We start from the raw sequence: 98,699 nt of genomic DNA, 5'->3' as shown, positions 1-98,699 counted from the left end.
TGAACCCGGCAGAGTACTCGGTCGGCGAGATCCTGGCCCTGAAGGCACAGCGCGACAACGCCAACGACTAAGGCGTACCGCCAAATCCCTAAGGCTTCGCTAACCCCCGCCCGGCGAGGCCTTGATCCCCCCGCGCAGGTCCCCTCCCTGCCTGCGCGGGCCCCACACCGACCCACCCGACACCACGGCTCTCAGACCCCCGGACACCCCCCTGACCAGAAGAGAGACCCAAAAGGTGCGTCGCGGACGGCTGGCCCAAATGGTCAAAAACCAAAGGGCCGGCCGTTTTTCTTTTTGCCTTCGATCCAAAGACGGTGATGCTTTTTCGGGCATTCCGAACAGCTGTGGCCCGTGCCAAGGCACTTGCACCTGTTCCTGTTGTTTATTTTGACCTCACGTGCTGCAATTACGGGCAATCACACCGCGCGGGGTACATCACAGCCGACGCGCAGACCACATGCACAACGAGGGGCGAATGGTCTTCGAAGTCTTTGCGATAAGCGCTGCCTTCGTTTTCGGGTTGGCCATGCGACCGATAGGTTTGCCGCCGCTGGTCGGCTTCCTGGCCGCCGGCTTCTTCATCAATGCGTTCGGTCCAACCTTCGGGATGCCCACCGCCACCGGACCAATTCTGGATTACCTCGCCAATCTCGGGGTTCTACTTCTGCTTTTTACGGTTGGTTTGAAACTGAAGGTCAAACAGATCACCGAGCCTCAGGTCGTCGGCACCGGGCTTTTGCACTTTCTGTTTTCGATCGTGATCTTCACTCCCTTCGTGCGGCTGTTCTTCACGCCGGACTGGATGGTCGCGCTGCTGGTGGCGATCGCACTGGCGTTCTCCTCCACCGTTTTGGCGGCAAAGATGTTGGAGGCAAAACGGGAACTCGGGAACTTCCACGGGCGCACAGCGATCGGTATTCTGATTGTGCAGGATGTGATCGCGCTGGTCGTGCTAGCGATTTTCTCGGGCAAATTGCCCGGACCGTGGGCGCTGCTGATATTTGCCACGCCCTTGCTGCGGCCCTTGCTGTTCAGGATGCTTGACCTTGCCGGTCATGACGAGGTTCTGGTGATCGCAGGCATGATGCTGAGCCTCGTGGTTGGCGGTGTCGGGTTCGAATTGATCGGACTGAAGGGCGAAATCGGGGCTCTGGTCATGGGTCTGCTGCTGTCGACCCATCCGCGGGCGAGCGAGTTGTCAAGTTCGCTCTGGTCCCTGAAGGAGGTGTTCCTGATCGGGTTCTTCCTGTCGATCGGGATGTCCGGCTTGCCCGATTGGGATGCGATCGTCTTTGCACTTGCGGTCGGCGTCCTGTTGCCGCTCAAGGGCGTTTTGTTCTTCTTCCTTCTGATCGCGTTCGGCTTACGCGCCCGGACCTCTTTCCTGTCCGCGCTTTCCCTGACGGCCTATAGCGAATTCGGCCTCATCGTTGCGGCCGGCATCCCCGCCGCAGAGGCATTTCTGGTGCCGCTGGCAATTGCGCTATCGGTGTCGTTTGTGGTGGCAGCGCCCCTGAACCGCCTCGCGCATCCCCTGTTCGAAAAATACGAGGACAGATTGCAACCCTTCGAACGCTCGGTTCGCCATCCGGACGAACAACCGACCGATCTTGGCGATGCGGATGTCCTGATCTTCGGAATGGGGCGCACGGGTTCGTCGGCGTATGACGCCATGACCGAACAAGGCAACGCCCCGATCGGGCTGGATGCGGACACCTACAAGGCCGCCGCGCATGTCGAGGCCGGGCGCAACGTGATCTTTGCAGATGCCGAAGACAGCAATTTCTGGAACAGCGTGAACCTGTCGCGGATCAAGGCGGCGATCCTTGCAATGGACGATATCGAGGCCAAGCTGATTGCCGCGCGAACCCTGCGCGCAAAAGGCTTCGACGGGCCGATCGTCAGCCATGCGCTTTATGAAGAGCACGTCTACATGATTTCGGAAGCGGGCGCAGATCAGACCTATCTGACCATGCGCGAAGCAGGCCGCAGCCTCGCCGCCCACGCGGTCGACGAAATCAGGGCCCGAAATGGCACTGCAGGATAGGCGTACCGGTTTCGCATGTCCGATCGGCCCGAGGCGGGTAGTCACGGACACGGCTTACCCTGAAAGTGACACAGCGCATGGCCATTGCTGCGGCGCGGCAAAGGCGACATAGTGCGATCAAGGAGCCCAGCACGATGTCGATACGAGCCAGCCTGTACCACCTGACGCACTACAAGTACGACCGCCCGGTCACGCTTGGGCCGCAAACGATCCGCCTGCGCCCTGCACCGCATTCGCGAACCCGCGTGATCTCGCACTCGCTTGCGGTGTCGCCGTCGGAGCATTTCGTCAATCACCAGCAGGACCCCTATGGCAACTGGCTGGCGCGGTTCGTCTTTCCAGAGCCCGTGCGCGAACTGAAGATCGAGGTGGACCTTGTCGCGGACATGTCGGTCTACAATCCGTTCGATTTCTTTGTCGAAGAGTCGGCGAAAGACTATCCGTTCACCTATGACCCCGACATTGCACCGGATCTGAGCATTTACCTGCGGGCGGACCCGGTCGGACCTCTGCTGACCGACCTGATGGCGCGCATACCACGCGAAAAGATGGTGACGGTCGATTTTCTGGTCATGCTCAACAGCATGCTCGCCGAGCAGATCACCTACGAAATCCGCATGGAACCCGGCGTGCAAACCGCCGAACAAACGCTTGGTCGCGCGGCGGGATCCTGCCGGGATTCAAGCTGGCTGCTGGTGCAGGTGCTGCGCAATCTCGGTCTCGCGGCGCGTTTCGTTTCCGGATACCTGATCCAGTTGAAACCCGATCTGGTAGCCCTCGACGGGCCGACAGGCACGGATCATGATTTCACCGACCTGCACGCCTGGGTCGAAGTCTACCTGCCCGGCGCTGGCTGGATCGGGCTCGACCCGACCTCGGGCCTGCTGGCAGGGGAAAGCCACATTCCCCTCGCCGCCACGCCGGATTATCGCCACGCCGCGCCGATCTCGGGTGTGGCCAGTGCGGCGGATGTCGAGTTTGCATTCGACATGCACGTGACACGCACGGCAGAGCATCCGCGCATCACCAAGCCGTTTTCGGAGACCGCGTGGGACGATCTGAACGCGCTCGGGAGGAAAATCGATACACGGCTAGAGGCGGGCGATGTGCGCCTGACCATGGGGGGCGAACCGACGTTCGTCTCCATCGACGATTTCGAAAGCGCGGAATGGAACTCCGATGCTGTGGGTCCCACCAAGCGCCAGCTCGCCGACACGCTGATCCGCAGGTTGCGCGGCAATTTCGCGACCGGAGGCTTGCTGCACTACGGACAAGGCAAATGGTACCCGGGCGAAACCCTTCCGCGGTGGACGTTTTCGCTGTTCTGGCGCAAGGATGGCAAGCCGATCTGGCGCGATCCGGACCTGCTGGCCCGGGAGGACACGCAAGAAGACGTCGGACCGGCGGAAGCCGAGGCATTGCTCAGGCACATCGCCCGTTTCCTTGCCGTGCCAGAAGAGAACGTTCTGCCTGCGTATGAGGACCCTGCAGAGTGGATCGTCAAGGAAGGCAGACTGCCGGAAAACGTGACACCCGAGAACTCCAAACTGGAGGACCCGGAGGAACGCGCGCGGATCGCAAAAGTGTTCGAACGCGGATTGACCACGGCGGCCGGCTACGTTCTGCCGGTTCAGCGATGGCAAGCCCGCGCTGCCAAAGGCTGGATGTCGGAAGTTTGGAACCTGCGGCGCGGCAAGGTTTTTCTGGTTTCAGGCGACAGCCCCGTAGGGTATCGCCTGCCACTCGGCGCGCTGCCACACATTCCCAAGACCGACTATCCGTTCGTGTACCCGCAGGACCCTACGGTGGCGCGTGACCCGCTCCCAGACATGGAAGAAGCCCCTGAACCTGACCCGGATGCACAGGAACTGCCAGTGGCCAGCAGAACCGAAAGCAGCGCGGGGCAACAGGTCGTGGAACAGACCCTCGGCGATCTGGATGGCCGCGTGCGCACCGCCATTTCGGTGGAGCCGCGCGACGGACGGCTTTGCGTGTTCCTTCCCCCGGTGGAGACGCTGGAGGATTATCTGGAACTGATAGCGGCCGTTGAGACTGCCGCGCGCAAGAACGGTCACAAGGTGATGATCGAAGGGTACGCGCCGCCGCACGACCCACGGGTTGATGTGATCCGTGTTGCCCCGGACCCCGGCGTGCTAGAGGTGAACATACACCCCGCTGCGAGTTGGGAGGCCTGCGTCGCCACGACCGAGATCATCTACGAGGAAGCCCGCCAGACCCGGCTTGGCGCGGACAAGTTCATGATCGATGGACGCCACACCGGCACCGGCGGCGGCAACCACGTGGTGGTGGGTGGTGCGACGCCGAACGACAGCCCGTTTTTGCGGCGTCCCGACTTGCTGAAAAGCCTGCTTCTGTTCTGGCAGCGTCACCCGAGCCTGTCCTACCTTTTTTCGGGCACGTTTGTCGGCCCGACCAGTCAGGCCCCGAGAATTGACGAGGCGCGCCACGACACCCTTTACGAGCTGGAGATTGCGCTGGACCAGATCTGGCCGCCGACCGAGGGCACGCCGCCGCCGCCGTGGCTGACCGACCGACTGCTGCGCAACGCACTGATCGACGTGACCGGCAACACCCACCGGACAGAGATCTGCATAGACAAGCTTTTCTCCCCCGATGGTCCGACAGGGCGGTTGGGGCTCGTGGAATTCCGCGGGTTCGAGATGCCCCCAAACCCCCGCATGAGCCTCGCCCAACAGGTGCTTTTACGTGCGATCATCCTGCGATGTTGGGAGAACCCGATCAGTGGCACGTTGATCCGCTGGGGCACAACACTCCACGATCGCTTCATGTTGCCCGCATTCGTATGGGAAGACTTTCAGGATGTGCTCGCTGATCTGCGCGCCCATGACCTCAGCCTTGATCCCGACTGGTTCAAGGCACAGTCCGAATTCCGGTTCCCTTTCTGCGGGGAGGTCGAGTATGAGGGGGTCCATCTGGAACTGCGCCAGGCTCTGGAGCCTTGGCATGTGCTGGGTGAAACCGGGGCCATCGGCGGCACCGTGCGCTACACCGACAGCTCTTCCGAGCGGTTGCAGGTCACGCTGACAGCACCCAGCCCGGACCGCTATATCGTTACGGCCAACACCCGCGCCGTGCCGCTGACCGCAACGGCGAAGAATGGCGTGCATGTTGGCGGCGTACGCTACAAGGCGTGGAAACCGGCTCTGTCCCTGCATCCGGTTCTGGAGGTAGACGCGCCGCTGACTTTCGACATCTACGACACCTGGACCGAACGGTCGCTCGGCGGGTGCCGATATCACGTCGCGCATCCGGGCGGGCGCAGTTTCGAAACCTTCCCTGTCAATGGCAACGAGGCCGAAGCCCGCCGCCTGAGCCGGTTCGAGGCGATGGGCCATACCCCGAGTGACTTCGTGCCCGTCCGCGAACAACCGCACCGCGAGTTTCCCATGACCCTCGATCTGCGGCGGAGGCCCGGACTGACATGACCCAGACGCCCGGAGACCTTTCGGATTCGCAGAGTGACATGCTCTGGGCTTATGCCAATCAGGGCAGTGGAGAGGCACGCGTCAACGACGAGATGATGGCGCCGGACGGGACGGTAAAGCCTGTCTGGAAACCGTTCATTGATCATCTCGGTCGGCTGAGCCCAGAGGAGCTGACCAAGCGGTTCGCACGCGGGGATCGCTACCTGCAGGATGCCGGGGTGCTCTACCGCCAGTATGACGAGAGCCTGTCCACCGAACGGGAATGGCCCCTCAGCCACGTTCCGGTGTTCTTGGACGAGGCTGAATGGACCAGCATTTCCGCCGGTCTGATCGAACGCGCAGACCTGCTGGAACACATTGTCCAAGACTTTTACGGCGCCAACGAGCTCGTCGCCTCGCGGCAGCTACCGGCCACCCTGCTGAGCCAGAACCCAGCCTGGTTGCGGCCCCTCGTCGGGCAAGGTGCACCAGGCACGAACTACCTGAATTTCCTGTCTTTCGAGATCGGGCGCGGCCCGGATGGCAAGTGGTGGGTGATCAGCGACCTGATCGAGGCTCCCTCCACCGCCGGGTTCGCGATCGAGAACCGCATCGCGATGAGCCGCGTATTCCCGAACTTCTTCAAGGGTGCGAATGTGCACCGGCTTGCGGGGTTCTTTCGGTCTTTTCAGCAGAACCTCTTCAATCTCAAGGGGCGCGCCGATGGGGCGATCGCCCTGCTGTCGCCCGGACCGATGAACCAACACTATGCCGAGCATGCATACATTGCCCGGTATCTCGGCCTGCTGCTGGTCGAGGGCGAAGACCTTATCGTTTCAAACGGCAAGGCAATGGTGCGAACGGTGGCCGGACTGAAACCGCTGAGCCTGCTGTGGAACCGGGTCCCGAGCGCCATGTGCGACCCGCTGGAACTGGACGCGAGTTCGATGCTGGGCACCCCGGGCCTGCTGGAGGCGTTGCGGGCGCGATCGCTGAAAACCGTGAATGCGCTTGGTGCCGGTGTGCTGGAAACCCGCGCCCTGATGGCGTTCTTCCCCAAGATCGCCAGAGGACGGCTGGGGCGCGATCTATCCATGCCGAACATTGCGACGTGGTGGTGCGGACAGGACAGCCAGCGCGACCACGTGCTCGCCCACCGCGACAGCATGATGGTGGGGTCTGCGTTTTCGACGACACCGTTGATGGCGGATCTGGGGACAACCGTGCTTGGCAGCGATTTCGACGGCCCCGGCGCACAGCGCATGCAGGAACTGCTGCGGGACGCGGGCCGCGACCTTGTTGGGCAAGAAGCCGTGACCCTGTCCACCACCCCGGCTTTCGAGAACGGCACCCTCGTGGCACGCCCGATGTGTGTCCGGGTGTTCCTGTGCCGAAACGGCAATGGGTGGGATGTGATGCCCGGCGGCTACGCCCGCATCAGCGCAGGCGAGGACGCCAAGGCCCTGACCATGCAACGCGGCGGCAAGGTTGCCGATGTCTGGGTCGTCAGCGACACGTCGGTGAACAAGCATACGCTGCTGTCAGACAGCGTCAAAATCAGCGCATCGCGGCTGGCCGATCCGACGCTGCCCAGCCGGGCTGCGGACAACCTTTTCTGGCTTGGCCGCTACGTCGAACGGGCAGAGCATTTCATGCGGCTCTTTCGGGCCTACCATGCGCGTATATCGGACGGCGCGAGCCACGAAGATCCCTCGCTCACCTATGTCCGCGCGCTACTGATGAATGATGCGGACCCCGACGCCAATGCCATGGCCGAAACCTTCAACGCGCCGTTGAAGCTGGGGCTGCAATCGGCTTCCCGGATCAGCGACCGGTTCTCTCCGGACGGGATGATGGCCATGCGGGCGCTGGTCGCAAACTCACAGGAACTCGACAGCAGGGTTATTCAACCCGATGAGATCGCGATCGAAATCAGCGCGCTTCTGCGGCAGGTCACCGGATTTGCAGGGCTAGTGCACGAAAACATGTATCGTACCGATGGCTGGCGCTTTCTCAGCCTCGGGCTATCGCTTGAGCGGTCCGCGAACATGTGCGCGATCCTGTCTGCGCTTACGGCACCGAAGGCACCCGACGGCGCACTCGATCTCGCATTGGAGATCGGAGACAGCGTCGGTGCGTATCGCACCCGGTTTTCAATCTGGGCCCATGGCCCATCCGTCACGGACCTGCTGTGCCTTGATACCCAGAACCCGCGTTCGGTTCGCTATCATGTCTCGCGCGCCAAAAACCATATCGACGACCTGCCCAAAACCGGGCCGCGCCATATTCTCAGCGACGCCGCCCGCCGCGCCCTCATGGTGGAGACGCGCCTCGCGGCCAGCACCGCCTCCGAGATCACACCCGATGGGCTGATGAAGCTGCGCGAGGACATCTGGAACATCTCGACCGCGTTGAGCGAAGGGCATCTGGTCTAGCCCATGAAGTATGACATTCGTCTCAGCATCTCACACCACTATGCGCAACCGGCCGGAAGCAGTCGCCACTTGATACGCGTGTTGCCCCGGTCGATCCCCGGGCGCCAGAGCGTCACTGCCCACCTGATAGAGGTATCCCCAACCCCGGACGAACGCAGCGCCGGGATGGATTTTTTCGGCAATGCGACGACCACCGTCTCGCATGGCGACCCGCACGACCAGATGACGATCCGGATGACCAGCCGGGTTGAGCTGTCGACGCGGACAGACTGGCTGGACCTGTCCCCCGATCTTGCGCAACTGCGCCAGCAATGGGAGGCGTATCAAGGCCTGGAGCCCGGCTCGCCCCTGCATTTTCTGGGCCCTTCGCCGCGCTTGTCGCCCAACTCTGAGATTGCGCATTTCGCCCAAGGTATCTTGCAGGCGGGGGACAGTTCCGCAGGCCATGTAATCCGGTTGGGGCAGGCTTTGCACGACGCGATGAGTTTCGACCCCGAAGCCACGACCGTGGATACAGATGCGCCGGAGGCGTTTCGGCTCAGGCGCGGCGTGTGTCAGGATTTCAGCCATATCATGATCCTCGCGCTGCGATCCCTCGGTATTCCTGCCGGGTATGTCAGCGGCTACCTGCGGACCCTCCCGCCGGAGGGTGGCGTCCGTCTCGAAGGGGCCGATGCCATGCATGCCTGGGTCAAGGCGTGGTGCGGGGCAGAGCACGGATGGCTGGAGTACGACCCGACGAATGCCACGATTGCCGGCACAGATCACATCGTGGTGGGCTATGGGCGCGATTACGCCGACGCGTCCCCCGTGATCGGGCACTTGCGATCCTCGGGCGACCAGACCAACACGCAGTCGGTGGATGTTGTCGCCCTCGGATAGCCCGCGCGGCCGATAGCGTCTGCTGTTTGCATCGGCTGTGTTTCTCAGGCGATTGTTGTTCCCGACGGCGTGTTGCCGTGAACCTGGCCATTCGGGAGATGACGGAAATTGGGTGCACCGCGCGGCCGCCATCGCGACCCACAAGAGACCACGGTTAGGACTTCGACCCTCCGGTCGCAGGGTGTTTTCAGGTCTCCGGGGAACCTCTCCCCGTCACGGGCGCTGACGAAGACCGATCTTGAGCAGACAGCCCGCGTGTTCGGTCGGGCCTCGGAGCACCTTGCCCAGAAAAAGAACGGATCGCCGCACCTGACCTTGCGACGCATCGAGACCCGGCGCGCGCAGTCGGGCTGACAAACCTACGGGGATGCGAATGGAATCTGGTCGTAGCCACGCGCGCGGAGCACCTCGTTCATCAACGATATGCCGTGCTGGTTCAGTCCGGACCCCTGTAAGGTGATGATTGGCCCGTAATGGAGCCCGATCTGGCTTACAACGTCGCCCGACAAGCGAAAATTCACGCCCTCCACCACGTAGAACGCGGACCGCATGTCCCGCAATGCCTGTTGCGGATGACGGAGAACGCTCAAGAGTCCCCCCGCGACGCGAACGGCTGACATGTGTGGGGTCGCCGTCGACAGGTTCGCCGACGCAATCACGGCGACACCAGGCGCGTTGAACGAACAAAACGGCAAGCGGCGCCGGTTTCCGACGATCTGCGCGATTGCACCGCCCAAGGAGTGCCCGGTCACGAGGACGTTGCCGCTGTTTGCGTAGTTGGCGCAGAACTGTTCGGCTTCGGAAAAATACGTGGAGTTCCAGCCCGTCCCGATTTTCAGGTCGGCCACGACATCCATGGCCTCGGAGGTTCCCTTGAAGGCGACCACTTTTTCCGTGCCCTTGGTGAACAGGGCCGCCTGAAGTGACCCTATCGTACTGGACTTCAGGACCTTGCCCGTTTGCCAACCCGACACCAAGGGGGCGTCGTCGTAAACGGCTTCTGAAAGCCGTCCGAGTTCATAAACCGTGGCCAAATCCAGTCCTCCAAAAAGTCTTTGAAATGCTCTTCAAGTGGACCGAGTGTTTCAAACTCTTGGGATCACGTCAATTTTTGTATTCTTGGCAGCGCGGGTGCCAAGGCGCTCAGGCCGCGAGGTAGGTATCGCGGATCTCGGGGTGCGCTTTGAGGTCCGCCAATGTGCCATGGTAGACTTGAACACCGCTTTCGATGATCACGACCAGATCGGCGACCGCCTGGGCGAAATGCAGGTTCTGTTCGGACAACAGCACGGTCAGACCTTCGGATTTGAGTTGCGCGATCACCTTGACCATCTGTTCAACAATAACCGGGGCCACGCCCTCGGACGGCTCGTCGAGCAGGATGAAGGACGGGTTCCCCATCAAGGTGCGCGCGATCGTCAGCATCTGTTGTTCCCCCCCCGATAGGGCTTTGCCACGGTTGTTGCGCCGTTCGGCAAGGTTCGGGAACAGGTCGAACAGCATCTCCTCGGTCCATGTCGGCGCGCCGTCCCGCGGGGGCTGTCGACCGACGAGCAGGTTCTCGCTGACCGTCAGGTCAGTAAAGACACGGCGATCTTCCGGCACATAGCCCAGACCCATTTTCGCGACTTTATGCGCCGGCAGGCCGATGATCTCGGTATCCTGAAACACGATCCGACCGGAGGCAGGTCGCACAAGCTGCATGATCGATTTCATCGTCGTGGATTTGCCTGCGCCGTTGCGCCCCAACAGTGCCACGACGTGACCGCGCGGCGCTTCGAAACTCAGATCGCGCAGCACATGCGCCTTGCCGTAAAAGGAATTGACGCCCGCAACCTCAAGCATCGGTCATCTCCGCTGCACCGAAAACAGTACCGCCACCCAGATAGACTTCCTGAACAAGCGGATTGGCGCGGATTTCGCCCGCATTGCCTTCGGCAATCAGCGCGCCGCGGTTCAGGACCATGATGCGATGGGCATGGGCAAACACGACGTCCATATCATGCTCGGTAAACAGGACGCTCACGCCCTGCTCCTCCACGATGCGCGCGGTCAGTTCCATCAGGGCCACCCGTTCACGCGGGGCCATTCCCGCAGTGGGTTCGTCCATCAGCAAGAGCTTGGGTTCATGCGCCAGCGCAATCGCAAGTTCCATCCTTTTCAAATCGCCATATGCCAGCACAGCACAGTGCCGGTCAGCCTGCGCCGCCATCCCGACCATATCGAGCAGCGCCAAGGCCCGGTCACGGTGCATACGGTGCGCAAAGGGCAATATGCGAAAGATCTCGCCGTTATGGGACAGGAGCGCCATTTGCACATTCTCCACCACGGTCATCGAGGCATAGGTGGCGGTAATCTGAAAGGTTCGACCGACACCGCGCCGCCAGATCTGGCGGGGGCCAAGGCCGTTGATCTTTTCTCCGTCCAGAAACACCTCTCCGGAGGTGGGGGGCAGTTGCCCCATCAACATGTTGAAACATGTCGATTTGCCCGCGCCGTTGGGGCCAATCAACGCCAGCAGTTCGCCTTTTTGCAGTGCAAAAGACACGTCGTCTACCGCGATGATTCCGCCGAACGTCTTGGTCAGGCCCCGGGTTTCCAGAATTGCACTCATGTTCGGCGTTCCTCCGCCGGGCTTTCAGCGTGGCTATCGCCGGGGCCGAAGCGGCGCCAGGCACGGCGCAGGCTGCCGACGATGCCTTCGGGGGCAACCACGACGACGAAGATGATCAGCAGACCCATGACCAATCGCCAGTACTCGAACCGGGTCAGCAGGTCTTCAACTCCCTTGAAGAACCCTGCTCCGACAACCCCGCCCGCGAGGGTTTTGACCCCGCCAAGGAAAACCACGATCAGCGCATCGAAGCTGCGCACGATCTCAAGCTCGTTGGGAAAAACGCTGCCTTTCGAGAAGACAAAGAGCGCACCGGCCAAGCCACCCATGAAGCCCGCGAAGGTGAACGCCAGCAACTGCACGCGGCGGGTGTCGATCCCCGTCGCCTCTGCCTGGCGCTTGCTGTCGCGCGCCGCGCGCAGCGCGTAGCCAAAGGGCGAATGGGCCACGTGGCGCAAGGTCAGAATGCCCCCGACAGACAGGATCAGCGCGAAATAGAAGTATATGGTGTTGTCGTTCAGCCAGTCCGCGGGCCAGATGTTGACAAGGCCATCGTCGCCGCCCGTCACCTCCTGCCATTGCCACACGAGGCTCCAGAGCAACTGCGCAAAGGCCAGCGTCAGCATGGCGAAATAAACGCCTGTCAATCGCAGGCAGACCCAGCCCACGACGATGGCGATCAGCCCCGCCCCTAGGGGCGCCAGCAGGAAAGCAAGTTCCATGGGCGTCTCGGTCCATGTCACCAGAAGGGCCGCGACATAGGCGCCGCCGCCATAGTAGGCCGCATGCCCGAAACTGACCATGCCGCCCAGACCCAACAGGAAATGCAGCGAGGCCGCAAAGAGGCAGAAAATCAGGATGTCCGTGGTCAACACCAGCGCGAAGTTGCTTCCAAAAAGCGGCAGCAGTGCCAGAAGGATCAGACCGGCCGCAACAAATGCCCGAACGCGCGCGGAGGCCGGTTTTATGGGTTCTTCCGGTTCGCCAACCTGACCGTGTTCGCCGGCAACCTCCTCACGCCCGAACAGACCGTAGGGACGGATCATCAGAACCACGATCATCACGATGAACATCAGGACGAGTGTCGATTGCGGGATGTAGGTGACGCCGAACACGTTGAGGACAGAGATGATAATCGCTGCCAGATACGCCCCCGGCAGCGATCCCATGCCACCGATGACGACGACCACGAAGACCGGTGTCAGAATGGTGAAATCCATCAACAGGTCTGCCCCGCCCTTGGGCAATTGCAGCGCACCGCCCAGCCCTGCCAGAGCAGACCCGAGCGCAAAGACACCGGTGAAGAGCCACGCCTGGTTGACCCCGAGTGCGCCCACCATCTCGCGGTCTTGCGTGGCCGCGCGTACCAGAACGCCCAGTCGGGTGCGGGTCATTGCCCACCATAGCGCCAGCGCGATGATCGGCGTGATCACCAACAGCACGATATCATACTTGGGGATGGGTTCTCCCATGATGCGGAACACGCCGCGCAAGCCCGGGGCGCGCGGGCCAAGCTGGTCTTCGGGCCCCCAGATCAGCAGCGCGAGGTCCTGTATCACCAGAATGACGCCGAAGGTCGCGACAAGCTGGAACAGCTCCGGCGCGCGATAGACAGGGCGCAGTACCAGCATCTCGATCACCACACCGATCAATCCCACGGCGATGCCTGCGAGAAGGATCGAGCCCCAGAAGCCAAAATGGCCCGGCAGCGCCTCCATCAGCGTCAGGCCGATATACGCGCCCAGCATATAGAGGCTGCCATGGGCGAAATTGACGATACGGGTGACACCGAAGATCAGCGACAAACCGCAGGCCACAAGGAACAGGGAGCTTGCGTTTGCCAGCCCCGTCAGGATCTGCGCGACGAAGAATTCCATGTAGACCTGTCAGATGAGTAAGTGCGCATGCGGGGGCCGGTCGATGGCCCGGCCCCGCTGTTGGTGGCGGCGTTACTGCGACGGGCGCAACGCGCGCACCTCTTCGTCCGATGGCAGGTAATTGGCGCCATCCTTGTATTCCCAGTCGACCATGACACCCTTGCCATCCTGAAGCGCAGTGGTGCCCACATAGGCCCCCATGGTGGACTGGTTGTCGATTTCACGGAAAATAATCGGGCCCATGGCGCTGGCAACTTCCAGACCTTCGAAGGCCTCGCGGATTGCTTCGGTTTCAGTCGATCCGGCTTTTTCCAATGCGGCGACGATGCTTTGTACCGTCATGTATCCGACGATGCTGCCAAGGCGCGGGTAATCGTCAAAGCGTGCCTGATATGCCTTCACGAATGCACCATCCGGACCGTCCTCCAAATCATACCAGGGAAACCCGGTGACGGTCCAACCCTCGGGTGCCTCATCCCCCAGCGGGTCGAGGTATTCAGGCTCTCCGGACAACAGGCCGTAGACGTCACGCCCCTCGAACAGGCCCCGATCCGTCCCGTCGCGCACGAATTTTGCCAGGTCCGGGCCGAAAGTCACGTTGTAGATTGCATCTGGCTTTGCGCGTTCCAACGCCTGTACCTCGGCGCCCGCGTCGATCTTGAACAAGGCTGGCCATTGCTCGGCCACGAACTCCGCATCCGGCTTCAGCCTGAGAAGATTTTCCTTGAACGCCGCCACCGCGTCCTTGCCGTAGGCGTAGTTCGGCGCAATCGTTGCAAAGCGCATCGCATCGGTCTTGGCTGCCGCCTCTGCCAGCATTGCCGCCTGCATGAAGGTCGAAGACCGCAAACGGAACGTGTAGGGGTTGCCCGCTGCCCAAACGAGGCTGTCAGCCAGCGGCTCGGATGCAAGGTACACATAGCCCTTCTCGCCGGCGAAGCTTGAAATCGCGAGGCCGACGTTCGACAGGATCGTGCCCGTCAGCATCACGGCGCCGTCCCGGGTCATCAGTTCTTCGGCGATTTTCACCGCCTCGCCCGGTTCGCCCTGGTCGTCACGAAAGATGAATTCCAACGGGCGGCCCAAGACCCCACCTGCCGCATTTGTCTCCTCTATCGCCAGTTCGATGCCCATTTTGTAGGGTTCGGCAAACGCGGCCATGCGCTTGTAATGGTTGATCTCGCCGATGATGATCGGCTCACCGCTTTGTGCCACGGCGCTGAGGGGGAGTGCCGCCACCGCACCAGCGGCCAGCAGCCCTTTGAGAAATGTCTTGCGTTGCATGTGGTCCTCTCCTGAAAACTCGGAATTTCAGCTGTTTCTCAGCCGTTATCATCAATCATGGTGAACGAAACTCGCGCCTTCCGGCTCGCCCAGATCCTCTGTGGACTCAGCGGCAACCAGATCACGGATGCGCTTGCGATACACGTTTGGCGCTTTGTCGATTGCGATGCGAATGGGTCGGCGGCGCTGCGGGCGTTTCTCGTTGTCGTGGACGGCCTCCAGGATTGCCTTGTCCTCGGCGAACGCGACCTTGAACATCGCGTCCATCTGCGCAGAGGCATCCTCGTCACCGAGCGCCGAATTGCGCAGATGCATCCAATGGTCGATGGTGTAATCTTCGTTTACCGGGGTCACGAAGTGAAGGGCAAAGATCCGCACGCCCCGGTCCCGGTCGTCTTCCGCGCAGTTTTCCACCGTGGCGATGGAGCCGAAGTCGATCACCGCGGTCGATGGCAGGTGCAGGTGATAGTAATGCCATCGATCGACGTGACCGTTGAACCCCCCGAACTTCTGGAAGAATCCAACCGGCGGTGCATCGCGGATCCAGCGCCACGCCGTGATCACGTCGCCGCCGGTGGAAACATGCACGGGCACGTTCTCCGACGCCGCGCTTCCCAAGGTGGTCGGGTGCACGAAACTGACATGCGCCGGATCCACGAGGTTCTCTGCGACGTTGAGGTAATGCGCCTCGATATGCAGCGCCTCGCCCTGATGGGCATGCCAGCCGGGGCTGGAAAACTCCGGCATGTCAAAAATCGTCGATGGATCCGCCCGCTCCGGATCACCCATCCACACCCAGACGATATTATGCCGCTCTTCAACTGAGAAGGTTTCGACAAAGCCGCTTTTGGGCGTGTTGTCCTGACCCGGCACGCGCACGCACTGACCGGAGCCGTCAAAGGTCATCCCGTGGTATCCGCACTGGATCGTATCGCCGATCCGCTTGCCCTTGGACAGGGGCAGGAGCCGGTGGGGACAGCGATCTTCGAGGGCTTTCACGCGCCCGTCTGAGGTGCGAAACATCACCAGTCGCTGTCCGAGGATTTCCACTGCGCGCAGCGGCTCGCCAAAGTCGCGCGACCAGCCCGCGACATACCAGGCATTCCGGACAAAGCTCATGTGATGCGGGTCATTTGCAGCGCCTCCACATTGAATTGAGGCGCAAAAGAACATTCGATGTCAAATGATAATTTCATTTGCATACGAACATATTGCCCCTGGCGCGAACGCTGCCCGCGCGCCGGGCGGAATTTGGCCCTGTGGCGCGGATTTCTAAGCTTTTCTTGTGTTTGCACCTATGCATACTGGCGGGTGCGCGGTCTGAAGACGAAGAAAGTTGGCCCATGGGCGAGAAACTGGTCATCAAGAACATCGGAATGATCCTGTCGGGCAAGATGGAGGAGCCGATCCTCGACGGCGATTGCCTGATCGCGCGCGACGGACGCATTACCGCATGGGGGCGCGAGGCCGATCTGGACTGCGAAGGCGCGGATGTGACGGTGGACGCCAAGGGTGTGACGCTGGCGCCCGGCCTGATCGACAGCCACGTGCACCCGGTCGTGGGCGACTACACGCCCCGCCAGCAACAGCTACATTGGATCGACTCCACCCTGCACGGCGGGGTGACGACGCTGATCTCCGCGGGCGAGGTGCATATGCCGGGGCGCCCCAACGATCCTGTTGGTACGAAGGCGATGGCGATCGCCGCACAGCGCTGGTACGACAATCTGCGCCCGTCTGGCATGAAGGTGCACGCAGGTGCGCCGCTGCTGCAACAGGGCCTTGAGGAAGAGGATTTCAAGGAAATGGCCGCGGCTGGCGTGCGGCTGATCGGGGAGGTAGGACTTGGCACCGTAAAGGACGGAAAGACCGCCAACAAGATGATCGGCTGGGCGCGCAAATACGGTATGCAAAGCACGATCCATACCGGCGGCCCCTCGATCCCGGGATCCGGCCTGATCGACGCTGACATGGTGCTGGAGACAGGAACGGATGTGGTCGGCCACATCAACGGGGGCCATTCGGCCTTGCCGGACGACCAGATTGTCTGCCTGTGCGAGAATTGCACTGCCGCGCTCGAAATCGTGCATAACGGCAACGAGCGTGCGGCCTTGCTGACGCTCAACACGGCGCGCGAGTTGGACAAGCTCGATCAGATCATCCTCGGCACGGACGGGCCGGCGGGGTCCGGTGTGCAGCCGCTTGGTATCCTCAGGATGGTCGCGATGTTGTCGAGCCTGGGCGATGTACCCGCGGAGATCGCGTTCTGCTTTGCCAATGGCAACACCGCGCGGCGGCGCGATCTGGATGTCGGGCTGATCGAGGCCGGGCGGTCTGCTGATTTCGTGCTGATGGATCAGGCGCAACATGCGCCCGGCAAGAGCCTGCTGGAGTCAGTCCAACTGGGCAACCTGCCCGGGGTCGGGATGACGATCATCGACGGCAAGGTCACAAGCCTGCGCAGCCGAAATACACCACCTGCTCAGCGCTTGCCGGAAGTTGTCTGAACACACCTTCGCGCAGAGCCGCTAAAGACTGCGGTTCCAGGTCAGCCCAACTTCCGCAACAGCTTGAGCAGGCTGCGCCGTTCGGACGGGTTCAAGGGCGCAAGTGTTTCCTCGGTGATGGCCCGCCCCGCTTCGATCATGGCCCCCAGCATGCGCGTTCCTTCGTCCGTCAGCGAGACGATGCTGCGACGGCGGTCGTCGCTGGAGGGCGCGGTGCAAACGAGGCCCTTCTGCCGCAACCGGTCGACAACGCCCTTGATCGTGGCAATATCCATCGCCGCCAGCCGACCCAACTGGTTCTGTGAACAGGCCCCGTTTTCGGCAAGGCGAACCAGCGTGGCAAACTGCGTTGCCGTCAGTCCCTCCAGCGTATGGGCCTGAAAAATCGCCGCGTGCCGCTGACCGGCGAGGCGCAGCAGATACCCGACCTGCTCGTCCAACCGGTAGGACCCCAGCAGCGCTTCGGGATCATCCGCAAATGCCGCCTTGATGCTCACCTCAGCCCATCCTCGCCCTGGGCTTCTTCGGCCTTGAGCCCGCCCACCCGCGGCAGGGGGCGACCGGAATCCGTGACGGCCACAGCCACCATGATCTCGCGCGCGCGGGGCGCGTCGTTCAGGCTGACTTCTATCCCGTCGAAGTGACTGCGCACGTACGCTGCATCCTTGTGACCCAGTGGCACATCAAGCACCTGCCCCGGGCTGCCCATTTTCTTGGAGGATGGCACGAGGGCAGCACCCTTCTCCACCGCCTTGCGCAACGGCGCGCCAAGCTTGGGGTGCAGGATCGCTGCGGCATGTTCCAACTCGCCGGCCTCGCCGACCATGGCCGATTTGCCAAAGCTTTCGGCGGCTTCCGGTGCGATGCCAAGGGCGGCCACGCATTTCTCTCCCAGAAAACCGCCCAGTTCAGCGCCGATCTCCATCAACTCGGACAAGTCCTCATGATACACTCCGGCAAAGGGGTTTTCGATGACCGCCACGGCCACGGCCTTGCGCGTCGCCGGTTCGATCTGGCGTCCCATTTCGATATGCGTTTCCTCGACCTGCACGGCAATCTTGCGGATGTTCGCTTTCATCTCAGCCCGTCCTCTCCCTTGATATCCTTGACCTCCAGTCCGCCCATCCGATTGTGAATGCGTGCGCCCGTGGTCATCACTAGGATCAATGCCAATTCGTCGGCGCGCGGCGCATCGTTGCAACCCACTTCAATCGCGTCGAAATGGCCACGCACATAAGATGCATTGATATGCGTGACCGGCACGTCAAGCCGCGCACCAAGCCCGCCGACCTTCTTGGTGGAGGGCACGATGGCCTTGGCGTCGCCCAGAAGTTCACGCATCGCGTACCCGCCCGGTACATGCCAAAGCGCACCGTGTTCCGTTTCACCTTCTGACCCCACGATCGCCCCCTTGCCATATCCTTCGATCCGGTCCGGACCACCGAGTGCGTCCGCAAGCTTTCGCGCCATCCGTAACCCGAGCGGTTTCAAATCTTCCATGAAGGGTTGCAAATCTTCGACATATCCGCCCGCGAATGGGTTGTGGATAACAGCCATGACGGCGCCTCGCCGTGCCGGAGTACCGCGCGGCGGGCCACCCTCGTGCAGGATCTCCTCCAGCAAAAGCACGGTTTTCCGCAAGATGACGTCAGGCATGTTCGTGAGTCCTGTTATTGAGAGTGATGGCCGCGCCAAAAACGCGGGTTTCCCCTTGCAAATGCAGCGATGCCGCGCGGATCAGGCTCGCTTGTGCCATGGTTTTGGCAATGTGCAGTCCGTTTTGCAAAGCCGTCGCCCGCTCCGCAAGGGACAGCTTGGGACAACCTGTCACAACCGGTCGCGCGCCCAGATCGCTGTCCGGCTCCAGAACACGCGCTGCGGTTCGGGAAATACCCGGGTGGCCCGGCAGGTCCACCGCGTTGGCGATCAGCGTGGCCGCAACGTCCGCCGCGGCTGCGGTGTCAGCCAGAACCGTCACGCTGTCGGCAATGCCGAGACTAAGGCTGCGTCCATGGCGGCCCGAAGTGGCGACCCCGCCAACGCCCTGTCCTGCGGCTATGTCGATCCTGCCCAAGTCGGCACCTGCCATGTCCTGCATCGCAGTCACGAAACATTCGCCGGGTGCCAGGTGCAGCGCGATATCACCGCCGTTGTTCACGTATGCGCGTCTCAATTCGGCACTGACAGACATCGCGGCAAGAACCTCGTCGGCGACCGCGCCCGCAACCGCGGCCATGGGCGTGACAAACCGGTCTTGAAATGGGCGCACGGCGCGCATCATGCGTTGCGCGACCGGTCCCGACGGAAAGGGGGTGTCCGGGAAAATGGCGCTGCGCAAAAGCGGCAGTTCTTCGACCAGGCCTTCAAGAAGCCCTTCGAACCGAGCCCTTGCCGCGCTGAAAGCGCGATTGCGCGCAGGGCTGTCTGCCCCGATGATCAGGTCGATTGGCCCGTGCTGCAAATGCAGGCGTGTGCCGCAGGGCAACAAGCGCGCCTGCGCGCTCATTTGCGCCCCCGTGCCCAAGGGTAGTTCGCGTGATCCATCGGATCGGGTTGGCCCGAGAGTTGCGCCACCTTGCGCGCCGCCGCCATGGGGATCGTGTCGAGCCTGCGTATCTCGTCCATGTGCCCGCCCAGTGTATCGTAATCATCGACCCGCATCGTAAACTCGATAGGGGCGACCAGCGCGGGCGTTGGCACATACCCGAAGGAGCCCTGCGGCATATCCAGCACATCCACCATGACGGTGATGCCGCCGCCGGGCCAGACGTAGGCTTCCGCTCCGCCGCAGGACACATAGGTCAGCGAGTCCTTCACCGATCGCGTCAGACGCACCGGATTTTCGGTTACGCCCGCGCGCAAAGACCCGCCTGCCCCCCCCATGAAAAGCACCGACGATACCGAGGGTTCGCAGTTCTCGGCAATCAGATCGGCGGAGGCCTTGAGCCTGGCAGGAATCTCCTGCGGCTCTGGCACGAGATCCTCGCGCAGCTCAAAATAGGCATATTGCTCGCCCGTGGTGGACACCATCAGCAACCGCAAGCCGGGCCAGGCCACTTTGGGGTTCCAGGGGCCAAGGATGGTCAATGGATCTTCGATATCCGTACCACCCCAGCCGGTGCCGGGCTCCGCCACCTGAAAATACCGCCCCGGGGTCGAGCGGCGGCCGTTGATCTTGATACCGGTCTTGGGGACCTCAAGCTGCTTGCCCGCCTCATGCTCGCTCAGCACGCCGGTAATGTGGTCGTCGACCACCACCACCTCGTCCACATGGCCCATCCATTGCTTGGCAAACATGCCGATCGCCGCCGACCCACAGCCAACCCGCATCAGCTTTTCGCGCACCCCGTTGATAATCGGTGCCTCGCCCGCTTGCACGATCAGGTCGGTTGCGTGATCGCCATCGCCAATACGCATCTCGACCGGCTCGCGGTTGCACAACCGCAGCAGCGCATCGCAGGTCACACGCCCTTCGGCCTTCGTGCCGCCGGTCAAATGCTCGACACCCCCGAGCGACAGCATCTTCGAGCCGTATTCCGAGGTCATGACATGACCGATCGACTCTCCGGCCACGCGGACAATGTCGCACTCATGTCCGATATGGCGGTCGGTGTCGATTTTCACCTTTACACCGCAGTAGCTGAAAATGCCTTCGGTCACGACCGTCACCATGTCCACGCCTTCGATGTCCTGCGCCACGATAAACGGGGCGGGCTTGTAATCGGGATAGGTTGTGCCCGCACCAACGGCCGTCACGAACGGACGGTCGGAGTGAACGATGTCACCATCCCAGTCCTCGCCTCCGCCTTCGCCCAGAAACGGCACAAGCTTGTGCGACGTATTCTCGATGATCGTCAGGGGGTCCAGCCGGACAAGCTCTCCGTCATGGTTGGCATAGCGATCACACGCACCGGTCTTGCCATCCGCAATGTAGCACATGACAGGACAGGCATCGCACCGGATCTTGCCGGTTTTTGAGGGACCATCAGCCATCTGTCTGCTCCCTCAGTTTGGCGCGCAATCGCGCAGGCGTGGCAGGCAGATCGGTGACTTGCACACCGGTTGCATCACGGATCGCGTTCAGGAGCGCCGGCGCCGTAGGGATCAGCGCATGTTCGCCCAGGCCCTTGGCACCGAAAGGACCGTGCGCGTCGGGTTCTTCGATGATCAGCGTCTCGATGGGCGGAATGTCACCAATTGTGGGGATCAGGTAGTCATGCAGGTTGTCGGTGCGCCCCGGCAGGTACTCTTCCATCAGCGCCATACCGAGCCCTTGTGCAACGCCGCCCTGCACCTGTCCTTCCACAAGCTGCGGATTGATCGCGCGCCCGACGTCATGGGCCGCCACGATCCGCAGCGGCTGGACCGTGCAGAGGTCCTTGTCAACCTCGACCACCGCCAGATGCGCGGCATAGCCGAATTGCGCATAGGGATGGCCCTGCCCGTTCGCGTCTAGCGGCAAGGTGGGTGGATCGTAGGTTTCCTCTGCGTGCAGCACGTACCCCTGCGCGTCGCATGGCAGATCAGACAGCGCGAGGCGATGAGTCTTGGCGGCATCGCGGATCTCGATCACATCCCCTTCGAAGCGCAGACTGGCGGTCTTGTCGGCATTGACCCGCGCAAGGATGTCCGCCCGCAAAGCCTCGGCACTGAGCCGCGCGGCATTGCCGGATACAAAAGTCTGGCGCGAGGCCGAGGTCTTGCCAGCATCGGGTGTAACATCCGTATCCGCGCCGATCAGCGTGACCGCGTCCACCGGCACACCAAGGGTCGTGGCAAAGATCTGCGCGATCACCGTGTTCGATCCCTGCCCGATATCCACCGCACCCTGATGCAGGATCAGCGTTCCATCCGCGCGCACGCCGCATTTCATGGTCGACGGATTTGGTAGAGAGGTGTTGCCGCAGCCATACCACCCGCCTGCAACGCCGACACCGCGGCGCTGCGCGGGATGGGTCTTGTTCCAGGCTGCCACCTCGGCCAACGCGCCTTGCCAGGCTGGGCGCAACGCCGCAAAGCAAGCGCGGATGCCAACGCCGCTCTCGAACACCTGTCCACATACCGTGGGCGTTCCGTTTTCCAGCGCATTGAGGATGCGGAACTCCAGCCGGTCCATCCCCAGCTTGTCCGCCAGAAGGTCGAACAAGCTTTCCTGCACGGCCGCGGACTGCGGTACACCGAAGCCGCGAAACGCCCCTGACGGCACGCAATGCGTGTGGATGCCCTGCGCCTGTGCGCGGTAGTCGGAGATCTTGTAGGGCCCGGAAGCATGGACGGGCACCCGGTTGGCAACCGTTGGCCCCCAACTGGCATACGCCCCAGTGTTGAACTGGCCGTCAAAGGTCATGCCCTTCAACCTCCCATCGGAAGTTGCACCGATACGAGCCGTGATGCGGGCCGGGTGGCGTTTGGTGGTCGATTGCATCGACTCCGTCCGGCTGTAGGCCATCCGCACGGCCTGTCCGGTCTTGAGGGCGGCCAATGCGATATAGGGCTGCACTGACAGGTCGAGCTTCGACCCGAACCCGCCCCCGACGCCCGTGGGCACGACACGCACGGCGCTTTCGGGCAGACCCAAGATATCCGCCAGAGCCTCCCGGTCCATCACCGGAGCCTGGGTGCAGGCGTGCACTTCCAGCCGGTCGTCGACCATCTGCGCGAAGCCCGCCTCGGGCTCGATATACGCGTGTTCGACAAATGAGGTCGTAAAAGACCCCTCGACAGTGACCGCCGCCGCCGTCAGCGCCGCATCTGCATCCCCGCAGGACACAAACCCCTTGCACATCACGTTGCCGGGTCGGTCGGCGTGCAAGTCCACCGCCCCGGGCGCCAGCGCCTCCCCCATGGACAGAGCGGCGGGCAGTTCCTCCCATGTGACGGGCAACTGCGTTTCATCGAGCATCTGGAGCGCCGACGCAGTGCCGATCACAGCCGCCACCGCCTCTCCGCGGAAGCGGGTTTCGGACACGGCGAAGACCGGCTGGTCTGCAAAGGCCGGGATCACGCCGAACGTGGCCTTACCCGGTATATCGGCAGCGGTCAGGATGGTCACGATGCCGGGCGTGGCCTCCGCCCAGCCGGTCAGGTAGCCCAGGTCGAACCGCGCCCGGTGGAAAGGCGATCGGATCACACGCAGGTGCAGTGCATCCACCGGCGCGACGTCGTCGCCAAAACGCTCAGTCCCGTCCAGCTTGCCCGCACCATCGAGCCGCCGGATCGGCTGGCCAATGCGCCCACCGCCGGACGGCAGCGGATGCGCTTGGCCGGCCTCCAGCACCGCATCGATGATCTTGCGATACCCGGTACAGCGGCACAGAACGCCACCCAGTGCATCTTGCACCGATGCCTCGCTGATCGGTGCGCCGCTCCGTAACAGGGCCAGTGCCGACACCATCATGCCCGGCGTGCATATGCCGCACTGTGCCGCGCCATGCGCGTCAAAACTTTCGGCCAAGGCATCTGCTGCATCATCCGATCCACGCAAGCCGGCCAGCGTCTCGACCCTGCGACCCTCGGCCTGATGGGTTGGTGTCAGGCAGGCGCAAACCGCAGCGCCGTCCAGCAAGACAGTGCACGCCCCGCAATCTCCTGCGTCGCAGCCGACCTTGACGTCGCGCGCCCCGCAGCGCTCGCGCAGACTGTAGGACAACCGCTCCCCCGGCAGCGGGCGCGCCATCACCGCGGACCCGTTGAGCATGAAGCTGACACTGTCGAGACCGACGCGCTTATCCACCTGAAGCCGCCTTCTGCAAGGCACGTGCGATCTGATGTGGCACAGCTTCGGACCTGTAGCGTGCATCGGCACGTACGTCACTGATCGGAGAGAGGTCCGCAAGACCGACCGGATCAATCCGAACATCAGCGGGCGATTGGCCGACCAACGCCGCCTCCAGTACCGGTAGACGGCGTGCGACCGGCGAACAGGCTCCCACGGCGACCCGCGCCTCCGCAATCAGGCCAGACTTGTCCAAAACCACAAGGACCGCAGTCATCGCGATGGAGATCACAAGATACCGCCGCGCACCGAGTTTCTCGAAAGCCGACGTGGCGCCCTCCGGAACGGGCGGGCCATGCAGGGCCACCATTATCTCGCCGGCCCGCAGGTCGGTTGTGCGCGGGCCCTTCAGGAAATCCGCCAGCGGCAGGCGCCGCCGCCCGCTCGGACCAACGAGTTCCACCTCGGCGTCCAACACCAACAGCGGTGGCACCCCGTCCGCTGCGGGGGACGCGTTGCACAAGTTGCCCGCCACCGTGCCCGCGTTCTGGATTTGCACGCTGCCGACTTCCTTCGCAGCGGCGCGCAAAGCGTCGAACGCGGGGGGCAGGTTCGCACGGACAATCTCCGACCAGGTTGTGGCCGCCCCGATGCGCCAGCCATCATCCGACACCGCCAGCGCCCGCAACTCCGGCATGCGGGTGATGTCCAGTATGCTCTGGCTCAGGGGCGCATGGCCTCGGGATGGAAAATAGTCCGTGCCGCCCGCGATGACCGCTGGGGCATGCGCCGCCATCAGGTCGATCGCTTCATCAAGCGATTGTGGCGCAAAATACGAGGCGGACATCGGCGATTCCCTCTTTCGGAAATTCGTTTGCATGCAAATGGTATGAAGGGCGATCCACGGCTGTCAACGGAATTGTCCGGACAGCCCTTGCCGCCCAAGTAGCGGCCTCGGATTTGGGAATGGTAGACGAGATCGAAGGGGATGGCGGGCCTCAGGCCGTCATCTGATTGATCGCCCGATCTGCTGACACGGCAGCGGCGGTGCGGTTATCGACGCCCATTTTCTGAAAGATCGTCTCAAGATGCTTGTTGATGGTTCGGCTGCTCAGATCGAGGATCTGGGCAATGTCGCGGTTCGTCTTGCCCAAGGACAACCAGAACAGCACCTCCGCCTCCCTTGGGGTCAATCCGAACGTCCTTTCAAGATGCTGGTAAGGCGACTCGCCATCCTGACCCGACACTTTCAGCAGGATTTCCGAGGACGGCGAGGTACCGATGTAGGACAAGGCGATATCGTTCAGCATGAAGGTCCGCGCAGGCGAGGCGGGCAAACGCAGGCTTGCGGACAGCCACCCCTCGAAATCGGCATGTTTCGCAGTACGCAGAACACCCTCAACCACCATCGGCTCGATCATGCTCATGGCCTTTGGACTGCCCCATAGCACGGTCCCGTCGAGGTTGACGGCCACTACCGATCGCCCAGATGTATCAAGGGCTTGGCGCGCGCTTTGAATGGCCTTCGCGTTCAGGATATGGGTCGTGATCCGGGCCACCAACTCATCGATAACTGCGGGCTTGGTCAGGTAATCGACACCGCCGGCCATCAGCCCTTTGATGATATGCTCGGACTCGGTCAGACCGGTCATGAAGATGACCGGGGCATAGGCCAGCCGTTCATCGGCTTTGAGCCGGCGACAGGTTTCGAACCCGTCCAGATCCGGCATAACCGCATCCATCAGGATCACATCCGGCAGAACGCGCGCGGCAAGCTCCAGCGCCGCCGCGCCGTTGCGCGCGACCACGACGCTGATCCCGTTTTCCTCCAGCGCGGTGGAAATCATGCTCAGCGACTCAGGGCTGTCATCGACGACAAGCGCAATGTTGCGGTGGTCGGGGTCACAGTATGGCATTCTGCGCCTCCTCCAACATATCGACCACTCCGGGCAGATCATAGACAGAGGTCATCTTGTTCAGCCGAACGAGCATCGGGCCGCGCAAACTGCCTTTCTCCGCCAGTTCGGCGATGCGTTCGGACAATGCCGAGGCCATGCCGTTTCTGGCCAGCTCGATCAGTTCCTCGCGCTCGGCGGCAGTCAAGATCGCGACCGGCCTGATCTTGGGAGGCGCCGCGTCGTCAAGGATCAGTTGCAAGCGCAGAATCTCGGCGATCCGGGCCAGCAGATCGTCGAGGTTGTAGGGCTTGGCAAGAAATGCATCGCTGAGTGCCACCTCCGGCGCGCGGCGCGCCTCATCCATGGCATGGCCCGAAATCATCACGATCGGGGTCGAACTGTGCGCCCCCTTGCGCAAGGCCGCCGCCAGCGCCCAGCCGTCCTGACCGGGCAGATCGATGTCGAGAATAAACAAATCCGGGGTGATGTCGTTGAGCATGAAGAGCGCCTGTTCCGCGTTCGAGGCGGTCAGGACCGCAAACCCGAGAGGCGACAGGAAACTGTCCACCAGCGCCAGATGATTGGGGTCGTCATCCACGACGAGCAAAGTCTTGCGCGACCCCGCGATGCGCCGAATGGACAGGTTGCGCGTCTCCGCCTTGGGGGCGGTGCTGGCGTGCTTTGTATCAACCGGAACCGACGGTAGCATCAGGCGTACGCGAAATACGCATCCCTGCCCGACCACGCTTTCCACCTCGATATCGCCGCCGAGTATCTCCACCAGCAACTTCGTAATGGTCAACCCGAGACCGGAGCCTGCGGTTGTCACCTGTGAGCCGCGCTCGAAAGGCTCCCAGATTCGCTGCAAATCCTCCTCCGCAATGCCGGTTCCGGTGTCGCGAACTTCCAGCAGCGCAACCTCGTTGCGGTAATTGATCCGCAGAGAGACCTCGCCCTCCTCCGTGTACCGGATGGCGTTGGACAGCAGGTTGATGATGATCTGCCGCAGTCGCTTTTCGTCGAAGGTGATCCAGATCGGAAGGTGGTCGCTGGTCTCCATCGAGAAGGTCAGCCCCTTCTCCCGCGCAGCCTCGTCGAAGATCGACGCAACCTGTTGCAGGAAGAGGCGCAGGTTGATCCGGTCGCGGCTGATCTCCAGCCGCCCGGCCTCGATCCGGGAGATGTCCAGCAAGCCTTCGATCAAACCGGCCAGATGCTCGCTGCTGCGCCGGATCGTTGTGATCGAATTGCGCCGCTTGTCGGGAATATCGGGCGACTTTTCCAGGATTTGCGCGAACCCGTAGATGGAATTCAACGGCGTGCGCAATTCGTGACTCAGTCCGGTCATGTAGCGGGTCTTGGCGAGATTGGCGGCTTCGGCCTTCTCCTTGGCGCGCTGCAGTTCAAGGTCGGTGCGTTCATGCGCGCGCACCTCAAAGAGCAATCGCTCGGTTTGCTTTTCCGCTTCGTCGCGCGCCTGATGCTGACTTTCGGAGATCAGCAGGTACATCCACACGACGATACCGATAACGATCAACACCATGGAGAATATCACCCAGAGCACGGCATCGAAATTCTCCGCATTCTGAAAATTGCGGACAAGCAAGAGTAATCCGCCAAACGCCGCCCCGAGCAGCGATGTGACCGCGACAAACCGCGACATACGCGACATCAACGCGACGGCAATGGGCTGCGGAAACACCTGCATCAGCAGACCGCGTGACATGTCCGCCGCCCGTGCGTGGGGTTTGCAGGCATCGCGGCAGTTGCTGTCGAGTGTGCAGCAAAGCGAGCAGATCGGCCCGGCATGGAACGGGCAATGGGTCATATCCTCGGGATCGAAGCTGTATTCGCAGATGATGCAGGTGTTCTCGACCTTCTCGGGGGCCACTCGCGCGATGTAGTAGCGCCCGCGCGTGGCCCAGGCGATCACCGGAGCGAGCACAAACGAGCTTCCCAACGCGATGAAAGACGAGGTGGCTTCGGGCAGCGCGCCGAACACGCCGCCATAGGCCAGCAGGGACAGGACGCAGGCAGTTGCCATGGACCCGATGCCCACCGGGTTGATGTCATAGAGATGCGCGCGGCGAAACTCGATGCCCGGCGGGCTGAAGCCAAGGGGTTTGTTGATCACCAGATCGGCCACGAGCGCTCCGATCCAAGCGAGTGCGACATGCGAATAGAGCGCAAGCGTGCTCTCCAGTGCGCCGAATACGCCCAGTTCCATCAGCATCACGGCGATGCCGACGTTGAACACCAGCCAAACGACGCGCCCCGGGTGCGCGTGGGTCAGGCGCGAGAAGAAGTTCGACCACGCGATAGAGCCGGCATAAGCATTGGTCACGTTGATCTTGAGCTGGCTGAGAATGACGAATGAACTCGTCAGCAGCAGCACCAGCACAGGCGAGTTGATGGTCTGGTTGAACACGGTTTCGTACATACGCGTCGGATCGGTTGCATCTTCTGCCGGGACACCGTTCGCGATGGCCAACGTGATCAGGTAGGACCCCGCAAGCATCTTGAGCATTCCGAGCACCGACCAGCCGGGTCCCGCCACGATCAGCGCCCCCCACCAGCGGCGCTTGTCGGCGGACGTCTTGGGTTCGGGCAGAAAGCGCAGGTAGTCGACCTGTTCGCCAACCTGCGCGATCAGCGAGAAGATGACGCCGGATGCCGCGCCAAGCATGATCAGCTTGGCTGCGTTTGTCTCGGCTTGCGGCGCGTTTCCCTGAAAGCTCGACCACCCCTCGAAGTCGTAACCCACGAAGGCCAGAATGACGAACGGCGTGATGTGCAACACGACCCAGAATGGCTGCGTCCAGGCCTGAAAGGCCGAGATCTTGGAGAAACCGTTGATCACGAGCGGGATCACGACCAGCGCGCTGATCAGATAGCCCAGAACCAGTGGGATGCCGAAGCAGTAATCCAGCGCAAGCGCCAGAATGGCCGCTTCGAGCGCGAAGAAGATGAAGGTGAAGGTCGCGTAAATCAGCGAGGTGATCGTGGAGCCGATATAGCCGAAGCCGGCCCCGCGCGTGAGCAGGTCGATATCCACGCTGTAGCGGGCCGCGTAATAGCTTATTGGGAACGCAGTCAGAAACAGAAACGCGCCGACCAGCATGATCGCCATGATCGCGATGTCAAATCCGTAAGTCAGGGTCAGCGCCCCGCCGATCGCCTCCAGCGCAAGAAAGGAAATCGATCCGATCGCCGTGTTGGCCACCCTGGCATAGGACCAGCGACGGGCGCGCCGCGCGGTGAACCGCAGGGCGAAGTCTTCCATCGTCTCGTTGGCGACCCAACGGTTATAGCGCCGTTTTTCCTTTGTCGCGCGGTATAGAGTTGCCATCGGGCCCCCGGGTCAATCACCCCTGTACACACAAGCGGGCGCGCTGTCACCAACAGCCAAAAGCGCCTCCCCTACACCTTTTGCCCTCTCCGTTCTCAAAGCAGCCTACAGGGTAGTAACGCGCAAAAGGATACGTCAATCGACGTATACGGCTTTCCGCGCTCCTTCGACCAAGGTCGGATCAGAAGGCAGTCCGCTGCCCGATTTTTCATCTTATCCCGACAAGGAGCTGTCATGACTGATCGTAAAACCCCTGAAAACCCGGCTGGCCCAAGCAGACGCGCAGTCATGGCCGGCGGCACTGCGCTTGCGGCCTCGCTGTTCCTGCCCAAGAACCTGCGCGCGCAGGATTTTCCAACCGCCGAGGTGAACACCACGGGCCTTGCCGTTACGGACGACACGGTAACGATCGGCATCCTGCACTCGATCACCGGCACGATGGCGATTTCCGAAACCGGGTCGGTGCAGGCGGAAAAGCTTGCCATCGAACAGATCAACGCACAGGGCGGCATTCTGGGCCGCAAAATCGAGTACATCCAGGAAGACGGCGCGTCCGACTGGCCGACATTCGCGGAAAAAGCCCGCAAACTGCTGGTCAACGACAAGGTCGCCTCGGTCATGGGTTGCTGGACATCCGCAAGCCGCAAGGCCGTTCTGCCGGTGTTCGAACAGCATAACGGGTTCCTCTATTATCCGACGTTCTACGAAGGCCTCGAACAGTCGCCGAACGTTATCTACACCGGGCAGGAGGCCACCCAGCAGATCATCGCTGGCCTCGACTGGGTGACGCAGACCAAGGGTGCAAAGACCTTCTACCTGCTTGGCTCGGACTACATCTGGCCGCGCACGTCCAACAAGATCGCGCGGGCCCATATCGAGAAGTTCATGGAGGGCACAAGCGTTGTCGGCGAGGAGTACTATCCGCTCGGTCACACACAGTTCAACTCGGTCATCAACAAGATCCGCCTGCGCAAGCCGGACGTGATCTATGCCATCGTCGTGGGTGGCTCGAACGTGGCGTTCTACAAGCAGCTGAAGGCCGCCGGTATCGACCCGACCGAGGAAAGCCCGATCGTTCTGACCATCTCCGTCACGGAAGACGAGATCCGCGGGATCGGCGGTGAAAACGTCGAGGGCGCCTATGCCTGCATGAAATACTTCCAGAGCCTTGAGAACGAAAACAACCTTGATTTCGTGGCCGCGTTCAAGGAAATGTGGGGGGAGGACATGGTCATCGGCGACGTGACGCAAGCCGCCTACCTTGGCCCGTGGCTGTGGAAAGCCGCGGTCGAAAAGGCAGGCTCCTTCGACGTCGACAAGGTCCGCGAGGCGAGCCCGGGCATCGAGATGACCACCGCCCCTGAAGGCTACGTCAAGGTGCACGAGAACCATCACCTCTGGTCCAAGACCCGGGTGGGTCGCGCGCAGGCGGATGGTCAGTACGAGGTCGTGTTCGAGACGGCAGACCTGGTGGAGCCGGACCCCTTCCCCGAAGGCTACCAGTAACCTGCCCGGGGCGGGCGTGATGCCAGGCGCGCCTGCCCCGTTCCCGTTCCCCTTTTGACAATTCCCACTCCCCCCAGAGGTGTTTGATGTTTTCCGGCTACTCAATGGGCGAACTCGGCGCGATTTTCGCGATGCAGGGTTTCGCAGGACTGATCCTGTTTTCCGTTTTTGTACTCATGGCCCTGGGGCTGGCGATCATCTTTGGGCAGATGGGCGTAATCAACATGGCCCATGGCGAGTTCATGATCCTTGGCGCCTACGTCACTTATCTGACCTCCAATTTCTTTGCTGCCTATCTGCCGGAGCTGTTCGGCATCTATTTCTTCGTGGCGATGATCCTTGCATTCATCGCCTCAGGCCTTTTGGGCCTGCTGGTCGAGTGGGGGCTCATCCGACATTTGTACAAGCGCCCACTTGACACGCTTCTGGCAACCTGGGGCCTGAGCCTGATCCTGCAACAGGTGTACCGCAGTGTGTTTGGCGCGCGCGAGGTCGGGGTCACGATCCCGGACTGGATGATGGGGTCGCTGCCGTTGACCGACCTCGTGGAAGTGCCGATCAACGGCATCTTCGTGATGATCCTCGCGACCTGCATTTCCATCGCTGTTTACGTGATGATGTTTCGGTCATCCTGGGGCTTGCAGGTGCGCGCGATCAACCAGAACCGGGTCATGGCCGATGCCGTCGGCATCAACACGTCCTGGACGGACCGGCTGACCTTTGGCATCGGCTGCGGTGTGGCCGGGGTTGCGGGATCGGCCTTCACGATGATCGGCTCGACCGGGCCCACGGCAGGCCAGCTTTACATCGTGGACACGTTCCTCGTGGTCGTCTTCGGCGGCGCGGGTAGCCTGCTGGGCACCATCGCCAGCGCGTTTTCCATCAGCCAGGCACAGTCGATCATGGAATTCTTCCTGTCCGGCTCGATGGCCAAGGTCCTGACCCTGCTCGTGGTGGTCGGCATCCTGATGGTGCGTCCGCAAGGTCTCTTTTCCCTCAAACTGCGCAAGTAAGGAGCCACCGAGATGCATGCTGCTTCCAACCGTATCTTCACCCGGCAAGACCTGATTGCGTTTGCCATTCTCGCCGCCGTGATCTTCGTCGTCCTGCCACTGGCGCTGGACAGTTTCCGGCTGAACCTCTTCGGAAAGTACCTCACCTATGCCTTCGTCGCCGTCGGGCTGGTCCTGTGCTGGGGCGCAGGCGGCATCCTGAGCCTTGGTCAGGGGGTGTTCTTCGGCCTTGGCGGCTACTGCATGGCGATGTTCCTGAAGCTCGAGGCCTCCACCCCGGAGAACACCGCGATTCAGTCCACCCCCGGCATCCCGGATTTCATGGACTGGAACCAACTGACCGCGCTGCCTTGGTGGTGGGAGCCGTTCAACAATCTGGCCTTTGCCCTGCTTGCCGTGGTCGCTGTGCCGGTACTGTTTGCCTTCATCATCGGGGTTGCGATGTTCACCCGCCGTGTGGGCGGGGTCTATTTCGCGATCATCACGCAGGCCTTCGCAGCAATCCTGACCATCCTGATCATCGGCCAGCAAGGCTTCACCGGTGGGGTCAACGGCATCACCGACCTGCGCACGCTGAACGGCTGGGACATCCGCACCGACGAGGCGAAGGAGTTCCTCTACTACGTCAACGGAGTGCTGCTGTTTGTCTGCCTTGCGATTGCCCAATACGTCCGCAGATCGAAGCTCGGACGCCTTCTGATCGCGATCCGCGACCAAGAGGACCGCGTGCGGTTCTCCGGCTACAATGTCGCGAACTTCAAGATTTTCGTCTTCTGCCTCGGGGCGGCCTTTGCCGGCGTCGGCGGAGCCATGTTCACCCTCCAGGTCGGCTTCATGTCGCCTACGCTGGTTGGGATCGTCCCCTCGATCGAGATGGTGATTTTCTGCGCAGTTGGCGGGCGTCTGTCCATCGTCGGGGCCGTCTACGGTGCCCTGCTGGTGAACTGGGCGAAAACCCTGCTGTCGGAGAGCTTTCCTGAGCTTTGGCTTCTTGGCCTAGGCGGACTGTTCATCGCGGTGGTCATGTTGTTCCCGAACGGGCTGGCGGGTGTTTACTCCGAGCATGTGGCGCCACGCATCGCCGCGCTTCTAAAGAAAAAGCCAGACGCGCAAGAACCCGCGGCAAAGCCGACCCTTAAGACCGCTGCGGAATAGGAGAGCGAGATGCAAGGACACAACCCAAATTTCGTGCTCGCTGTCGAAGGGCTCACCGTGTCGTTCGACGGATTCAAGGCAGTGGATGACTTGAGCTTCTATGTGGAGCCAAACGAATGCCGCGTGATCATCGGTCCAAACGGGGCGGGCAAGACCACCGTTCTGGACCTGATCTGCGGACGGACCAAGGCCACCAGCGGCTCGGTCAACTTCAAGGGGCTTGAACTGCTCGACAAGCGCGAGGATCAGATCGTTCTGGCCGGTGTCGGGCGCAAGTTCCAGACCCCATCGGTCTATGAAGACCTGACGGTCTTTGAAAACCTTGAGCTGTCTTATCCACGCGGACACAGCGTGTTCGGCGCCTTGCTGTTCCGGCGGGATTCTGAGGTGAAGGACCGGATTTCAGAGATCGCGAGGACGATCTTTCTGGACGAGCTTCTGGATGAAAAGGCGGCGTTCCTGAGCCATGGACAGAAGCAATGGCTGGAAATCGGAATGCTGCTGATTCAGGATCCAGAACTCTTGATGCTCGATGAACCTGTCGCAGGCATGTCCGTCGCAGAGCGCAAGAAGACCGCGGAGTTGCTGAACAAGATCATCAAGGACCGCGCCGTTATCGTGATCGAACATGACATGGGCTTTGTTGCGGATATCGCGACACGCGTCACCGTCCTGCACCAGGGCAAAACCCTGTCCGAAGGATCGATGGAGCGGGTGCAGAACGACCCCAAAGTTGTCGAAGTCTATCTGGGCCACTGAAGGAGCGTACCGATGCTGTCTGTTGAAAACCTCTGTGCGGCGTATGGCGAGTCCGAAGTGCTCCACAGCCTCGATCTTGATGTGAAACCCGGCGAGATCGTCGCGATCATGGGCCGGAACGGGATGGGCAAGACCACCCTGATGAAGACCCTGATGGGGATCGTGCCTGAAAAGGACGGCGACGCGAAGGTCGGCGGGACGTCCGTTGCCGGTATGAAACCGCACCAGCGCGTCTCAGCCGGGATCGCTTATGTGCCACAGGGGCGGATGATTTTCTCGGCGATGACCGTGCGCGAGAATATCGAGACCGGGTTGACCTCCACCGGCTCAAAATCCGTGCCGGAGGACATCTACGAGTTGTTTCCGGTCCTTTTGGAAATGAAGTCCCGCCGCGGCGGCAATCTTTCAGGCGGACAGCAACAGCAACTGGCGATCGCGCGCGCGCTGGCGAGTGATCCGAAGGTCTTGCTTCTGGATGAACCCACAGAGGGCATCCAGCCATCCATCATACGCGAGATGGCCCGCACCCTGCGCAAGATCCGTGATCAGACCGGCCTGACCATCATCGTTTCGGAACAAGTTCTGAGCTTTGCCCTGGATGTCGCCGACCGCGTCATCGTGATCGAAAACGGTACCTTCGTACACGACAGCCCGCGTGACGGCATCGACGAAGACCGCGTCGCAAAATTTCTATCGGTCTGACTTTGAAGAGAGAGAGGAACCTACAATGGCTGACACATTGATCTCTGTTGATCTGAGCGAAAGCCCGCACAAGAATGAAAACGTGCACAATCGCTGGCATCCCGATATTCCGATCAACGTCTGGGTGGAGCCTGGGGACGACTTCAAGATCGAAACCTACGATTGGACCGGCGGACAGATCAAGAACGACGACGATGCGTCGGACGTCCGCGATGTGGAGCTTGAGCAGGTGCACTATCTGTCCGGGCCGATCGGTGTCAAAGGCGCCGAACCAGGCGACCTGTTGGTGGTCGATATCCTTGATATCGGGGCCAAGGAGGAAATGCTCTGGGGCTTCAACGGGTTCTTTTCCAAGCAGAATGGCGGGGGCTTCCTGACTGAGCATTTCCCCGAAGCACAGAAGTCGATCTGGGACTTTGACGGCATGTTCACCAAGTCCCGACACGTACCGGGCGTGAAATACGCGGGCCTGATCCATCCGGGGCTCATCGGCTGTCTGCCCGACCGCAAGATGCTGGACATGTGGAACAGCCGCGAAACGAAACTGTTCAATACGGACCCCGAACGCGTACCGCCACTGGCCGCGCTGCCCAACACGCAAAGCGCGCATATGGGCGCAATGAAGGGCGAAGACCGCGACAAGGCTGCTACCGAGGCCGCGCGAACCGTTCCCCCGCGCGAGCACGGCGGCAATTGCGACATCAAGGATCTCAGCCGCGGCTGCAAGATCTATTTCCCGGTCTACGTCGACGGTGCCGGTCTATCGATGGGGGATCTGCACTTCAGCCAGGGTGATGGTGAGATCACCTTCTGCGGCGCGATCGAGATGGCAGGGTGGCTTCATCTGAAAGTCGAGCTGATCAAGGGCGGTGTCGAGAAATACGGGATCAAGAACCCGATCTTCAAACCCTCCCCGATCAAGCCGGTCTATGACGACTACCTTATTTTTGAAGGCATCAGCGTCGATGAAAGCGGTGAACAACACTACCTCGATGTTCATGTCGCCTATCGTCAGGCCTGCTTGAACGCGATCGAATACCTGAAGAAATTCGGCTATTCGGGGGCGCAGGCCTACGCAATTCTGGGAACGGCGCCCGTGCAAGGGCATATCTCGGGTGTCGTGGACATCCCGAATGCCTGCGCAACCCTATGGCTTCCAAATGACATCTTCGATTGGGACATGATGCCAAATGCGGCGGGACCGACCAAATACCTCGACGGTTCGGTGGACATTCCGTTGGCACCCGATTTGTGAGCGACGCCGCGTGAGGGGCCTTCGGGCCTCTCACCCCTCGAGTTCCAGGAGAAACTGATGCCCGTTTACGACTACCTGTGTGAAGACTGCGGCCCGTTCACCGCGCTAACTCCGATATCGAACTACAAGGACCCGTGCGACTGTCCGTTCTGCGCGGCAGAGAGTCCTCGCGTGATGCTCAACGTGCCGCGCCTAGCCATGATGAGCCAGACGACACGGCATGCGCACGCCACGAACGAGCGCAGCGCAGACAGTCCGAAACGGTCCGCGCACGGTCCCGGATGCAGTTGCTGTTCGGGGGCCAGCAAGGCGCCGTCGAAAACCTTGCACCATTCGGATGGGTCGAAATCGTTCCCGACCAAGCGTCCCTGGATGATCTCTCACTAACGGCGCACCCTAGCGGTACAGCCGGATTGCAGAGATGGCGATCTCTGCATCGAAGACGCGGCCGATGGCGAGAATACCAATCCGCCTGAGGCGCGCCGGATCGAACAAGGTTTCGGTCTTGTGGGACACAAACGCGCCGAACGGTACCTGCACGGTACGCCAAGCCGGCAATGCCGTGAATTCTGCGCGATATGACTGCCACGGTCGGGTGAGTTGGTCCGTGCGCACCCGCAGATCGTACCGTTCGGAGTTGCCGGCAACCTCGATCTCAAGTCCGTCCCACCCGCTGGCATCCAGTGCGCTGCCATCTGCCCGCAGGTCAGATGCGATCTGAACGAAGCCACCGTTGTTTTCCAGCGAAACGGCACCGCGCAGGACGGTGGCCGCGCGACCGCGAAACACCTCCCGCGAGAGCGCCCCTTCAGACACACCGCCCATCACGCTGTCGCCGACGAATTCCCACTTTGGGTCAAGCTCTCGGGTGTCGTTGGACATGAATGCGCCCCGTTTCGGACTTGGATTGGCAGGGCTGCATCAGGCGCGGATCGGTGCGAAAATGCAAGTGCGGCCCGCCGGTTCTGCAAAAGGTGTGGATAGATCGCGACGGATGCGCGACAACAGGGCATGGTCATACCCCTGTACCTTCGAACCTATTGTGAAGTCGTGCTCTGAAATGCCTTCTCCGGCGGAAACTTCGGTGTCGGATGGGAAGGCAGGGGTGGACCTGTCCGATCTGATCGCTTGCCCCAATTGCGACGCGCTCTACCGCATGCCCGCGATCGAGAACGGTGCACGCGCGCGGTGCTTGCGCTGTCACACGGTGCTGACCGCACCGCATGACACGGCCATGACACGGATCGTGATGCTCGCCACCACATCGTTCATTCTGATGGTAGCGGCAGTCTTCTTTCCATTCCTCGAACTGACGGCGGTCGGGCGCACGCAACGCAGCTCACTTCTGGATGTCGCACTGGTTTTTGCCGACGGTCCGTTTCTGGGCCTCGCTCTGGCTGTGGGCGCGTTGGTTATCTTTCTGCCGCTGTTGCGACTGACGGCCGTTTTGTATGTCATCGGTCCGATGGCCCTTGGCTGGCGCCCGGCGCGTCACGCGCGCGCGGTCTTGCGGTTCGACGAACGGATCAGACCCTGGGCCATGTCCGAGGTGTTCATCGTCGGCGTGGCGGTTGCACTGATCAAGATCGCCGGGCTGGCGCATGTCTCGCTTGGACCGGCCTTTTGGGCTTTTGCCGTGCTGGTTCTGATAAACACCTACAAAGACACGTTCATGTGTCGGTTGACGCTATGGAAAACCCTCGAACTTCGCAGCGCATAACGACCGCCGCCGACCGCGGTCTGTTCGGGTGCCCGAGTTGCGGACGGGTGCACGCGGCCCCGGTGCCAAAGCGATGCGACCGGTGCAAAAGGGCCTTGCGCGCCGATCGCAGCGATCCCAGCCTGCAAAAAGTCTGGGCGTGGTGGCTGGTCGGGTTGATGGCGTATATCCCGGCCAACCTCTACCCGATGCTGCTGACGTCCAGCCTGGGCCACACTTACGAAAGCACGATCATCGGCGGCGTGATCGAGCTTATCCAAGGCGGTACCTATGCCGTTGCCGGCATCGTGTTTCTGGCCAGCGTCGCGATCCCGATCAGCAAGTTCTTTGCGATTGCCTATCTTGCGATCAGCCTGCAACGCCACGACCAGATGCGGGTTGGAGCCCGGTTCCACCTGTATGAGATTGTCGAGTTCATCGGGCGGTGGTCCATGATCGACGTGTTTGTCGTTGCCATCCTCGCCACCTTGGTTCAATTGGATTTTGCAGCCACCATCAACCCCGGCATCGCCGCGATTTGCTTTGCTCTTTCTGTCGCATTCACAATGCTTTCAGCGCTAAGCTTCAACCCGAAACGCATCTGGGCGAACGGAGCCCCACAGACCCAATGACAGACACCTCCCCTCCGCCCCCCGAGGTCGAAGCTCCGAACCAGTCGGTGTTCCGCAACCTTTCGCTGGTCTGGCTGGTGCCCGTTATCGGTCTTGTCGTGTCGCTGCTGGTGGCGTGGCAAGCCTACAGCGAACGCGGGACCCTGATCGATATCCGCTTCGAGAATGGTGCCGGCATCACGCCGGGCGAGACCACCTTGCAGTTCCGCGACGTCGTGATCGGCGAGGTGGAAGACATCCGGTTCGGGGCGAACCTGGACACCGTGATCGTCCGCGTGCGCGTGAGGAACGAGGTGCTGCCCTATCTCGATGATGACGCAGCCTTCTGGGTCGTCCGGCCCGAGATTTCCGCGCGCGGCGTGACCGGGTTGTCCACGGTCGTCTCCGGCGTCTACATCGAAGGTGCGTGGGACGCCGTTCCCGAAACCGGAGTGCGGGATTTCACCGGGCTCGAATCCCCACCATTCCTGCGCCCGGGCGAGGAAGGCACCGAGATCACGTTGCAGGTGCCCGCCGGGATCAAGCTTCAGGGCGGCGCGCCGATCCTGCTGCGCGGTATCGCAGTCGGTCGGCTGGACACCCCACGCCTGAGCAACAGTGGCCAGGCGATTATCGCCCGCGGCTTCATCGAAAGCCCATTCGACCAGAACCTGGCTGAAGGCACACGGTTCTGGGATGCCTCGGGCGTTTCGTTCGGTTTTGGCAGCGGTGGCCTTTCGGTAAACATCGAAAGCCTCGCAGCCCTGCTTAGTGGCGGGGTTGCGTTCGACCAGATCTATGAGGATGGCGCTGCACTTGGCGCGGGCTCCGTTTTTCAGGTCTATGCGTCGGAGGAGGCCGCCATCGCCAGCGCCTTCTCCCGCCCCGTGGATGGCGAAGTGCCCGTAACGATTCAATTGGACAGCTACAACCCCGGCCTGCGGCCCGGATTGCAGGTACGCGCGACCGGACGGCCTGTCGGGCATGTCTCCGAAAGCTACGTACGCTCATTCGATACCGCGTCCGGGCCCGTACGCAGACAGGTCGCGGTTCTTTTGCTGGACCCGGTTGCACTGGGCCTGACCGAGGGCGCAGATTCCGAGGAGGTGTACGATTACCTTGCCGAAGAGGTGGACCGCGGTTTGCGCGCGAGGGTCAGTTCCGCAGGTTTGATCGCGTCCGAGTTGCGGATCGATCTGGCTATGGTCCGCAACCCCGACACCGCCGTATTCGACCGGGATGCCGATCCATTTGCGCGCGTCCCGATGACTTCAGCCCCGGCGAGCAGCCTCAATTCGACTGCCGAAAACCTGATGGACCGCGTTGCCGAACTGCCATTCGAGGAGTTTCTGCTTCAGGCCACAGATACACTCGCCAGTATCGAGAGCCTCGCTGCGGATGCAGACCTGCGCCAAATCTCCAGCGAGGCGATTTCGCTGCTGACCGACGCGCGTGAGCTCTTGGGCAACGAAAACACACGAGCCCTGCCCGGCACGGCATTCGGGGCCGTGGACGAATTGCGCGCCATTCTGGCCGAATTGCGTGAAAGCGGAAGCGTTGCCGCGCTGACGGCGGCCTTGTCGCGGGTCGACACGATCATGGATCCTGTGGCGCAGGCCAGCGCCCGCCTGCCGGAGATCGTGGACAATCTGACGACCCTGTCCGAAACTGCCGCAGCGCTTGAAATCGAAGCGCTTGTCACCTCCGCCAGGGCGGTACTTGCGTCGGCGGACACGTTCCTGTCCAACGAAGGGCTGGAAGACGTGCCAGCGGCACTTGTCGCCTCCCTCGACGAATTGGAACTGCTGCTGGCCAGCCTGCGCGAGGCCGATGTTGCCGAAGGTCTGGGCAGTACCATGGCTTCGGTGGAAACGGCCGCCGACGGTCTGCCACCACTTGTCGCCCGCACCGAAGCCGTTCTTGCCGAAATACAGGCGCTTTCGGCGTCCTATGGCCCGCGATCGGATTTGATGACAGAGGCGATGGACGTGCTGCGTGAGATTACCGTGGCTGCGCGATCCATCTCGCAACTGGCCCGCACGATCGAGCGTAACCCCAACTCCCTGATCCGAGGACGCTGAATGACACGCCTTCGCCTTTTGCCAGTCCTTGCCCTGATCACTCTCGCGGCCTGTGCGGCCAACAGCGACCTGTACCTCTTGCCTGATCCGCCCGCGACAGAGCAAATCGGGGTCAGGGCACGCACGATCGAGGTGCGAGACATCGTTCTGCCCTCCTATGCGGCGGAACCAGATATCCTCCTGCAAGGCGCGGACACGGCCCTGCGCCCCGTCAGCGGTGCACTTTGGGCTGAGGAACCCCGTGTGGGAATGACGCAGGCGCTGGCGCGCAGACTTGATCTGGGCACCACGGCAACCGTCGCCGTCGAGCCTTGGCCGCTGTTTGACGGGCCGGATCTGCGGGTACAGGTAACGGTAGACCGCGTGCTGGCGCGCGCCGATGGGGTGTTCGAGTTCGGCGGCCAATATGCCGTTACGTCCACCTCGGGCGGGGCACGGGAATTCCTGCGCCGGTTCGCCATTCAGGAGCCGTTGACCGGTACCGGCCCGGATGCCGTTGCGGATGCGCTTGGTCGGTCGCTGACGCGGCTTTCCGATACCATCGCCCGAAGCATCGCGCGCTGAACAGCCATTCAGCCCATCGGCACGGCCCACGGTGGGCTGGACCCGCGCGTTGCTGTTTGGCACTCTGACGTCATGGACACCGTGACGACAGCCCCCGCCTACCGCCGCCGCAAGGATCAAAGACCGCAAGAGATCCTCGATGCCGGGCTGGAGGAATTCCACGCACACGGCTACGCGCGCGCAAGCCTGTCGCGCATCGCCAAACGCGCTGGGGTATCCCGTGCTACGCTGTACCTTTATTTCGATGGAAAAGACGCGTTGTTTCTGGCCATCGCAGACCATGCAATGATCAGTTTCACCCAAGACGCGGCACAACAAGTGCAATCGAGCGACGCCAGCACCGAAGACACGCTGCGGGCCTTGTTCGGTCAGTTCTATTCCGTGATGACAACCAGCAAGAACAACGCGCTCATGCGGATCCTCATCGCCGAAGGCCCCGAGATGCCCGCCCTCGTCAACAAGTACCATGCGCAGGTCCTCAGCCGCGGACGCGCTCTGCTGGAACGGATCATCGCGAGGGGGATTGAACGTGGAGAGGTCCGCGAAAGTGCGGCAACGGCAATTCCGCAGCTTCTGATCGCGCCGGTAATGTTCTACTGCATTCACGATATGGTCTTTTCTGAGATCGATCCTCTCGATGTGCAGACGTTCATGGAGGGCCATCTTGAGATGGTGCTGCGCGGCATCTCGATTTGATCCGGAATTGACCCGGGACAGATCACTTTCATCTTGCAGAAATCGGTGTTTTGCCGCTTCTGTCAGCTTCACTTGCGCCGATAGAGAGACCACTTGTGACCGTATCCGTTTCGCCCGCTCTGACCCGCACCGACAGCCCGACCACAGCGCAAGCAACGGCGGAGCTGTATGGGATTGATCGTTGGGGACATGGGTTTTTCGAGGTGTTGCCCTCAGGTGATCTGGCCCTTCGAAATCCTCTCAATCCGGACGCTGCCCCGTTGTCCCTGCCCGACATCGTCGCTGATCTGCAAACCCGCGGAATCGAAGCCCCCCTCCTGCTGAGGGTGGGCGACTACCTGCGCGCCGCAATGCAGGACGTCAACGGCGCCTTCACAGACGCAATCGAAAAGACCGGATATCGCAACACGTATCGCGGGGTTTTTCCGATCAAGGTGAACCAGCAGGCGCAGGTCGTCGACCGCATCGTGGAATACGGACGAGAAATGAATTTCGGGCTGGAAGCCGGCTCCAAGCCGGAACTGGTGATCGCGCTGTCCCATCGGCTGGCCCCCGAGGCGCTGATCGTTTGCAACGGCGTCAAGGACGCCGAGTTCATCCAGTTGGCCACCTTGTCGCGCAAGCTGGGATTCAACACTGTCATCGTTTTGGAGAGCCCCAAGGAAGCCGACACGGTGATTGAGGTTTGCAAGGACCTGGACGTGGAACCCATGCTGGGCGTGCGCGTGAAACTGACCAACACGGTCGGCGGGAAATGGGCAAAATCCTCTGGTGATCGGTCAACCTTCGGCATGAATACCGAACAGCTCGTGACCGTCATGGACAAGCTGCGCGACGCGAACATGCTGCATTGCCTGCAATTGCAGCACAGCCATCTCGGGTCGCAGGTTCCGGATGTGAATGATGTCCGCCGGTCCGTGACCGAGGCGTGCCGCTATTTTACCGAGATGACGCGCGAGGGCGCACCGCTGACCCACCTCGACCTCGGCGGGGGCCTCGGGTTCGACTATACCGGTGAGAAGCGCGCGGCCGAAAACTCGATCAACTACACGGTTGCCGAGTATGCGACCAACGTGGTCGAACTTGTCGGCTATGCGATGGATGAAGCCCAGATCGCCCATCCGGTTCTTGTGACCGAAAGCGGGCGCGCGGTGGCGGCGAGCAGTTCGATGCTGATATTCTCGGTGCTGGAGGCCACGCTGTATGATGCGCCGTCCGCCGCCGACCCGCAGGAGGGGGATCATCACCTTATGACCGACCTCGCGGCTGTGGCGAAATACCTGTCCGCAGACCGGCTTCAGGAGTGTCTGAACGATGCGACATTCTACCGGGACGAGATGCGCGCCCTGTTTCGGCGCAATTACATCGATCTGCGCCAGATGGCACGGGCCGAGCGCATGCACATGTGGCTGATGACCCGCATCCGCGCGTTGGCGGCTGAGGTGGAGGATGGGTCGGACGTGGACGAGCAGCTGGAAGAGATGTCCGATATCTACCACTGCAACTTCTCGCTCTTTCAGTCGCTCCCTGATGTCTGGGCAATAGACCAGCTGCATCCGATCACACCGTTGCAGATGCTGGACCAGACGCCAGACCGTCGCGCGATCCTGTCCGACATCACCTGTGACAGCGATGGCAAGATCGACCAGTTCATTTTGTCGGACCGCGTTGCTGGCGCGTTGCCGGTGCATTCTTTGCCAGAGGATCACCCGTATTACATGGGGGTGTTCTTCGTCGGTGCGTATCAGGAAACGCTTGGTGATTTGCACAACCTGTTCGGTGATACAAACGTCGTCACGATCGAGCTCTTGCCCGAAGGCGGGTTCGACCTGGCCCATGAGCAGGAAGGCGACACAATCGCCGAGGTTCTGTCTTACGTCGAATACGATCCGACCGACTGCATCGCCGCGTTTCGCAGGATCGTCGACAGCGCTACCTCTGCCGGACGGCTGGCAAGTTCGGAACGCCGCGACCTGATGCGGGCGTTTCGCGAGTCGATTGCGGGCTATACTTACTACGAATGAACCGCGCCCCGCGCGGGATGGAGGGATCAATGGGCAATACTCTGGTGGTGGGCGCAGGTGGCGTCGCGTGGGCGTCGGTCCACAAGATGGCAATGAATGCTGATATCTTTTCCAAGATCACGCTGGCCTCACGTACGAAATCAAAATGCGATGCAATCGCCGCCAGCGTGAAGGAGCGTACGGGGGTGGAAATCACCACCGCTGCACTTAATGCGATGGACGTGGGCGCCACGGTCGCGCTCCTCCGGGAGACCGGGGCGGAAATCCTCGTGAATCTCGCCCTGCCCTATCAGGACCTGAAGTTGATGGACGCCTGTCTGGAGGCGGGTGTTCATTACCTCGACACTGCAAATTACGAGCCCGAGGAAGAGGCCAAGTTCGAATATCACTGGCAATGGGCTTATCAGGAGCGGTTCAAGGCCGCCGGTCTGACGGCGATCCTTGGCTCTGGTTTCGATCCCGGCGTTACATCGGTCTTCGCGACATGGCTGAAAAAGCACAAGCTCGACACCATTCGGCAGATCGACATTCTCGATTGCAATGGCGGTGACAACGGCCAGACCTTCGCCACCAACTTCAATCCCGAGATCAACCTGCGCGAAGTTCTCGCGGACGTGCGCCATTGGGAGGCCGGGGAGTGGAAGGTGTCGCCCCCGATGACCACCAAGGTGCCGTTCGACTTCCCCGAAGTGGGCGAGAAGAACATGTACCTGATGTATCACGAGGAGCTGGAGAGCCTCAGCACGCATTTCCCGGAGATCGAGCGCGCGCGCTTCTGGATGACCTTTGGCGATGAATACATCAAGCACGCAACCGTGCTGAACAATGTGGGCATGACGCGGATCGACCCCGTGATGCACAACGGAGTTGAGATCATTCCGATCCAGTTCCTGAAAACCTTGCTGCCCGATCCCGGCGATCTGGGCGCACTAACGAAAGGCAAAACCTGCATTGGGGATATCGCGACTGGTGAGGCCAAGGACGGCTCGGGCGAGAAAACCTACTACATCTACAACATCTGCGATCACGAGGAATGCTACCGGGAGGTCGGCAGTCAGGCCGTCAGCTACACCACCGGTGTGCCTGCCATGATCGGCGCCGCGATGGTGCTGAAGGGGCTGTGGCGCGAACCGGGTGTGTGGAACATGGAACAGCGCGATCCAGACCCCTTCATGGATATGCTCAACGCGCACGGCCTGCCGTGGCAGGTCCACGAGTTAGACGGACCGGTAGACTTCTGATGCCGGAAACGGGGCTCATGCAGACGCAGGCGGGGGATCCTGGCGCGTTTCGCCATTTCGACCTGACCCGTGTCCCAAGCCCCTGCTTTGTCGTCGACGAGGTCGCGATCGAGCGCAACTTGCGCATCCTGCGCAACGTGGCGGATGCCTCGGGCGCTCAGGTGCTGGCCGCCCTGAAGGCGTTTTCGATGTTCTCGCTCGCCCCTTTGGTTTCGCGCTACCTCGACGGGGTCTGCGCCAGCGGGCTTTACGAAGCACAATTGGGGCGCGAGGAATACGGCGGCGAGGTCGCAACTTTTTGTGCCGGTTACAAACCGCAGGAGTTCGATCGGATCCTCGGGCTCAGCGACACCATCATCTTCAACTCCCCCGCCCAGAAAGATCGATTTCTGCCGCAGATCCGTTCAAGCGGACGGAAGATCAGCGTTGGCCTGCGGATCAACCCGGAACACTCGGAAGGTGAAGTGGTCAAATACGATCCCGCTGCGCCCTGCTCGCGGCTGGGGTTTCCCGTTTCGCAATTGCGCCCCGAGATGCTTGACGGTGTGGATGGGCTGCACATGCATACGCTTTGCGAACAGGGGTTCGAGCCACTGGACCGTACGTGGTCCGCAATCGCGCCGCGCCTTGAGCCCATGCTGGCACGGATCACATGGTTCAACTTCGGCGGCGGCCATCACATCACCCGCGCGGACTACGACCGTGATGGGCTTTGTACATTTCTGCGCAGGCTGAAACGGGATACGGGGCTGCATTTCTATCTGGAGCCCGGCGAAGCCGTTGCATTGGATGCGGGTATTCTGGTGGGAGAGGTTCTTGACCTTGGCTCAAACGACGTGAACATCGCCATTGTCGATATCTCTGCCACATGCCACATGCCGGACGTGATAGAGGCGCCCTATCGACCAGCCCTTTTGAACGAGGTCGCGCAAGGCACAACCTATCGTCTTGGTGGCCCGTCCTGCCTGGCCGGCGATGTTATCGGGGACTACACTTTTGCCAAACCGCTGACACCGGGCGACCGTTTCGCGTTTCTGGATCAGGCGCATTATTCAATGGTCAAGACCAATACGTTCAACGGGGTGCCGCTGCCGTCGATCGCCTTGTGGAATTCAGACAGCGACGCGTTGAAAATCGTGAAGTCATTCGACTACGCGGACTTCAAGGGTCGACTGTCATGAGTGAGACGGTGTTTCTGGACAGCGAATTGACCGATGCCGAGCGTGGCCCGCATGCGCGCTTCCGCGTGATACCCGTGCCCCTGGAACGCACAGTGTCCTATGGGAGCGGAACTGCGCGAGGACCCGCTGCAATCCTGATGGCATCGGATGAGCTGGAACGCGAAGTCCTCGGCACAACACCTTGTGAAAAAGGAATTTTCACGGAATCCGCGCTCGAGTGCGACGGCCCGCTGCCCGCCGTCATGGACCGGCTGGCTGCACGAACAGAAGCCGCCGTTCGCGGCGGCGCTGTCCCAGTGGTTCTGGGGGGCGAGCATTCGCTCAGCTATGGCGCGGTGACAGGCGTGGCGCGCGCCCATGACGCGGCCGTCGGCATTCTTCAGATCGACGCGCACGCGGACCTGCGGGTGGCCTATCAAGGTGATCCGCACAGCCACGCATCTGTCATGAACCTTTTGACAGATGCGGGATTTCGGCTTGCCCAGTTTGGGGTGCGCGCCCTTTCAGCCGAGGAAACCGAGCAGCGCGCGGCCCGCAACGTGTTTTACCGTGACGCCGAGGACCTTGTGGTTCACGGCACGCACAACGCCGATCTACCGGATGACTTTCCAGAGCTGGTCTATGTCAGCTTCGATGTCGACGGCCTCGACCCCGCGATCATGCCTGCCACCGGAACCCCCGTACCGGGCGGGCTCGGATACTACCAGGCCCTTCATCTGGTTGAAAACGCTCTGAAAGGCCGCCGCTGCGTGGGCTTCGACGTGGTGGAACTTGCGCCGAACGGCCAGACCGCGTGGGATTTCACTGCCGCCAGTATCGTCTATCGCCTCATGGCCGCGTGCCTGCGGTAAACGCGCGACTTTGGTCCAACAGACGCCCTTGCGCGCGCGGCATAGGGTGGCGTGGTATTTATCTTGGAGGAAACACCCATGGCTTGGACCAAACCGATCATCCGCGAAGTCGAGTGCGGGATGGAAATCAACATGTACGGCCCCGAAGGCGAAGACCGCGAGAACGATCCGCTCTTCTAAGACGTCAAAGCGCGGAGACGATCCATGAGCCTCCGCGCTTATATTCTTGGCGCAGCCGCTGGTGGCGGCCTTCCCCAGTGGAATTGCGGATGTGACATCTGCAATCTCGCTCGAAGGGGCGCGATCCCCCCTCAATCGCAGTCCTCGCTTGCGGTGTCTGCGGACAGCGCATCGTGGGCGATCATCAACGCATCCCCCGACCTGCGCGATCAGGTGCGCCGCGCGCCACATCTGCATCCGACCGGACTGCGCGAAAGCCCGATCAAATCCGTGTTGGTTACCAACGGCGACATCGATCATATCGCCGGGTTGCTGACCTTGCGCGAACAGCAGGCGTTCACCCTCTTCGCCACGCGTGAAATCCACGCAGTTCTTGCGGAGAACCCGGTTTTCGCAGCGCTGAACCCCGACTTCGTCACCCGCGAAACGATTGCCTTGAACACACCCTTCACATTGGTATCCGGCATCACGGCGACGCTCTATGCGGTCCCGGGCAAGGTCCCGCTCTACCTTGAGGGCGAAACGGTCGACACACAGCTCGAAGGCGAACAGACCGTTGGCGTGCATCTGCAAACCGACGCCTCCTCCGCGCATTACATTCCGGGATGCGCCGCATTGCGTGAAGATCTCAAGGCGCGGCTCGACGGCGCCGATGCAGTCCTGTTTGACGGCACGTTGTGGCGCGATGACGAGATGGTGCGCGCGAAGCTCAGCCAGAAGACAGGCGCGCGCATGGGACATATGTCGATGTCCGGGCCGGACGGGTCCATGGCCGCATTCGCCGATCTGGACATAGGTCAGAAAATTTTCGTCCATATGAACAATACGAATCCCGTCTGGATCGCCGACGGTCCCGAGCGCGCGGAGGCGCAGGCACGCGGATGGGTAATTGCTCAAGACGGTTGGGAGACCGAGATATGACCGCATCACGCGTAGAGTTCGAAGCGCGCCTCCGCCAGATCGGCGCAGATCGATATCACGACAAGCACCCGTTTCACCAGTTGCTGCATTCTGGCGGCTGCACGCCGGATCAGGTGCGCGCCTGGGTGATCAACCGGTATGCCTACCAGGCCGCGATCCCGATGAAAGATGCCGCGTTCATGAGCCGGGTGGACGACCCCAAGCTGCGGCGCGCATGGCGCTCGCGGATCGAGGACCACGACGGCACCGACCAGAACGAGGGCGGGATCGAACGCTGGCTGCGGCTGGCTGACGCGGTGGGGCTGGATCGCGATTACGTGGCCAGCAAGGAGGGTATCCTGCCCGCGACCACCTTCGCGGTCGACGCCTATGTGCGGTTCGTGCGTGACAGGACATTGCTGGAGGCGGTGGCGGCCTCCCTGACGGAGCTGTTTGCTCCGAAGATTCATGCCGACAGGATCAAGGGGCTGCTGGCGAACTATGCTTTCGCCGATGACCGCAGCCTGTCCTATTTCCGCAATCGTCTGAACGAAGCCCCCAAGGATGTGGCCTTTGGCCTCGCGTGGGTTCTGGATCATGCGGACACAGGCGAGAAGCAAGATGCGGCAGCCAAGGCTCTGATTTTCAAAACGGATGTTCTCTGGGCGCAGCTAGACGCATTGCACGCAGCCTACGTCGAACCTGCACGTCGCCCGCCGGGCGCTTGGGAGCCCGGCACGCATCTGCGCATCGAACAGGCACAAGCTTCATGAGCCTTGGCCCCGAGGTCATTCCGGTTGTTCCGCGCGGTGTTCGCCTGCACGAGGACAAGGTGCGCGATCGCTGGGTCTTGCTGGCCCCCGAGCGCACGATCACGCTCGACCCTATAGGCCATGCGATCCTTTCCGAGATCGACGGCAAGGCGAGTTTCGGCGCCATCGTGAACGCGCTCGCCGCGAAATATAGCGCCCCCGCAGAGCAGATTGCGGCCGATGCAGGCGAATACCTTCAGGGTCTCGCGGACCGACGCATTCTGGACTTGCGCACATGAGCATCCCCGCCCCATTGGCCATGTTGGCGGAACTGACGCACCGCTGTCCGCTGTCCTGCCCTTATTGCTCCAACCCGCTGGAGCTGACCCGCAAGCAGGCGGAACTGTCCACCGAGGCATGGCTCGATGCCTTCCGGCAGGCAGGGGAACTGGGTGTGTTGCAATTGCACTTGTCCGGTGGCGAGCCTGCCTCCCGGCGTGACCTGACCGAACTGGTCGCGGGCGCGCGGGCCGCCGGGCTCTACACCAATTTGATCACCTCCGGAATTGGTCTGACCGAAAAGCGGCTGGCCGAACTGGACGAGGCGGGGCTTGACCACATCCAATTGTCGCTGCAAGGCACGGATGCCGAGATGGCCGACCATATCGGCGGCTACAAGGGCGGGTTCGCGCGCAAGATGCAGGTGGCCGACTGGATCAAGGCGCGCCAGATCCCCCTGACCCTGAACACCGTGCTCCACCGCCAGAACCTGCACCAGTTGCCCCGCGCGATCGAGATGGCGCAGGAGATGAACGCGCGCCGGATCGAAGTGGCCGTGGTACAGTTCCACGGCTGGGCCTTGCAAAATCGTGGCCCGCTGATGCCGACGCGCGAACAGGCCGCAGAAGCGACCCGGATCGTCGCCGACGCGCGGGCTCGGCTGAAGGGCAAGCTGGTGCTCGATTACGTGCCTGCGGACTATCACACCGAGACACCCAAACGCTGCATGGGCGGGTGGGGCATGGTGGGATTGAACATCACGCCCGAGGGCAAGGTCCTGCCGTGTCATGCCGCCGAGACCATACCGCATCTGACATTCGACACCGTGACCGAAACGCCGCTGCGCGAGATCTGGTACGAGGGCGCAGCGTTCAACGCCTATCGCGGTGATGACTGGATGCAGGAACCCTGCAAGTCCTGTGACCTCAAGACCCGCGACTTCGGCGGCTGCCGCTGTCAGGCTATGGCGCTGGCGGGCGACCCGGCGGCAACGGACCCGGTGTGCTACAAATCTCCGCTGCATGCAGAGGTGCAGGCACGCGCGCAACAAGTGGCCACATCTTCGGACGATGCGCTGATCTACCGAAAACTCTAGAAGGAAAGAGGATGCCGAAGCGCTCCGGATTTCGTCATTTGCAGAAGACAGATCAGTCGCAGGAAAAACTCTCCTCAAGTGATGCCAAGACGGCATCCGGTGCAGGCATCTTGATCCGCTGGCTGTCGCTGCCGTGGATACAGTGCAGGAAGGACCGTGGCACCTCGTCGGGTATGTTCTGATCGGGCAGGCAAACACGGTCCCCTCCCCGTCGTTCTCGGCGATCATCGGGTCTTCGACGAAGCCGATACAGCACTGCACACACACGATCTCGGCAGACTGCCCTCTGCCGGCATCTTTGCCGGCCTCCTGACAGGTTGACAGAAGCTCTGCTGCCGTTGGCCCAGCGCCGATCCCGAGACGGATCGTGATCCAACCGTGACCCAGTCAGAGCCGAGTGGATGGGACCCCCTGGGTTATCGCGGCGGTGAAAGGTCGAACGCGCAAGGTAGCAGGCTTTCTGCTCGGTTTTGTGGTCTTGGGCCGGGGCCTGAACGGGCTCGTCCGTGACTGCCTCGTGCTCCTCGCTATTGGCGAACTTGTCGGCGTTCACCGCATCCAAGACCTCGGCACCGAGCGACACGCACTGCCTTTGCGCTTGATTTCCCTGCCCGATCGCGGAACCTGCCAGAACATGGTACGGCGGGGGAGTGCATGAAGACACAAGTCGGAATTATCGGAGGCGGCCCATCGGGGCTGCTGCTGTCGCATCTGCTGCATCTTCAGGGCATCGAAACGGTGGTGTTGGAACAACGCAGCCGCGACTACGTGCTGGGCCGTATCCGTGCCGGGGTGCTTGAAAAAGGCTTCGTCGGCTTGATGGAAAAAGCGGGCGTCGCGGATCGGCTGAAGGCGGACGGCGAAGTTCACGCCAGTTTTTCCATTGCCTCCGACGGCCAGATGTTCGACATCGACATGGCGGGCCTAACCGGCGGCGACACGGTTGTGGTTTATGGCCAGACGGAAGTGACCCGGGACTTATACGCCGCCCGGGACAGTGTGGGCGGCCAAGTTATTCACGAAGCACAGGACGTAACCCCTCACGATGTCCTGACCGCGACCCCATATCTGACCTACCGCACGGGTGACGAGTTGCACCGGGTGGATTGTGATTACATCATCGGCTGTGATGGGTTTCACGGCGTATCGCGGCAAACGATCCCACGCGAAAAACTGAACGTGTTCGAACGCATCTATCCGTTCGGTTGGCTTGGGGTTCTGTCACGTACAAGACCTGTTTCGGAAGGTTTGATCTACGCCCGTAGCGCGCGGGGCTTTGCGCTGTGCTCGCTGCGTTCGCGCGTACTGAGCCGGTACTACGTACAGGTGCCCTTGCAGGACCGGGTGGAGGATTGGTCGGACGACAGGTTTTGGGCCGAACTCAAGGCCCGCTTGCCCGGTCCGGTTTCGGAACGACTTGAAACCGGCCCGTCGATCGAGAAATCCATCGCGCCGTTGCGATCATTCGTGGCCGAACCAATGCGTTACGGAAATCTGTTCCTGGCCGGTGACGCGGCCCATATCGTGCCGCCCACAGGCGCCAAGGGACTGAATTCTGCTGCGTCGGACGTGCACTATCTGTATGAGGCCTTGCTGGCCCATTACCACGAGAACGACGAGAGCGGTCTGGAAAGTTATTCGGAGAAGGCGTTGGCGCGGGTATGGAAGGCGCAACGGTTCAGTTGGTGGATGACCAACCTGCTGCATGATTTTCCCGAAAGCGGCGCGTTCGGTCAACGCATGCAGCAGACGGAGATCGATTACCTGATCTCGTCGCGTGCGGCGCAGGTATCATTGGCCGAAAACTACGTCGGGCTGCCGTTCTGAGGCAGCCCCACAGGCTTCAGTATTTCCGGCGATCCAGCACAGCACGGTAGAGCGCAAGGATGTCCGCCATACCCATCTGTCCAGCATGTACCGAGTGGCGCCGCCGGTCGTTGAAATCATCGAACAGGTAGATCAGCCGCGACAGGTTCTGGTAATACTGCCGGCCCATCGTGAAGGACTGCTCTGCACGCCAGCGGAACTTGCGCGCCATGTCGGACCAGTCCGTCGTGCCCTCCTCGACCATGGTCCAGAGACTCAGGGTTTCTGCCAGATTGGAAGGTGGAAAATGCATCGGCGCATCGATCAGCTTCTCGCGCTCCAGCAGTTCGTCTATCCAAAGCTCGGCTTCCGCGCAGCGCCGCGAGGCCGCATCCGAGCGCTCCGCCATGGCGGTTCCACGCAAGGGCTTTGCGAGGCAACCATCAACGGCCAGAGCATCGTCGATCAGGGCTTTCAGGGCGGTCATGTTGGTAAGTGCAGGGTACTTGTGGTGCGTAACCAGATAGATCAGCAGGGCACGGCCACTGCGGCGGATCTTGGTCAATCCGCTTTCACATTCATCCTCCGAGAAGTTCAACTGGTAGGATTCGACGTTGTCGATCAGGTCTTCGCTTAGCATCTTCTTGCTGAGCGCATGCAACGCTTGACCATGCCTTGCGCAGTGATCCACCAACTGCGCTCTGAAGTAGCTGTGCACCAAAGCTTGTGAGTCAACAAGGCTCCCGACTGCCGATACCAGCAACTGCATCTCAGCCGCGAGAGCGGCTGCAACGATCATCGAGGTATCGGTTGTCGCGTATGCATCTTCGACGTCGTCCTCCGCTTTCCGTTCAGCCTTCGGATAAGAGAATTTGCGCAGTTCCACGATCCGCTCTGTCGCGAGGACACCAATCTCCACCAGTCTGGCGATAAAGGACAGATGCGCAGGTTGCACTTTGAGGCCCGCGCGGCAGGCATGCAGGCTGTGCTGCATCTGCGGGTCGGACACGTCCTGCCCCGCGCGCCGCTCGGCCACGAGAATGGTCCGAACGCCCCGCAACAGGCGGATGACATGCTCCGCCGTGATCTGGCTCTCGAAACTGGCGGCATCTGGATAGTTGGACCGATTGACCGCACGACCGCCTGCCATGCTTAGCATCAGGGCGATTAGAATACGTTCGTAGTTCTGCCCAACCTCACCAAATCCGACCAAGGGCCGGTCTTCGGGCATATCTGCCTGTGCATGCCACGCGCCGAGATACTCGTGCAGGATGCTTTGTGGCCCTTTGTCTTTTCTGGTTTGCGTCTCGGTATCGCTCCACAGGAACCAGCCATCGATCTCTTCACGCAGCTTCCTGAAAGCCCGCTTGGCGAACGGCGTGGTCTGCTCGCGCTCAGTCCAGTCAAAGGGCGTGTCAAACACCGCGTTCAAGTCAGGTGGGGTCTCTTTACCCAGCTCGATCCAGGCCTCGATCAACGAAGACCGGCCCAACGTCACTTCGGCAAGATCAACCAGCGAACTGTACGCTGTCTGCATCACGAATGTCGGAAGATTGCGGCTGTCCAATGTCGGCCAAAGGTCTGTTCTGGCGTCGGTGCTGTCGTCTCTGCTCCGGACCACGTTCATCCGGTGCCGCGAGATGTTCATTCTATAAAAGGCGAAGCGCCGCACTTCGTGCAGTGCGACCGCGTAGTGGTAATGCGCCCTGAGCAGGTAGCCTTCGGTGCCAGAGGTCCGGTTCTTGGGATCATCCACGTTCAACGTGTCCAGGAACCCCCCGTTCGTTACGTGATAACCAGAGCGCCCCTTGAAAAAGTAAAGATCGCCGGCTTTGTTGTGCAGCTCCGCAATCACCAATGCGTGGTTCGACTCCGCGTCCCGTTTCTTGACGCGCCCGCCCTCGTCCACAGCTGTTGGGAGTGCGCCAGTCTGCGTAGCGTCAAGGCTGTGCACGAAAGGCAGTTCGGCCCGCAGATAGAACAGCTCACGCTCAAGAATGCTCAGACTGGTATCAACGCCCCCTTCGAACTTCTCGGCAATCCAGGCACTGGCAAAGACCGGTTGGAAAATAAGCGGCAAGTGCTTGAGAACGTGCCGCAAAGGCGCCTCATCCTCCCCCTCTTGCGACAGTGCAGCACGCAGGATCGTGCTGCCGAACAGTTGCGCGGAATAATACTGGGCCTGCGCCCGTTCTTCGTCAGCCTGCTGTTCGAACGTAAGGCCGATCTGAAGCATCAGACGCAAACGCCGCAAAGCCCATGGGAAATTCATCCGAACGGCGACTTTCGCAGCCTCCGATTGACTTGCGAGGCCGTGCAGATACGGCGACGGCTCGCGACGCGCCCGGTCCGATCGCAGTATTTCGTGCCGTTCGTTTGCGCCGACGCGCGCCCTTGCCATCGCTCCCGCCGAACGGGACAAAACTGCATCAATCTCGCGATCAACGGGATCATCGGTCGTAAGGGTCTCGCCGTTCAGGCGCACGAACTCCTGATCAACCGACCTCAGGGCCCGCTCGTAATAGCCACGCGCCACATCGTAAGCCTGATCGAATTCGTACAGCTCCCCCAAGGCGATCAACAGGTCACTGTTCGTTTCTCCCGCATCCTCCAGCATCTCCGTAAACGTGGCCTTGAGTTCCTGGCTCTCATCAAGCGTGAAATTCAGCGCGGCCATTTCGGCTTGTGAAATGCGCGACAGATACCTGATCTCCGTGGCCAGTTCCGAACGGAACCGAAACGCGAACAGGCCATTCAAGACGCGGTGGAAATAGCGCTCCGCCGAATTGAGGATCACGGCATCGAACAACCTGCGCAAATCAGGCGCGCGATGGATATGCGCCAACTCGTCCAGTCGTTCGATCGACGACCATGAAAACGCGCGATTATGCATTTTCATGAGGAAATCGAACATGAAGATCGTGTTGATCGTGATCTTGTCATCGCGTTGCAAGAGATCTTCGCCAAAGCTCGCCTCGATATGGCGGAAGACGGAGTTAATGAACTGAACCCGGTAGATCTGCTTTTCGTCCAGTACCAGGGCATCGCGAGATGTCGGGACCTCGGCGTGGCCGCCAATTTCTGGGCTCAGGAAAGATCCACTGGGCCGGACGAGATCACTTATCAACTCGTTCAGTTTCTTTGGCGATCCTGCCGACCGATAGGACAGGAAGCCCAAGAGACTGGAAAAGAACTCCTGCTTCCAGATGATGCGCAGCGCCTCGACCCCGTCATTACGCTGCTTGTCGGTGCCGTTGGTTCCGAAACGCGCATCTATGAGAATGAAATTGGCGAAACGCTCCCTCTGACGTGCGACGTGGTCGGTAAACAGGTTGGTGGACCCATCCATCTTGCGCAGTCCGAGCCACGGCAGGTACCGACTTGCGCGCAGTTCCTTTTCCAGCTGATCCGCGCTCTGATACTGGGCGACAAGAAACTCGCGGACCCTCAGGTCAAGCGCTTTGCGAGACTGGGCGCTTTGCGGGACTAGCGCATTGTCGTGGCGCGCCCGCGGCAGGTCCACCAGCAGAGACGGCAGATAGATCTCGTGATCGAAAATCGATGTCAAAAGGGGTTGCGTACTGCCCAGACGGTTCTGGTCGCGCACCCATTCGTCGTGCAGGGATCTGCCGCCGACAAAGATGAACCGCGCGGGCGCGGCTGAAATCACCCGTTTCATATCCGAAAGCAGGCGGTGGAGCTTGTAGGCCCGCTGTCGTTCACTGTCGATCGCTTTGTGATCCTGTTCCGCCACACCGTGGAGCGAGAATTGCGGAGCCGCCACGCCGCTCAACTTGTCCAGTTCGTCGAAGACAAAATGAATGTCCGGCATCGGTATCGTAAGCCTTGGCGGCTTTCGATGATTGCCGCTGGGGGATTTGTTGCGCAGGTCGTTCAACAAGGCCAGAAACTTCAACTCCACCGTGCGCGGGTCCATCGCTTCGCGCGATGTCTCGACGCCCATTGTCGTCTCTCGCTCGGTGGACGCACCGAACAGCGATGGAAGCGACAACCCGGAACGCGCACTGCGGCTGTCTGCGCGCCGCAGGGTCAATTCGTCCAGCAACCCTTCGATCCGCGAGAGGTTTCTACGATACGGCAGCAGGGGGAAGTGACGCCCGATCCTTTGCAGCAGAGCAAACAGAAGCAAAGCCAGCACAATGTGATAGACCCGAACGGACAGCGAGGGCACGTTCTCGATCCAGCCGTCCCGCCCAAAAGTGGGCAAACCGGAATTTCTGTGCACGAACCAGAACACCGGCTCGCCCACGAAGCTCGAGGGCTGGGCGTTGATGAAGCGCTCGGGCAGCGGAAACGGGACCAGTTCGGTATAGAGGAACTTGAGAAGCGGCTCGGACACCGCGCCCGGCAACATGCAGACAATGCGTGGCACCATGATCCCGCTGCTGGTGGTCATTTGCGCAACGAAATCGCACGGGCCCAGTGCCGCCGTGGGTCGACCACCGTCACTTGCAACGATGAATGTATCGGCGTTGCGCTGGAGGCTCATGTCCTGAAAGTCGAACCAGGCATTTCCAAGTACGCCCACGAAAATCGTCAGGCTGAACGTCAGGCCGAATGCGCGAATGAGCTGGTAAGACGTTCCGAACCGGACGAAGGTCCTGCGATAGGCGCGCCGCAAACCATCCAGCATCGCATGGGTAACGCCGCGGTGGTCCAGCGAGTCAAATCCAAGGTTCACGTTCACTTCGATCACCGGAAGCCAGAGGCGGGTGACGCCGAAGGCGAACGTGGTCTGCTCCATCATCCGAAAGCGGCGCAACATCCGGCGTTGCAGCATATACCGACGGCCAAAGAGCGAGTCGTCCGTGAACGCCTTGTCGCGGGTCTCTTTCGGTTCGTACAGATCGATGAGTTCGCGCTTTTCTACGGGTCTGAGTTTCTTTTTCTCATTTTCCCGCTTGATCCGGGCGAACTGCCGTGCTGCCGACACTTCGAACCATATGGGATCAAGGTGATGGTGAACCTGCTGAGGCTTGCGCGGCCCACGGTCAAGGGATCGTGGCTGGCGCTGGTTCACGAAAGGCCGGTTTATCCACTCGTATTCAACCAGAAACAGGCAGAACAGAAGCACGAACACCGCGATGAACCATCCAACGGCCTCGCGGGACTCGAAGGTAAACAGGGTCGGCAGTTCCTGCGGAGCGGCCTTGTCAGCTTCGGCTCCGCGAAAGACAATGCTGCTTGCCCATTTCAAAGGCGGGCGGCATGCAGTCTGATCCGGCAGTCGACAGGTTTCCCGGATGGTTTCCGGTAGTTTATCGACATCTGAAATGTCTTGATGAACCATAACCTTCTCGACGTCGTCGGCTATCGAAAGCACGGGGGCGAGAACCGGGTACAGCAGCTGAACCGATATCAGGATGAACGCAAAGGCCTTCAACGCCATCACGGCTTCGACAGGTGGTGCGAAGAACCGGGGCTGATGTTTGTTTGCCTGATCGGCGTCGCTATCCGTTTTTTGATCAGACTGGCGAAACAGGAAACCGAGGAAGTCCCAACCAAGATAGGCCCACACCCGCCTTGCATAAACGGCAAGGAAAAAGAACAGCCCTGCGAGAAAAGCCTTTCCCACATAGTGCCAATCGCCAATCCCCATGGCTGCACCAACAGCAACGTACGTGGCAAAGCCAAGCCCAACCAATATCGTGGTTTGAAAGACCAGCAACCGCGAGATCGCCAACTCCTCGGATACCTCGTTGGTCTTTTTCTTCGTAATGGTTGCCACGGCAAAGTTGTGTCCAAGTATCGACCCGAGGATCATGGCGAAACCAATCCCTACGACGCCATAGGAATGGACCTCTTCGAGCTTCGCGGACGCAATCTGTTCGAGGGTTTTGTCGGCAAAATCGGTTGCGAAAGCAAAACCGAAATACGCGGCTGCAATACCCAGCGACACAAGGCAAACGGGAAATATGAGGTTCATGCTCAGGACAAGAAACGTGCCCCAGCGTGCCGAGCGTTGAAATGTTCCCTCGCTGTACCTGCCCAAAGGCAGCGGCGCTTTGAACACGAAAAGCGAGCCAGAGGCGTAGAGAATACCCACCCCGAGGACCAGCAGGGAAACCGACTGGGTCGGAGCCCCAAAGGGCGGCACCACAAGGATCACCGCGACAATCAGCACTGCAAGTAGCAAGGTGAGAATTGGCGCAAAGCTGCCGACAAGCACACTCAGACAGGTGCGCAGGATGCGCAGCCCCGCCAGTAAGGGTGCGCCAGCGATGGCAACACAGATCAGCAATGGCAATGCGAGCAACGGGCTGTCCTTGACGCCCGGGACGAGGAAGGTCAGCAATTCCCCGCTTGCAAGGAGCACCCCGATGACCGCAAGCGAAAAGACAAGCAGCAACAGAAAGTCATAGACCGTCCGACCTACACCGCTCCCCAGAAAGCGACGGAACGAGTTCTGCCGATAGTCGTATAGGCAGTTTTCAACGAAGGTCGTCTTGCCGACACCGCGCCGTCCGGTGATCAGAAATGCGCCACGCTCGCCTATGCCGGTCAACGCATCGACAAAGAAGGCGCGCTGGCCCTCGCGCCCAACCAGAACAGGGCTGTTTTCGGATTGCCTCGGCCGATTGATACGGAACCGTCCGAAGGGCACAATGAACTGGTTGCGCAAAATACGCTTGGGGGAATGCTTCACAGTATCAGTCGCTTAAATGGCTTCGGAAAAGCCTATCGACACCCCGTTTCGTTTTCAAGCGGGCTCTCGTGGCGCGTCGGCACGGCCCGCTCTCAGGAACTGTTCTGCAACACCAGCCGCGCGTGAACCATCACAGGAAGGTTGGTCCTTGGGCCTAAGTCGAGGCGCCCGGCCACATGCGGGCAAAAACCGCATCTTTCTTCACAAACCGGTGAAACAGCGCCGCACCGATGTGCATGGCCACAAGGATCGCGATTGCCCAGCTGCCGTAATAATGCACCGCCTTTGCGAACGCCGCGAGTGCATCGGAGCGCGGCACAAGCGACGGGACGCCAAGTGCATCGAGTGTTTCTACCGGGAAGCCCCCGGCTTTGACCCGCGTGTATCCGGCCACGGGCATCAAAACCAGGAGCCCATAAAGCAGCATGTGCGTCATTCCGGCAATTTTGGTTTGCCAACCCGGCAGACCCGCAGGCTCTGGCGGTGGCGGATTGCGCCAGCGGTAAAGCAACCGCAGCGCAACCATCAACAAGAGCAGGACCCCAACATTCTTGTGAAAGATGAACAGGGTGTTTTGCAGAGGCCGGTTAAGCCCCTCCTGGATCATGATGACGCCTGCCGGGATCATCGCGAGGATCAGGGCCGCCATGGACCAGTGAAGCCAGCGCGCCGGTGTTCGGTAGGTCGAAGTTGAGACGGTCATGTGCGCATCCTCTTAAAGTTCAGGTACTTGCAGTCTTCTTCGGCAGCAAGCACAGACGAAATCCGTTGGGTGTCATATCCTCTACGCATAAGTTCGCCGGTTTATTCTCCAAAGCCACAAAAAACTGTCCTGGTGCGGAACACGTGATGTCTTGGGCGGGCGAAACTCGCTCAAACTGTTGACCACTTGAGCATCAAAGCGCCTTTTTTGGGCTGTGTGCAGCGGGTTTTCGCCAAGGCACCGGTGCGCGGGCGCGTGGCTTTTTGCAGGCATATGACAATTCGTGGCAGGTTCGGGCCGAATAACCGCATCGAGGAAGGCTTTCGGCGAACACGTTTGGTTGATGCGACCAAATGCACCTGTCCTCCAGACATGTTAACCTATTCTTATTTCAGACAGATAGTCCCGTAATCGCAATGGATATGAACATGAACTCCGCACCAGTCCTGACCCGTCGTCATTTACTTGCAACCGGAGGGGCGGCGGCAGCTGTTGGCGCAATCGGCTTTGGCCCGCGAACGGCACACGCACAAACACAAGTGAACTTTCAGCTGTCGTGGTTGCATTCGACACAGTTTGCAGGAAGCTACATCGCGCTTGAGCGCGGCTGGTGGCGGGAGGCCGGTCTGGACGTGGCGCTTCAGCAAGGCGGACCGAACGCGCCCGTCGAACCACCGGTGGTCTCCGGAACGGCGTTGATCGGGATCTCGGCGGCCGACTACACGGCGGCGGCGGTTGAGGAAGGCGCGCCCTTCAAGATCCTCGGCGTTGCAATGCAGAACAATCCCTTTGCCATCACCTCGCTGGCAGCCAACCCGGTGAACGTGCCCGGGGACCTGGAGGGCAAGCGCATCGGGATGGCACTGGCAAACCGTCCGGTCTTACAAGCACTGTGCACGCTGAACGGTGTGGACATCGACGCGATCGAGATCGTGCCGACGCAGTACTCGCCGCAACCACTCGTGGCTGGCGAGGTCGATTGTCTGCTGAGCTGGGAGACTGATTTGCCAGTTGCGATGACCATCCAAGGGGTCGACAACGTCACCATGCTGATGGCCGATTACGGATACGCGGTGCATTCGCAGACCTACATCGCGACTGAAGACAGCCTTGCAAATCGCCGGGAGGAGATCGTCGCGCTGATGAAGGGCGAGGTACGGGGGTGGGACACGTACCGCGAGGACACCGATGCGGCAACGGACCTGACGCTCGCGATGTTCCCTGATGCCGGGCTTGACCTTGAAACGCAACGCCTGCAAGCCGCGCGACAGGTGCCGCTGATGTTCTCGGATCTGACCGACGCGAACGGCTTCGGCTGGTGGACCGACGAGACTGTTGCGGCAAACATCGAAACGCTCGCGCTTCTGGGACGGACGGTAACACCGGATTTGTGGGACCGGTCCATCCTCGAAGAAGTCCACGGCGCCTGAGCCGCCGCGCATGTCCGTGCCTGTTGTCTGTATCGGGGTCGCCAAGACGTTCGGCGCAACGGTGGAAGCGGTCCGCCCCACGGATCTTGCCTTCACCGCCGGGCATACGACTGCGCTGGTCGGTCCGTCCGGCTGCGGGAAGTCCACGCTGCTGCGGATGATCGCCGGGCTCGAGGAGCCTACATCCGGCGACATATCAATCGGCGGCCAGCCCCCGGCAGAGACACTGCGCCGGGCCGAGCTTGCGATTGCATTTCAGGATCCTTCTCTCTTGCCGTGGCGTAGCGTGCGCAAGAACATCGACCTGGCGCTCGACCTCGCGCGCCGACCGAAAGACACTCGCGCAATCGACCAACTGATCGACCTTGTCGGGCTAAGCGGATTTGGCGACGCGCGACCGGCGGAATTGTCCGGGGGCATGCGCCAGCGCGCTGCCATCGCCCGCGCGCTCTCGACACAACCGGACCTTTTGCTGTTGGACGAACCGTTCGGCGCGGTAGATGAATTGACACGCCAGCAACTGGCAAACGATCTGCCCAGCATCTGGGAGGCACGCGGTACCACGACGATCCTCGTGACCCATTCGGTGAGCGAGGCGGTGATGCTGTCCGACAGGGTGATCGTCCTGTCGCCGCGACCGGCCAGCGTGATCGCCGATCTGGCCATCGACCTGCCGCGCCCGCGATCGCCTGACTTGTCGCGCAGACCCGAGTTCACCGATCTGGTCGACAAGATTTTCGAGGCGCTTTCTCGCGGGATGGCCGATATGCGGCCCAAAGCGGCGCAATAATGCCTGGAGCCCTTCGTCTGCCCATACTGGCACCTCTGCTTGCGCTTGTAATCTGGGAGGTCGCCGCGCGTGCGCTGTCGCAAGCCTTCGTCCTCGCGCCCCCCTCGGCAATCGCTTTGTACCTGGCGGAAAATGCCGGGTTGATGGCGCGCGCGCTCGGCGTGACGTTGGCCAATGCAGCCGGAGGGTTCGTCATCGGCAATGTCGCCGCGATTGCCCTTGCGACAATCGCCATCATCTGGCCGAGAAGCGACACGCTGGTGCGCGGACTGGCGCTTCTGGTATTCTGCCTGCCTCTGGTGGCCACTGGTCCGATCCTGCGTGTGGTGTTCGGCCCTGGCCCCTGGCCACAGATCGTGCTTGCTGCCCTTGCGGTCTACTACACCACGCTGATCCCCCTGCTGGTTGGCCTGCGCGCCTTGCCGGAGGGCTGGCTCGATCTGGTCCGTAGCTATGGGCGCGGGCGGCTCAGTGCGCTCATTCATGTGCGGGCCATGGCGGCCGTGCCCTATCTTGTGGCGGGGCTGCAAATCTCGGCACCAGCCGCGTTTCTGGGAGCCATGGTGGGCGAGTTCACCGGCGCAGAGCGTGGGATGGGCGTGCTGACCATCCGTGCGATGCGTGGCATGAATATCGAGATGACCTGGGCGCTTGGCGCAGTGGCGACGGCTGTATCGGTGATCTGGTACGTGGCCATCGGCCGCCTCGCACGCCGCTACCTCAACGAAGACCCGCCTGTGATCCTTGCCGCACCGGTCATGCCAGACAAGGCGAACCGCCGCCGCAGGGCAGTGTTGAATTCTATACTGATCTGCGCAGGTGTCATTCTGGTCTGGTGGGGAGGGATCAAGGCGATGAACCTCAATCCGTTTTTCGCCAAAGGGCCCTGGGATGTGTTTGCGGCCTTGGCGCTGACGCCTGATGCTGCCGAAAATCGCACAGTTCTGGGTGAAGCGCTGATGGAAACCGCCGTTTTTCTCTTGCCAGGTTATTTGGCGGGATTGGTCGCAGGCGCAGGACTGGCCATGGTGGTGGTGCTGGTCCCTGCTGTTGCAGGCGCGGCGATGCCGCTCGCAATCGCCTTGCGGTCTGTCCCGATTATCACGACCGCGCCGCTTGTCGTCCTTTTGATGGGGCGCGGCGCCGCCGGAACCGTAACGCTTGTGGCGATCATGGTCTTCTTCCCGACCTTCGTGGCCTGCTTGCAGGGGCTGAAACAAGCCCCTGGACGCATCATGGATGTATTTGACAGCTATGCCGCCGGCCCCGTCACAAAACTGATCCGCGTTCGCATCCCGGCGATGTTGCCGGCCTTCTTCGCAGCGGCCCGGATCAGTGTTCCAGCCTCCGTTCTGGCGGTCACGGTGGTGGAATGGCTGGCCACGGGACAGGGGATCGGACAGGTGATGGCTCTGTCTGCCTCGTTATCGGACTACGACATGCTCTGGAGTTCGGTGGCCCTCGTCGCGGTTTTGTCAGCGCTTGGCTATGGCGCGGTCGGGGTGGTGGAGAAAGCCGTTCTGCGCAGCTATGCGCCGGAGCAACTGGCATGACCCCCTGCCCCGCTGCCTTCGCAATCCCGGGGGATATCAACACGCTGACGGGCGGGTACATTTACGAGCGCCGTCTGCTGGAAACGCTGCGCGACCTGGGCCATCCCGTTCAGCACATCATACTTGGCAAGTCGTTTCCTGACCCGACACCCGATGATATGGCCCACGCAGTCCAATGCCTGACTGCGCTCCCTGCCGAGATGCCGCTGATCCTGGATGGTCTTGTCTATGGCGCGATCGATACACACGGTCTTGCACAGGTGCGTGCGCCCATCATTGCGATGATCCATCATCCGCTTGCGCTGGAAACAGGCCTGTCAGATGCGCAGAAGGCGCATTTCTTCGAGACGGAACGGGACAATCTTGCGCTGGCGTCAGAGGTCCTGGTGCCGAGCCGCCACACGGCCGAGATCCTGACAGACCAGTACGGTGTGCCCGCAGCGAAGCTTACGATAGCACAGCCCGGGGTCGACTGGCCGTTGCGCGACCGCACGCCAACACAGCCCCCGCTGGTTTTGTCTGTCGGGATTCTGCACCCGCGCAAAGGGCACGATACCCTGATCCGCGCATTGAGCCTGTTAACGGACCTCGACTGGTCCGCCGTCATCGCAGGGTCGCCGCATGATGCCATGCATGCCCACGCGCTGTCAGCGCTGGTGACAGAATTGGGCCTTGCGGACCGCATTCACCTGGCCGGGCGGGTGCCAAGGGAAGACTTGGAAGCCTTGTACGACACAGCGTCGGTTTTCGCGCTCGCAACACGATATGAAGGGTACGGGATCGTTTTCGACGAAGCGTTGCGGTGGGGGCTTCCAATAGTGTCCTGTGCCGCAGGCGCAGTGCCGGAAACGGTACCCTCCGGCGCGGGAGTTCTTGTGCCACCTGATACGCCCGACGCCTTTGCCGAGGCTCTGGCGGACGTTCTGTCCGACGGGGCAACGCGCGCGAAGATGAGTGCGGCGGCGCGGGACGCGGGCGCGCGCCTGCCGACATGGCACGAAACCGCAAGACTTGTCAGCAAGGTGTTGAATGCGCAGCCCCGCTAGACCTGCCACAGCGCTCGGGCGGTCGTTCGATGTCTACTACCGCGACCGCGCGCGAACGGCGCGCATGGACCGGCTGAACGCCGATTTCATCAAGACGGGCCAACTGGCCTTCGACATCGGCGCGCACATTGGCGACCGAACCGCCAGTTTCCTGCGCCTCGGGGCATCCGTGGTCGCGCTTGAGCCGCAACCGCGGGTGTTTCGGGCACTACGGCTGCTGCACGGGCGCAACCCCGGCGCCGTTCTGCGGCGCGAGGCGGTCGGGGCTCGCTCTGGGACGCTGGCACTGCACCTCAATACCCGCAACCCGACCGTTGCGACCCTGTCACCCGCGCTGGTTGCCGCCGCGTCCGGCGCACTCGGGTGGGAGGATCAGACCTGGGACGAAACGATCAGTGTGCCGGTCACAACGCTCGACGCGCTGATCGCCGAATACGGTGCACCGGATTTCATCAAGATCGACGTGGAAGGGCATGAGGCCGACGCCTTGTCCGGTCTGAACACCGCCGTGCCCGCCCTGTCGTTCGAATTCACGACGATCCAGCGCGACGTCGGCTTGGCCTGTATCGACGAAGTGCTGCGACTAGGGGCATACGAGTTCAATCTCAGTCTCGGGGAAGACCACGCGTTGCAACATCGGCAATGGCTCTGCCCCGAAGCAATCCGCACCCGGATCGCCGAATTGCCGCAAGAGGCAAATTCGGGCGACGTCTATGCAAGACGACTGTGAAAACCATCGACCCGGAATATGGGTTTCCGCCTGTGGCACCTTCGCACAAGCATCAAATGCCCTGTGTCATCCGGGCCTTACGGTTCGAACTTAATTTCATTTCCGGCGCGTTCAGGCGGGTTTCAGGCCCGATCCACGCATAGGCAAGCAGGCACGGGTCAAGATCAGCGGTGGTGATCCGGTGTTCCTCCCCGGGGCGGTTGAGGATCAGCGACCCGGGGGCATGCACAGCAACATCGTTTTCAGACCACGCTCCGGCGACGGAGATATAGCTTTCCTCGATCTCCTGATGGCTATGCTGCGGGTAGGTTGTCCGCGGGGCGAACAGGACAAATCCCAGAACCAGACGCTCCGAACGTACCGGACCACGCGGCCCCAGGATCTCGCAATAGGCGTATTTCTTGGCCAGCGGCTTTGGTACACGCGCATAGCCATACTCCCATGTGAGCGACGCGGTGACCCTCTCCAGCGCGCGCGCCATTCCGCCGACTGCGCCACGCTCGCCCAGGTCCAGAGCCCGGGCCAGATGCGCCGTGACCGGCTTCGCTTCGGGCGCGCGGCATGTGATCTGAGGGTTGGCGTCAATGGTCTTGGACAGCATGTCGCGGACCCGCTTGCGATGCGCCCTGATCAAGCGGCTGCCCCCGGCCGACCCGTGCCGGTACAGGCTGTCAAACTCACGCAACAGGTACAGCCAGTCGGGATAATCGAACAGGCGCATATCCGCGACAGCGTCGGCGTTCGGGGTCTCTGGAACGGAAATGTCTGCCATGGTCGGGCGTCCTGCGGAGGAATCACTCAAAGTGCGTCAGCGCTCCTTAACGGCGCGACCGGGCTTGCGTAAAGTGCGATCGACCAGCGAAACGCCGTTCTATCTGCACGGCCCCCCGCGCAGTCACGCCGCAAGGCTCGGGCACAGGACCAGTGCAAAGATGTACCCGCCATGCCGAGCGCTATCTGGAACGCCGCGCAACTCAGGGATCGACATCTTGCCAACCGTTGCGACCTGTGCCGATGACAACTCTGAAATCGCCGCGAACATGGCAAAGACCCTGCAATTGGCATACACCCCACTGCCGGGAAGGCCCCGGAACAGCGGCTCGGACAGCTTTGTTCTGAACACGATCTCGCGCATCCAAAAAGAGCGGCACTGAGGCGCGCAAGCTCCGGCGGTGACAGGGCTGCAGCGGCCACGCCCGCATTCCAACGGAGGGTTTCATTTCCCGGGATGCTGCGTGCAGGTTGTGTAACCTGATCTCCACGCGCCGCACTGACCATGCGCAGCGCAACCCGACCATGTCGCCGCGAACCATGGTTTTTCGGCTCAAGTGTCTGCGGCACAGAGCGTTCTGGCGGCAGCGACGATACCGGCTACAGACGGCAGTGTTGCGGCATAGGCGGGGCCGGTAGCGATGAAACAGTCTTCCGCTGCAACCCTGGCCGCGCCCACGCGCTCGGCTTCGTGAAACAGAGTGATCAGGGCTTCGGACTGGCTGCCGGTCCGGCGGCATTCATCCACGATGAGAACCCGCGCGCAGTCTTTCGTGGCCGCCAGCACCGCATCCCCGGGCAGCGGTGCCAGCCAGCGCAAGTCAATCACCCGCGCCCGAATGCCAACCTCCAACAGCGCTTGTCGGGCCTGTTCGGACAGGAACCGTCCGTTGCCGTATGTGACCAGGGCGACATCCCGCCCATCGCCATGAACACCTATTTCTCCGAGGCGGATGCAGCGATCAGGATCGGGATAGCGCGACATCCATGCCCCATCCCCCTCGGCATGAAGATCACGCATCGGATAGAGCGCGATCGGTTCAATGAAGACCACGACGCGCTGTTCTTCGCGCGCCAGTCGCACCGCCTCGCGCAGCATCATCGCGGCCTCATCCCCCCGCGAAGGACACGCGATCACAAGCCCCGGGATATCACGCAGGACAGCAAGCGAGTTATCATTGTGAAAGTGCCCGCCAAATCCTTTCTGATACCCCAGCCCCGCGATCCGGATGACCATCGGGTTCGTGTACTGCCCATTCGAGAAAAAGCTCAAGGTGGCCGCCTCGCCGCGCACCTGGTCTTCTGCATTGTGCAGGTACGCAAGGAACTGGATCTCCGGCATCGGAACAAATCCGTTATGCGCCAGACCGATGGCAAGTCCGAAGATCGATTGTTCATCCAGCAGCGTGTCTACGACACGGTTCCGCCCGAACCGCGCCAGCAGCTTTTGGGTGACACCATAGACGCCCCCCTTGCGGCCCACATCCTCGCCTGCCACGACAATTTCGCCATAGGTCAGCATCAAATCGGTCAATGCCCAGTTTATCAGCCGCGCCATGGGTTGCGGGTCTGACATGGCCCTGAGGTCGTTTCCAAACGCTGCGTGACGCGCGCGCGCGGACGGGACAGCTTGGCTGGCGCACACACGTCGCGGAGGGATCAGGCTGGCCGCGACATCCGACGCGGACTTCAGGCGCGGTCGCGTTACAACCTCCGCGGCCAAGCGGGCGCAATCGGCGCCGGTTTCTGTGTAGATCTCCAAGGCATCATGCGGGCTGCACGCGCCCGCCTGCTGCAACAGTCGCACCGACACGAGCAACGGATCATTCGCCTCGTCCGCCTCAATCGCCGCCTTGTCCCGATACGCCGTCTCGACATCCGAGCCCGCATGGCCGTAAAGCCGAACCACGCGCAGATGCAAGAAGGCGGGCTTGCGCGTTGTCCGCACGTAATGTGCGGCCTGTTCGGCAACGCGCAGGGTCTCTGCCATATCGAGGCCGTTGCACGCAAAATACTCCAGCCCCGGACGCTGGGAAAAACTGGCGGAAATCCATCCCTTTGGTGTGGGAACAGAGATGCCGATGCCGTTGTCTTCGCACACAAACAAAAGCGGTAGTGGCACGGACTGATAACTCGTCCAAGCGGCAGTGTTGAAAGCACCCTGCGCCGTCGAATGGTTGGCCGAGGCGTCCCCGAACGTGCATACCGCAATCGCGTCCGACGGCAGGCGCATATGGTCGGGTTCCAAGCGCGCAGCCAGCCCAATCGAATATGCCGCGCCAACGGCCTTTGGCAGATGGCTCGCGATCGTTGACGTCTGCGGCGGAATGTTCAGGCTGGCGGATCCCAGAACCTTGTGCCGCCCACCGGAAATCGGGTCGTCAGCCGCAGCCGCAAAGCTCAGCAGAATATCTTTTGCAGGCGTCTGGTTCGGAACCTGCATGGCACGCATGATTTGAAAGGCAGCATCCCTGTAGTGCAGGAACGCCATGTCAGTGACCTGCAACGCCTTGGCGACGGCGGCCATTCCCTCATGCCCGCTGGATCCGATTGTATAGTACCCCTGACCTGCCTTTTGCAGACGCCTGCTGGTCAGATCGAGTTGCCGCGACAGGCATTGCGCGCGGAACATCGCCAACAAGGTTTCCGCCGACACCCCAGCGGGAGGCGCACCATCGGGAAAGTCGCCTGCTGACGTGCGGCGGATGAAATTCTCATGAACAAACGTTGCGCGATCCACTTTGTCAGCCCCTAGACGCAGAAAAGGGTCGTTCACGCACAGAGCCAGCAGTCTGCATGTGCCTGCTGCGATTTATGCCTTCTGCACTGCACTCGCGAAACATCGGTTCTCCACCACTCTCTCTCGGGCCTATTCTGTCGCGCGGCGAATAGACGATTGCAAGCCGAACCGGTGCAGAGCGTGGCTGCTCAGACGGGCTTGAAAGAGCAGCCTATGGCCCATGTCACGCGCACTGCAGGCACACCTGCAACAGGTCCATGGCCCGTAGATTGTCCAAACTGTCCATAACCGACGGATCCATGAGCGTTGCCAGCTTGGAACCGCAGGACATCGTTTCACGGCATCCTGATGCGCGACACCGCGTTTCCACGGGTTCTGGGCGATACTGGCGCCACTGACAGCTGTCCATACCAGACACGCACATGCAGGTCTCTGGCGCGAACTGGCGCAAGATTGACAGCCGACGGCGCCCTTGCGCGCGGCAGCTGACGCATTTCGCACGGCCGCCCGGACGCTGAAGGCGCAAGGATTGATCGGTCGGGTATCGACTTGCGGTGTCCTTGTCAGCGCTTGGCCGGAAATCGCGCGGTCGGAGGTCCCAACTGCAAGGAAGGAGAGGCGCGCCCTGCGCGACCACCATTCTGAGCCCGACGCGTGACCACCCGGACACGCTGGATACCGACAGCATCGAAGCGTTCTCAGTCCATGCTGCGCAGCTCTTGTGGAACGGCTCGGTACCGAAGTCTGGGTCCCTACCTACGCGGTCTTGTCGCCTACGAGATCAATTTGATCGCGGCCTTTTCCCTGTTGCTCGTCCAACCGGTTGCGAGGCTGCGGATGAGGATATCTTTCAAGGGGCGATAGTTCTTGACGGCCACCAATAGATCCTGACGGTTGCGGATACTTTCAACATACAACAGGGCAACATCGTCGACATCGGACTGATGCGTTTGCGACAGGCGCGCAAACACCTTTCGAACGCGTTGCAGGTTCGAGCCCATGTCGAACAAGGCCCGGGCCAAACCCCGCTCGTCCATGTGCGCCGTCATGCCCAGCATACCCACCCGAAACTGGTTCACGATAAAGGTCGCATCATCGCGGATGTAGTTGGCAAACCCATGGCTCACGATCCCGGACGGGCCGCCGATTGTCGACGTGCTCCATTTCAAGGAATTCCCAATTCCGGCAAGCAACGGCACGGGGTCCAGCGTGTAGGCATAGCGATTGTGCTTGAATCCCGAAGGCCAGAACACGCTTGGCGAGGCATACGAGTTTACCGTGATCCGTCCCAGACACGACGGGTCCAACAAAGAGAGACCGGTGAGCGCGTTTGAGGTGATCAGATTGCCCTGGCTATGCGCAAAAATCGTCTGCGGTCCGGACCCGGCACGCAGCAACCTGAACAGCGCCAGCGATGCGCGGTTTCGTTCAAGCCAGAGTTCCACGTATTTCTCGGCTTCCTGAGGAGAGCCGAAATGCGACTGATACCAAGTGTTGAGGCTGACCGCTGCACGATCAAGGTTGTGACTGTCCCATGTGATCTTGTCACCCAGGCATTGCGCGAGGTCCTCGAAAATTACCGAGACGTTGTGGGACGCAGCCCTCAGCGTCCGCTCCCATTTCCCGACGCGACTGGCATTGTAAACGCCGATCACCTTGCACATCTGCAAGGCCGACAGGGCCACGGCGTTATCGACGTGCCCCTGGGGCGAATTGAGCATCCCGTTGACGAAGATGACACTGTCGCGCTCCGAAAGATGTTTCTCGGAGACATGCTTGTAGTCGACATATGCGTTCACATCGCCGTCGCGCATGGGCGCTTTGTTGAGCGCCGAAGTTGCCTCAAGCGGCACTACTTGATCAGCTGAAATTCGATCCGGCGATTGCGCTGTTTGTTCTCGGCGGTGGTGTTGGGGAAGATCGGTTCGGCTTCGCCGTAGCCCACCGAAACCATGCGCTCCGCCGGAACATCTTTGTTCGTGAAATAGCTCAGGACCGATTGCGCACGGCGTTCCGACAAGGCGCGGTTGGCCGCCTCGGACCCGTCACTGTCCGTATGTCCGGAGATTTCGACAACAAGACCCGGGCAGCGCGAAATAATATCGGCGATGCTATCCAGAACGGCGACGCTCTCGCTCCGCAGACGCGCGGATCCGGAAGCAAAATAGATGTTTCCGGTACGGCTCAGGATTTCGAACCGTCCCGCGCATTCCTCGCGTGAGAAATTGCCACTGGTTTCCAGCGCGACCTGGATTGGCTCAGGCACAGCTGCGCGTGACGACACGGTGGTGGTCGCATCCGGCACCGTCGGAAGTCGGCTGAACAGGAAATCGAACGTGACGGAAGCGGAAGGCACGATGGTCACGCCGGCGGCTTCCTCGAGTTTCTCGCGTCCCTCGTTGAGCTTGAAATCTTCTAGCGTGATCGTGATCGGCGCGCTTGACGTCACCGAGACAAGATCATCGCTAAGCAGGGTCACCGCGACGTCGGCTTCCTTGTCGACGGTCACGCCCTTGATCGTCATCTGGTAAGGCAGGGTCACGATCTTGCGCCGCACGGTTTGCAAGTCTTCGATCAAAGCCGGATCAAGTTGGAGGCGAATGGTCGCTTCGGGGAACTTGAATGTCTCGAAAAACAGGAACCGCATACGTACGTTGCGAAGGTCGATCCCCGTGTCGACGGAGTCGAGAAGAACCTTGATTTCAGCGGCGCCGTTGGGGTCGATCAGACCGGTATAGGTTGCAAACGTACTGGTCTCGACCACGGACCCTTTCTTGACGGATGTGAACCGGAGTGCGGACCCTTCGGATTCAAGGATCCAACCGGGTTCGAACGGATTGGCCGCTGCCAGTGGTGCGGCGCCGAAAACAGCAAGAAAAACAGGTAGTACGCTGATCTTGAATAACCGAAAAACGCTCATCACAAACCTCCGTGGCCAATTCTTTTTCCCTGCCTTCGGATTTCAACACAAAAGACACTATTTTGCGAGAAAAATGGTCTACCACTTTGACTTAAGTCTGGAAGTATCAAACAGTCACCTCTGGCACAACTTAGGATGGGTCGACATGAGCAGGTTGAAACTCTTTGCTATCCCCTTGGTGGCGGCACTGCTCGTGGGCGTTTTCTCCGCGACATCCGCCCACGCCGTGCAACGTCTTGCCCTTGTTATCGGCAATGGGGGTTATCAAAGTGTTTCCTCGCTGAAAAACCCGACATCGGACGCAGAATTGATGGCGCGAACACTGGCGGATGTCGGGTTTGAAGTCACGCTGCTGACGGATGCGGATCAGGTTACGCTGACGCGCGGGGTCGCTGAATTCGGGCGGGCATTACGCAGCGCCGGGCCGGACGCCACAGGTCTTTTCTACTTCGCAGGTCATGGGGTGCAGTCTTTTGGACGCAACTACCTTTTGCCGGTCGACACCGACCTGTCGGACCCGGCCGATCTCGATTTCGTCGCGCTGGAGGCTCAGACGGTGTTGCGGCAGATGTTTTCCGCGCGCAACCGCACCAACATCGTGATCCTCGATGCGTGCCGGAACAATCCTTTCGATGCAATTCCGGAGTTCGGTGACAGCGGTCTGGCCGAAATGAAGGCCCCGACGGGGACATTCCTTGCCTATGCGACTGCGCCGAACGACGTTGCGTTTGACGGCACGGGAACCAACAGCCCGTTTTCGGCTGCCCTCGCGCGGGAATTGTCGGTCCCTGGGCGTACGATCGAAGACGTGTTTCGCGAAGTCCGGATCGACGTGCTTGAGACAACGCGGGGGGCACAGACCCCGTGGGATACGTCCTCTCTGACGGTTGAGTTCATGTTCGTGGAAGGCGAACCCACGGATCCGGCCGCGGTCGCAGCAGAACAGCTCTGGGCGGGCGTCAAAGCCACCAATGATCCTTTGCAGGTGATGCTCTATCTGCGCGGGTATCCGGACTCGCCTTTTGCGCACGAAGCGCGCGGGCTTTTGACAAGCCTTCTGGCAAATGAGCTCGACAGTCCCAGTGCCGCTCCCGAAGTGCCGCAAACTGAAGTCGCCTCGCGAGAGCAAAACCTGATCGATGCTGCGCAATCAAGCGGTTCTGCCGCGGCTTATGAGGCCTACCTGTCGGAATTTCCGAACGGCGTTTTCGCCGAGTTTGCCCGAAGCGAACTGGCTACGAAACAAGCAAAGGACCCGATCGCGGATGGAACCGATTTCGCGGCTGCCGCACCTGCGACGCCGACACCCGCCGCGCCGTCTTCGGAAACCGACCAGAACGCTTCAAAGGACGTTCTCTTCGACACCCCGATCCTGTCCGGCAGCACAGCCGTGAATGGTCGCACCATCGCGCAGCTTGCGAACGGCGAGCCGCTTTATGCCCCCATAGAAGGCATCCCGGAGGAGTTGTGGAAAGGCCAGAGCTGTTCAAACTGCCACGAATGGACACGCGAGCGGCTGTGCACGCAAGCCAATGTCTATCTGAACGTGACGGCAACAGCACAAAGGTCTTTGCAGAAAGAACACCCCTACGGCGGGGCGTTCAAGCAGGCACTGCGCGACTGGGCGCATGGTGGGTGTTCGTAAGGTCGGCAGACCTGACCTGTCAGCTCAACGCCTGAAACTCGACCCTGCGGTTTTCATCCGCCCGCGGGTTTGCGGCATTCAGTGGCGCCGTTTCACCAAGCCCCATCGTCTGAAGCCTTGACGGGTCCACATTGCACTGGTCCACGAGGTACCGTGCCACCTCTTCCGCCCTGAGTTGAGAAAGCTGCTGGTTATAGGCGTCCGATCCACTGGAGTCCGTATGCCCCACCACGCGCAGAACCTCGACATCGCTTGTCTGGATCGCATCACACATCGGCGCGAGCTTTGCTTGTTCGCTCGGCTTCAGGGCGGCAGAGTCATAGTCGAAGCTGATGCGCAGATTGATCTGTATATCGGCCGGCAGGCTCACAGGCTGCACCGGCACGTTTGCGGCCGTGGCGCCGCCCACAGAATTGGCAACAACCGCGCTTTCTGTCTGCACGGTGGCTGCCCCGGCGCTTTCGGCTTCCTCCTGCGTGCGGATGCGCAGCCCGCGCGTTGTTCCAAGACCTTCGGATACGGCGCCCTTTTGCCGCTCGAACAATTGTTTGAGCTCCTCAGAGCTGTAGTCCTGACCGGATGCGGTGCTGGCCAGAAGCCCAAAACCGATACCCAAAAGAAGCGTCGTAAGTTTCATGGCGTAAGCCTCAATTCTTGGAAATTACACTAACTTATACGGCAGCGGGGGTCGGCGCGCAATTGAGAGCCGTACCCGAGCCGCATTCATTGACGGCGCGATCAACATCCACGCTGGTGCCCCGTCGACAATCTGCTGTCCCTTTAGCGGGACGAGGAACGCGGCGAAATATGCGCAAGCGATCACAGGGGACGCTTCCGGCACAATCACGCCGCCAAACGGCAGCTTCGAACGTCCACGTCCGTCCAGATAAGTGCATCGTGGTCATCGCGCATCTCCCAAAACCTCCTTGCCGCCTTGCACCTGTGAGATGCGAATTACTCTACCCACCGCACACCATCCTCAAAACGTATCTATCCAACCGAGGTTAACAACTTATGCCCGGGGGATTTCCACAACGACCAGAGTGATGTTGTCGTCCGCCCCGCCCTCCATCGCAATCTCGAGCAGGCGCTCGACAACATGTTCGATGGACGCATGTGCCATTACGTGCAGCAGCGTCTTGCGATTGGCGTATTTCGTCAGCCCATCCGAACACAACAAGAAGCGGTCTCCGGGTTCGAGCGGGCCGGCGACATGTTCAAGTCCGGGATGCTCACCCACGCCCACGGCTTGGGTAATCTGGTTGGACATGGCCGATTGATCCGCCTCGTCCCAGTCCATTTCTCCGGCCTTTACCAGATCTGCTACCACGGAGTGATCCGTGCTGATCATCTGCAGATCCCCCTGACGCAACAGGTAAAGCCGACTGTCGCCGGACCACAGGCATTGATAGCGGTCCTCCGACAGGATCAAGGCAACGACCGTCGCGCCCATTGTTGCCTGTGCACGGTCCGCCTCTGCCTGGATGATCGTGTGGGCTGACATGACAGCATCGGCCACGGCCGCGGCGTCTACAACGCCGGAGGCGTCAGGCGGTTGCATTGCGACGGCGTCCACCACGGTCTGGCTGGCAAAAGCGCCCCCCTTGTATCCCCCCATACCGTCCGAAACGATCCAGATGCCCTGTTCCGGCAGAGCCAGCACCGCGTCCTCGTTGACCGCGCGCACGAGGCCTGTATGGGTTTTGGCGGAAAAGCGGGCGCGTCTGGCTATCGGCATCAGACGGGCTCGCGGTCTGCAAAGGGATGCATGAGCCGCGCAAACACCTGCGGAGACGGCAGGGCCTCGGCGGCAAATGCAACGGACCCGGCATCGGTTTGCGTGCACCAAAGGCTTTTCCCGTCTGCTGCCGCACCGATAAGTGCCGTGGCGAGATCGGCAGCGCTGTCCGCATCGGCGTCGCGGTGCAGCACAACGAGCTCACCAAGCCTGCTTTCGGCAGCTGAGGCTGTCAAAGGCGCTGTCATCGCGCTCAGATCACGCTCAAGATCGGCTGGTGCGGTGGCCGCATCCAACGCAGCGAGAGCGGCATCCTCGAGGCCAACGAAAACCGCGCGGGCTTGCAGAAAGGAGCCGACGAGGGAGGCGCCATTCGGCAGGCTTAGGGCAAGCGTCAGAGGGAACCGGCGCCCGACGCGATCTACCGACGGCATGACCACGCCAAGCATCGCCGCGCGACCCGCAGCCCCTCTCGGCAGGCCAAAGCGCCAGATCGGGGCCGAAAAATACGCGTCATCCCACATGCTCCCGAGGTGCCGGGCCGCCTCGATCATGCCCGCTTGCAGCCAGGCATCCCAGGCGCTGACAAAGTCGCCGGGCAACCCGAACCGGATGAAATCTCCAGCACCTGGCATCTTTCCGAAGGCTCCGTAGACACTGCCCATCAGAGGCTGTCCGGGCATTGAAAACTGGATAATGCGTCCAGAGTGAACGGGTTGAACGCCGAGCCCATCCGCATCTCGTAAATCGCGATCAGACCGCCGACCTTGAAGATCACGCGCTTTTTCTCCGACGCTTCGGTATCGCGCACTTCCGCCGAACTCAGCAGCCGGAACCAGCCCCAGGGCCCGTCCCGCGTCAGTTCGTTCTCGATGGTGTTCGAGGGCGGAAAGAAACTTATCCGCCCCAGACCGACCTGCCCCGGCCATTTCAATGCCGCAGGCGATATCTGGTCGCCATGCTGATACGACACGGACTGTCCATCGATATCCAACGTCACACTTTGCGCGGACGGATCAAGCGCTTGCGGTGTCAATTCGAATGGGATCGATGGCGCACCGCCCCCTGCGAAGAACGTGTCCCGGATTTCGGAGGCATACTGGAACTGTTTGAGCACCGCATCCGAAATACCAAGTTCCGCCTGATTGATTGTTTTCCAGGCCCAGGGGCGCGCGCGCGTGTCCACGTGTTGCAGAAGGTGATCCGTGAAGAACTTGTCAATCAAGCCGCCCGGTGCGAAGGCGCGGGAAAAGTCCTGGATCGTTACTTCCTGCGTGGCTTGCGCGCTGAGCGGGTAGCGCCCGGACAGGGCTTGCGCGCAGAATGGCGCAACCTCGCTCTGCCAGCGCGCATTGATCTGCGACCGCGTGCCTTCGGCGGTGATGCCGGACGACCCGCTCGTCACCTGACTGGCCCATCGTTTCAGCGGGCCGGGCAACCGCGTCACGGCTTCCATCAATTGTTCGGTTGCCCCGCTGCCGGTCGCCTGTGCCGAATTCAACGACATCCGGTTCAACTCGCGGTACACCTCCTCGAATTTTGCGATGATACCGTCCAGTTCGGATGGCGTCCCTTCTTCGGCCTGAACCAGAGTGTGCAGCCACGCGAACCGATCCTCGACATAAGCACCGGGAACGGCTGGCGCGCTGGTATTGCCCTCTGCGCGCGCCAGAACGTTCAGCATATCGCGCAAGCGGCGGTTGCGGATCGAGCGCAGCGCATTCTGAGCCGCAAGATCGCCAACCGCCTGTTCGGTATCGGGCGATACCACGCTGCGTTCTTCTGTCAGGCGGGTTTCCTGCGCCACGGCCTCCAGTATGTTCACGATTGGCGAGGTCGGACCGGACAGGACGTTCGTCACTTCGACCGCGTGAGACAGATTGTTGAGCGGAACAATGTCGAGGTCTCCCAGCAGCCTGTCATAATGCTCCACATAATCCGTGTAGTAGAGGCCGAGAACATCCCGGCTCATTTGCGCGAGGGCCAGATCGGATTGAGCTGCGCCGCCGCCCTCTCCCAGAACCCAGCGTTCGTTCTGAAAGCGGGACGCGACATCCAGTGCCTCTTCGAGGAACACCTCGTTAAAGCCACGATAGGTAAAAATACCCGGCACACCGGCGCTGAGCGGGGCTCCGGAGGACCGCGTCATGACACGCCCTGCGGCCGGGCCCGCGATGTCGACGACCCGCCATTCCGGCAGTTCCTTGGCAACGGCACTCGAAATGATGCCGTTGTAAATCCTTTCCGACAAAGACATCTCGGCCAACAGAACGCGGATCTGATCGATCAACGGACCGTTGAGATCGACTTTCTGCATCGGTCCGCTCAAAAGCGCATGAAGATGGCTCGACAAGTCCGCCCTGAACGTTGCGCGGCTTTCGCCGGGATAGGACAGCGCCCAATCGGCTTCCATCCAATCTGACACAAGCTCAGGGTCGGTGGCGGGCGCATCAAGCCCGAGCATCAGATAGACCTTCAACCCCTCGTACAGGAAGTCAGAATTGTTCATATTGCCCTGAAGCTGCTCTTCCAGCCGCAGAAGCAGCCGAGGCAGGAAATGCTGGTTCAGCGCCGAGCGGTAGCTTTGCGCGGCCTTGGTGCCGATCACATCGCCTTGATAAAGGCCGAACTGAAGCGCCAGATCGATGTCCTCCGGCGTCTGGTCGAGCGGATTGTCCGGCAAATCGCGCAAGAGGTTCATTGCAGGTACGACAGACGGTAAATCGGTATCGCCAATCGGTGACTTCGGGATCGCCCGTTCGGCCGTGCGGTATGCAGAAACCGTTTCGGACGCCTCGGCGATCAAGGCCTGGTTCCCCAGATAGCTGCGAAGCCACAGGCCGGAGACGCCAATTGCGGTCAGAACAGCGGCCGCAATCGCGCCGCGCGTGATCCAGCGATAGCTGCGTTCCACGCTGTCATCGACAGAAACGAGGCCCGCCTCGGGGAAAACGACATCACGGAAGAGACGGGTTATGAAGAACGATTTTCCGGTCCCGCGCCCGGTCCCGAGAGCTGCTCGTCCCACGCCGAACACGCGCGCCATGCCCGTCATCAGACGGTCAATCGGCGTGCCTTCCTGTGTGCCGGACGTGAAGTAAACCCCGCGCAGCAGAATTCTGTCTTCGTACTTCGTCTCCTGAAACGTCTCGTTCAGGAAATCCTTCGCCACCTGTCGGATTGACGCCAGCTGGCTTGGAAACGCCGCGATCTGACCGCGCCGGTCTGGGTCAAGCTCGCTGGTCAGACGCTCAAGCATGTGGCCATTGATCTGCGACAGAAGGAGACCAAACTCGTCGTCAAACCGCGCCAGTGCGGGCTCACGGGCCTTCGCCTGGTCCGCGTCGAAGGTAAATCCCCAGACCTGCTCTCGATCCTCTTTGCCCAAGGGCTCGAAATACTCCGCGAACCCGGCGATCAGGTCCGACTTGGTGAACAGAACGTAGACGGGAAACCGAATGCCCAGTTGCTCGCGCAACTCCAGAATGCGGCGGCGAACCGCCCGCGCATGGCTCATCTGGGTTTCATGATCCTGCATCGAAAGGTCCGACAGCGAGATCGCAACCAGCGCCCCGTTGATCGGCTGGCGTTTGCGGTACTTCTTGAGGATGTTGAGAAACCCGAGCCACGCCGCGTTGTCGGCTTCGGTGTCGCTGTCCTGCGTGGTGTAGCGACCCGCAGTGTCGATCAGGATGGCGTCTTCGGTGAACCACCAGTCACAATTGCGGGTTCCGCCCACACCGCCGATGGCATTGCTGTCCTTCGGCCCATCGATCGGAAAATTCAGGCCCGAGTTGACAATGGCCGTTGTCTTGCCCGCCCCAGGCGGTCCGATGATGACATACCACGGAAGCTCGTAAAGCTGTCGACGCCCGCTTTTGGAACTGCGCAACGTTGCAAGTGCGGCCTTCAGTTTGACAGAGAGTTCCTTCAATTCGTCGGCAAGTGCCTCGTCCCGTGGGTCAACTGCCGCGATCTCTTCGGTCAGGTCCTTGTCGCGACGCCTGATCCGAAGATACCGGATCGTCAGAAACACGATGACAAGCAGCCACAACAGCCCGATGACGAGGCCGCGCTCGATCAAGCTGTCCAACGGCCGCGCCGCGCCGACTGCCAGCAAAGGCCCGAGGAACCACAGAAACAGGGAAATAATCGCCGTGAAAAAACACGTCTGGAACGCGGTCGACAGCAAGACCCCTAGCACTTTGCGCATTGCCTAGCCGCCCTCCTTGATAAGGATGATCTCGATGCGCCGGTTCAAGGCGCGGCCTTCGCGCGTGTCATTGGAAGCAATCGGCTCGGCATCAGAGCGCCCCTCCGCCGACAGGCGACCCGGATCGTCCAACCAGTTGGCCATTTCGCGTTGCACCGACTTCGCCCTGTCGAGCGAGAGGTGATAGTTGGACGGAAAACGCGCTGTATTGATCGGGATATTGTCGGAATGCCCTGCAATGATGACGTTTCCGGTCTCCCCGTTCAGGCCACGCCCGACCCGCTGCAACGGTTCGAGGAACGCGTCCTGCAAGGCGTCGGAGGCGGGTGCGAACATTCCGGCTCCGTTGATCCGGACGGTCACGGTATTGGCGTCTTCGAACACGGAAACGATTCTTGCGGCGATCTCTGCCTCGAGGAAGGACTTGACCCGGTCGACCTGAGGGTCCGGCGGCGGCGGCGGCGCCGGTGGCGGCGGCGCGCGACGTTCGAGCACCGGGTTCGGGCCCTGATCGATCGGGATCATCATGCCGATCACCTGCTCCGTCCTGCCGTTCAGCAAGAAAACGAAGCTGAGAAACACGATCCCCAGCACAGCCGCAAGACTTCCAAGCGTGATCCAGACCGGCAACCAGAGGGACCGGGACTTGAACGGGACCGCGCGCCCTGTCCAATGCGGCGACAGATCACGGTCCACCGGACCGCGATGCGTCCGGATCGTCCGGGCAAGGCTCCTGCGGATGTCGAGGTGCTTGTCGGCCCCGCCGGCTTCGACCCGCAAACGTCCTTCGAACCCGACCGACAGGCACATCTGGACAAACTCAAGCAGATCAAGGTTTTGCGCAGGCTCCTGCTGCAACCGCTGCAACATCTGAAAGAACTTGTCCCCCGACACGGTTTCCTTTTCAAACGTGCCGACAAGCGATCGCTGCGCCCAGTCGGAATTTCCACCCCAAGGGGTGTTCAGCACCACATCATCGAGCGTCGCGCAAATAGCATAGCGCGCCACGCGCACTTTCTGCGGGTCGATCCCGGACCGCACGCAGCGCGCCTCGAAATCGCGGATCTCGGTCACGGCGCTGTTGCGCAGGCGGTTGATGTCCATGGCTTGCGCCCGGCTGCGCACCCGGCTGACCAACGCAAAAAGCGTCGCCGCATTCGCGTTCAGTGGGTTCATTCCGGTCAGGAACTGATCGGTTCCCTGCTCCGCGCCCGTGGGTGGCGTGCCCGCCGGACCCGTGTCGGGAACCCCGACTGCCGCACCGCTGGCGGGCGGGGCAGCGGGCGTTGCCGCCTGCTCGAACGGTCCGGCAGGCGCCTGCGGCTCGGCAGGCTTCGGCACAGGCCGCGGCCGTCGGCCACCCGGGTTGGGAACGATGACCGTACGGGCCGGGTCGTCATCATCTGGGGGATTACCAACCATCGTGCCCTCGCTCTACCCCTGCCGGATCGCCCAGAGTTCCATGGTCAAGCCCGGGAAATCACCCGAGACATGAACGGCAATACCCCCCGAGGTCGTGATCTGAGACCAGTACTTGCTGTTCGAATCCAGTTCGAAATAGCTCTTGCCCGCGTGGTATGGAATCTGACGCGGGGCGACCGGCAGGATCGACAGATCTATTCCCGGCAGGGCGGAATTCACCAGTTGGCGTATCTCCTCCACCGGGCCGATCTTGGCCTGGGTCGGGAAATGCCGCCGCAACGTTTCGGCGGGCGCATCCGCAGAAACGGCCAGAACGAACTGCGACCCGCGCAGGAGTTTTCTGTCCGCAATAACGCCGACGCTGACCCCGTACTTTCGCGGATCCAGCGGAATGGCGACGGCTGTCTGTTCCAGCACCGCGCTGAGGTACTCGCGCAGCACCCGCATCACCGGACGAAACGTCTCCGTCAGGTTGTCGTGTTTGTAGGGTGGAAACTCCGGCGGCAGCTTTTCAGCGGACATGAACGTGGCAAGCTCTCCGGCCAGCGAGACGCAGGATTGATACACCGTGATCGGATGCACGTTTTCGATGTTCATCATGTGGCGGAAGGCCGGAAGCGTCCGATTGATCAGCATCAGCAACAGGAAGTCAGAGATTTCCGCAACGCCTTGCGCGGTGCCTGCCTCCACGAAGCGGCCCGCGATAGCGGTCGCGCGGATACCCAGCATGCCTTCGACCTCGCGGACGAAACCGGACAAGGGCGTTGCCGCACGTATATCCGTGCAGGACGGCATGAACCCGGTATCGAGAACAATCTCCTTGTCGGCCCGCACCTCGATGATCCGTGCGATGGGAATAACAAGAAGATCCGACAGATCATCCACGTCGAGCGCGAAGCCCAGCCGAAGTTGTCCGACCGCAAGGTTTACCGTGCGCCGGGTTTTGCCCATGCTGTCGATCACCTCGCTTTCCGCCGCGCGGTAGCGCGCGACCGGCGAGTCCTGCGGCGACAGATCGACCTCTTCTCCACCGGCCCGTCGCGCAGGTACGGTCAAATAGACAATGGCGTCGCGAACAGTATCAGGGACTTCCAGTGCTGGGGGATGCGGCTCTGCCAGCGGGACACGAAACAGCGCCCCGTCGGGCGTCAGACCCGCAGCGGAGCGTAACGCGAACTTGCCCAGTTTGAGCATCTCGTTGTCAATCTCAAGCTGCGACACGCCCCACAGATAAGGCGATGCACGCCGCGCCAGCCCGCCAACAAGCGCTTCGTGATACCGGTCCGACTGCTGAAAGTGGTGGGGCTGGATGAACAAGCCCTCGCTCCAGACGACTTTGCTATCCCACGACATCAGACGTCCCCCCGCGATCGGATCTCGTCAGAAGAGGCGCTTGGGGTCGGGATCATTTCAGTTTCTCCAGCTGAGCTTGATAGGCGCGCGCGAACTCACGGGTGAACAGCTCGTGGAAGTCATTCTCGGCCTGTGCAGAAATGGCAGCGTAGGTTTCTTCAAACACCTCCCAATACTGCGATTTCTTTGATTTCAGCAGTCCACCGGACCGCGGGTTTCTTGCAAGTTTCTCGCCCAGGGTTTCGGGGTCGAACTCTGCCAACAACCCTTTGAGCGCGGCCTGCATCCCGGCGACCATGGCGATCTCGTGGGCCTTGATGTCCAGCAGAGCCTCCGCCACGGCCTGTTCGGGGGGCATGTAGCCCTTGCCCGGTGGTTTGGCGATCCGTTCTACCGCCTCGTCATCCGAGATCGAGAACTTCAGCGGGTTGTTCCCGGTCTGCCGTATTACGGTCTGACCCATGCGAAACTCGCCCTTGATGGCGCTGCGCGTCATGAGGATTTCGCGGATGCCGACGATCAAGGCACGCATGGTCGCCCCAAGGCGGGCCATTCCCTTGTCGGCATCTTTCGGATCGAGCGCGTCCGTCGAAACGCCAAGGGCCTCGAAGAAGGTTTGCGGATAGGGCTGCGCCGCGACCGCCGCGGGCTGCGGCGCGGGGGTGTCCGGCACTGGATCGGACACAGGCGTTGGATCCGGTTTCTCGAACGGGTTGCTGCCCGGATCGGCGTCCAGATCCCAATCGTCCGGAATGACCGGGCTTTCTACGGGCGTCGGCTTGAAACTCTGCCCTTCGAACCCCGCCTCGGAGGGGCGGGCTGCAACGTCCGGCGATCTGCGCGGCTCGGGGAGCCCTGGCAAGCCACTGAGCAGATCGTCATCCGCATCCTCCGGGATAAGCGCGCCCGGCGCCCCCCCGCTGACGGGCCCAACCGACGGGCCAAGCAGATCGTCCAGAAGTCCTTGATCCCCTGTCGTCGAAGCCGGTCCCGGATCGGGGGCCGCAAACGGACTTCCGCCTGCGGCAGAGGCAAACGGCTCCGCCGCGCCGGACGTCTCGGATGCGACCTCCACTACCAGTTCATAGGCACCAATCGACAGGATATCGCCATCGGCGATGATCTGCGGCTCCGGCCCGAGCGGTTCCTTATCGTAGTTCAGAAACGTTCCATTGGCCGAGATATCGATCACGATGAAGCCGTCACCACGCTCTTCGAGCACGCAATGACGCTTTGAAATCGACCGCTCCGGGTCCGGCAAGGCCAGATCGTTTTCGGGCGCCCGTCCAATCGTCAGGCTTTGGCCCTGCATGGTGACAGGACCGCTGTTCCCGGGGACCGTGCCCGTCGATTGAAACCGAAGCGTCAACTGCATCGCTTGATCTTAACCTCCGACGAGCACGAGGGGAAAGCCCGACACGACTGTCCCGCCATGGGCCGTCATGGACAGCATGCGCGCGGCCGGCATTTTGGCCATCATCACTTTGGTCGAGCCCATGACCACCATCGATGGCGGACCAACGCAGACGGCCATGTCCCCGACCCGCGCGGCGGGCATCTTGCCGACAAGCGCGGTGGGGGCGCCCATGCTGATCGGTCCTCCGACATGGGGCACGACACCCGTCACCATCGGGCAGACATGCGTGTCAGTCATACGTGCGGCGGGCAACATCAGGCCAAATCCTCTTCGTCATCGTCTGTGTCATCGTCTTCTTCGTCATCTTCATCATCAAAATCGTCGTCGTCTTCTTCCGGCTCGATTGGGGGCATTTTCGTCTCGACCGAGGCCGGGTCAATCGACCCGTTCCCGCCCCCGGCAATATCGAGCCCGCGTGCAATCAGAACCTGAATAACGTGAAAGAACTCTTCTTCCCTCTGTCCGAGTGCCAGCATGTTCATTCCGAAAGCCGCCGTTTGTGTGGCACCCGGCGGTGCATCATGCTCCGCCAGTGGCCCCGGGCCGAGCTTTCCATCACTCATGGACGCGGCCATGGCACACAACATGGTCGGATCGTCCGGGTCGGCATGGTCCAGTGCCTCGCGCGCAGCGGCCCGCGTCTCGTCAGAGGGATCGAAAGTCCATGCCTCTGCGCAGGTCAGCGTTTTCGGCGCGCGCGCGCCCTCCTGCACCAAATCCCGCCCGGCAAGGCATGCCCACCAAACACATTCTCGCACCGGTAGAGAAACCGACAGCAATCGCAGCATTTCTACGGGACGGAACTGTGCATCCAACGCGCGCAGGACCGTCGCCACATCGGCGGCCGCTGGTACACCGACAGGCGCATCGAACTTGGCGTTTGACATCGCCATCAGCCGCGCAGCCGGTTGCGCCTCTATTTTTCTGAGATCAGAAAATCGATCAGCCATGAGTTAATTCACCATTGTGATCCCGCCCTTGACCATTGTCATGGCACTGCCATCCACCGTGGTCATCGCGCCTTTTACCGTGGCCATTCCGTCGCCCTGCACAGTAACCATCGGCGCCTTGAGATTGGCCATGGCCGATCCTTCGAATTTCAGCATCATTCCTTTGACGGTCACACCCATCATATCGATCTTGATCGAGTTGGCCCCGACTTTCAGCTCGATCGATTGCATGGCCTGAATTGTCACCTTTCCAGCATCCGCCTTGAGCGAGAAATTCCCCAGAGACAGTTTTTCGGTGTGGTTGCCCATCTTAAGGGTCGTGGTCTGATTCCCCTTGTTCAGCGTCTTCGTTTCATTGCCTTGCTTGATGGTTGTCTTGACATTGCCGGTGATGGTCTCGGTGTGTTTACCCTGTACGGTCTCGGTGCGGTCCTTCTTGATCTCCACTGTCTGACTGCCCTTCTCGATCTTGAAGGTATGGTCGCCGGTTTTCAGGGTCTGGACCTTGTGGCGATGCACAGTTTCAGTCAGATCGCCCTTGTCCTTGTGACCTTCGCCGATCGAGATCGTCGCGTCGTTCTTGATAATCTCGTGGTAGTCCCGCTCGGATTGCAGCCGGACGTATTCGTTTTCGGCCTTGTCCTCGAAAACCAACTCGTTGAACCCGCCGCCACCTTTGGACTTGTTGGTCTTGAGACCCTGCATGGTCTTGTTGTCAGGGAGCGCATAGGGCGGGGTATTGGTGCCGTTATATAGCATACCCGTCACGATGGGACGGTCCGGATTGCCTTCTTCGAACTGGACGACCACCTCCTGACCGACGCGAGGTATGTGGATCATACCCCAGTTCTTGCCCGCGAACGGAGTTGCGACCCGAACCCAGCATGTCGCGGTCTCGTCTTCCTTGCCATACCGGTCCCAGAAGAACTTGAGCTTCACCCGGCCATACTCGTCCGTGTAAATCTCCTCCCCGGACTTGCCGACGACCTTGGCGACGTGCACCCCCGAGATGTCCGGCAGGCTGGTCACACGCGGCGGCCGAAACGGCGTTTCGCTCGGGATGACCTCGATGTCCGACTGCACGTTGAACAGCTGGCCGCCAAGCGCGCCCGCTTCGCCGGGATCTTCCTCAATGATCACGCCAGACGATACGATAAGGTATTCCTGGTTCACGGCAGACCGGGGGTGATCGGTCAGTTCGAACAATCCGCCCGCATGCATGTTGCGGACGTACCCGAACGCCTGCCATGTCTCGGCCTGCTGATCCGCTTCTTCGAGGCGCAGCTTGGCGAAGCGTGTCCCGAGCTCTTTCGTCCGGAACCCGCCCGGATAGTCGAAAATCTCGTAGTCGGGTTTCCTCAGCTCGTCGGAGTTGTTCGTCGCCTCGGATTTCTGAGCACGCGAGGGGAAGGCGAAGTCATAGTCATCCAGCGTGACCTTGGCCGAGACCATCGTTTTGGTCCCCCCAAACACGCTGAGATAGTCAGCCACGAAAGGTGCCGTGTCGTTGGGTTCACGAAACATGATGGAGCTCTGCCCCGGCACCTGGCTGTGGGCTGACACGTTGTCGGCAAAGACAAGCTTCTCTCCATTCCCCGAGTGATCAAGGAAGTAGTAGACGCCCTCTTCTTCAAGCAGGCGCGAGATGAACTGAAAATCGCTCTCCCTGTACTGAACGCAGTATTCGCGTTTGTCGAAGGTCTGGGTCGTCGAGTCCGTGATCCGGGACGAGAACCCCCTGTCGGCGAGCACTTCCTTGACGATCTCCATAACCGTCATGTCCTGAAAGATCCGGCTTTCGCGGGTGCGCGTCAGAAACCACAGGAAAGGATGCAGCGTCGCGGAGTAATGCGCCGTGCCGTTTTCCACGTAAAGAAACTGCGCCTCCGTGCAGGACCCGAAGTGCTTGCGCGTGCTGCCGTCATCCAGTCGAATCTCAAGCGTATGGGACTGCCCAATCATCTCCTTGAGGTCGATATCCGGGTCGAGCGAGGTGAATTCCACCACGGTTTGGGTCAGCGTGCTGAGGCGGTCATCGATGCGGGCGCGCTTGAGAAGTATCTCCGCGTTGAGCGGCCCGGTCAGTGTAACGACGGTGGTCTCGTTCATCTCAAGTTCTCCAGAAGCGCGGCGAGGTCAGGGTCGATATCGTCAGGACCTGTCTCTTGGGGTTTTGGGCGTTGACCGCGAATTTCGGCCAAGTCAGACGTCGATAACGGGACGGACAGGGTCAGGCCAACGCCGCCGCGGGGGGATTTGGGCCGCGCCGGAGCAGCCCCCGTCCAGGGGCCGGCGAGCGGATTGCCTGAAACCGCATGAAACCCGGCAAGGCGCACGCGATCGCCGCCGCCGGAGGCAAGAACAGACATGACCCCCCAGCTTCTCGTGATGACCATCCGGCTTTCGGGGATCATCCGGAACACCGGCGGCAGCATCACCTGATCGCCGTGGCGATCCTGCGTCACGTGATAGGGCATGTCGTCAACGTCGAGCGTTTGGCCCACGCCCCGGTTCTCGGCCAGCAGCAGGGCGACGAGCACTGCCGGGCTGCCCCAGACCATCCCGGACAGGCCCTCGGACGCACTGAATTCCTCGTAATCGAACGCCGTGATCGGATCACTTTTTGCGCCGTAAACGCGCCGCATCAGGACGGGCGGTGTCACGAGCCCAAGGAAATCCGTTACATCCGCCTGAGCGAGAGCGCGAAAACTGTCTGAAACGCGGTCATCGGCATTTTCGAGAGGGTTTGCGACACTGTCAGGGTCCATACCGGTAACGAATGGCGCTTGAATGGCGCTGGCAATCTGCGCAAGACGCGCAAGCAGGTCCGCATGCGGCGGTGTTGTCTCGAAGGTGTAAAGTCCCGCGCAAGCGGAAATCGCCCCCGAATGCCGGGACAAGAGCTGCGCCAGACCGCTGGCAGCGGGATCGTCATTTGCGGCCAGATCTACCGCAAGCTCTTCAGCGGAGACATCGAAGAGAATGATCGACAGGCCTTCTTCGGTGTCGATCCGGCGCGCCAGCAGGTCCAACGCGCGCCAGACCGCTTCGATCGCCTGGACCTCCGGGTGGTGCAGGATCAGGTTCATCGTGTCAGAGATCACCCGATCCACCACTGCAACAAGCGCCCGCGCATCTGGGTCCGGGGCCGAAACGAGGTGTGGGCCGACCAGGGCGGCAAGCAAGTCATCCACCGCACTAGGGCCCTTGGGTGCAATCGCCCCACCAGTCAGCTCTTCGAACGCACTGAGCGGACGGTCGGCTGGAACTGCGACGGATTTGGCCGCGCGATGCTCCGGTGTCAGTACCGGCAGTTCTGCCCCCAGAGCACGCAGTTTTTCCAGAACTCCGGGCGCGACGGTGCCCGCGGCAAGCGAATTTCGCAGCGCCGCAAGGTCCGCGAAAACCGGCAGCCGTTCGAACAGAGTATCGGGATGCAGATCCTCAAGGCCAGCGATGGACAGCGACACAATCGGTCCCTGCCCGACCAGCGCAATATCGATCTCCATGCCGAAACCACTCAGCACATCGTCCAGCGTGTCTATGTCCAGCCTGACTGGCCGACGCTCCGCAAGGGACAACCCGGTCTCGATCACGCCGCGTGCCGCGCGCCCGCTGAAATCGCCTAAGATCGCGAGTTGAAAGGCCTCATTCGAAGGCATACACGAAGTCTCCGTCGGCCACATCGATCGCCACTTTGCGAACCTCTTTGCCCTCCAGCATGCGTTTCAGAAACTCCGCCGAGATGTCGGGCAGCATGGAGTTCGTGACAATCGCGTCGATCATCCGGCCCCCGCTTTCCAGTTCCTGACACCGGTCGACAATCGTTTCGACGACCTTGTCCGAATACTCGAACGGAACGCTGTGGGTCTGTTGCACCCGTTTCTGGATGCGGCCCAACTGCAAACGCGTGATATCGGCAATCATCGACGGGCTGAGCGGATAGTAGGGGATCGTGACAAGCCGCCCCAGCAGCGCCGCGGGGAAGATTTTGAGCAGCGGATCACGCAACGCCTTCGCGATGCCTTCTGGCTCCGGCATCAGGTCCGGGTCCACGCACAGGTCCATGATCAAATCGGACCCTGCGTTTGATGTCAGCAGGATCAGCGTGTTCTTGAAATCGATCATCCGGCCTTCGCCGTCTTCCATCACGCCCTTGTCAAACACCTGAAAGAAGATCTCGTGCACATCCGGATGCGCCTTCTCGACCTCGTCAAGCAGGACAACCGAATAGGGCTTGCGCCGCACCGCCTCGGTCAAGATGCCCCCCTCCCCATAGCCGACATAGCCCGGAGGTGCCCCTTTGAGGGTCGAGACGGTGTGCGCCTCCTGAAACTCGCTCATGTTGATCGTGATAACGTTCTGCTCTCCGCCGTAGAGAACCTCCGCCAAGGCCAGCGCGGTTTCGGTCTTGCCGACCCCGGAGGTGCCCGCCAGCAGAAACACCCCGATGGGCTTGGAGGGGTTGTCGAGGCCCGCGCGCGAGGTTTGAACACGCTTGGCGATCATCGACATGGCGTGGTCCTGCCCGATCACGCGTTTGGCGAGGTGCTTTTCAAGATCCAGCACCGTCTGGATCTCATCCGACACCATCCGCCCAACGGGAATTCCCGTCCAGTCGCCAACAACGCTGGCGACCGCCTGAGCGTCGACAATGGGCAGGATCAACGGGCTTTCGCCCTGCAATTCGGCCAGGTCCGATTGCCGTTTGCGCAGCGCCTCCAGCGTCTCGGCCCGTTCTTCGGCGGACAGAGGGCTCTGTTCCGCCGCCTCGTCGCTGTCGGCATCCGGCGCATCGACGGCGACGCCGCCTTCGCGCAGTTTGGCGCGCAGGTCGAGAACATCCTTGACGATCTCGCGCTCCGCCTCCCACCGTTCGTTAAGAGAGGCGAGACGCGCCTCCTCTTCGTCCTTCAGCGTTGAAATGGCCGCCCGCCGATCCGTCACATCAAGGCCTGCGCTTTCGTCACGGTCGATAATCTCAAGTTCCGTCGTCAACGCATCGATGCGCTTGCGGCAGTCATCGACTTCTGGGGGCACCGCATGCTGTGAAATCGCCACGCGCGCGCAGCTGGTATCCAGAACAGACACCGATTTGTCCGGCAACTGCCGGGCCGGGATATAGCGCGCCGACAGGCTGACAGCGGCCTCGATCGCCTCGTCCAGAACCTGCACCTTGTGGTGCGACTCCAGCATGGAGGCGATGCCGCGCATCATCAGAACCGCCTTGGGCACATCCGGCTCGTCCACCTGCACGACCTGAAAACGGCGGGTCAGGGCCGGGTCTTTTTCGATATGCTTTTTGTATTCTGCCCATGTTGTTGCCCCGATTGTGCGCAGGGTGCCCCGCGCCAGAGCAGGCTTAAGCAGGTTCGCAGCGTCACCCGTGCCCGCCGCCCCGCCTGCTCCAACCAGCGTGTGGGTCTCATCCACGAACATGATGATGGGGACAGCACTCGCCTGCACCTCGTCGATCACAGAGCGCAGGCGGTTTTCAAACTCGCCCTTCATCGAAGCACCGGCTTGCAGCAAGCCGACATCCAGCGCAAGCAGCCGCGCATCCTGAAGGCTGGGCGGGACATCGCCGCGCGCAATCCGCAGGGCAAACCCCTCAACCACCGCGGTCTTGCCGACGCCCGCTTCCCCGGTGAGGATAGGGTTGTTCTGGCGCCGCCGCATCAGCACATCGACGATTTGCCGAATTTCCTCATCGCGCCCGACAATTGGATCGATTTTCCCGTCGCGCGCCTGTTGCGTCATGTCGGTGCAGAACTGCTGAAGCGCTTCTTCCTTGCCCATCTGGGCCGGCGCCATCGCGCCCGATGCCTCGCCCGGAGTGGCCCCGCCACCCACTGTCGTTTCCATGGCATCCTCGGGTGATCCGCCGACGATAGCTGCGAAACTGTCAGACAGATCCTCAGCCTTGATCTTGCGGAACTCGCCGGAGATACCAAGCAACACGTTGCGCAAGTCCGGCGTGCGCAACATCCCCAGCATCAGGTGCCCGGACCTGACCTGCCCGGCATTATAGAGCAAAGAGGCATAGGTCCACGCGCGCTCTACAGCGGTTTCAAGGTGGCTGGACAGGTCCGAAATGGCGCTTGCCCCGCGCGGCAGTGCGTCCAGCGACCGGGTCAGGTCCGCAGCCAGACGGCTGTCATCCAAGTCGTAATGCCGGACGATCCGCAGGAAGTCGCTGTCTTGTTCCTGCAGGATCTGATGAATCCAGTGCGCCAGTTCGACATAAGGGTTGCCGCGCATCTTGCAGAACACCGTCGCGCCCTCGATAGCCTTGTAACAGAGCTTGTTCAGCTTTCCGAAAAGGGCAACCCGGGTAATTTCAGCCATCTCAATATCCCTGTTTTTGCAAGTCGTCGAAGTGCGTTACAAGCCCGCGACGACAAGATCGTCGGCATCTTCCATCTTGGGCCGTTGCCCTATCCACATGTTGTATCCAAGGCGCACTTCCCCGCCCAACGTGGGCTCGGGCACCTCGTCCTTGGCCAGCACCAGCACCACGTCGAAGCTCATCGCGTTGCCCGCGTAATTCCGTACGATGGCAACCAGTTGCGCAAACCGGGGTCCGCCCGGCAGCAAGCTTGTATACTCGTCAAGGTTCATGGGACCGATACGCAATCCAAACTTTGAGGCCCGGGACCAAACCCGAGTGCCCAGATGGTAGGACCGGCCAAGGCCGCGATGCCTGCGCCGCGAAGCGGGCTGTAGCCTCCAGCAGTCGGACGGCTCCAACGTCATCCACTCGCCGACGAACTGCTTCACCGACACATCGCTTTGAAAATACCCCGACAAGAGGCCGGAGAGGCCGTCACCGTGACGGGTGCCATTGGACAGATGCGCCGCATAAAACCGTTTGGCGAGGTCGGGCATGGCGTCGCGTTCGGTAAGCGCCTCTCCCATATACCCAGCCAGCGCGGCAACGCGGTCGGAAAACTCGTCACTCTCGGCGCGGTCGAATGACGGCGCAGGTTCCGCCGATGCCCAAGCCCGATAGAAGAGACCAAGCATCCTGTGGGTGAAGATGTTGGAGAAGTCGAGCATGGTCCGGTCGCGGTGATTGCGGAACCTGTCACGCGCATAGGATGTGATGTGCAACGGCAGGGGACCATGAGGTCCGAACAGGCCGAAGAACAGGTTCATCAAGCGCGCGGGCTTACCCTGTTCTTGGGGCTCGAACGACGCGATTGTCGATTTCGGAAACGCCATCTCGGGCAGTTGGCCAAGCCGCACCGGATCTTCGCTTGGCCTGCGGCTTTTGCCCATACGCGAGGTGTCCGCATGATGCGCCTCCAGCACGCGGAGTGCATGGAACAGGTGAAACCGACCGGGATTTGACGCCAGCCGGTCCAGGTGGCCTACACCACCTGTCTCAGGCCTTTGATCGGATCCCATCTGGTCACCTCTCCTCGTTGCTGCGTGCTGAGCACACATTCGGTAAAACTGTTGATTGCGGAATACTTTAGAAGGAACTTCTCAAGCACCGAGGCAAGCGTATAAACCCCGGTGCCTTCAAATGCGCTCTCGTCGAACTCAAGCACCACTTCAAGGCCCTTTACAGCCGTCGAGAGCACCTCGTCGGGCATCTGCCGCACGATGGGGCGGCTCTTGACCGTCACCAACCCCTCAAGCTGTCGACGGAATGTCCGGCTGTCCTTGGGCGCATAGAGACCAATGATCTCCCGCAGGGCGTCCGCGCCGCCACCCATGCCGGTGTCGGCAATCGAGAGGTAGTTGAGACTCAGGTGACTGATCAGTCGCCACGCTGCACTGTCACTGGTGAGCGAAGGGCGCGGTCGGGTCGGGACAATCGGCGTCGCCACTGACCGCACCGGTCCACCGTCCTGCAGGTGCAATACGTCGGGAGCGCCAGTGGCCAGCAGCAATGGCAAATCCCGGTTCGTGCAGAGCGCTTGTACCGACAATTGCGTCAGGTCCGCGCTGTAGGGGGCTTCGTCCCGATCGACGAGGTTCAGGTAGACCTCGGAGCCGAGGTAAGAGGTCCTCTGACCCTTTAGCCGATCTTTTTCCGACCGTTGGCGTGCGCGACGGCGCACTGCATAGAAACAATCGTTCACCTCGGCCAGATGCGAGAACCGATTGCGCGAATAAAATGGCAGGAACTCGTTCTCCACCGCTCCCTGGCTGCTGATCCCGGCCACCTTGGTAACCTGGACAACCTCGTAGTCGAGCGAGGCCGTCTTATCGACCACAACGTGATGCTCGAAATCGCTGTCCGTCACCAGCACCCGGTCGCACCGTTTCTCGAACAGGTTGACGACCGGCGTCGCGTGGAACGAGAACGCATCGACAGAGACATGCTGCGGCGCGTCCGGATGACCATCGTCAAGCAAGAGGTAGATGTCGACCTCTGCGCCCTGGGCACGCTGGAAAGCCGGTTGCAGTCCGACCAGATCAAGGAAGTGGAACCGCTCTGGCATCGCGAAGTATTCCTGCAACAGCCTGTAGCCGTCGAAAGACCGCGACGGACAGGGCAGAAGCGCGTCCTCGGGGTCATAGCCGCGCGGCTCCAGTGACGCGCTGTCCAGCTGCATCTTCCAGTCATCGCGGCGGTCTGCGGACCGGGCAAGCACCCCTTCGACGCGGCATGACAACAACTCGTGCAACAGCCAGTTTCCGCCATCCTGTCCTTTCAGAAAAACGGTCAACTTATCGGCCGAAAGCTCCTCAAGCGAGCCGCCACCCATCCGTTTCAATCGCAAGCGAATGCCCGCGCGGGCCGTTGCGTCCCGCCCCAGCCCGGCGGCAACAAGCGCGGCCCGGCTGTCGACGTACTCCGCCTCCGCAATCTCAATCGGCCAAAGGGTCAGGTCGTGCGCAGTGCAAAAGGTACAAGCGGTTTTGGTCCCCTCCACCGTATCACTGCGCAACACCGTGCCACGCGGAACGGCAAACCCATCGGTCACTTCAGCCAACGACGCGTCGGGAAGAAGATCGACCACCGCAACGGATGGCGTGGGCGCCAGAAAATGCGGATACACGATTTCGAGCAGATTGCTCGTAAACGTGGGATACTGCATGTCCAGCTCGAGCTGCACACGCGCTGACATGAACGCGAATCCCTCGAACAAACGCTCCACGTAGGGGTCCAGAACTTCTGTGCCCTCCATCCCCAGACGAGCGGCGATCTTCGGATAGGCTTGCGCAAACTCGCCGCCCATTTCGCGAATGAACCGCAGTTCGGTTTCGTAGTGACGCAACAAACGACTGTCCATATCGCACCCCTACCCCGACCGGTCGAGCGACAGCTCGCCAGTCACCAGATTGACCTGGGTGCGCATGAAGAGTTCCTGCGGCATTGGCTGGGCCCACATGATCGCCCGGATGTCGAAGTGAATGATCGTATTGGACACCTCGGTGTCCGACCGCAGGTCCACCCTAATACTGTCAGACGCGATACGCGGTTCAAATCGTTCGACCGCCTGCCGGATCGATTTCTGTATTTCCTGCGCGCGCCGCGTGGTCGAGAAGTCCCCTGCCACCTCGCGGATACCGTAGTTCAGGGTCGAGTTGAGAACGTTTGGATAAACCTTTGCATCCAGTGACGATTCCTGGTTCGACGTGTTCAGAAGCCAAGACAGATCGCGCGAAATGATATCGCGCAGCCTGCGCACATCAATTACCCGCGCCTCGCGCCCTTCCTTGAGGTTCCGTGGTTCGTCATCCGTCAAACGATCCAGCAATGACGGCTGTAGCCTGTCAGCGATCGTCCGGTCAGCCATTGTCACCTGCCGTGTCAGGGGGGACCGCGAATGTCAGGGTTCTGACATCCATCAACGCCGTATCGCCCTGATCGGTCGCGAGAACGCGTTGGCCGTGACCGACAAAGGTTTCCGCCCCTTCGTCGCGCCACACGGTTTCTCGGGCAAGGCGTTGCGCGGGCGTCCCGTTTTCAGCAGTGCCGACATAACGCGTGGGGATCAGCGCCACCTTTTCGCCGCCAGACGTGACTGTGATGGTGGCGGGCATCCAAACCGCATCGCGCAAGTCTTCGGGTTCTTCGACAGTCAGCGACTTTAAAGACGAAAACGGCATCCAGAAATATCGACCATCCACGATGATCTCCAGAACCGGTCCGAGACGCATATCCGCATCCGCAATCCATTCGAACGGGGCGCCGTTCAATTCCCCTGCTATCGCCGGCGCAGCTTCGAAAGCTCTTGAACGCAACTCAGACGCGGCTTCCAGGTTGCCTCTGGCCTGGGCTTTGACCGCCTCCAGCAGTGGCGCAATCCATTCAGGCGGCTCACCGAAAATCACCGGGTCTTTTTCACCTGCGAAGACCTTTTCGCGAAACGCTTCGCAGATGATGGCTTCGCGGTAGGTCTGTGCCATGGGTGTTGCAGATGCATCCAACTCGGCCGAGACCTTCAACTGCGTGATCGCACGTTTCCAGTCGCCCAGCACGCTGAGAAGTTGAAAGAGAAAGACGCGCAACTTTGCGTCCGCGGGGTTCTTGCGAACACGATCCTGAAGCGCGTGCAAGGCGCCGTCGAGGTCTCCTGATTTTAGCTTCTCTTCCGCAGACACCCGGTCGTAATCCTTTGCAAAAAATGAAAGGCCGGGCTTGCGCCCGGCCTCGCGTTGTTAAACCGCGAATGCGGATTTGTTGGTGACACGGCTCCAGAGCATCTCCTTGGGGGCGGAAACCTCTTTGCCGGCGGCATCCAGCGCATAGTAGTGGAACTGGATGGCCCCCCATTCAAAGCTGGTGCTTTGAACGAGCACTTCCTCGCCCTGCGAGCCGCTGAAGTTGATCGACGAGACGAACAGCTTCTTGAAGTTCACCTGCATGTAGCGGTTGGGCGTTTTTCCGCCCGAGCGACGCACAAGCAACGTACCGTCCGAGAAATGCTCCCCCTGCGCCAACGACTTGAACAGGTCCGCAGACGCGGTATCGAGCTGGTGCATGATCGACAAGCCGGAGAAATCAGCCTTGCCGGCTGTCAATCCGCCCGTTGCAGAGCCGACGTTGATCGGGTTGGCCGCGGAGAAGGAATACGACAGAACCTCCATCGCCTTTTCCTTGCTCATCAAGTCGTCCTTGGTTTCCCCTTCGACTTTCACACCGTTCGTGCCGCCCTTCAGGTAAAAATATGCATCAACCGCCATGGCGTTTCTCCAATTCTGTTATGTGTGCGGATCACAAGCCGCTCTGAAATGAAAGCGCCCCCCGAGCACCGGGGGGAACCTGCGTTAGCCTGCTTTTTCGCTAGGCAGTTTGGATACAAGCCGAAGGGACACGGAGAGCCCTTCCAACTGGTAGTGAGGCCGGAGGAAAAACTTCGAACTGTAGTAGCCGGGGTTTTCCGGATCTTCGTCGACGACCACTTCGGCTGCGGCGAGCGGGCGTCTGGCCTTCTCGTCTTCTGACGAGGAGTCTGCACTGAAATCAACGTACTGGTTGATCCAGTCCTGCAGCCATTTCTGCATGTCGTTGCGGTCCTTGCTGGAGCCGACTTTGTCACGAACCATGCATTTGAGGTAATGCGCGAACCGGCAGGTCGCGAACATATACGGCAGACGGGCCGCGAGGTTCGCGTTGGCGGTCGCATCAGGATCGTCATACTCGGTCGGCTTGTTCAGCGACTGTGCGCCGATAAAGGCCGCCATGTCCGAGTTCTTGCGATGGATCAGTGGCATCATGCCCGCCTTCGCCAGTTCCGCCTCGCGACGGTCGGCAATGGCAATCTCTGTTGGGCATTTCATGTCCACGCCGCCGTCATCGGTCGGGAACGTGTGGGTGGGAAGCCCCTCTACCGCACCGCCGGATTCGACCCCGCGGATACGCGAGCACCAGCCATATTCCTTGAAGGACTGGTTGATATTGACAGCCATGGCATAGGCCGCGTTCACCCAGTTGTATTTTTCCACCGGCTTGCCATCGGCATCCACCTCGGCTGAGGTGTCCTCCTCGAAATCAAATGCTTCGACCGGATCAGTTTTCGACCCATACGGCAAACGGCCCAGGAACCGCGGCATTGCCATCCCGATATACTTGCTATCCTCACTGTCGCGCAGGCTCCGCCAGGACGCGTATTCCGGCGTCTGGAAGATCTTCGTCAGATCCCGCGGATTTGCCAGTTCAGACCAACTTTCCATTTGAAAGAGCGATGGCTTGGACCCTGTGATGAAGGGCGCGTGCCCCGCGGCGGCAACCTTTGCCATCTCGCCCAGGAATTCGACGTCCTGCGGAGAATGGTCGAAGTGATAGTCCCCAACCAGACAACCATAGGGTTCGCCACCGAACTGACCGAACTCTTCCTCGTACAGCTTCTTGAAGATCGGCGATTGATCCCAAGCTGTTCCCTTGAACTTCTTGAGCGTCTTGCCCAACTCGTTCTTGGAGGCATTGAAGACGCGGATTTTCAGCATCTCGTCGGTTTCGGTGTTGTTCACCAGATAGTGCAGGCCGCGCCATGCGCTTTCGAGTTTCTGGAACTCTTCATGGTGCATGATAGCGTTGATCTGTTTCGACAACTTGCCGTCGATTTCGGCGATGATCGCCTTAATTGACTCGACAACGTCGCTGCCGACGAGCGCCACGTTGTCGAGCGCATGCATGGCCAGCGTGTTCACTGCGTTTTCTACGGCAGACTTTGCCGTTTCGCTTTGTGGCTTGAATTCTTTCTGAAGCAGGGATGCGAACTCCGAGACTTCGATCTTTTCCTCGACCGCACCTTCCGCTGCGCCTGACTGAGCTTCTGCCATCTGTTAATCCTCGCTCTTCGCGTCTTCGGTTTCGTCATCGGCGGGGATCTGATCTTTCAGCGCTTTCATCAGATCCGGATCGTTCATGACCTTGGCCAACAACTCTTCCGCGCCTGTCTTGCCGTCCATATACGTCACGAGGTTCGACAACTCCTCCCGCGCTTCGAGCAACTTGCGCAGCGGTTCGACCTTGCGGGCGATGGCTTCGGGCGAAAAGTCCTCCATCTTCTCGAAGGTGATGCCCACCGGCAGGTTGCCTTCGCCGGTCAGGGTGTTTTCCACCGACAGCTGCACCTTGGGCGCGATCGCCTTCATACGCTCGTCGAAATTGTCGACATCGATCTCCAGAAACTTGCGGTCCGAAATCGGCGGCTGTTTCACGTCGGACTTGCCGGACAGGTCGGACATGACCCCCATCACGAACGGCAGCTGGACTTTCTTTTCCGCGCCGTAGAGTTCGACATCGTATTCGATCTGCACGCGGGGCGCCCGGTTTCGGGCAATAAACTTCTGCGAACTTTTAGCCATTTTTCCACTCCCTATCAGTGTCTTGGGGCGTATCAGCAAAGCGTTCATCCAGATCGCGTTGCGACCGAATGACATGATGTGTTCTAGTAAGCGTCTTCCTCTTCACCGTCGCGCCCCGCGATCAGCTGGACGTTGTCCAGACCAAGCGGAGCCATGTCCTTGATGATGTCGATGAACTGAGCGTTCACCAGCGACTTGGCCCTGTTCAACAGCACCGGCACGGGGCTGGAGGGCTCGTTCTTGCTGTAATATGCGATGATCTTGTCGAGGGCTGCCGTGACATCCTTCGAGCTTGAAATTTCCCCAACGGGACGTGGCGCGCCTGGTGCCGGCCCACCGGTGCCAGCGGCCTCCGTGACTTGCGATGCCGCGTCGGCTTCACTCGCGTCGCCGCCTGTTGCCTCGGTCAGGCGCGTCTTGGCTTTCAGCAGGGTCGACAGCGCATTGTCGAGTGTCGGGCCTTCGCCGGGAACCTTTTCGGAAAACGTCCGGTCGATCGCCAGCAGGTCGTCATGTGCCGTCGTGATCCCCGCAAGGATCGCCGCCAATTGCTCGGCGTCCGTATCTTGCAGGGCCGCATCGACGGATGCGTTGGTTGGGGGGGCCTCCATTGTCTCGGGCGCAGGCATGTCGCCACTGGCAATCTCGAAATCGAGAATCGACATGCTGCCGAACACCCGGCTTTGGGTCAGCGGCGCCAAACGGATCGCGCGCAAGGTAGATTTGGGGTCGGCAAAGCCCAGCACCGCGTTCACACGCATCGTCGCGATGTCTTCGTCGTCCAGATCAAGCTCGGGGTGGCAGGTGTCCCACATCTCTTCGAGGCACCGGCGCACGTAGGTCGTCACCTTTGCAAACGCCACAAACCCGTCGAGGCGCAACTCCGCGGTCGCGAGATGCATTGCCGCCCTGAGGTCCTTGCTACGCGAGAGGACGTCCATGGCTTTCTCACGAACCAGTTTATAATCCGGTTCTTCCGCCTCTTTGATCTCGTCACCCATCTGCCGTTCTTCGCCAGGCTGGGCAGCCAGTTCCAATTCGGTGAACGCCGGGTCGTATTCCAAATTCTCGCCAGCACCGCTGCCATCGTCGAGTGTCGCGAGAAGCTCGTCCAAATTCATTCTAGGAAAAACCCTCCGTGGCGGGGCGCTTTCGCAACAGCGATACAGCCCTCGTTTTATGTCTGTGCGAGGACAAGATGCCCCCTGAAAATCGGACGACTATACGCTCTGCAACGAGGAGTGATCTCGCTACAAAATAGGAGCCTGAAAAACACGAATGCTCCTCCCGAACCCGGACACAATGTGACGTGCCATTTCCTCCACTACGGCGCACCACCACCCGAGTCGGCATGAGCCTACTGCCCAGCAGGCCCTGAGCCTAGTAAATTCTGTCCTGCTACCTGCTGAAATCACGAGAAAAAAGCGTATCGGCCCGGACTTACTTGCATATTCTCGTTAACTCTCCAATCAAAAGGGTCGCTGTCTCGCTCCGATTGTCGTTCATATCGATCGCGAACGCATTGAAGACCCGATTGGCGTCTCCATGAGTTAACTCCACGTTCACCGTGTGCTGCTTGGTCGGCGAAGCTGCGTCGCCCGTGAAGTTGTACTCAAATGCCTGACTGACGTCTCCGGTTGCGGTGGGGACAGGCACCGTTCGGGTCACGTTAGGCGAAGATAGCGTTCCGCCCGGAATTTGCAGATAGGCCCGCTTGATGCCCGCAGGGTCGGAAAAGGTGACCCGCAGCGAGACTGACGCACCCCCGGACCTGGCTTGAACAAGCTCGGGGCCACCGCGGAAGGAACTGTAGGCATCCGCCAGCCCGTTCGGGCACGGGTCGTTCGATCCCGAACCGTTGGAGGCATAAAACGGGGAGTTGAACTTTCCCTCGAAGAACGCAAGGGTCGGAGGGGACGTGTCCGAGGTTT

The 98,699-nt window shown here is 61.0% G+C and carries 78 protein-coding genes (1 of these 78 only partly in view); 34 read left to right on the top strand and 44 right to left on the bottom strand.

What is annotated here, in order from left to right; all coding sequences use genetic code 11:
* Positions 1 to 475: 475 nt before the first annotated feature.
* The 4 genes from ACP15N_RS17505 (at position 476) to ACP15N_RS17490 (ending at position 8,810) form a co-directional block, all read left to right on the top strand.
* A complete protein-coding gene (locus tag ACP15N_RS17505) occupies positions 476 to 2,047 on the top strand; it encodes a cation:proton antiporter (protein ID WP_425093639.1) in 1,572 nt (523 codons plus the stop codon).
* 134 nt (positions 2,048 to 2,181) lie between these two features.
* On the top strand, positions 2,182 to 5,514 hold the full coding sequence (locus ACP15N_RS17500) for a DUF2126 domain-containing protein (protein ID WP_425093638.1): 3,333 nt from the start codon (positions 2,182 to 2,184) through the stop codon (positions 5,512 to 5,514).
* Entirely contained in the window at positions 5,511 to 7,928 is a 2,418-nt protein-coding gene (locus ACP15N_RS17495; protein ID WP_425093637.1) for a circularly permuted type 2 ATP-grasp protein, read from the top strand. Before ACP15N_RS17500 ends, ACP15N_RS17495 begins: the two co-directional genes overlap by 4 nt.
* A 3-nt stretch (positions 7,929 to 7,931) precedes the next feature.
* Positions 7,932 to 8,810 (top strand): transglutaminase family protein, encoded by an 879-nt coding sequence (locus tag ACP15N_RS17490; RefSeq protein ID WP_425093636.1) that lies wholly within the window; start codon positions 7,932 to 7,934, stop codon positions 8,808 to 8,810.
* 359 nt (positions 8,811 to 9,169) lie between these two features.
* On the opposite strand, the gene ACP15N_RS17485 is transcribed toward ACP15N_RS17490, so the two are convergent.
* The 6 genes from ACP15N_RS17485 to ACP15N_RS17460 form a co-directional block, all read right to left on the bottom strand.
* Positions 9,170 to 9,844, bottom strand: a complete 675-nt coding sequence (locus ACP15N_RS17485; protein ID WP_425093635.1) for a lipase family protein — start codon at positions 9,842 to 9,844, stop codon at positions 9,170 to 9,172.
* Between the two features lie 109 nt (positions 9,845 to 9,953).
* The gene (locus ACP15N_RS17480) at positions 9,954 to 10,655 is read right to left on the bottom strand and encodes an ABC transporter ATP-binding protein (RefSeq protein ID WP_425093634.1); all 702 of its coding nucleotides are present in this window, start codon (positions 10,653 to 10,655) and stop codon (positions 9,954 to 9,956) included.
* Positions 10,648 to 11,424, bottom strand: coding sequence for an ABC transporter ATP-binding protein (locus tag ACP15N_RS17475; RefSeq protein ID WP_425093633.1), 777 nt, complete (start codon positions 11,422 to 11,424; stop codon positions 10,648 to 10,650). The genes ACP15N_RS17480 and ACP15N_RS17475 overlap by 8 nt, the downstream gene beginning before the upstream one ends.
* Complete coding sequence (locus ACP15N_RS17470) at positions 11,421 to 13,301, bottom strand: ABC transporter permease (RefSeq protein WP_425093632.1); 1,881 nt, start codon at positions 13,299 to 13,301, stop codon at positions 11,421 to 11,423. The genes ACP15N_RS17475 and ACP15N_RS17470 overlap by 4 nt, the downstream gene beginning before the upstream one ends.
* A 72-nt stretch (positions 13,302 to 13,373) precedes the next feature.
* Positions 13,374 to 14,585 carry an ABC transporter substrate-binding protein gene (locus ACP15N_RS17465; protein ID WP_425093631.1) on the bottom strand — a complete coding sequence of 404 codons (1,212 nt, stop codon included), beginning with the start codon at positions 14,583 to 14,585 and terminating at the stop codon, positions 13,374 to 13,376.
* 51 nt (positions 14,586 to 14,636) lie between these two features.
* Positions 14,637 to 15,704: a Rieske 2Fe-2S domain-containing protein gene (locus ACP15N_RS17460; protein ID WP_425093630.1), complete on the bottom strand. Its 1,068-nt coding sequence runs from the start codon at positions 15,702 to 15,704 to the stop codon at positions 14,637 to 14,639.
* A 224-nt stretch (positions 15,705 to 15,928) separates the two neighbouring features.
* Here ACP15N_RS17460 and ACP15N_RS17455 point away from each other — a divergent pair, with 224 nt between their 5' ends.
* Entirely contained in the window at positions 15,929 to 17,092 is a 1,164-nt protein-coding gene (locus ACP15N_RS17455) for an amidohydrolase family protein (protein WP_425093629.1), read from the top strand.
* A 41-nt stretch (positions 17,093 to 17,133) separates the two neighbouring features.
* Here the strand turns inward: ACP15N_RS17455 and ACP15N_RS17450 are convergent, their stop codons facing one another.
* From ACP15N_RS17450 to ACP15N_RS17410, 9 genes are all read right to left on the bottom strand, one after another.
* Positions 17,134 to 17,589 (bottom strand): MarR family winged helix-turn-helix transcriptional regulator, encoded by a 456-nt coding sequence (locus ACP15N_RS17450; protein WP_425093628.1) that lies wholly within the window; start codon positions 17,587 to 17,589, stop codon positions 17,134 to 17,136.
* Positions 17,586 to 18,170 (bottom strand): amino acid synthesis family protein, encoded by a 585-nt coding sequence (locus ACP15N_RS17445; RefSeq protein ID WP_425093627.1) that lies wholly within the window; start codon positions 18,168 to 18,170, stop codon positions 17,586 to 17,588. Before ACP15N_RS17445 ends, ACP15N_RS17450 begins: the two co-directional genes overlap by 4 nt.
* Positions 18,167 to 18,748: an amino acid synthesis family protein gene (locus ACP15N_RS17440; RefSeq protein WP_425093626.1), complete on the bottom strand. Its 582-nt coding sequence runs from the start codon at positions 18,746 to 18,748 to the stop codon at positions 18,167 to 18,169. The genes ACP15N_RS17445 and ACP15N_RS17440 overlap by 4 nt, the downstream gene beginning before the upstream one ends.
* Positions 18,741 to 19,598: a UPF0280 family protein gene (locus ACP15N_RS17435; RefSeq protein WP_425093625.1), complete on the bottom strand. Its 858-nt coding sequence runs from the start codon at positions 19,596 to 19,598 to the stop codon at positions 18,741 to 18,743. Before ACP15N_RS17435 ends, ACP15N_RS17440 begins: the two co-directional genes overlap by 8 nt.
* Complete coding sequence (locus ACP15N_RS17430; protein ID WP_425093624.1) at positions 19,595 to 21,085, bottom strand: 6-hydroxynicotinate reductase; 1,491 nt, start codon at positions 21,083 to 21,085, stop codon at positions 19,595 to 19,597. Before ACP15N_RS17430 ends, ACP15N_RS17435 begins: the two co-directional genes overlap by 4 nt.
* The gene (locus ACP15N_RS17425) at positions 21,078 to 23,825 is read right to left on the bottom strand and encodes a molybdopterin-dependent oxidoreductase (protein WP_425093623.1); all 2,748 of its coding nucleotides are present in this window, start codon (positions 23,823 to 23,825) and stop codon (positions 21,078 to 21,080) included. Before ACP15N_RS17425 ends, ACP15N_RS17430 begins: the two co-directional genes overlap by 8 nt.
* Positions 23,818 to 24,654: an FAD binding domain-containing protein gene (locus ACP15N_RS17420; protein ID WP_425093621.1), complete on the bottom strand. Its 837-nt coding sequence runs from the start codon at positions 24,652 to 24,654 to the stop codon at positions 23,818 to 23,820. Before ACP15N_RS17420 ends, ACP15N_RS17425 begins: the two co-directional genes overlap by 8 nt.
* Positions 24,655 to 24,805: 151 nt before the next feature.
* Entirely contained in the window at positions 24,806 to 25,723 is a 918-nt protein-coding gene (locus ACP15N_RS17415; protein ID WP_425093620.1) for a response regulator, read from the bottom strand.
* The gene (locus tag ACP15N_RS17410; RefSeq protein ID WP_425093619.1) at positions 25,710 to 29,054 is read right to left on the bottom strand and encodes a hybrid sensor histidine kinase/response regulator; all 3,345 of its coding nucleotides are present in this window, start codon (positions 29,052 to 29,054) and stop codon (positions 25,710 to 25,712) included. Before ACP15N_RS17410 ends, ACP15N_RS17415 begins: the two co-directional genes overlap by 14 nt.
* Positions 29,055 to 29,288: 234 nt before the next feature.
* On the opposite strand from ACP15N_RS17410, the gene urtA reads away from it, so the two are divergent.
* The 7 genes from urtA to ACP15N_RS17375 all read left to right on the top strand — a co-directional run bounded on the left by urtA (position 29,289) and on the right by ACP15N_RS17375 (position 35,831).
* Complete coding sequence (gene urtA / locus ACP15N_RS17405; RefSeq protein ID WP_425093618.1) at positions 29,289 to 30,560, top strand: urea ABC transporter substrate-binding protein; 1,272 nt, start codon at positions 29,289 to 29,291, stop codon at positions 30,558 to 30,560.
* 86 nt (positions 30,561 to 30,646) lie between these two features.
* Positions 30,647 to 31,573 (top strand): urea ABC transporter permease subunit UrtB, encoded by a 927-nt coding sequence (gene urtB / locus ACP15N_RS17400; protein WP_425093617.1) that lies wholly within the window; start codon positions 30,647 to 30,649, stop codon positions 31,571 to 31,573.
* A gap of 12 nt (positions 31,574 to 31,585) precedes the next feature.
* Entirely contained in the window at positions 31,586 to 32,728 is a 1,143-nt protein-coding gene (gene urtC / locus ACP15N_RS17395) for an urea ABC transporter permease subunit UrtC (RefSeq protein ID WP_425093616.1), read from the top strand.
* Between the two features lie 9 nt (positions 32,729 to 32,737).
* Positions 32,738 to 33,487 (top strand): urea ABC transporter ATP-binding protein UrtD, encoded by a 750-nt coding sequence (gene urtD / locus ACP15N_RS17390; protein ID WP_425093615.1) that lies wholly within the window; start codon positions 32,738 to 32,740, stop codon positions 33,485 to 33,487.
* A gap of 12 nt (positions 33,488 to 33,499) precedes the next feature.
* Complete coding sequence (gene urtE, locus ACP15N_RS17385; protein WP_425093614.1) at positions 33,500 to 34,189, top strand: urea ABC transporter ATP-binding subunit UrtE; 690 nt, start codon at positions 33,500 to 33,502, stop codon at positions 34,187 to 34,189.
* A gap of 25 nt (positions 34,190 to 34,214) precedes the next feature.
* Positions 34,215 to 35,444, top strand: a complete 1,230-nt coding sequence (fmdA, locus tag ACP15N_RS17380; protein WP_425093613.1) for a formamidase — start codon at positions 34,215 to 34,217, stop codon at positions 35,442 to 35,444.
* Between the two features lie 57 nt (positions 35,445 to 35,501).
* A complete protein-coding gene (locus ACP15N_RS17375; RefSeq protein ID WP_425093611.1) occupies positions 35,502 to 35,831 on the top strand; it encodes an FmdB family zinc ribbon protein in 330 nt (109 codons plus the stop codon).
* A gap of 9 nt (positions 35,832 to 35,840) precedes the next feature.
* Here ACP15N_RS17375 and ACP15N_RS17370 read toward each other — a convergent pair whose 3' ends face one another.
* Positions 35,841 to 36,326 (bottom strand): CIA30 family protein, encoded by a 486-nt coding sequence (locus ACP15N_RS17370; RefSeq protein WP_425093610.1) that lies wholly within the window; start codon positions 36,324 to 36,326, stop codon positions 35,841 to 35,843.
* 202 nt (positions 36,327 to 36,528) lie between these two features.
* Here ACP15N_RS17370 and ACP15N_RS17365 point away from each other — a divergent pair, with 202 nt between their 5' ends.
* The 16 genes from ACP15N_RS17365 to pobA all read left to right on the top strand — a co-directional run bounded on the left by ACP15N_RS17365 (position 36,529) and on the right by pobA (position 51,426).
* On the top strand, positions 36,529 to 37,164 hold the full coding sequence (locus ACP15N_RS17365) for a paraquat-inducible protein A (protein WP_425093609.1): 636 nt from the start codon (positions 36,529 to 36,531) through the stop codon (positions 37,162 to 37,164).
* Positions 37,134 to 37,775, top strand: a complete 642-nt coding sequence (locus ACP15N_RS17360; RefSeq protein WP_425093608.1) for a paraquat-inducible protein A — start codon at positions 37,134 to 37,136, stop codon at positions 37,773 to 37,775. Before ACP15N_RS17365 ends, ACP15N_RS17360 begins: the two co-directional genes overlap by 31 nt.
* Positions 37,772 to 39,835, top strand: coding sequence for an intermembrane transport protein PqiB (locus ACP15N_RS17355; protein WP_425093607.1), 2,064 nt, complete (start codon positions 37,772 to 37,774; stop codon positions 39,833 to 39,835). The genes ACP15N_RS17360 and ACP15N_RS17355 overlap by 4 nt, the downstream gene beginning before the upstream one ends.
* A complete protein-coding gene (locus tag ACP15N_RS17350; protein WP_425093606.1) occupies positions 39,836 to 40,399 on the top strand; it encodes a PqiC family protein in 564 nt (187 codons plus the stop codon).
* Between the two features lie 72 nt (positions 40,400 to 40,471).
* Positions 40,472 to 41,095: a TetR/AcrR family transcriptional regulator gene (locus ACP15N_RS17345; RefSeq protein WP_425093604.1), complete on the top strand. Its 624-nt coding sequence runs from the start codon at positions 40,472 to 40,474 to the stop codon at positions 41,093 to 41,095.
* 95 nt (positions 41,096 to 41,190) lie between these two features.
* Entirely contained in the window at positions 41,191 to 43,119 is a 1,929-nt protein-coding gene (speA, locus tag ACP15N_RS17340; protein ID WP_425093603.1) for a biosynthetic arginine decarboxylase, read from the top strand.
* 29 nt (positions 43,120 to 43,148) lie between these two features.
* Positions 43,149 to 44,360, top strand: coding sequence for a saccharopine dehydrogenase family protein (locus ACP15N_RS17335; RefSeq protein WP_425093602.1), 1,212 nt, complete (start codon positions 43,149 to 43,151; stop codon positions 44,358 to 44,360).
* Positions 44,361 to 44,377: 17 nt separating this feature from the next.
* Positions 44,378 to 45,541, top strand: coding sequence for a carboxynorspermidine decarboxylase (locus ACP15N_RS17330; protein WP_425093601.1), 1,164 nt, complete (start codon positions 44,378 to 44,380; stop codon positions 45,539 to 45,541).
* Entirely contained in the window at positions 45,538 to 46,392 is an 855-nt protein-coding gene (gene speB / locus ACP15N_RS17325) for an agmatinase (protein WP_425093600.1), read from the top strand. The genes ACP15N_RS17330 and speB overlap by 4 nt, the downstream gene beginning before the upstream one ends.
* 78 nt (positions 46,393 to 46,470) lie before the next feature.
* On the top strand, positions 46,471 to 46,572 hold the full coding sequence (gene pqqA, locus ACP15N_RS17320) for a pyrroloquinoline quinone precursor peptide PqqA (protein WP_425093599.1): 102 nt from the start codon (positions 46,471 to 46,473) through the stop codon (positions 46,570 to 46,572).
* A 24-nt stretch (positions 46,573 to 46,596) separates the two neighbouring features.
* Complete coding sequence (gene pqqB / locus ACP15N_RS17315) at positions 46,597 to 47,493, top strand: pyrroloquinoline quinone biosynthesis protein PqqB (protein WP_425093598.1); 897 nt, start codon at positions 46,597 to 46,599, stop codon at positions 47,491 to 47,493.
* On the top strand, positions 47,490 to 48,245 hold the full coding sequence (gene pqqC / locus ACP15N_RS17310) for a pyrroloquinoline-quinone synthase PqqC (protein ID WP_425093597.1): 756 nt from the start codon (positions 47,490 to 47,492) through the stop codon (positions 48,243 to 48,245). The genes pqqB and pqqC overlap by 4 nt, the downstream gene beginning before the upstream one ends.
* The gene (gene pqqD / locus ACP15N_RS17305; protein ID WP_425093596.1) at positions 48,242 to 48,523 is read left to right on the top strand and encodes a pyrroloquinoline quinone biosynthesis peptide chaperone PqqD; all 282 of its coding nucleotides are present in this window, start codon (positions 48,242 to 48,244) and stop codon (positions 48,521 to 48,523) included. Before pqqC ends, pqqD begins: the two co-directional genes overlap by 4 nt.
* Positions 48,520 to 49,599: a pyrroloquinoline quinone biosynthesis protein PqqE gene (gene pqqE, locus ACP15N_RS17300; RefSeq protein ID WP_425093595.1), complete on the top strand. Its 1,080-nt coding sequence runs from the start codon at positions 48,520 to 48,522 to the stop codon at positions 49,597 to 49,599. The genes pqqD and pqqE overlap by 4 nt, the downstream gene beginning before the upstream one ends.
* Before the next feature lie 11 nt (positions 49,600 to 49,610).
* Positions 49,611 to 49,781, top strand: coding sequence for a hypothetical protein (locus tag ACP15N_RS17295; RefSeq protein WP_425093594.1), 171 nt, complete (start codon positions 49,611 to 49,613; stop codon positions 49,779 to 49,781).
* 472 nt (positions 49,782 to 50,253) lie between these two features.
* The gene (pobA, locus tag ACP15N_RS17290) at positions 50,254 to 51,426 is read left to right on the top strand and encodes a 4-hydroxybenzoate 3-monooxygenase (protein WP_425093593.1); all 1,173 of its coding nucleotides are present in this window, start codon (positions 50,254 to 50,256) and stop codon (positions 51,424 to 51,426) included.
* Positions 51,427 to 51,442: 16 nt separating this feature from the next.
* Here pobA and ACP15N_RS17285 read toward each other — a convergent pair whose 3' ends face one another.
* Positions 51,443 to 58,072: a hypothetical protein gene (locus ACP15N_RS17285; RefSeq protein WP_425093592.1), complete on the bottom strand. Its 6,630-nt coding sequence runs from the start codon at positions 58,070 to 58,072 to the stop codon at positions 51,443 to 51,445.
* A gap of 154 nt (positions 58,073 to 58,226) precedes the next feature.
* Complete coding sequence (locus ACP15N_RS17280; protein WP_425093591.1) at positions 58,227 to 58,775, bottom strand: cytochrome b; 549 nt, start codon at positions 58,773 to 58,775, stop codon at positions 58,227 to 58,229.
* A gap of 428 nt (positions 58,776 to 59,203) precedes the next feature.
* Here ACP15N_RS17280 and ACP15N_RS17275 point away from each other — a divergent pair, with 428 nt between their 5' ends.
* Genes ACP15N_RS17275 through ACP15N_RS17255 form a run of 5 tightly spaced genes read left to right on the top strand, consistent with a single transcriptional unit; the run spans position 59,204 to position 64,324 of the window.
* Positions 59,204 to 60,205: an ABC transporter substrate-binding protein gene (locus tag ACP15N_RS17275; protein WP_425093590.1), complete on the top strand. Its 1,002-nt coding sequence runs from the start codon at positions 59,204 to 59,206 to the stop codon at positions 60,203 to 60,205.
* Positions 60,206 to 60,215: 10 nt separating this feature from the next.
* On the top strand, positions 60,216 to 60,995 hold the full coding sequence (locus ACP15N_RS17270) for an ABC transporter ATP-binding protein (protein ID WP_425093589.1): 780 nt from the start codon (positions 60,216 to 60,218) through the stop codon (positions 60,993 to 60,995).
* The gene (locus tag ACP15N_RS17265; protein ID WP_425093588.1) at positions 60,995 to 62,548 is read left to right on the top strand and encodes an ABC transporter permease; all 1,554 of its coding nucleotides are present in this window, start codon (positions 60,995 to 60,997) and stop codon (positions 62,546 to 62,548) included. The genes ACP15N_RS17270 and ACP15N_RS17265 overlap by 1 nt, the downstream gene beginning before the upstream one ends.
* Positions 62,545 to 63,594: a glycosyltransferase family 4 protein gene (locus ACP15N_RS17260; protein WP_425093587.1), complete on the top strand. Its 1,050-nt coding sequence runs from the start codon at positions 62,545 to 62,547 to the stop codon at positions 63,592 to 63,594. Before ACP15N_RS17265 ends, ACP15N_RS17260 begins: the two co-directional genes overlap by 4 nt.
* Complete coding sequence (locus ACP15N_RS17255) at positions 63,578 to 64,324, top strand: FkbM family methyltransferase (RefSeq protein WP_425093586.1); 747 nt, start codon at positions 63,578 to 63,580, stop codon at positions 64,322 to 64,324. Before ACP15N_RS17260 ends, ACP15N_RS17255 begins: the two co-directional genes overlap by 17 nt.
* Before the next feature lie 52 nt (positions 64,325 to 64,376).
* On the opposite strand, the gene ACP15N_RS17250 is transcribed toward ACP15N_RS17255, so the two are convergent.
* From ACP15N_RS17250 to ACP15N_RS17230, 5 genes are all read right to left on the bottom strand, one after another.
* Positions 64,377 to 65,096: a dimethylsulfonioproprionate lyase family protein gene (locus ACP15N_RS17250; protein ID WP_425093585.1), complete on the bottom strand. Its 720-nt coding sequence runs from the start codon at positions 65,094 to 65,096 to the stop codon at positions 64,377 to 64,379.
* Positions 65,097 to 65,219: 123 nt separating this feature from the next.
* Complete coding sequence (locus ACP15N_RS17245; protein ID WP_425093584.1) at positions 65,220 to 65,459, bottom strand: hypothetical protein; 240 nt, start codon at positions 65,457 to 65,459, stop codon at positions 65,220 to 65,222.
* 189 nt (positions 65,460 to 65,648) lie between these two features.
* On the bottom strand, positions 65,649 to 67,835 hold the full coding sequence (locus ACP15N_RS17240) for a dehydrogenase E1 component subunit alpha/beta (RefSeq protein ID WP_425093641.1): 2,187 nt from the start codon (positions 67,833 to 67,835) through the stop codon (positions 65,649 to 65,651).
* Positions 67,836 to 68,608: 773 nt separating this feature from the next.
* Positions 68,609 to 69,649 (bottom strand): hypothetical protein, encoded by a 1,041-nt coding sequence (locus ACP15N_RS17235; protein WP_425093583.1) that lies wholly within the window; start codon positions 69,647 to 69,649, stop codon positions 68,609 to 68,611.
* Positions 69,650 to 69,687: 38 nt separating this feature from the next.
* Positions 69,688 to 70,755 carry an OmpA family protein gene (locus ACP15N_RS17230; RefSeq protein WP_425093582.1) on the bottom strand — a complete coding sequence of 356 codons (1,068 nt, stop codon included), beginning with the start codon at positions 70,753 to 70,755 and terminating at the stop codon, positions 69,688 to 69,690.
* A gap of 145 nt (positions 70,756 to 70,900) precedes the next feature.
* Here ACP15N_RS17230 and ACP15N_RS17225 point away from each other — a divergent pair, with 145 nt between their 5' ends.
* The gene (locus tag ACP15N_RS17225) at positions 70,901 to 72,400 is read left to right on the top strand and encodes a caspase family protein (protein ID WP_425093581.1); all 1,500 of its coding nucleotides are present in this window, start codon (positions 70,901 to 70,903) and stop codon (positions 72,398 to 72,400) included.
* A gap of 19 nt (positions 72,401 to 72,419) precedes the next feature.
* Here the strand turns inward: ACP15N_RS17225 and ACP15N_RS17220 are convergent, their stop codons facing one another.
* The 21 genes from ACP15N_RS17220 to ACP15N_RS17120 form a co-directional block, all read right to left on the bottom strand.
* Positions 72,420 to 73,037: an OmpA family protein gene (locus ACP15N_RS17220; protein ID WP_425093580.1), complete on the bottom strand. Its 618-nt coding sequence runs from the start codon at positions 73,035 to 73,037 to the stop codon at positions 72,420 to 72,422.
* A gap of 375 nt (positions 73,038 to 73,412) precedes the next feature.
* Positions 73,413 to 74,138, bottom strand: coding sequence for a PP2C family protein-serine/threonine phosphatase (locus ACP15N_RS17215; protein ID WP_425093579.1), 726 nt, complete (start codon positions 74,136 to 74,138; stop codon positions 73,413 to 73,415).
* Complete coding sequence (gene tagF, locus ACP15N_RS17210; RefSeq protein ID WP_425093578.1) at positions 74,138 to 74,821, bottom strand: type VI secretion system-associated protein TagF; 684 nt, start codon at positions 74,819 to 74,821, stop codon at positions 74,138 to 74,140. The genes ACP15N_RS17215 and tagF overlap by 1 nt, the downstream gene beginning before the upstream one ends.
* A complete protein-coding gene (gene tssM / locus ACP15N_RS17205; RefSeq protein ID WP_425093577.1) occupies positions 74,803 to 78,351 on the bottom strand; it encodes a type VI secretion system membrane subunit TssM in 3,549 nt (1,182 codons plus the stop codon). Before tssM ends, tagF begins: the two co-directional genes overlap by 19 nt.
* A 3-nt stretch (positions 78,352 to 78,354) precedes the next feature.
* Positions 78,355 to 79,773, bottom strand: coding sequence for a type IVB secretion system protein IcmH/DotU (gene icmH, locus ACP15N_RS17200; RefSeq protein WP_425093576.1), 1,419 nt, complete (start codon positions 79,771 to 79,773; stop codon positions 78,355 to 78,357).
* Between the two features lie 12 nt (positions 79,774 to 79,785).
* Entirely contained in the window at positions 79,786 to 81,126 is a 1,341-nt protein-coding gene (tssK, locus tag ACP15N_RS17195) for a type VI secretion system baseplate subunit TssK (protein WP_425093575.1), read from the bottom strand.
* 52 nt (positions 81,127 to 81,178) lie between these two features.
* The gene (tagH, locus tag ACP15N_RS17190) at positions 81,179 to 82,501 is read right to left on the bottom strand and encodes a type VI secretion system-associated FHA domain protein TagH (RefSeq protein WP_425093574.1); all 1,323 of its coding nucleotides are present in this window, start codon (positions 82,499 to 82,501) and stop codon (positions 81,179 to 81,181) included.
* Between the two features lie 9 nt (positions 82,502 to 82,510).
* Positions 82,511 to 82,780 (bottom strand): PAAR domain-containing protein, encoded by a 270-nt coding sequence (locus tag ACP15N_RS17185; RefSeq protein WP_425093573.1) that lies wholly within the window; start codon positions 82,778 to 82,780, stop codon positions 82,511 to 82,513.
* 17 nt (positions 82,781 to 82,797) lie between these two features.
* Positions 82,798 to 83,493, bottom strand: coding sequence for a DUF6931 family protein (locus tag ACP15N_RS17180; RefSeq protein WP_425093572.1), 696 nt, complete (start codon positions 83,491 to 83,493; stop codon positions 82,798 to 82,800).
* A 3-nt stretch (positions 83,494 to 83,496) separates the two neighbouring features.
* Entirely contained in the window at positions 83,497 to 85,602 is a 2,106-nt protein-coding gene (locus ACP15N_RS17175) for a type VI secretion system Vgr family protein (protein ID WP_425093571.1), read from the bottom strand.
* The gene (locus ACP15N_RS17170; RefSeq protein ID WP_425093570.1) at positions 85,599 to 87,155 is read right to left on the bottom strand and encodes a type VI secretion system contractile sheath domain-containing protein; all 1,557 of its coding nucleotides are present in this window, start codon (positions 87,153 to 87,155) and stop codon (positions 85,599 to 85,601) included. The genes ACP15N_RS17175 and ACP15N_RS17170 overlap by 4 nt, the downstream gene beginning before the upstream one ends.
* Positions 87,142 to 89,841: a type VI secretion system ATPase TssH gene (gene tssH / locus ACP15N_RS17165; RefSeq protein WP_425093569.1), complete on the bottom strand. Its 2,700-nt coding sequence runs from the start codon at positions 89,839 to 89,841 to the stop codon at positions 87,142 to 87,144. Before tssH ends, ACP15N_RS17170 begins: the two co-directional genes overlap by 14 nt.
* Before the next feature lie 36 nt (positions 89,842 to 89,877).
* Complete coding sequence (gene tssG, locus ACP15N_RS17160) at positions 89,878 to 90,903, bottom strand: type VI secretion system baseplate subunit TssG (RefSeq protein ID WP_425093568.1); 1,026 nt, start codon at positions 90,901 to 90,903, stop codon at positions 89,878 to 89,880.
* Positions 90,867 to 92,744: a type VI secretion system baseplate subunit TssF gene (gene tssF / locus ACP15N_RS17155; RefSeq protein WP_425093567.1), complete on the bottom strand. Its 1,878-nt coding sequence runs from the start codon at positions 92,742 to 92,744 to the stop codon at positions 90,867 to 90,869. Before tssF ends, tssG begins: the two co-directional genes overlap by 37 nt.
* Before the next feature lie 9 nt (positions 92,745 to 92,753).
* Positions 92,754 to 93,251: a type VI secretion system baseplate subunit TssE gene (tssE, locus tag ACP15N_RS17150; protein ID WP_425093566.1), complete on the bottom strand. Its 498-nt coding sequence runs from the start codon at positions 93,249 to 93,251 to the stop codon at positions 92,754 to 92,756.
* Entirely contained in the window at positions 93,244 to 94,059 is an 816-nt protein-coding gene (locus ACP15N_RS17145) for a type VI secretion system accessory protein TagJ (protein WP_425093565.1), read from the bottom strand. Before ACP15N_RS17145 ends, tssE begins: the two co-directional genes overlap by 8 nt.
* Positions 94,060 to 94,116: 57 nt before the next feature.
* The gene (locus ACP15N_RS17140; protein ID WP_425093564.1) at positions 94,117 to 94,641 is read right to left on the bottom strand and encodes an Hcp family type VI secretion system effector; all 525 of its coding nucleotides are present in this window, start codon (positions 94,639 to 94,641) and stop codon (positions 94,117 to 94,119) included.
* 84 nt (positions 94,642 to 94,725) lie between these two features.
* Complete coding sequence (gene tssC / locus ACP15N_RS17135) at positions 94,726 to 96,240, bottom strand: type VI secretion system contractile sheath large subunit (RefSeq protein WP_425093563.1); 1,515 nt, start codon at positions 96,238 to 96,240, stop codon at positions 94,726 to 94,728.
* A gap of 3 nt (positions 96,241 to 96,243) precedes the next feature.
* Positions 96,244 to 96,768 carry a type VI secretion system contractile sheath small subunit gene (tssB, locus tag ACP15N_RS17130; RefSeq protein ID WP_425093562.1) on the bottom strand — a complete coding sequence of 175 codons (525 nt, stop codon included), beginning with the start codon at positions 96,766 to 96,768 and terminating at the stop codon, positions 96,244 to 96,246.
* 83 nt (positions 96,769 to 96,851) lie between these two features.
* Positions 96,852 to 97,889, bottom strand: a complete 1,038-nt coding sequence (gene tssA, locus ACP15N_RS17125; protein ID WP_425093561.1) for a type VI secretion system protein TssA — start codon at positions 97,887 to 97,889, stop codon at positions 96,852 to 96,854.
* Positions 97,890 to 98,208: 319 nt separating this feature from the next.
* Positions 98,209 to 98,699, bottom strand: partial view of a hypothetical protein gene (locus ACP15N_RS17120; protein WP_425093560.1) — the 3' portion only. It continues 64 nt past the right edge of the window; the window shows 491 of its 555 coding nt (coding positions 65–555); its start codon lies beyond the right edge, outside the window; the stop codon is at positions 98,209 to 98,211.

Origin of the sequence: Tropicimonas sp. S265A (genome assembly GCF_049800835.1) — a bacterium.
Taxonomy (GTDB): Bacteria; Pseudomonadota; Alphaproteobacteria; order Rhodobacterales; family Rhodobacteraceae; genus Dinoroseobacter.
Note: the sequence above shows the minus strand (reverse complement) of the source record. Positions and strands in the feature narration are given on the sequence as shown.

What these genes read in the sequence shown, in the direction of transcription:
- tagH (WP_425093574.1), bottom strand. Translation starts at nt 82,501, where the DNA reads ATGCAGTTGACGCTTCGGTTTCAATCGACGGGCACGGTCCCCGGGAAC.
- ACP15N_RS17250 (WP_425093585.1), bottom strand. Translation starts at nt 65,096, where the DNA reads ATGGCAGACATTTCCGTTCCAGAGACCCCGAACGCCGACGCTGTCGCG.
- urtA (WP_425093618.1), top strand. Translation starts at nt 29,289, where the DNA reads ATGACTGATCGTAAAACCCCTGAAAACCCGGCTGGCCCAAGCAGACGC.
- ACP15N_RS17455 (WP_425093629.1), top strand. Translation starts at nt 15,929, where the DNA reads ATGGGCGAGAAACTGGTCATCAAGAACATCGGAATGATCCTGTCGGGC.
- pqqD (WP_425093596.1), top strand. Translation starts at nt 48,242, where the DNA reads ATGAGCCTTGGCCCCGAGGTCATTCCGGTTGTTCCGCGCGGTGTTCGC.
- ACP15N_RS17220 (WP_425093580.1), bottom strand. Translation starts at nt 73,037, where the DNA reads ATGAAACTTACGACGCTTCTTTTGGGTATCGGTTTTGGGCTTCTGGCC.
- ACP15N_RS17415 (WP_425093620.1), bottom strand. Translation starts at nt 25,723, where the DNA reads ATGCCATACTGTGACCCCGACCACCGCAACATTGCGCTTGTCGTCGAT.
- tssK (WP_425093575.1), bottom strand. Translation starts at nt 81,126, where the DNA reads ATGTCGTGGGATAGCAAAGTCGTCTGGAGCGAGGGCTTGTTCATCCAG.
- ACP15N_RS17460 (WP_425093630.1), bottom strand. Translation starts at nt 15,704, where the DNA reads ATGAGCTTTGTCCGGAATGCCTGGTATGTCGCGGGCTGGTCGCGCGAC.
- tssA (WP_425093561.1), bottom strand. Translation starts at nt 97,889, where the DNA reads ATGAATTTGGACGAGCTTCTCGCGACACTCGACGATGGCAGCGGTGCT.
- ACP15N_RS17500 (WP_425093638.1), top strand. Translation starts at nt 2,182, where the DNA reads ATGTCGATACGAGCCAGCCTGTACCACCTGACGCACTACAAGTACGAC.
- ACP15N_RS17185 (WP_425093573.1), bottom strand. Translation starts at nt 82,780, where the DNA reads ATGACTGACACGCATGTCTGCCCGATGGTGACGGGTGTCGTGCCCCAT.
- ACP15N_RS17280 (WP_425093591.1), bottom strand. Translation starts at nt 58,775, where the DNA reads ATGACCGTCTCAACTTCGACCTACCGAACACCGGCGCGCTGGCTTCAC.
- ACP15N_RS17480 (WP_425093634.1), bottom strand. Translation starts at nt 10,655, where the DNA reads ATGCTTGAGGTTGCGGGCGTCAATTCCTTTTACGGCAAGGCGCATGTG.
- fmdA (WP_425093613.1), top strand. Translation starts at nt 34,215, where the DNA reads ATGGCTGACACATTGATCTCTGTTGATCTGAGCGAAAGCCCGCACAAG.
- ACP15N_RS17430 (WP_425093624.1), bottom strand. Translation starts at nt 21,085, where the DNA reads ATGGCTGATGGTCCCTCAAAAACCGGCAAGATCCGGTGCGATGCCTGT.
- ACP15N_RS17505 (WP_425093639.1), top strand. Translation starts at nt 476, where the DNA reads ATGGTCTTCGAAGTCTTTGCGATAAGCGCTGCCTTCGTTTTCGGGTTG.
- ACP15N_RS17445 (WP_425093627.1), bottom strand. Translation starts at nt 18,170, where the DNA reads ATGAAAGCGAACATCCGCAAGATTGCCGTGCAGGTCGAGGAAACGCAT.
- tssF (WP_425093567.1), bottom strand. Translation starts at nt 92,744, where the DNA reads ATGGACAGTCGTTTGTTGCGTCACTACGAAACCGAACTGCGGTTCATT.
- ACP15N_RS17465 (WP_425093631.1), bottom strand. Translation starts at nt 14,585, where the DNA reads ATGCAACGCAAGACATTTCTCAAAGGGCTGCTGGCCGCTGGTGCGGTG.
- ACP15N_RS17295 (WP_425093594.1), top strand. Translation starts at nt 49,611, where the DNA reads ATGCCGAAGCGCTCCGGATTTCGTCATTTGCAGAAGACAGATCAGTCG.
- ACP15N_RS17275 (WP_425093590.1), top strand. Translation starts at nt 59,204, where the DNA reads ATGAACTCCGCACCAGTCCTGACCCGTCGTCATTTACTTGCAACCGGA.
- ACP15N_RS17170 (WP_425093570.1), bottom strand. Translation starts at nt 87,155, where the DNA reads ATGCCTTCGAATGAGGCCTTTCAACTCGCGATCTTAGGCGATTTCAGC.
- pqqB (WP_425093598.1), top strand. Translation starts at nt 46,597, where the DNA reads ATGAGCCTCCGCGCTTATATTCTTGGCGCAGCCGCTGGTGGCGGCCTT.
- tssH (WP_425093569.1), bottom strand. Translation starts at nt 89,841, where the DNA reads ATGGCTGAAATTACCCGGGTTGCCCTTTTCGGAAAGCTGAACAAGCTC.
- urtB (WP_425093617.1), top strand. Translation starts at nt 30,647, where the DNA reads ATGTTTTCCGGCTACTCAATGGGCGAACTCGGCGCGATTTTCGCGATG.
- ACP15N_RS17140 (WP_425093564.1), bottom strand. Translation starts at nt 94,641, where the DNA reads ATGGCGGTTGATGCATATTTTTACCTGAAGGGCGGCACGAACGGTGTG.
- ACP15N_RS17245 (WP_425093584.1), bottom strand. Translation starts at nt 65,459, where the DNA reads ATGCGCGAGATCGTGTTCAGAACAAAGCTGTCCGAGCCGCTGTTCCGG.
- ACP15N_RS17490 (WP_425093636.1), top strand. Translation starts at nt 7,932, where the DNA reads ATGAAGTATGACATTCGTCTCAGCATCTCACACCACTATGCGCAACCG.
- ACP15N_RS17225 (WP_425093581.1), top strand. Translation starts at nt 70,901, where the DNA reads ATGAGCAGGTTGAAACTCTTTGCTATCCCCTTGGTGGCGGCACTGCTC.
- ACP15N_RS17355 (WP_425093607.1), top strand. Translation starts at nt 37,772, where the DNA reads ATGACAGACACCTCCCCTCCGCCCCCCGAGGTCGAAGCTCCGAACCAG.
- ACP15N_RS17360 (WP_425093608.1), top strand. Translation starts at nt 37,134, where the DNA reads ATGGAAAACCCTCGAACTTCGCAGCGCATAACGACCGCCGCCGACCGC.
- icmH (WP_425093576.1), bottom strand. Translation starts at nt 79,773, where the DNA reads ATGGTTGGTAATCCCCCAGATGATGACGACCCGGCCCGTACGGTCATC.
- tssC (WP_425093563.1), bottom strand. Translation starts at nt 96,240, where the DNA reads ATGGCAGAAGCTCAGTCAGGCGCAGCGGAAGGTGCGGTCGAGGAAAAG.
- speB (WP_425093600.1), top strand. Translation starts at nt 45,538, where the DNA reads ATGAGTGAGACGGTGTTTCTGGACAGCGAATTGACCGATGCCGAGCGT.
- ACP15N_RS17410 (WP_425093619.1), bottom strand. Translation starts at nt 29,054, where the DNA reads ATGGCAACTCTATACCGCGCGACAAAGGAAAAACGGCGCTATAACCGT.
- ACP15N_RS17375 (WP_425093611.1), top strand. Translation starts at nt 35,502, where the DNA reads ATGCCCGTTTACGACTACCTGTGTGAAGACTGCGGCCCGTTCACCGCG.
- tssM (WP_425093577.1), bottom strand. Translation starts at nt 78,351, where the DNA reads ATGCGCAAAGTGCTAGGGGTCTTGCTGTCGACCGCGTTCCAGACGTGT.
- ACP15N_RS17470 (WP_425093632.1), bottom strand. Translation starts at nt 13,301, where the DNA reads ATGGAATTCTTCGTCGCGCAGATCCTGACGGGGCTGGCAAACGCAAGC.
- pqqC (WP_425093597.1), top strand. Translation starts at nt 47,490, where the DNA reads ATGACCGCATCACGCGTAGAGTTCGAAGCGCGCCTCCGCCAGATCGGC.
- tssE (WP_425093566.1), bottom strand. Translation starts at nt 93,251, where the DNA reads ATGGCTGACCGGACGATCGCTGACAGGCTACAGCCGTCATTGCTGGAT.
- ACP15N_RS17175 (WP_425093571.1), bottom strand. Translation starts at nt 85,602, where the DNA reads ATGAACGAGACCACCGTCGTTACACTGACCGGGCCGCTCAACGCGGAG.
- ACP15N_RS17370 (WP_425093610.1), bottom strand. Translation starts at nt 36,326, where the DNA reads ATGTCCAACGACACCCGAGAGCTTGACCCAAAGTGGGAATTCGTCGGC.
- ACP15N_RS17330 (WP_425093601.1), top strand. Translation starts at nt 44,378, where the DNA reads ATGCAGACGCAGGCGGGGGATCCTGGCGCGTTTCGCCATTTCGACCTG.
- tssB (WP_425093562.1), bottom strand. Translation starts at nt 96,768, where the DNA reads ATGGCTAAAAGTTCGCAGAAGTTTATTGCCCGAAACCGGGCGCCCCGC.
- urtC (WP_425093616.1), top strand. Translation starts at nt 31,586, where the DNA reads ATGCATGCTGCTTCCAACCGTATCTTCACCCGGCAAGACCTGATTGCG.
- urtE (WP_425093614.1), top strand. Translation starts at nt 33,500, where the DNA reads ATGCTGTCTGTTGAAAACCTCTGTGCGGCGTATGGCGAGTCCGAAGTG.
- ACP15N_RS17270 (WP_425093589.1), top strand. Translation starts at nt 60,216, where the DNA reads ATGTCCGTGCCTGTTGTCTGTATCGGGGTCGCCAAGACGTTCGGCGCA.
- ACP15N_RS17230 (WP_425093582.1), bottom strand. Translation starts at nt 70,755, where the DNA reads ATGAGCGTTTTTCGGTTATTCAAGATCAGCGTACTACCTGTTTTTCTT.
- ACP15N_RS17260 (WP_425093587.1), top strand. Translation starts at nt 62,545, where the DNA reads ATGACCCCCTGCCCCGCTGCCTTCGCAATCCCGGGGGATATCAACACG.
- ACP15N_RS17420 (WP_425093621.1), bottom strand. Translation starts at nt 24,654, where the DNA reads ATGTCCGCCTCGTATTTTGCGCCACAATCGCTTGATGAAGCGATCGAC.
- ACP15N_RS17335 (WP_425093602.1), top strand. Translation starts at nt 43,149, where the DNA reads ATGGGCAATACTCTGGTGGTGGGCGCAGGTGGCGTCGCGTGGGCGTCG.
- ACP15N_RS17435 (WP_425093625.1), bottom strand. Translation starts at nt 19,598, where the DNA reads ATGAGCGCGCAGGCGCGCTTGTTGCCCTGCGGCACACGCCTGCATTTG.
- ACP15N_RS17475 (WP_425093633.1), bottom strand. Translation starts at nt 11,424, where the DNA reads ATGAGTGCAATTCTGGAAACCCGGGGCCTGACCAAGACGTTCGGCGGA.
- pqqA (WP_425093599.1), top strand. Translation starts at nt 46,471, where the DNA reads ATGGCTTGGACCAAACCGATCATCCGCGAAGTCGAGTGCGGGATGGAA.
- pobA (WP_425093593.1), top strand. Translation starts at nt 50,254, where the DNA reads ATGAAGACACAAGTCGGAATTATCGGAGGCGGCCCATCGGGGCTGCTG.
- pqqE (WP_425093595.1), top strand. Translation starts at nt 48,520, where the DNA reads ATGAGCATCCCCGCCCCATTGGCCATGTTGGCGGAACTGACGCACCGC.
- ACP15N_RS17350 (WP_425093606.1), top strand. Translation starts at nt 39,836, where the DNA reads ATGACACGCCTTCGCCTTTTGCCAGTCCTTGCCCTGATCACTCTCGCG.
- ACP15N_RS17215 (WP_425093579.1), bottom strand. Translation starts at nt 74,138, where the DNA reads ATGCCGATAGCCAGACGCGCCCGCTTTTCCGCCAAAACCCATACAGGC.
- ACP15N_RS17180 (WP_425093572.1), bottom strand. Translation starts at nt 83,493, where the DNA reads ATGGCTGATCGATTTTCTGATCTCAGAAAAATAGAGGCGCAACCGGCT.
- ACP15N_RS17440 (WP_425093626.1), bottom strand. Translation starts at nt 18,748, where the DNA reads ATGCCTGACGTCATCTTGCGGAAAACCGTGCTTTTGCTGGAGGAGATC.
- ACP15N_RS17345 (WP_425093604.1), top strand. Translation starts at nt 40,472, where the DNA reads ATGGACACCGTGACGACAGCCCCCGCCTACCGCCGCCGCAAGGATCAA.
- ACP15N_RS17235 (WP_425093583.1), bottom strand. Translation starts at nt 69,649, where the DNA reads ATGCGCGACGGCGATGTGAACGCATATGTCGACTACAAGCATGTCTCC.
- ACP15N_RS17265 (WP_425093588.1), top strand. Translation starts at nt 60,995, where the DNA reads ATGCCTGGAGCCCTTCGTCTGCCCATACTGGCACCTCTGCTTGCGCTT.
- ACP15N_RS17495 (WP_425093637.1), top strand. Translation starts at nt 5,511, where the DNA reads ATGACCCAGACGCCCGGAGACCTTTCGGATTCGCAGAGTGACATGCTC.
- tagF (WP_425093578.1), bottom strand. Translation starts at nt 74,821, where the DNA reads ATGCCCGGACAGCCTCTGATGGGCAGTGTCTACGGAGCCTTCGGAAAG.
- urtD (WP_425093615.1), top strand. Translation starts at nt 32,738, where the DNA reads ATGCAAGGACACAACCCAAATTTCGTGCTCGCTGTCGAAGGGCTCACC.
- tssG (WP_425093568.1), bottom strand. Translation starts at nt 90,903, where the DNA reads ATGGGATCCGATCAAAGGCCTGAGACAGGTGGTGTAGGCCACCTGGAC.
- ACP15N_RS17255 (WP_425093586.1), top strand. Translation starts at nt 63,578, where the DNA reads ATGCGCAGCCCCGCTAGACCTGCCACAGCGCTCGGGCGGTCGTTCGAT.